Origin of the sequence: Delftia sp. UME58 (genome assembly GCF_014170385.1) — a bacterium.
Taxonomy (GTDB): domain Bacteria; phylum Pseudomonadota; class Gammaproteobacteria; order Burkholderiales; family Burkholderiaceae_C; genus Comamonas; species Comamonas acidovorans.
In genome coordinates, this window is the sequence record NZ_LZZV01000052.1 from 342,143 (window position 1) to 453,047 (window position 110,905).

Annotated in this window: 101 protein-coding genes, 2 pseudogenes and 1 riboswitch; of the genes and pseudogenes, 40 read left to right on the plus strand and 63 right to left on the minus strand. The window is 69.5% G+C overall.

Annotated features, from left to right (window positions below; all coding sequences use genetic code 11):
* Nucleotides 1–626: 626 nt before the first annotated feature.
* Genes A9976_RS14580 through A9976_RS14605 form a run of 6 tightly spaced genes read right to left on the minus strand, consistent with a single transcriptional unit; the run spans nt 627 to nt 7,190 of the window.
* A complete protein-coding gene (locus A9976_RS14580) occupies nt 627–2,354 on the minus strand; it encodes a biotin carboxylase N-terminal domain-containing protein (protein WP_183019600.1) in 1,728 nt (575 codons plus the stop codon).
* A gap of 49 nt (nt 2,355–2,403) precedes the next feature.
* Nucleotides 2,404–3,999 carry an urea amidolyase family protein gene (locus A9976_RS14585; protein ID WP_183019601.1) on the minus strand — a complete coding sequence of 532 codons (1,596 nt, stop codon included), beginning with the start codon at nt 3,997–3,999 and terminating at the stop codon, nt 2,404–2,406.
* 9 nt (nt 4,000–4,008) lie between these two features.
* Entirely contained in the window at nt 4,009–4,767 is a 759-nt protein-coding gene (locus A9976_RS14590; protein WP_183019602.1) for a LamB/YcsF family protein, read from the minus strand.
* 33 nt (nt 4,768–4,800) lie between these two features.
* Entirely contained in the window at nt 4,801–5,469 is a 669-nt protein-coding gene (pcp, locus tag A9976_RS14595; RefSeq protein ID WP_183019603.1) for a pyroglutamyl-peptidase I, read from the minus strand.
* Between the two features lie 16 nt (nt 5,470–5,485).
* Nucleotides 5,486–6,439, minus strand: coding sequence for a DUF979 domain-containing protein (locus A9976_RS14600; RefSeq protein WP_183019604.1), 954 nt, complete (start codon nt 6,437–6,439; stop codon nt 5,486–5,488).
* A 1-nt stretch (nt 6,440) separates the two neighbouring features.
* A complete protein-coding gene (locus tag A9976_RS14605; protein ID WP_183019605.1) occupies nt 6,441–7,190 on the minus strand; it encodes a DUF969 domain-containing protein in 750 nt (249 codons plus the stop codon).
* A 401-nt stretch (nt 7,191–7,591) separates the two neighbouring features.
* Here A9976_RS14605 and A9976_RS14610 point away from each other — a divergent pair, with 401 nt between their 5' ends.
* Both A9976_RS14610 and A9976_RS14615 read left to right on the plus strand, forming a co-directional pair.
* The gene (locus A9976_RS14610; protein ID WP_183019606.1) at nt 7,592–8,758 is read left to right on the plus strand and encodes an ABC transporter substrate-binding protein; all 1,167 of its coding nucleotides are present in this window, start codon (nt 7,592–7,594) and stop codon (nt 8,756–8,758) included.
* A 71-nt stretch (nt 8,759–8,829) separates the two neighbouring features.
* Complete coding sequence (locus tag A9976_RS14615; protein WP_183019607.1) at nt 8,830–9,504, plus strand: GntR family transcriptional regulator; 675 nt, start codon at nt 8,830–8,832, stop codon at nt 9,502–9,504.
* Between the two features lie 168 nt (nt 9,505–9,672).
* On the opposite strand, the gene A9976_RS14620 is transcribed toward A9976_RS14615, so the two are convergent.
* From A9976_RS14620 to A9976_RS14630, 3 genes are all read right to left on the minus strand, one after another.
* Nucleotides 9,673–10,128 carry a DoxX family protein gene (locus A9976_RS14620; RefSeq protein WP_223275169.1) on the minus strand — a complete coding sequence of 152 codons (456 nt, stop codon included), beginning with the start codon at nt 10,126–10,128 and terminating at the stop codon, nt 9,673–9,675.
* Complete coding sequence (locus A9976_RS14625) at nt 10,115–10,495, minus strand: DUF4148 domain-containing protein (protein WP_183019608.1); 381 nt, start codon at nt 10,493–10,495, stop codon at nt 10,115–10,117. Before A9976_RS14625 ends, A9976_RS14620 begins: the two co-directional genes overlap by 14 nt.
* Nucleotides 10,496–10,658: 163 nt before the next feature.
* A complete protein-coding gene (locus A9976_RS14630) occupies nt 10,659–12,320 on the minus strand; it encodes an adenylate/guanylate cyclase domain-containing protein (protein ID WP_183019609.1) in 1,662 nt (553 codons plus the stop codon).
* A 126-nt stretch (nt 12,321–12,446) separates the two neighbouring features.
* Here A9976_RS14630 and A9976_RS14635 point away from each other — a divergent pair, with 126 nt between their 5' ends.
* The gene (locus A9976_RS14635) at nt 12,447–13,154 is read left to right on the plus strand and encodes a Crp/Fnr family transcriptional regulator (RefSeq protein WP_183019610.1); all 708 of its coding nucleotides are present in this window, start codon (nt 12,447–12,449) and stop codon (nt 13,152–13,154) included.
* Here the strand turns inward: A9976_RS14635 and A9976_RS14640 are convergent.
* From A9976_RS14640 to A9976_RS14650, 3 genes are all read right to left on the minus strand, one after another.
* A complete protein-coding gene (locus A9976_RS14640; protein ID WP_183019611.1) occupies nt 13,151–14,776 on the minus strand; it encodes an ABC-F family ATP-binding cassette domain-containing protein in 1,626 nt (541 codons plus the stop codon). The two genes, A9976_RS14635 and A9976_RS14640, sit on opposite strands and share 4 nt — an antisense overlap.
* A 149-nt stretch (nt 14,777–14,925) precedes the next feature.
* Nucleotides 14,926–15,123, minus strand: a complete 198-nt coding sequence (locus tag A9976_RS14645; protein WP_183019612.1) for a hypothetical protein — start codon at nt 15,121–15,123, stop codon at nt 14,926–14,928.
* A 3-nt stretch (nt 15,124–15,126) separates the two neighbouring features.
* Nucleotides 15,127–18,267 (minus strand): efflux RND transporter permease subunit, encoded by a 3,141-nt coding sequence (locus A9976_RS14650; protein ID WP_183019613.1) that lies wholly within the window; start codon nt 18,265–18,267, stop codon nt 15,127–15,129.
* Nucleotides 18,268–18,650: 383 nt separating this feature from the next.
* Here A9976_RS14650 and A9976_RS14655 point away from each other — a divergent pair, with 383 nt between their 5' ends.
* The gene (locus A9976_RS14655) at nt 18,651–19,385 is read left to right on the plus strand and encodes a response regulator (RefSeq protein ID WP_183019614.1); all 735 of its coding nucleotides are present in this window, start codon (nt 18,651–18,653) and stop codon (nt 19,383–19,385) included.
* A 73-nt stretch (nt 19,386–19,458) separates the two neighbouring features.
* Nucleotides 19,459–20,532, plus strand: a complete 1,074-nt coding sequence (locus A9976_RS14660) for a HAMP domain-containing sensor histidine kinase (protein ID WP_183019615.1) — start codon at nt 19,459–19,461, stop codon at nt 20,530–20,532.
* A 20-nt stretch (nt 20,533–20,552) separates the two neighbouring features.
* On the opposite strand, the gene A9976_RS14665 is transcribed toward A9976_RS14660, so the two are convergent.
* From A9976_RS14665 to A9976_RS14715, 11 genes are all read right to left on the minus strand, one after another.
* Nucleotides 20,553–21,035, minus strand: a complete 483-nt coding sequence (locus A9976_RS14665; protein ID WP_310889396.1) for a VWA domain-containing protein — start codon at nt 21,033–21,035, stop codon at nt 20,553–20,555.
* A gap of 209 nt (nt 21,036–21,244) precedes the next feature.
* Nucleotides 21,245–22,390 carry an ATP-binding protein gene (locus A9976_RS14670; protein WP_183019616.1) on the minus strand — a complete coding sequence of 382 codons (1,146 nt, stop codon included), beginning with the start codon at nt 22,388–22,390 and terminating at the stop codon, nt 21,245–21,247.
* The gene (gene cobN / locus A9976_RS14675; RefSeq protein WP_183019617.1) at nt 22,387–26,208 is read right to left on the minus strand and encodes a cobaltochelatase subunit CobN; all 3,822 of its coding nucleotides are present in this window, start codon (nt 26,206–26,208) and stop codon (nt 22,387–22,389) included. The genes A9976_RS14670 and cobN overlap by 4 nt, the downstream gene beginning before the upstream one ends.
* A 29-nt stretch (nt 26,209–26,237) precedes the next feature.
* Nucleotides 26,238–27,287 (minus strand): cobalamin biosynthesis protein CobW, encoded by a 1,050-nt coding sequence (gene cobW, locus A9976_RS14680; protein ID WP_183019618.1) that lies wholly within the window; start codon nt 27,285–27,287, stop codon nt 26,238–26,240.
* Nucleotides 27,288–27,314: 27 nt separating this feature from the next.
* Complete coding sequence (locus A9976_RS14685; protein ID WP_183019619.1) at nt 27,315–28,337, minus strand: LLM class flavin-dependent oxidoreductase; 1,023 nt, start codon at nt 28,335–28,337, stop codon at nt 27,315–27,317.
* 4 nt (nt 28,338–28,341) lie between these two features.
* Entirely contained in the window at nt 28,342–29,109 is a 768-nt protein-coding gene (locus tag A9976_RS14690; protein ID WP_183019620.1) for an ABC transporter ATP-binding protein, read from the minus strand.
* Nucleotides 29,106–30,128 (minus strand): iron ABC transporter permease, encoded by a 1,023-nt coding sequence (locus A9976_RS14695; protein ID WP_183019621.1) that lies wholly within the window; start codon nt 30,126–30,128, stop codon nt 29,106–29,108. Before A9976_RS14695 ends, A9976_RS14690 begins: the two co-directional genes overlap by 4 nt.
* Nucleotides 30,125–31,066, minus strand: a complete 942-nt coding sequence (locus tag A9976_RS14700) for an ABC transporter substrate-binding protein (RefSeq protein WP_183019622.1) — start codon at nt 31,064–31,066, stop codon at nt 30,125–30,127. Before A9976_RS14700 ends, A9976_RS14695 begins: the two co-directional genes overlap by 4 nt.
* A 10-nt stretch (nt 31,067–31,076) precedes the next feature.
* On the minus strand, nt 31,077–33,317 hold the full coding sequence (locus A9976_RS14705; RefSeq protein ID WP_183019623.1) for a TonB-dependent receptor: 2,241 nt from the start codon (nt 33,315–33,317) through the stop codon (nt 31,077–31,079).
* A 128-nt stretch (nt 33,318–33,445) separates the two neighbouring features.
* Nucleotides 33,446–33,731, minus strand: a riboswitch (cobalamin riboswitch).
* A 38-nt stretch (nt 33,732–33,769) separates the two neighbouring features.
* The gene (locus A9976_RS14710) at nt 33,770–34,660 is read right to left on the minus strand and encodes a CHAD domain-containing protein (protein ID WP_183019624.1); all 891 of its coding nucleotides are present in this window, start codon (nt 34,658–34,660) and stop codon (nt 33,770–33,772) included.
* A 102-nt stretch (nt 34,661–34,762) separates the two neighbouring features.
* Nucleotides 34,763–35,248, minus strand: coding sequence for a YbaK/prolyl-tRNA synthetase associated domain-containing protein (locus A9976_RS14715; protein WP_183019625.1), 486 nt, complete (start codon nt 35,246–35,248; stop codon nt 34,763–34,765).
* Between the two features lie 66 nt (nt 35,249–35,314).
* Here A9976_RS14715 and A9976_RS14720 point away from each other — a divergent pair, with 66 nt between their 5' ends.
* Both A9976_RS14720 and A9976_RS14725 read left to right on the plus strand, forming a co-directional pair.
* Nucleotides 35,315–35,956: a transcriptional regulator gene (locus tag A9976_RS14720; RefSeq protein ID WP_183019626.1), complete on the plus strand. Its 642-nt coding sequence runs from the start codon at nt 35,315–35,317 to the stop codon at nt 35,954–35,956.
* Nucleotides 35,957–35,991: 35 nt separating this feature from the next.
* Nucleotides 35,992–36,957: a threo-3-hydroxy-L-aspartate ammonia-lyase gene (locus tag A9976_RS14725; protein ID WP_183019627.1), complete on the plus strand. Its 966-nt coding sequence runs from the start codon at nt 35,992–35,994 to the stop codon at nt 36,955–36,957.
* A gap of 21 nt (nt 36,958–36,978) precedes the next feature.
* On the opposite strand, the gene A9976_RS14730 is transcribed toward A9976_RS14725, so the two are convergent.
* Nucleotides 36,979–37,713: an NrtR DNA-binding winged helix domain-containing protein gene (locus A9976_RS14730; protein WP_183019628.1), complete on the minus strand. Its 735-nt coding sequence runs from the start codon at nt 37,711–37,713 to the stop codon at nt 36,979–36,981.
* 87 nt (nt 37,714–37,800) lie between these two features.
* Between A9976_RS14730 and A9976_RS14735 the strand changes: the two genes are divergently transcribed.
* Both A9976_RS14735 and A9976_RS14740 read left to right on the plus strand, forming a co-directional pair.
* Nucleotides 37,801–38,874 (plus strand): SPFH domain-containing protein, encoded by a 1,074-nt coding sequence (locus A9976_RS14735; protein WP_183019629.1) that lies wholly within the window; start codon nt 37,801–37,803, stop codon nt 38,872–38,874.
* The gene (locus tag A9976_RS14740; protein ID WP_183019630.1) at nt 38,861–39,793 is read left to right on the plus strand and encodes a sugar kinase; all 933 of its coding nucleotides are present in this window, start codon (nt 38,861–38,863) and stop codon (nt 39,791–39,793) included. Before A9976_RS14735 ends, A9976_RS14740 begins: the two co-directional genes overlap by 14 nt.
* 297 nt (nt 39,794–40,090) lie before the next feature.
* Here the strand turns inward: A9976_RS14740 and A9976_RS14745 are convergent, their stop codons facing one another.
* Nucleotides 40,091–40,294 (minus strand): hypothetical protein, encoded by a 204-nt coding sequence (locus A9976_RS14745; protein ID WP_183019707.1) that lies wholly within the window; start codon nt 40,292–40,294, stop codon nt 40,091–40,093.
* A 220-nt stretch (nt 40,295–40,514) separates the two neighbouring features.
* Here A9976_RS14745 and A9976_RS14750 point away from each other — a divergent pair, with 220 nt between their 5' ends.
* Both A9976_RS14750 and A9976_RS14755 read left to right on the plus strand, forming a co-directional pair.
* Complete coding sequence (locus A9976_RS14750) at nt 40,515–41,198, plus strand: fimbrial protein (protein ID WP_232245714.1); 684 nt, start codon at nt 40,515–40,517, stop codon at nt 41,196–41,198.
* Between the two features lie 27 nt (nt 41,199–41,225).
* Complete coding sequence (locus tag A9976_RS14755) at nt 41,226–42,449, plus strand: fimbrial protein (RefSeq protein WP_259649207.1); 1,224 nt, start codon at nt 41,226–41,228, stop codon at nt 42,447–42,449.
* Nucleotides 42,450–42,464: 15 nt separating this feature from the next.
* Here A9976_RS14755 and A9976_RS14760 read toward each other — a convergent pair whose 3' ends face one another.
* Complete coding sequence (locus tag A9976_RS14760) at nt 42,465–42,878, minus strand: lysozyme inhibitor LprI family protein (RefSeq protein WP_183019631.1); 414 nt, start codon at nt 42,876–42,878, stop codon at nt 42,465–42,467.
* Between the two features lie 224 nt (nt 42,879–43,102).
* Here A9976_RS14760 and A9976_RS14765 point away from each other — a divergent pair, with 224 nt between their 5' ends.
* The 10 genes from A9976_RS14765 to metC all read left to right on the plus strand — a co-directional run bounded on the left by A9976_RS14765 (nt 43,103) and on the right by metC (nt 52,936).
* A complete protein-coding gene (locus A9976_RS14765) occupies nt 43,103–43,963 on the plus strand; it encodes a transporter substrate-binding domain-containing protein (protein ID WP_183019632.1) in 861 nt (286 codons plus the stop codon).
* Nucleotides 43,964–44,063: 100 nt separating this feature from the next.
* Nucleotides 44,064–44,987: a transporter substrate-binding domain-containing protein gene (locus A9976_RS14770; RefSeq protein WP_183019633.1), complete on the plus strand. Its 924-nt coding sequence runs from the start codon at nt 44,064–44,066 to the stop codon at nt 44,985–44,987.
* Nucleotides 44,984–45,802, plus strand: coding sequence for a transporter substrate-binding domain-containing protein (locus A9976_RS14775; RefSeq protein ID WP_183019634.1), 819 nt, complete (start codon nt 44,984–44,986; stop codon nt 45,800–45,802). Before A9976_RS14770 ends, A9976_RS14775 begins: the two co-directional genes overlap by 4 nt.
* The gene (locus A9976_RS14780; protein ID WP_183019635.1) at nt 45,799–47,328 is read left to right on the plus strand and encodes an FAD-binding oxidoreductase; all 1,530 of its coding nucleotides are present in this window, start codon (nt 45,799–45,801) and stop codon (nt 47,326–47,328) included. The genes A9976_RS14775 and A9976_RS14780 overlap by 4 nt, the downstream gene beginning before the upstream one ends.
* Entirely contained in the window at nt 47,325–48,596 is a 1,272-nt protein-coding gene (locus tag A9976_RS14785; RefSeq protein ID WP_183019636.1) for an aminotransferase class I/II-fold pyridoxal phosphate-dependent enzyme, read from the plus strand. The genes A9976_RS14780 and A9976_RS14785 overlap by 4 nt, the downstream gene beginning before the upstream one ends.
* Entirely contained in the window at nt 48,593–49,342 is a 750-nt protein-coding gene (locus A9976_RS14790) for an amino acid ABC transporter permease (RefSeq protein WP_183019637.1), read from the plus strand. Before A9976_RS14785 ends, A9976_RS14790 begins: the two co-directional genes overlap by 4 nt.
* The gene (locus A9976_RS14795; RefSeq protein WP_183019638.1) at nt 49,332–50,153 is read left to right on the plus strand and encodes an amino acid ABC transporter permease; all 822 of its coding nucleotides are present in this window, start codon (nt 49,332–49,334) and stop codon (nt 50,151–50,153) included. The genes A9976_RS14790 and A9976_RS14795 overlap by 11 nt, the downstream gene beginning before the upstream one ends.
* Complete coding sequence (locus A9976_RS14800) at nt 50,140–51,018, plus strand: amino acid ABC transporter ATP-binding protein (RefSeq protein WP_232245712.1); 879 nt, start codon at nt 50,140–50,142, stop codon at nt 51,016–51,018. Before A9976_RS14795 ends, A9976_RS14800 begins: the two co-directional genes overlap by 14 nt.
* Nucleotides 51,019–51,044: 26 nt before the next feature.
* Nucleotides 51,045–51,716 carry a cysteine dioxygenase family protein gene (locus A9976_RS14805; RefSeq protein ID WP_183019639.1) on the plus strand — a complete coding sequence of 224 codons (672 nt, stop codon included), beginning with the start codon at nt 51,045–51,047 and terminating at the stop codon, nt 51,714–51,716.
* Nucleotides 51,713–52,936, plus strand: a complete 1,224-nt coding sequence (gene metC, locus A9976_RS14810) for a cystathionine beta-lyase (RefSeq protein WP_183019640.1) — start codon at nt 51,713–51,715, stop codon at nt 52,934–52,936. The genes A9976_RS14805 and metC overlap by 4 nt, the downstream gene beginning before the upstream one ends.
* Nucleotides 52,937–53,685: 749 nt before the next feature.
* Here metC and A9976_RS14815 read toward each other — a convergent pair.
* A complete protein-coding gene (locus A9976_RS14815; RefSeq protein ID WP_183019641.1) occupies nt 53,686–55,899 on the minus strand; it encodes a rhodanese-like domain-containing protein in 2,214 nt (737 codons plus the stop codon).
* A gap of 234 nt (nt 55,900–56,133) precedes the next feature.
* Between A9976_RS14815 and A9976_RS14820 the strand changes: the two genes are divergently transcribed.
* The gene (locus A9976_RS14820; RefSeq protein ID WP_183019642.1) at nt 56,134–57,123 is read left to right on the plus strand and encodes a tripartite tricarboxylate transporter substrate binding protein; all 990 of its coding nucleotides are present in this window, start codon (nt 56,134–56,136) and stop codon (nt 57,121–57,123) included.
* Nucleotides 57,124–57,138: 15 nt separating this feature from the next.
* On the opposite strand, the gene A9976_RS14825 is transcribed toward A9976_RS14820, so the two are convergent.
* Together A9976_RS14825 and A9976_RS14830 are read right to left on the minus strand one after the other, a co-directional pair.
* On the minus strand, nt 57,139–57,555 hold the full coding sequence (locus A9976_RS14825) for a tautomerase family protein (RefSeq protein ID WP_013800576.1): 417 nt from the start codon (nt 57,553–57,555) through the stop codon (nt 57,139–57,141).
* A gap of 49 nt (nt 57,556–57,604) precedes the next feature.
* The gene (locus A9976_RS14830) at nt 57,605–58,408 is read right to left on the minus strand and encodes an SDR family oxidoreductase (RefSeq protein WP_183019643.1); all 804 of its coding nucleotides are present in this window, start codon (nt 58,406–58,408) and stop codon (nt 57,605–57,607) included.
* A 162-nt stretch (nt 58,409–58,570) separates the two neighbouring features.
* On the opposite strand from A9976_RS14830, the gene A9976_RS14835 reads away from it, so the two are divergent.
* The 4 genes from A9976_RS14835 (at nt 58,571) to A9976_RS14850 (ending at nt 61,597) form a co-directional block, all read left to right on the plus strand.
* Nucleotides 58,571–59,098 (plus strand): helix-turn-helix domain-containing protein, encoded by a 528-nt coding sequence (locus A9976_RS14835; protein ID WP_183019644.1) that lies wholly within the window; start codon nt 58,571–58,573, stop codon nt 59,096–59,098.
* 8 nt (nt 59,099–59,106) lie between these two features.
* Complete coding sequence (locus tag A9976_RS14840) at nt 59,107–59,910, plus strand: AraC family transcriptional regulator (protein WP_183019645.1); 804 nt, start codon at nt 59,107–59,109, stop codon at nt 59,908–59,910.
* Between the two features lie 93 nt (nt 59,911–60,003).
* Entirely contained in the window at nt 60,004–60,624 is a 621-nt protein-coding gene (locus tag A9976_RS14845; protein WP_183019646.1) for a GlxA family transcriptional regulator, read from the plus strand.
* A gap of 13 nt (nt 60,625–60,637) precedes the next feature.
* Complete coding sequence (locus A9976_RS14850; RefSeq protein WP_235264268.1) at nt 60,638–61,597, plus strand: DMT family transporter; 960 nt, start codon at nt 60,638–60,640, stop codon at nt 61,595–61,597.
* A gap of 41 nt (nt 61,598–61,638) precedes the next feature.
* Here the strand turns inward: A9976_RS14850 and A9976_RS14855 are convergent, their stop codons facing one another.
* Nucleotides 61,639–62,202, minus strand: coding sequence for a fasciclin domain-containing protein (locus A9976_RS14855; protein WP_183019647.1), 564 nt, complete (start codon nt 62,200–62,202; stop codon nt 61,639–61,641).
* 228 nt (nt 62,203–62,430) lie between these two features.
* On the opposite strand from A9976_RS14855, the gene A9976_RS14860 reads away from it, so the two are divergent.
* From A9976_RS14860 to A9976_RS14880, 5 genes are all read left to right on the plus strand, one after another.
* Entirely contained in the window at nt 62,431–62,910 is a 480-nt protein-coding gene (locus tag A9976_RS14860; protein WP_183019648.1) for a rhodanese-like domain-containing protein, read from the plus strand.
* Nucleotides 62,911–62,922: 12 nt separating this feature from the next.
* Nucleotides 62,923–63,837, plus strand: coding sequence for a serine O-acetyltransferase EpsC (epsC, locus tag A9976_RS14865; protein WP_183019649.1), 915 nt, complete (start codon nt 62,923–62,925; stop codon nt 63,835–63,837).
* Nucleotides 63,834–64,106: a helix-turn-helix transcriptional regulator gene (locus A9976_RS14870; protein ID WP_012207587.1), complete on the plus strand. Its 273-nt coding sequence runs from the start codon at nt 63,834–63,836 to the stop codon at nt 64,104–64,106. Before epsC ends, A9976_RS14870 begins: the two co-directional genes overlap by 4 nt.
* A gap of 82 nt (nt 64,107–64,188) precedes the next feature.
* Nucleotides 64,189–65,121: a family 2A encapsulin nanocompartment shell protein gene (locus A9976_RS14875; RefSeq protein ID WP_013800566.1), complete on the plus strand. Its 933-nt coding sequence runs from the start codon at nt 64,189–64,191 to the stop codon at nt 65,119–65,121.
* 12 nt (nt 65,122–65,133) lie between these two features.
* Nucleotides 65,134–67,041: a family 2A encapsulin nanocompartment cargo protein cysteine desulfurase gene (locus tag A9976_RS14880; RefSeq protein ID WP_183019650.1), complete on the plus strand. Its 1,908-nt coding sequence runs from the start codon at nt 65,134–65,136 to the stop codon at nt 67,039–67,041.
* 72 nt (nt 67,042–67,113) lie between these two features.
* Here the strand turns inward: A9976_RS14880 and A9976_RS14885 are convergent, their stop codons facing one another.
* The 5 genes from A9976_RS14885 to A9976_RS14905 all read right to left on the minus strand — a co-directional run bounded on the left by A9976_RS14885 (nt 67,114) and on the right by A9976_RS14905 (nt 72,181).
* Nucleotides 67,114–68,070, minus strand: coding sequence for a tripartite tricarboxylate transporter substrate binding protein (locus tag A9976_RS14885; protein WP_183019651.1), 957 nt, complete (start codon nt 68,068–68,070; stop codon nt 67,114–67,116).
* A gap of 44 nt (nt 68,071–68,114) precedes the next feature.
* Nucleotides 68,115–69,110, minus strand: coding sequence for a tripartite tricarboxylate transporter substrate binding protein (locus A9976_RS14890; RefSeq protein WP_183019652.1), 996 nt, complete (start codon nt 69,108–69,110; stop codon nt 68,115–68,117).
* 64 nt (nt 69,111–69,174) lie between these two features.
* Complete coding sequence (locus A9976_RS14895) at nt 69,175–70,215, minus strand: hydroxyacid dehydrogenase (RefSeq protein ID WP_183019653.1); 1,041 nt, start codon at nt 70,213–70,215, stop codon at nt 69,175–69,177.
* Nucleotides 70,215–70,892, minus strand: a complete 678-nt coding sequence (locus A9976_RS14900; RefSeq protein ID WP_183019654.1) for an RraA family protein — start codon at nt 70,890–70,892, stop codon at nt 70,215–70,217. Before A9976_RS14900 ends, A9976_RS14895 begins: the two co-directional genes overlap by 1 nt.
* A 53-nt stretch (nt 70,893–70,945) precedes the next feature.
* Nucleotides 70,946–72,181 carry an alpha-hydroxy acid oxidase gene (locus A9976_RS14905; protein ID WP_183019655.1) on the minus strand — a complete coding sequence of 412 codons (1,236 nt, stop codon included), beginning with the start codon at nt 72,179–72,181 and terminating at the stop codon, nt 70,946–70,948.
* Nucleotides 72,182–72,264: 83 nt separating this feature from the next.
* Between A9976_RS14905 and A9976_RS14910 the strand changes: the two genes are divergently transcribed.
* Nucleotides 72,265–73,185, plus strand: a complete 921-nt coding sequence (locus A9976_RS14910; protein ID WP_183019656.1) for a LysR family transcriptional regulator — start codon at nt 72,265–72,267, stop codon at nt 73,183–73,185.
* Nucleotides 73,186–73,260: 75 nt separating this feature from the next.
* On the plus strand, nt 73,261–73,455 hold the full coding sequence (locus A9976_RS14915; protein ID WP_183019657.1) for an oxidoreductase-like domain-containing protein: 195 nt from the start codon (nt 73,261–73,263) through the stop codon (nt 73,453–73,455).
* An 18-nt stretch (nt 73,456–73,473) separates the two neighbouring features.
* Here the strand turns inward: A9976_RS14915 and A9976_RS14920 are convergent, their stop codons facing one another.
* From A9976_RS14920 to A9976_RS14950, 7 genes are all read right to left on the minus strand, one after another.
* Entirely contained in the window at nt 73,474–73,944 is a 471-nt protein-coding gene (locus A9976_RS14920) for a RidA family protein (RefSeq protein ID WP_183019658.1), read from the minus strand.
* A 49-nt stretch (nt 73,945–73,993) separates the two neighbouring features.
* Nucleotides 73,994–75,805, minus strand: a complete 1,812-nt coding sequence (locus A9976_RS14925; RefSeq protein WP_183019659.1) for an acyclic terpene utilization AtuA family protein — start codon at nt 75,803–75,805, stop codon at nt 73,994–73,996.
* A 21-nt stretch (nt 75,806–75,826) separates the two neighbouring features.
* Nucleotides 75,827–76,996 carry an acyl-CoA dehydrogenase family protein gene (locus A9976_RS14930; protein WP_183019660.1) on the minus strand — a complete coding sequence of 390 codons (1,170 nt, stop codon included), beginning with the start codon at nt 76,994–76,996 and terminating at the stop codon, nt 75,827–75,829.
* Nucleotides 76,997–77,187: 191 nt separating this feature from the next.
* On the minus strand, nt 77,188–78,342 hold the full coding sequence (locus A9976_RS14935; RefSeq protein WP_183019661.1) for an acyl-CoA dehydrogenase family protein: 1,155 nt from the start codon (nt 78,340–78,342) through the stop codon (nt 77,188–77,190).
* Between the two features lie 32 nt (nt 78,343–78,374).
* On the minus strand, nt 78,375–79,154 hold the full coding sequence (locus A9976_RS14940) for an enoyl-CoA hydratase/isomerase family protein (protein ID WP_183019662.1): 780 nt from the start codon (nt 79,152–79,154) through the stop codon (nt 78,375–78,377).
* On the minus strand, nt 79,151–81,175 hold the full coding sequence (locus A9976_RS14945) for an acetyl-CoA carboxylase biotin carboxylase subunit (protein WP_183019663.1): 2,025 nt from the start codon (nt 81,173–81,175) through the stop codon (nt 79,151–79,153). The genes A9976_RS14940 and A9976_RS14945 overlap by 4 nt, the downstream gene beginning before the upstream one ends.
* A gap of 19 nt (nt 81,176–81,194) precedes the next feature.
* A complete protein-coding gene (locus tag A9976_RS14950; protein WP_183019664.1) occupies nt 81,195–82,817 on the minus strand; it encodes an acyl-CoA carboxylase subunit beta in 1,623 nt (540 codons plus the stop codon).
* 201 nt (nt 82,818–83,018) lie between these two features.
* On the opposite strand from A9976_RS14950, the gene A9976_RS14955 reads away from it, so the two are divergent.
* Both A9976_RS14955 and A9976_RS14960 read left to right on the plus strand, forming a co-directional pair.
* Complete coding sequence (locus A9976_RS14955; RefSeq protein WP_220808647.1) at nt 83,019–84,614, plus strand: long-chain fatty acid--CoA ligase; 1,596 nt, start codon at nt 83,019–83,021, stop codon at nt 84,612–84,614.
* Between the two features lie 260 nt (nt 84,615–84,874).
* Nucleotides 84,875–85,708 carry an AraC family transcriptional regulator gene (locus A9976_RS14960; RefSeq protein ID WP_183019665.1) on the plus strand — a complete coding sequence of 278 codons (834 nt, stop codon included), beginning with the start codon at nt 84,875–84,877 and terminating at the stop codon, nt 85,706–85,708.
* A gap of 11 nt (nt 85,709–85,719) precedes the next feature.
* Here the strand turns inward: A9976_RS14960 and A9976_RS14965 are convergent, their stop codons facing one another.
* The 14 genes from A9976_RS14965 to A9976_RS15030 all read right to left on the minus strand — a co-directional run bounded on the left by A9976_RS14965 (nt 85,720) and on the right by A9976_RS15030 (nt 97,572).
* The gene (locus A9976_RS14965; protein ID WP_183019666.1) at nt 85,720–86,151 is read right to left on the minus strand and encodes a type II toxin-antitoxin system VapC family toxin; all 432 of its coding nucleotides are present in this window, start codon (nt 86,149–86,151) and stop codon (nt 85,720–85,722) included.
* Nucleotides 86,148–86,441 carry a type II toxin-antitoxin system Phd/YefM family antitoxin gene (locus tag A9976_RS14970; RefSeq protein WP_197954938.1) on the minus strand — a complete coding sequence of 98 codons (294 nt, stop codon included), beginning with the start codon at nt 86,439–86,441 and terminating at the stop codon, nt 86,148–86,150. The genes A9976_RS14965 and A9976_RS14970 overlap by 4 nt, the downstream gene beginning before the upstream one ends.
* 65 nt (nt 86,442–86,506) lie before the next feature.
* Nucleotides 86,507–87,100 (minus strand): TetR/AcrR family transcriptional regulator, encoded by a 594-nt coding sequence (locus A9976_RS14975; RefSeq protein ID WP_183019668.1) that lies wholly within the window; start codon nt 87,098–87,100, stop codon nt 86,507–86,509.
* Nucleotides 87,101–87,109: 9 nt separating this feature from the next.
* Complete coding sequence (locus tag A9976_RS14980) at nt 87,110–87,886, minus strand: enoyl-CoA hydratase/isomerase family protein (RefSeq protein ID WP_183019669.1); 777 nt, start codon at nt 87,884–87,886, stop codon at nt 87,110–87,112.
* Between the two features lie 17 nt (nt 87,887–87,903).
* Nucleotides 87,904–89,076, minus strand: coding sequence for an ABC transporter substrate-binding protein (locus A9976_RS14985; protein ID WP_183019670.1), 1,173 nt, complete (start codon nt 89,074–89,076; stop codon nt 87,904–87,906).
* Between the two features lie 36 nt (nt 89,077–89,112).
* Nucleotides 89,113–90,969 carry a long-chain fatty acid--CoA ligase gene (locus tag A9976_RS14990; protein ID WP_183019671.1) on the minus strand — a complete coding sequence of 619 codons (1,857 nt, stop codon included), beginning with the start codon at nt 90,967–90,969 and terminating at the stop codon, nt 89,113–89,115.
* A gap of 16 nt (nt 90,970–90,985) precedes the next feature.
* On the minus strand, nt 90,986–91,807 hold the full coding sequence (locus A9976_RS14995; RefSeq protein ID WP_232245710.1) for an ABC transporter ATP-binding protein: 822 nt from the start codon (nt 91,805–91,807) through the stop codon (nt 90,986–90,988).
* A complete protein-coding gene (locus A9976_RS15000; protein WP_183019672.1) occupies nt 91,804–92,610 on the minus strand; it encodes an ABC transporter ATP-binding protein in 807 nt (268 codons plus the stop codon). The genes A9976_RS14995 and A9976_RS15000 overlap by 4 nt, the downstream gene beginning before the upstream one ends.
* Nucleotides 92,611–92,622: 12 nt before the next feature.
* Nucleotides 92,623–93,699, minus strand: coding sequence for a branched-chain amino acid ABC transporter permease (locus A9976_RS15005; protein WP_183019673.1), 1,077 nt, complete (start codon nt 93,697–93,699; stop codon nt 92,623–92,625).
* Between the two features lie 16 nt (nt 93,700–93,715).
* A complete protein-coding gene (locus tag A9976_RS15010) occupies nt 93,716–94,591 on the minus strand; it encodes a branched-chain amino acid ABC transporter permease (protein WP_183019674.1) in 876 nt (291 codons plus the stop codon).
* 247 nt (nt 94,592–94,838) lie between these two features.
* Nucleotides 94,839–95,030: a hypothetical protein gene (locus A9976_RS15015; protein ID WP_183019675.1), complete on the minus strand. Its 192-nt coding sequence runs from the start codon at nt 95,028–95,030 to the stop codon at nt 94,839–94,841.
* A gap of 3 nt (nt 95,031–95,033) precedes the next feature.
* The gene (locus tag A9976_RS15020) at nt 95,034–95,849 is read right to left on the minus strand and encodes an ABC transporter permease (RefSeq protein WP_183019676.1); all 816 of its coding nucleotides are present in this window, start codon (nt 95,847–95,849) and stop codon (nt 95,034–95,036) included.
* Nucleotides 95,850–95,854: 5 nt separating this feature from the next.
* Complete coding sequence (locus A9976_RS15025) at nt 95,855–96,706, minus strand: ABC transporter permease (RefSeq protein WP_183019677.1); 852 nt, start codon at nt 96,704–96,706, stop codon at nt 95,855–95,857.
* Nucleotides 96,707–96,711: 5 nt separating this feature from the next.
* Nucleotides 96,712–97,572, minus strand: a complete 861-nt coding sequence (locus tag A9976_RS15030) for an ATP-binding cassette domain-containing protein (protein WP_183019678.1) — start codon at nt 97,570–97,572, stop codon at nt 96,712–96,714.
* A 135-nt stretch (nt 97,573–97,707) separates the two neighbouring features.
* Between A9976_RS15030 and A9976_RS15035 the strand changes: the two genes are divergently transcribed.
* Nucleotides 97,708–99,492 carry a monovalent cation:proton antiporter-2 (CPA2) family protein gene (locus A9976_RS15035; RefSeq protein WP_183019679.1) on the plus strand — a complete coding sequence of 595 codons (1,785 nt, stop codon included), beginning with the start codon at nt 97,708–97,710 and terminating at the stop codon, nt 99,490–99,492.
* A gap of 33 nt (nt 99,493–99,525) precedes the next feature.
* Here A9976_RS15035 and A9976_RS15040 read toward each other — a convergent pair whose 3' ends face one another.
* A complete protein-coding gene (locus A9976_RS15040) occupies nt 99,526–99,915 on the minus strand; it encodes a VOC family protein (protein WP_183019680.1) in 390 nt (129 codons plus the stop codon).
* Between the two features lie 382 nt (nt 99,916–100,297).
* Between A9976_RS15040 and A9976_RS31750 the strand changes: the two genes are divergently transcribed.
* A complete protein-coding gene (locus tag A9976_RS31750; protein ID WP_183019681.1) occupies nt 100,298–101,953 on the plus strand; it encodes a PQQ-binding-like beta-propeller repeat protein in 1,656 nt (551 codons plus the stop codon).
* A 162-nt stretch (nt 101,954–102,115) separates the two neighbouring features.
* On the opposite strand, the gene A9976_RS15050 is transcribed toward A9976_RS31750, so the two are convergent.
* The 4 genes from A9976_RS15050 to A9976_RS15065 all read right to left on the minus strand — a co-directional run bounded on the left by A9976_RS15050 (nt 102,116) and on the right by A9976_RS15065 (nt 107,475).
* Nucleotides 102,116–102,469, minus strand: a complete 354-nt coding sequence (locus A9976_RS15050; RefSeq protein WP_183019682.1) for an energy transducer TonB — start codon at nt 102,467–102,469, stop codon at nt 102,116–102,118.
* A gap of 56 nt (nt 102,470–102,525) precedes the next feature.
* Nucleotides 102,526–104,880 carry a helicase C-terminal domain-containing protein gene (locus A9976_RS15055; RefSeq protein ID WP_183019683.1) on the minus strand — a complete coding sequence of 785 codons (2,355 nt, stop codon included), beginning with the start codon at nt 104,878–104,880 and terminating at the stop codon, nt 102,526–102,528.
* The gene (locus A9976_RS15060; RefSeq protein ID WP_183019684.1) at nt 104,877–106,553 is read right to left on the minus strand and encodes a VRR-NUC domain-containing protein; all 1,677 of its coding nucleotides are present in this window, start codon (nt 106,551–106,553) and stop codon (nt 104,877–104,879) included. Before A9976_RS15060 ends, A9976_RS15055 begins: the two co-directional genes overlap by 4 nt.
* 109 nt (nt 106,554–106,662) lie before the next feature.
* A complete protein-coding gene (locus A9976_RS15065; RefSeq protein ID WP_183019685.1) occupies nt 106,663–107,475 on the minus strand; it encodes an SDR family NAD(P)-dependent oxidoreductase in 813 nt (270 codons plus the stop codon).
* 150 nt (nt 107,476–107,625) lie between these two features.
* Between A9976_RS15065 and A9976_RS15070 the strand changes: the two genes are divergently transcribed.
* Nucleotides 107,626–107,829, plus strand: coding sequence for a type II toxin-antitoxin system VapB family antitoxin (locus A9976_RS15070; protein ID WP_016448366.1), 204 nt, complete (start codon nt 107,626–107,628; stop codon nt 107,827–107,829).
* On the plus strand, nt 107,826–108,206 hold the full coding sequence (locus A9976_RS15075) for a type II toxin-antitoxin system VapC family toxin (protein WP_183019686.1): 381 nt from the start codon (nt 107,826–107,828) through the stop codon (nt 108,204–108,206). The genes A9976_RS15070 and A9976_RS15075 overlap by 4 nt, the downstream gene beginning before the upstream one ends.
* Before the next feature lie 77 nt (nt 108,207–108,283).
* Here A9976_RS15075 and A9976_RS15080 read toward each other — a convergent pair whose 3' ends face one another.
* The gene (locus A9976_RS15080) at nt 108,284–109,036 is read right to left on the minus strand and encodes a helix-turn-helix transcriptional regulator (RefSeq protein WP_183019687.1); all 753 of its coding nucleotides are present in this window, start codon (nt 109,034–109,036) and stop codon (nt 108,284–108,286) included.
* A 355-nt stretch (nt 109,037–109,391) separates the two neighbouring features.
* Here A9976_RS15080 and A9976_RS15085 point away from each other — a divergent pair.
* A pseudogene (locus A9976_RS15085) lies at nt 109,392–110,642 on the plus strand (right-handed parallel beta-helix repeat-containing protein); the annotation flags it as partial.
* Nucleotides 110,643–110,756: 114 nt separating this feature from the next.
* Here the strand turns inward: A9976_RS15085 and A9976_RS15090 are convergent.
* Nucleotides 110,757–110,879: pseudogene (locus A9976_RS15090) on the minus strand (hypothetical protein); the annotation flags it as partial.
* Nucleotides 110,880–110,905 lie beyond the last annotated feature (26 nt).

The following is a 110,905-nucleotide window of genomic DNA, read 5'->3' on the forward strand; positions in this document are numbered from 1 at the left end:
GACCCGAATGTCCGCGACCCTCCGCTTCGCTGCGGGCAACCTGCGTCGTGGCGGTTGCGGGGTTCGCTGCGGAACTCGCTTTGCGCTTCGCGCGCCGCTCAGACAACCGCAGCGAGTCAGATCACGAAGCAGTCCTGTCCTTCGGCAGGACTGCAACCCCGCAACCACCACGCCGCAGGCGCTGACATACGGGGAGGTGGTGCGGGCCTTCGCTTCGCTCGGCCCCATTGAAAAAAACAGCCGAGCGTAGCGATGGCGCGTCGGCTGTTTTGCATTTTTGGCTGTTGGCTGTTCCCCAGCCCCCCTTCTGCCCACGCCTGCGTTGGGCGGGATGCGGGGTGGCAAGCCTGCCGAAGGACAGGCTTGCTTCGTCATCTGACTTGCCGCAGTTGTTTGAGCGAAGCGCGCCAGCGCGCAGCGAGTTCTGCGGCACACCCCGCATCCCGCCCAACGCAGGTCGCCCGCAGCGAAGCGAAGGGTCGTGGACAGTGCGGGGCGCGCTTCTTTGCCTACTTTCTTATGGCCGGCACTCCGGTCGCGCGATAAGAAAGTAGGTCGGCCGCCGGGCCGAAACCCGGCTCCTGCCCCCAGAGGCACGACAAAATCAAAAACAGGTCAAACAGAAATCACCCAATCCGAGCAATCACAGCCCCCAACAACTGCGCCTTCCCCGCCTCGGCCACCAAAGCCACCACCCCACTGCGATGCGCCGTCACCTGCATCTCCATCTTCATGGCCTCCATGACGGCAATCACATCGCCTTCCTGGACGGTATCGCCATCCGCCACCTTCCACGCATGCAGATTGCCGGCAATGGGTGAGGTGACGGCAGCAGGGTCCACGGCAGATTCGGCAGCCGGCGCGGCAGCCACGCCGCCGCCGGCCGATGCCAGCCCCTGCAGCAGCACCGCAGGCAGGCCCAGCGACACCCGGCGCCCGTCGATCTCGACCGCGCAGCGCACCAGGCTGGCGTCGGGCAGCGGCTCGGCGCGCACGGCGGCGGCCAGGGGCTCGGCGAAGTCGGATTCGATCCAGCGCGTGTGGACCTTGAAGCCGTCGTGGCCCACGAAGTCGGCATGGCCGATGACGGCGCGGTGGAAGGGCAGCACGGAAGACAGGCCTTCGATGCGGAACTCGGCCAGGGCGCGGCGGGCGCGGGCCAGGGCCTGTTCACGCGTGGCGCCGCTGACGATGAGCTTGGCCATCAGCGAGTCGAAGCTGCCGGGCACGACCGAGCCGGTCTGCACGCCCGTGTCCAGGCGCACGCCGGGGCCCGAGGGCGGATCGAAGCGCACCACGGGGCCGGGCGTGGGCAGGAAGCCCCGGCCCACGTCTTCGGCGTTGATGCGGAATTCGATGGAGTGGCCCAGCGGCGCCGGGGTTTCGGTGATGGACAGCGGCAGGCCGTCGGCCACGCGCAGCTGCTCGATCACCAGGTCCACGCCCGTGGTCTGCTCGGTCACGGGGTGCTCGACCTGCAGGCGCGTGTTGACTTCGAGGAAGGAGATGGCACCTGTCTGGCTCAGCAGGAATTCCACCGTGCCCGCGCTGACGTAGCCGGCCGCCGCGCAGATGTCGCGCGCCGAGCTGTGGATGCGGGCGCGCTGCTCGTCGCTGAGGAAGGGCGCCGGGGCCTCTTCCACCAGCTTCTGGTTGCGCCGCTGCAGCGAGCAGTCGCGCGTGCCCAGCACGACCACGTTGCCATGGGTGTCGGCCAGCACCTGGGCCTCGATGTGGCGGGGGCGGTCCAGGAATTGTTCGACGAAGCATTCGCCGCGGCCGAAGGCGGTGACGGCCTCGCGCACGGCCGAGTGAAAGAGTTCCTCCACCTCGTCCATGCGCCACGCGATCTTCATGCCGCGCCCGCCGCCGCCGAAGGCGGCCTTGATGATGATGGGCAGGCCGTGCTGCTGGGCAAAGGCCAGCACTTCGCCGGCATCCTTGACGGGGTCGGGCGTGCCGGCCACCAGGGGAGCGCCGACCTGCAGGGCGATCTTGCGCGCCTCGACCTTGTCGCCCAGCTTGGCGATGGTCTCGGGCGTGGGGCCGATCCAGCGCAGGCCCGCATCCAGCACGGCGCGCGCAAAGGCTTCGCTTTCGGACAGGAAGCCGTAGCCGGGGTGCACCGCGTCGGCGCCGCTCTTGTGCGCGATGGCGATGAGCTTGGCGATGTTCAGGTAGGTGTCGGCCGGGCGCTCGCCGTCCAGGCCATAGGCCTCGTCGGCCATGCGCACGTGCAGGGCGTCGATGTCGGCATCGGCGTAGACGGCCACGGACTTCACGCCGTAGTCGGTGCAGGCGCGGGCGATGCGGACGGCGATCTCGCCACGGTTGGCAATCAGGACTTTTTTCATGATCTGCTTCTTTCAGTTGCTGGGAGCGCCCTGCGGCGCTCCACCACGTTCAATTCGTCGATTCCCCGGCGCCGGGCGTGTACTCCTCGAAGGCGCGGATGGGGTTGAAGCGGATCCAGGCGCCCACGGGAATCTGGCCGGCCAGATCCAGGTGGTGCGGCGCCACGCAGCCGATGACGGGATAGCCGCCCGTCAGCGGATGGTCGGCCAGGAACAGCACGGGCTGGCCGCTGGGGGGCACCTGGATGGCGCCCAGCGGCGTGCCTTCGCTGGGCAGCTCGCCGGCCACGGCGCGCGCCAGGGGCTGCTCGCCCGCCACGCGCAGGCCCACGCGGTTGGACTGCGGCGTGACCTGCCAGCGCTGCGCGGCCAGCAGGGCCACGGCCTCGGGCGTGAACCAGTCGGTGCGCGGACCCAGCTCCACGTCCAGCACCACGTCCTGCCCGGTGGTGGGCAGGGACTCGGGCGGCAGCTCGGGTGCGGCCACGGCCTTGCGGTCTGCAGGCCGCACGGGCAGGACCTGGCCCACGGTCAGGGCGACTGGGCCGACATTCGCCAGGGTGTCGGTGCAGGCACTGCCCAGCACGGGCGTGACGGCAAAGCCGCCGCGCACGGCCACATAGCAGCGCGCGCCGGCCACGGGCTGGCCCACGGTCAACTGGTCGCCGTCGGCCAGGGCAACGGCCTGGTAGCGCGGCACGCTCCAGCGCTGGCCAGCCCCGGTGGTCACGGTCAGGGGCGCATCGGCGCCCGTGATGGCGACCACGGTCTCGCCCCGGCTTTGCAGCGACAGGCCACCGCCCACGGTCTCCAGCACGGCCAGGTCGCTGGCATTGCCGACCAGGCGGTTGGCAGCCTTGAAGGCGGCCTGGTCCATGGCGCCCGAGGCCGAGACGCCCTGCCCGGCCTGGCCCAGCCGGCCACGGTCCTGGAACAGCGTCATCAAGCCCGTGGCCTTGACGCGCAGCGCGTTGCCTCCATGCGGCGCGGCCTGCGCCACGGCGGGCGCGGGCGCCTCATCCACCTGGACCATGCCGGCCGCATCGACAAAGCGCACGCGGTAGCCGGGCTGCAGCAGCGCAGGCAGCTCGCGCGCCAGGTCCCACATGCGGGCCGAGGTGCGGCCTATCAGTTGCCAGCCGCCCGGGCTGGCCTGGGGATAGACGGCGCTGAACGTGCCGCCCAGCGCCACCGAGCCGGCCGGCACGCGCGTGCGCGGCGTGGTGCGGCGCGGCACGTTGAAGATCGGATCGCCCCCGCTGAGGTAGGCAAAGCCGGGCGCAAAGCCCGTGAAGGCCACGGCGTACTCGCTGCCCGTGTGGCGGCGCACGACTTCCTCGGGCGTGATGCCCAGCAGCTGCGCCACATCGGCCAGGTCCTCGCCGTCGTAGTGCACGGGAATCTCGACCAGCACATTGCTGCGCTCGGCACGCTGGTCCAGGTTGCGCGCGGCAATGCGGCGCACCAGCTCGGCCACGCCCAGCCTGGCGGGAGCGAACTGCACGAGCACGGTGCGCGCGGCAGGCACCAGTTCCTGCACGCCATCGATGGGCTCGCGCTGCAGCGAGCCCAGCAGGGCCAGGGTTTCATCCAGATCGGCCAGCTCCACCATCAGGGCCTGGCGGTTGACGGGTAGAAAGCGCATGGCCGCTCCTCAACCTGCGAAGGAGGAGATACGCACCCCCTCCTGCTCGAAACGCTCGCGCAGATGGCGTGCGATGGCCACGGCGCCGGGGCTGTCGCCATGCACGCAGATGGAGTCGGCGGCAATGCGCACGCGGCTGCCGTCCACGGCCTCGACCACGCCTTCGCGCACCAGCATGAGCATGCGCGCGGCGATCTGGTCCACGTCGTGGAGTACGGCGCCTGGGTCGCGGCGCGAAACCAGGGTGCCTTCGGGCGTGTAGCCCCGGTCGGCAAAGGCCTCGGCCACCACGGTCAGGCCTGCGTCGCGCGCCCAGTCGATCAGGGGCGAGCCGGCCAGAGCCACCAGCACCAGGCTGGGATCGATCGCCCGCATGGCCGTGATGACGTCGGTGGCTTGGCGCCTGTCGTGGGCGATGGTGTTGTACAGCGCGCCGTGCGGCTTGACGTAGCGCACCTCGGTGCCCGCCACGCGGGCCAGGCCCTGCAGCGCGCCGATCTGGTAGATGACGCCGGCCACCAGGTCGGCGCTGGCCACGTCCATGTTGCGCCGGCCGAAGCCGACCAGGTCGGGATAGGACACATGGGCGCCGACAATGGCGCCGCGCTCGCGGGCGGCCTTGAGCGTTTCCAGGATGCCTGCCGGGTCGCCGGCATGGAATCCGCAGGCCACGTTGGCACTGCTGACGATATCGAGCATGGCGGCATCGTCGCCCATGCGCCATCCGCCCAGGCTCTCGCCAAGATCACTGTTCAGGTCAATTTTCATCGTTCTCTCCTCGCCGGTCTCGGTGCACGGGGTTCAGTGCAGCTGCCCGGCGTTTTCCTTCAGATCCTGGGTCACGGTCAGGGCCGTGCGAATGGTCTCGCGCACGGCCTCCACCTGGTCGGCCAGGGACATGCTGGGCATGCCCGGCTTGCGCGCTGCCTGTTCGGGCAGGGCCGGCACGTGGATGAAGCCGCCACGCGCGCCCGGCGCAGCCTTGCCCTGGGCCAGCCAGTGCATGAGCGCGAAAAACACGTGGTTGCAGACAAAGGTGCCCGCCGTGTTGGACACGGAAGACGGAATGCCGCGCGCACGCAGGTTGTGCACCACGGCCTTGATGGGCAGCGTGCTGAAGTAGGCCGCCGGCGCCCCGGCGATGACGGGCGTGTCCACGGGCTGGTATGCCGCGTGGTCGGGGATGCGGGCATCGTCCAGGTTGATGGCCACGCGCTCGGGCGTGAAGTCGAGGCGCCCGCCCGCCAGGCCCAGGCCGATGACCAGCACCGGCTGCAGCTGCGCCAGCGCCTCTTCCAGCTGGCGCAGCGACTCGCCGAACACGCAGCGCAGCTGCAGGCCGTGGACGGTGGCGCCGGCCACGGTCTGGCCATGCAAGGCACGCGCCACTTCCCACGAGGGATTGACAGGGTCCTGCTCGAACGGCTCGAAGCCGGTCACCAGGATGCGCGGGGAAGTGGAATCGGTCATGGCAGGGGTCCGTTCCTCAACGGAACATCAGGAAGTACAGCAGGAAGACATTGGCCGTCAGCAGGGCCAGGGCCGTGGGCACCTGGGCTCGGATCACGGCATTCTTGTCGATCTCCAGCAGCGCGGCGGGCACCAGGTTGAAGTTGGCCGCCATGGGCGTCAGCAGCGTGCCGCAGTAGCCCGAGAGCATGCCGATGGCCGCCATCACGGCCGGGTCGCCATGGTAGACGCCGACCAGGATGGGCACGCCCACGCCGCCCGTCATCACCGGGAAGGCGGCAAAGCCGTTGCCCATGACCACGGTGAACAGCGCCATGCCCAGCACGTAGACGGCCACGGCCACGAAGCGGATGTCCATGTTGATATAGGTGGTGGTCACATAGGCCACGGCCTTGCCCACGCCGGCGTCCGAGAACACCAGGCCCAGCATGCCCAGCATCTGGGGCAGGACCAGGGCCCAGCCCAGCGCATCGGTCAGGCGGCGCGATTCGCGCATGCCCTGGGCCGGCGTCTCGCGGGTCAGCCAGCAGGCCAGGCCCAGGGCCAGCACGCAGCCCACGCCCAGGCTCACCAGCGTGGTGGCCTTGGGGTCCAGCAGGGGCGTGCCGCCGAAGACCAGGTGCGAGGCGCTCAGCGTGCCGACCATGGTGATCAGCGGAATCGCCAGGGCGGGTGCGAACAGCTTGTTGCCCAGGCGCTTGGCGCTGGCCAGGTAGTCGGCATCGCTGCGCGGCGCATGGCGGCCGCTGCCCACGCCGCCGAAGCCGGCGATCAGGGCCATGGCCACGGCGATCACGCCCACGACCACGGGCGACAGTTCATTGCCCACCAGGAAGACGGCCGCGTACAGCGCCCAGAACAGGCCGCTGGACCAGCGCTTGGGGTTGCTGGCATCGCGCAGCGTCATCACGGCCGTGACGGCCAGGACGAAGCCGACCAGGTAGTACAGGTGTTGGATGGTCAGCGTCATTTCAGGCTCCCTTGGCTTGGGTGGCGTTGGCGTTGGCTGCGTCGGCTTCGACACCGGCCTTGTACTGGGCCAGTTCGCGCTCCAGCATGCGGTCCAGGCGGCGCAGGCGCCAGGCATGGATCACGAAGGCGCAGATGGCCGTGGGAATGCCCCACAGCGCGACGTGGATGGGCTCGACCTCGATGCCGGCTTCCTTCAGGAAGGTGGTCATCAGCACGATGGCGCCGAAGGCCACGAAGATGTCCTCTCCGAAGAACAGGCCCACGTTGTCCGTGGCGGCCGAGTAGGCGCGCAGCTTGTCGCGCACCTTGGCGGGCAGGATGCCGTAGCGCGACTGGGTCGCACCTTCGGCCATGGGCGCCAGCAGCGGGCGCACCATCTGCGGATGTCCGCCCAGGCTGGTCAGGCCCACGGCGGCCGTCAGCTGGCGTGCGGCCAGGTAGACGATGAGCAGGCGGCCCGCGGTGGCCGACTTGATGGAACTGATCCAGTTCTGCGCGTGCTGGCGCAGGCCATGGCGCTCCAGCAGGCCGATCACGGCCAGCGGCAGCAGGATGATCAGCGGCAGGTTGCGCGTCTTGATGAAGCCCGTGCCTATGGTGGCGAGCACCTTGTCGACGGGGAAGCCCGCCGCCAGTGCCGTGCCGATGGCCGTGACGATCACGACCAGCATGGGATTGAAGCGCAGCACGAAGCCCGCAACGATGATGGCCACTCCGATAAGCGGCCAGAGATTGACGTCAGTCAGCATGTTGATTCCCCCTTCACACCCCGGCGCGCGGCGGCCGTCAAGCCGCCCCGCAGGCCCAACCCGGTGGCGTGGAGTGCGCTGCCAACCTGGTTTTGTTCAACAAAACAAATAATTTGTCTTACAGAAACGAATTGTGATTAAGACAATCAGCGCATGCTGATAGTACAAACCCGCATATCCATGCCCAAGGAATGAGCACACCGGGAGTTTTCAAAAGCCAAAAACTATCGAATATTGAACATCCATAGGATGCATGAACACAACAATGCCCCTGCCCCGGTATCGCCGGTGACGAGGCCGCCTCCTACAATGGGCCGCCCTCCCGGCCTGCGGCGCACGCGTGGCAGTCGGCGTGAATGGCACCTTCCTGCTCCCATCCCCTTTGTCCGAGCTCTGAATCCATGCAACGCCGTCAACTTGTCTCCCTGCTTCCCCGTGCTGCAGCCATCGCAGCGGTTCCCGCGCTGGCGCCAGCCTTCGTGCGCAATGCCTTCGCCGATGAGGCAGGCCTGTCCGCCAAGACCATCACCATCGGCTGCTCGGCCGCCATGAGCGGCCCGCTGGCCGGGTTCGGCTCCGACATCAAGCTGGGCACGGAAGCGGCCATGGCGCAGATCAACGCGCGCGGCGGCATCCAGGGGCGCACGCTGCAGCTGCAGATGGTCGACGACGGCTACGTGCCCCAGCGCACGGCCGACAACGTGCGGCAGATGCTCTCCAAGGGCACGGCCTTCGCCCTGCTGTCCTGCGTTGGCACGCCCAACAATGCCGCCGTCATCCCGCTGATCGAGGAAGCCGGCGTTCCCTATGTGGCGCCCTTCACGGGTGCCACGTCGCTGCGCAAGGGGACGCGCAACGTCTTCCATGTGCGCGCCAGCTACACCACCGAGGTCCGCCGCCTGGTCCAGCGCCTTGCAGGCATGGGGCTCAAGGGCATCGGCATCGTCTACCTGGACAACGCCTACGGCCGCGAAATGCTGGAGGACGCCACGCGCGCCATGGAGGCCGAGAAGATGGCCCCCGCCGTGCAGGCGGCCATCGCCACCGATGGCAAGAATCTGGCCGACGTGTTGAACAAAGTGGACGCAGCCCACCCCTCGGCCGTGCTGCTGGCCACGGCCGGCACGGTGTCGGTCGATCTGGTGCGCGGCCTGCGCAAGAGCGCGCCCGGCGTGCTGCTCACCGGCCTGAGCGTGACCCTGCCCAACGACAGCCTCAAGCCGCTGGGCGAGGACGCCCGCGGCATTGCCCTGACCATGGTCGTTCCCGCGCCGCACCAGGCCAAGATGCAGGTGGTGCGCGACTACCAGGCCGCCATGCGTGCCCACGGACAGCAGGAGTTCTCGCTGGGCACGCTGGAAGCCTATGTGAACACGCGCGTGCTGGCCGAGGGCCTGGAGCGCGCAGGCCGCGACCCCAGCCAGGCCAGGCTGCGCTCGGCGCTGGCCGGCATCCGCAACTGGGACATGGGCGGCTTCGTCATCGACTACAGCGGCCAGACGCCCCATGTCGGCTCCAGCTTCATCGACCTGGGCGTGCTGGGCGCCAGCGGACGCTTCATCGGCTGAGCCCGCGGCTTGTCCGGGACGGCCCCGCCCCTGGCTACACTGCGTTCTGGCCTTTGCACAGCAACTCCACCATGACCCGCAGCACCGAGATCCTGAACCTGACCGACCGCGTGACCGAGCAATTGCGCAGCAAGCTGATCGACGGCGCTTGGGAGCCCGGGCAAAAGCTGTCGGAGACCACGCTCAGCGAAAGCCTGCAGATCTCGCGCAACACGCTGCGCGAGGCCTTCCGGCTGCTGACCAAGGAGGGGTTGCTGGTGCACGAGCCCAACAAGGGCGTGTCGGTGGCGGCGCCCAGCATCGCCTCCATCATCGACATCTACCGCGTGCGCCGCATGGTGGAGTGCCAGGCGCTGGCCCAGGCCTATCCCATGCACCCGGCACGCAGCCTGATGCGCGAAGCCGTGGAGGCGGCCCAGCGCCACCGCGAAGCCCAGGACTGGTCGGGCGTGGGCACGGCCAACATGAGTTTTCACAAGGCCGTGGTGCAGCTGGCCGACAGCGAGCGCCTGGACACCATGTTCGAGCATCTGCTGGCCGAGCTGCGGCTGGCCTTCGGCCTGCTGCGCGACCCGCACTTCCTGCATGCCCCCTATGTGGACATGAATGCGCGCATCCTGCAGCAATTCGAGGACGGCAAGCCGGCCGAGGCCGCTGCCGCGCTCAATGACTACCTGGTGCATTCGGAGCGGCTGATCCTGGCCGCCTACGCCCGACGCCTGGCTGAAAAGGGCATCAAGGTGTGAGACAAAGACACCCCCTGAGTCGCTTCGCGCCTTCCCCCTCTCTCGCTACGCGGGAGGGGGACGACACCCTCGGTGCGGGGCGGCCCTTCCTCGGTGTCCCTCGCGCGGGGCAGCGCCGGTTTCATGGGCTGTGTGTTGCACACAGCGCCAGGAATCACTGGCTCGTGCTCAACGCGAGGCCTTGCGCCGTGCGTCCAGGCTCCAGCGCGCCACGGGCGCCAGCATCAGCTGCACGAATCCCCCGGCGATCGCCAGGTTCTTCAGGAACTGCACCAGCTGGCCCTTGTCGCCGAACTGGTTGTGGAACATCAGCGCCGACATGACGCTGAACACGGCCATCACGGCCGCAGCCTCGCGGGTGCGCCAGCCCAGCAGCAGGGCCGTGGCCACGCCCAGCTCCACCACCAGCGCCATGGCATACGACAGCATGGGCAGCGGCAGGCCCGCCTTGGCGATATAGGCCATGGTGCCCTCCGGCCCCATCAGCTTGCCGATGCCGCTGTAGATGAACAGCAGGCTCAGCAGCACCCGGGCCAGCAGCGGTGCGAAGTCGGCCCAGGGCGATGCTGCGGCGTGGGCCGCGCGATGCGTGGCGGCGCGCGTCATCGCATCAGCCCGGGACACGGCCGGAACCCTGGCCTTCGGCCGCCTTCACCGAGCCGCCCAGGCGCTGCACTTCGGCCAGGTACTCGGGGCCGCTGCGCATGCGCTGGTACCGGGCCAGGCGCTGCTGGTAGTCGGCATCCCAGTGGTTCACGTCGGACTCGCGGTAGACATTGAGGCCGGCGCGGTTCCACAGGGCCAGGTCGGCCTGAACCTCGGCGCGCGACAGCGCCGGGCCGGAGGCGACGGGCTCGGCGCCGAACCAGGTTTCTGCAGATACCGTGGTGGCCGGTGCGGCCGGTGCGGCCGAGGCCATGCCCGACCACAAGGCGGAGGAAAGGGCGGCAGAAAGGGAGGCGATGGCGAAGAGGGTCTTTGCGTTCTTCATGGCGAATCCTTTGTCAAATCCTGCAGTGCGTGATTGCGTTCTGCATGGCTGCAGTCTCGTCTTCGCCGGCCTGCGCGTCAGTGCCTAAACGCACAGCTTTGCGCAAACTCTCCTGCTCCCGCGCTCACCGTCCACGCCCACCATCCACGTCCACCACCCACGCTCACGGCCACTGCAGGCCGGGCCGCGCCACATGCAGGGCCGGCAAGGGCTCGGAGCGCCCGCGCACCTGCACCTGCCGGACTTCGCCCAGGCCGTCGGCCACGCCCGCGCGGCGCGCCACCTCCAGCGACAGCACCAGCCGCGCCTGGGCGCTCTTGGTGTATTCCTGCAGGCGGCTGGCCGTGTTGACCACCTCGCCCACGGCCGTGAAGGTGGTGGCGTGTTCGAATCCCACGCGCCCCACGGCGGCTCGCCCCGCATGCAGGCCCATGCCGAAATCGACGCTCTGCCCGAACTGCGCCTCGAAGGTGTGGCTCCATTCCTGCATGCGCCGGTCGATGAGGGCGCTGGCCTGCACGGCCTGGCGGCAGGCCGTGTCCAGGTCGGTGTCCAGGCCGAAGATGGCCATCACGCTGTCGCCGATGAACTGGTTGGCCATGCCGCCGCTGTCGTGCACGGCCTGGCCCACGCGCTCGAAATACTGGTCCAGCACCCAGGACAGGTCCACGGGCCATTGCCGCTCGGCCAGGCCCGACCAGCGGCGCAGGTCCACGAACAGGATGGCCACCTCGCGCACCTGGCGGACCTCGCGCTGCTCATCGCCCCGCCCGGCCTGGGCGGCTGCCGGCGAGCGGAACAGCGGCGCCACCTGCACATCGCCCGTGGGCCGCAGCTGGCAGGCCAGCCGCACGTCCTGCGGCGCGCCCACGCGCTCCAGCGTGAGGCGCTCGTCCCGCCCCGGCACGGGCAGGTGGGCAGCCGGGCCGGACACGCGCACCCGGCAGGTGGAGCAGCGCGCCCTGCCGCCGCACAGCGACAAATGGGCAATGCCATGCTCGCGGCTGGCCTCGAGCACGCTCATGCCCTGGGCCACCTGCACGGTGCGGCCCGGATAGTGCAGCAGCACCTGGCGGGCGCCGCGCAGGCGCATGCGCCGCCATAGCCAGGGGCCGGCCAGCAGCGCGGCCAGGCAGGCCAGCCAGCCCTGGCGCAGCCCGGTCGTCAGCGCGCGCAGCCACTGCGATGCCTCGGGCGAGGGGCCGGCCGGCGCTGGCAGGCCGGCCGCCGCGATCTCGCGCGCCATGGAGACGATGCCCAGCGCCGCCAGCACGGGCAGCAGCACGGCGGCCGTGAGCAGCAGCGGCTGCCAGCGCCGCCACCAGCCGCGCGCACGCAGGGCCATGTGCAGGCCCATGCAGCCATGGGTCCAGGCAGCCGTCATCAGCAGCAGCTGGATGGCCATGCCGGACGGATTCCAGGAAGAACGCACGATGCGCGCATACGAGGGGTCCACGCCCCAGGCCTCCTGCGCCAGCCGCGTGGCCGGCACGTGCAGGGCCAGCAGCAGCGGAAGGCCCAGGCCCAGCAGCAGCCGCACGGCCTCCAGCGCCGGCATGCGCAGGCTGCGCCGCCGCGCGAGCGCCTGCAGCGCCAGCCCCATGTGCACGGCCAGCGCGCCGTAGAGCAGCAGGCTGCCGGGCAGGGATCGCCACGCGCCGTGGACCAGCTCGCGCACGGCCTCGGCCGTGCCCAGCGAGACCAGGCCCAGGGCGTGATTGGACAGGTGCAGGGCCGCATAGGTCCACAGCACCAGGCCGGTGGACCAGTGGAGGCTGCGCAGGGACGGCAGAGCCGGCAAAGCCGGACGAGGGACACGGGCCATGGAAAGCGATGATGCGCCCGACGGCGGAGGAAGACAGGAGAAGACCGGAAGAACGGCAGCTTGAAGGAACTTAGGCCGGGCCTGGCCGATCCAGAATCTTTGTACCTTACGCCCGCTATTGGTTCCATGGCCCACCCCACCCAGCCCTCCAGTTTCGCCCTGCGCGGCATCGCCCTGTTCGAGGGCCTGGGCAGCGCCAGCCTGGACCGCATCGCCGCCGACTGCGAATGGCGCCCGCTGCAGGCCCGCCAGCCCGTGTTCAGCCGCTGCTCCACGGGCAGCGACGTGTTCTTCCTGGTCAGCGGGCGCGTGCGCATCACCACCTATTCGCCGGGCGGGCGCGAGGTCAGCTTCCGCGACTACGGGCCCGGCGAGCACTTCGGCGACCTGGCGGCCATCGACGGCCAGGCCCGCTCCACCGATGTGGTCACCCTGGAGTCCTCGCTGCTGGCCAGCCTCTCGCGCCAGGACTTCCTGGCCCTGCTGGCGCGCGAGCCCGCCATCGCCCTGCGCATGATGGAAGGCCTGGCCGGCCTGGTGCGCCGGCTGACCGACCGCGTCATGGAACTGAGCACCCTGGGCGTGCCCACGCGCCTGCACATGGAGCTGCTGCGCCTGGCGCGGGAGGCGGGCGTCTCGCCCGAGCACACGGCCCTCATCAGCCCCGTGCCCTCGCACTCGGTGCTGGCCAGCAAGATCAGCACCAACCGCGAGCAGGTCACGCGCGAGCTGGGCGCCCTCACCCGGCGCGGCCTGCTGCGCAAGGAGGGGCGCCAGGCGCTGCTGGTGACCGATGTGCGCACACTGCAGGCGCTGATAGCGCAGGAAAGCTAGGCGGACTCCATTCGCCAGCCCTGCGGCGACCACACCAGGCGGTCGGTCAGACCGATGGCCTGCAGAAAATCCTCGTCATGCGAGACCACGACCAGCGTGCCGGCATAGCCGCGCAGCATGGCCTCCAGCGCCTGCAGGGAAGGCAGGTCCAGGTGGTTGCAGGGCTCGTCCAGCAGGAGCAGGGGCGCGGGCGGCTCGGCATGCAGCGCGCAGGCCAGGGCGGCCTTGAGCTGCTCGCCGCCGCTGAGCCGGCCCGCAGGCTGCTCCACCTGCCGGGCCGCCAGCCCGAGCCAGGCCAGGCGCGTGCGCAACACATCCACGGGGGTGCCGGGACAGGCGTCCTGCAACTGCTCCATCACCGTGCGCCCGGGCTGCAACAGGGACAGGCGCTGGTCCAGGTAGGCACAGGCCTGCATGCGGCGCACCTCGCCCGCCTGGGGCGCAAGACGGCCCGACAGCACATCGAGCAGGCGCGTCTTGCCGCAGCCGTTGGGACCGGCCACGGCCAGGCGCTGGCCGCCGTACAGGGAAAGGTTCAGGCGCGGCCCCGTGGAAAACGAAAACGGCAGCAGCACATCGTCCAGCAGCGCCACCACGTCGCAGGGAGCGCCAGCCGGTGGCGGCACATGCATGCGGATGCCGGCCTGCAGGTCGATCTGGCGCGCCGCCTCGCGCACGCGCTGGTCCAGCTCCTCGCGCATGTCTGCATGCTGGCGGCGCAGCCGGCCGGCCGACGCCTCGCTGCGCTCCTTTTGCCGGTCCAGCAGAATGCGCGCCTGGTTGGCCTCCTGGCCCTGGCGGCGGCCGCGCGCCTCGCGGCGCTGCTGGCGCTCCTGCTGCTCGCGCAACTGCTGCGTTTCGCGGCGGCGCTCCAGCTTGCGCTGCTCCAGCAGTTGCACCGCCGAGGCCATCTCGCGCGCCTTGGCCTCGGCGTAGAAGGCGTAGCCGCCGCCGTAGCTGCGAAGCCCCTGCGGCGACAGCTCCACGATGCGTTCCATGCCCTGCAGCAAACTGCGGTCATGGCTGACCACGACCAGGCCACCGGGCCAGCGCTGCAGTTGCGCGGCCAGGGCCTGGCGGCTTTCACGGTCCAGGTGGTTGCTGGGCTCGTCCAGCACCAGGTGGTCGGCGCCCGACAGCAGCGCGCCCGCAAGGGCCACGCGCATGGCCTCGCCGCCGCTGAGGGCGTGGCCCGGCGTATCGGCACGCAGATGGCCCAGGCCCGCCAGCTCCAGCTGGGCCTGCAGGCGCTGGCGCAAATCCCAGCGGTCGGCCAGCCGCTCGAAGTCCCGGGCATCGCAGCTGCCGCCCTCGATGCGCGCCAGCGCATCCAGCGCGGGCTGCAGCCCGGCCAGCGCCGCCACCGAAGGCTGGTCATGCCAGTCCGTGCGCTGGGCAACATATAGCACCTGCCCCGAGCGCAGGCAGCGGCCCTGCGAAGGCGCCTCCAGCCCGGCCAGGATGCGCGCCAGCCGCGACTTGCCCACGCCGTTGCGCCCCACCAGGCCGGTGCGGCGGTGGTCCAGGGTTTCGGAAAGATCGGAGAAAAGGCGGCTGCCATCGGGCAGCACGCAGGAAACGCCGTCGAGCGTGATCGTGGTATTCGTCATATCGCAGTTCATGGATGCCAACGCAGTTCCTTGCCGCTTTGCATGCATTGCGCGTGCGGCGGGCAGGGTCGGGAAAAGCGGGCCGCTGGGACAGCGGCAGCATCAATGGCGCATGGGACGAATACCTCCTGCAATGGCGAACGAAACCGCCATTATAAAAATCATGGGCCGTTCGTGCCGGCCGCCACGCCACCGGCGCCGCGTGCAAAGGCGCCAGCCTCCGCCGCTGGCGGCGCGGAGCCGGTGGAGCCGGCCTGCCGGGCCGGGTTCGCTGGCGCCGGCGGCGTACAGGGGTTCAGGGACTGTGCCGGCGGGCGGCCCTGAAAGCACAGGGCGTTGAGCGCGATCCAGAGAGGCATGGTTCAGGTTCCGGGGTCGGCAGCAGGCGGCGGCCGGCGCGCGCTGCCGCGCGGCCCGGCGATGCGCCGCTGCCATTCAAGGACGAAGACGAAGAAGACGGGCACGAAGAAGACGGCCAGCACCGTGCCGCTGACCATTCCGCCGAACACGCCCGTGCCGATGGCGTGCTGGGTCTCGGCGCTGGCGCCCGATGCCAGCATCAGCGGCACCACGCCCAGCGCAAAGGCCAGCGAGGTCATGAGGATGGGCCGCAGCCGCAGGCGAGCGGCCTTGATGGCGGCTTCGCGCAGGTCCTGGCCTTCCTCGCGCAGCTGCTTGGCGAATTCCACGATCAGGATGGCGTTCTTGGCCGACAGGCCGATGATGGTGATCAGGCCCACCTTGAAGAACACATCGTTGGGCATGCCGCGCAGCAGCACGGCCGCCACGGCGCCCAGCAGGCCCAGGGGCACGACCAGCATCACCGACAGCGGGATGGACCAGCTCTCGTACAGCGCGGCCAGCACCAGGAAGACCACCAGCATGGACAGGGCCATGAGCAGGGGCGCCTGCGCGGCCGACTGGCGCTCCTGCAGCGACTGGCCGGTCCAGGCCACGGCAAAGCCGGGCGGCAGTTGGGCCACCAGCCGCTCCATCTCGGCCATGGCCGCGCCGCTGGAGGTGCCGGGCGCAGGCGTGCCCGAGATGCGCGATGCCAGGAAGCCCTGGTAGCGCACCAGCTGCAGCGGCGTCTCCGACCACACGGGCGTGGCGAACTCGGCCAGCGGCACCATGGCGCCCGCGGCATTGCGCACGTTCAGCCTGAGCACATCATCGACCTGCATGCGCGCAGGCGCGTCGGCCTGCACGATGACCTGCTGCATGCGTCCGGCATTGGGAAAGTCGTTCACGTACAGCGAGCCCATGGCCGTGGACAGCGTCTCGCTGATGGCGGCAAATCCCACGCCCAGCGCCTGGGCCTTCTGGCGGTCGATCTCCAGCCTCACGCTGGTGCCCGATGGCAGGCTGTCCTGGTAGGCCGAGCCCAGCACGCTGCTGCCGCCTGCCAGCGCCAGCAACTGATCGGTGGCCGACTTGAGGGCGGCATGGCCCTGGCCCGTGCGGTCCTGCAGGTACATGGTGAAGCCCGAGGAGGTGCCCAGCTCGTCGATGGCCGGTGGCTGCAGCACCATGATGGCGCCCTCGGGCGCGTGTTCCATGGCCTTTTGCGCGAGCGAGACTTCCTCGCCTGCCGTGGCACCGTCGCGCTGGTCCCAGTCCTTGAGCGTGGTGAAGGCCATGGCCGCGTTCGGGCCCGAGCCCGCGAAGCTGAAGCCCAGCACCGAGATGCTGGAGGCAATGCCGGGGCGCTGCGCCACATGCTCCTCATAGCGCTTGACGATGTCCAGCGTGCGCTCGGCCGTGGCATCGGCCGGCAGCTGGATGGACGCCATGAAGTAGCCCTGGTCCTCCTCGGGCAGAAAGGCCGAGGGCAGCTGGCGCAGCGCAAACACCAGGATGGCCACGATGGCCGCGAACAGCAGCATCATGCGGCCCGTGCGCCGGACCAGGCCCGTGACATGGGCCTCGTAGCGGTTCGTCAGCCGCTCGAAGCCGCGGTTGAACCAGCCGAAGAAGCCCTTCTTCTCGTGGTGGCCTGCCGCCACCGGCTTGAGCAAGGTGGCGCACAGCGCCGGCGTCAGGCTCAGGGCCAGGAAGGCCGAGAACAGAATGGACACCGCCATGGACAGCGTGAACTGCTGGTAGATCACGCCCACCGAGCCGCTGGCGAAGGCCATGGGAATGAACACCGCCGTCAGCACCAGGGTGATGCCGATGATGGCGCCCGTGATCTCCTTCATGGCCTTGAGCGTGGCCTCGCGCGGGGACAGGCCCTCCTCGGCCATCAGGCGCTCCACGTTCTCCACCACCACGATGGCGTCGTCCACGATGATGCCGATGGCCAGCACCATGCCGAACATGGTCAGCACGTTGATGGAAAAGCCCGCCACCAGCATCACGGCGAAGGTACCCAGCAGCGCCACGGGCGCCACGATGGCCGGGATCAGCGTGTAGCGCAGGTTCTGCAGGAACAGGTACATCACCAGGAAGACCAGCACCATGGCCTCGACCAGGGTCTGCACCACCTTCTCGATGGAGATCTTGACGAAGGGCGCGGTATTGAACGAGATGGTGTGCTCCATGCCCTGCGGCAGGATGGAGGCCAGCTCGGCCATGCGCTTTTGCACGGCGGCGGCCGTGCGCACGGCGTTGGCGCCCGGCGACAACTGCACGGCGGCGCTGGTGGCGGGCTTGCCGTCCTCGCGGTTGGAGAAGGCATAGGACTGCGCGCCCAGCTCCACGCGCGCCACGTCGCCCAGCACCAGGCGGGAGCCGTCGGCATGGGCGCGCAGCACGATGGCCGCGAACTGCTCGGGCGAGGTCAGCTGGCCCTGCACGGTGAGCGGCGTGGTCACGCGCTGGCCCGGTGCGATGGGCGCATCTCCCACGCGGCCCGGGGCGATCTGCATGTTCTGCTGCTGGATGGCCTGGGTGAGGTCGCCCATGGACAGCCCGTAGGAGATCAGCTTGGCCGGATCGACCCAGACGCGCATGGCACGCTCGGTGCCGAACAGCTGCACGCGGCCCACGCCCTCGATGCGCCGCAGCTCCTCGACGATATTGCGCGCCATGTAGTCGTTGAGCGCCAGCTCGTCGAACTCGCCGCCCGGCGAGACAAGGCCCACCAGCAGCAGAAAGCTCGACGTGGCCGACTCCACCTGCAGGCCGTTCTGGCGCACCGCCTGCGGCAGCCGCGGCTCCACGGCCTTGATGCGGTTTTGCACATCCACCTGGGCCAGCTCGGGGTTGGTGCCGGGCTTGAAGGTGGCCTTGATCTCGGCCGAGCCCGAGGTGTCCACCGAGGACTCGAAGTACAGCAGGTGGCGGACGCTGGACAGCTCGCGCTCGATCAGCGAGACCACGGAGTCATTGAGCGTCTTGGGCGTGGCGCCCGGGTAGGTGGCATACAGGCTCACCGTGGGCGGCGCCACCGTGGGATAGCGCGAGATCGGCAATTGCGGAATGGCGAGCACGCCCAGCAGCACGATGAACAACGCGATGACCCAGGCAAAGACGGGCCGGTGAATGAAGAACTGTGGCATGGACGCGAGGTCTGGTTTTCAATGCACGCCAGGGCGCGCTGCGGAAAAAAACACGGCGCCTGGCGCCGATGCATCTGATGGGGCATCCGGATGCAGATCCAGATTGCCAGGAGGCATGGGGATGGAGGAAACTCCTGCCGGTGCGGCTTCGGCCTGCGGCGTGTTGCCGCCAGGGCCATTCATCCATGGAGCCGCTGCAAAGCTAACAGCTCTCCCACCCGCTCATACGGCATTGCCGCTGTGACTTCATATTCAGGGATTTGTTTCGCATGCCGGCCAGTTGCGGCGGCACAGGGAAACAGCTTGCGTTCTTTCGATGGCATTTCGGCCCGGAAAATGTGGAAGAACGATGGAGATGAAGACAGGCCCCGCCGCGACCCAAAATGGCTTCTATCATTGCCCAGCCCTTGCCTTTCCAGCCATCGACATCGCTCATCCTCGTCGCCGAGGACGAGCCCGAGATCGCAGACATCCTGTGCGCCTACCTGGCCCGCAGCGACCTGCGCACCGTGCATGCCGCCGATGGCCAGCAGGCCCTTGAACTGCACCACCACTTGAAACCCGATCTCGTACTTCTCGACGTGCAGATGCCACGCCTCGACGGCTGGCAGGTGCTGTCCGAAATCCGCCGGCGCGGCGACACGCCCGTCATCATGCTCACCGCTCTCAACCAGGACGTGGACAAGCTCATCGGCCTGCGCATGGGCGCGGACGACTACGTGGGCAAGCCCTTCAACGCGGCCGAGGTCGTGGCGCGCGTGCAGGCCGTGCTGCGCCGCTCCAGCCAGGCCCGGCGCCGCGACACGCAACTGCTGCAGGCCGGCCCTTTCCGCGTGGACCTGGACAGCCGCGAGGTCAGCGTGCAGGTGCAGGGCGCCACGCATGTGCCCGATCTCACCGTGACCGAATTCAACCTGCTGGCCAGCCTGGTGCGCTCGCCCCGGCGCGTGTTCAGCCGCGCCGAGCTGCTGCTCGGCTGCCTGCCCGAAGGCCACACGCTGGAGCGCACCGTGGACAGCCACATCAGCAAGCTGCGCAAGAAACTCGAAGGCCTGGGCCTGCAGGGCATGCCCGACAGCGTGCGCAGCGTGGGCTACCGGCTGGGGATGGATCCATGAGCGCAGTGCCGTGCCTCCCCAAACCAGCTCGCCCCCGCCTGGCGGGACAGGCCGCAGGCCGAAGGGTGCTGTCATGAGCACAGCGGCGGGCCTGCGCCGGCAGGTGGTGCTGACCATGTCGGCCGTCACGCTGGCCGTGGTGGTGCTGTGCGTGCTGGGTTCGTACGCCTTCTATGCGCTGCTGCTGACCTTTCACCCGGCCAGCGTCTCCGACGGCTGGATGCCCTCCAGCGTGGAGCTGGCCTGGGTGCTGCTGACCCTGGTCATCGCCCTGCTGATCGCCATCTTTGTGGCCACGCGGCTGTCGCGGCGCATCCTGCCCTCGCTGGACTCGGTGGCCATCAGCCTGCGCCAGCTGGCCGAGGGCGACCTGTCGGCGCGCGCCAGCACGGACGACAGCGCGCTGCACGAGGCCGCGCAACTGGTGCACGACTTCAACAGCCTGGCCCGGCGCCTGGAGGGCATGGCGCAGGAGCGCGCCTTCTGGAGCGCGGCCATCGCCCATGAGCTGCGCACGCCCGTGACCATCCTCAGCGGGCGGCTGCAAGGCCTGTCCGACGGCGTCTTCCTGCCCAGCAAGGACATGCTGGCCAGCCTGATGACCCAGGTCGAGGGGCTGACCCGCCTGATCGACGACCTGCGCCTGCTGGGCCTGCAGGAGAACGGCCACCTGCAACTGCAGCTGCGCCAGACCTGCCTGGCGGGCGAGGTGCGCTCGGTGGCCCTGGCCGTGGGACCGGCGCTGGAGCAGGCAGGCCTGCAGCTGGCAATGGAACTCGATGACCAGCCCGTGGTCTGCGACCCCGTGCGCATACGCCAGGCCCTGCTGGCGCTGCTGGAAAACGCCATGCAGTACGCGCAGCCGGGCCCGCTGCTGGTGGCCACGCGCGTGCGCCAGGGCCTGTGCACCGTGCGCGTGGAAGACAGCGGCCCCGGCGTGGCAGCCGACCTTGCGCCGCGCATCTTCGACGCCTTCCAGCGCGGCGACAGCGCCCGCAGCCGAAGGAATGCCAGCGTGGGGGCAGGCAACGGCAGCGGACTGGGCCTGGCCGTGGTGCAGGCCATTGCCCAGGCCCACGGCGGGCGGGCTCAGTGCCTGCCGGGCGAGCGTGGCGGCGCGCTGTTCGAGCTGAGCTGGCCGGCCTGATCCGGCCAGGCCCGCACGGATCAGTGCGCGCCCTGCGGGCTGCTCTCCCCGAAATCATCGGCCAGCACATGCCGCGCACCCCAGGCGGCGGCCAGCGCGCCGGCCCGGCCCAGGCGCACGCGGCCTGATTCAAAGTCCACGATGCCTGCCTCCTGCGCCGCCGCAGGCCGCGCAGGCCGCTCGCGCGTGCGGCCGTCGGTGAGCAGCCACAGCCAGCCCTGGCAGGAGGCGTCTGCGCCGCAATGGCGCTGCAGCAACTGGCCCGCCTGCTCCACGGCCGCCTGCAGCGGCGTGCCGCCGCCCCCGCCAATGGGAGCGATCCAGTCGTCATTCCAGGCCGCGGCCTTGCGCGGCGGCAGGCGCAATTGCACGCGCGTGCCCGCAAAGCAGATCAGCGCCACCTGCTCGCGGCGGCGGTAGGCCTCTTCCATCAGCGACAGCAGCACGCCCTTGGCACGCGCCAGTGCGCCACTGCCGGCCATGGAGGCCGAGCAATCGAGCACAAAGCAATGCAGCCGCGTGGCCTGCGGCGGCTCGCGCCGGCGCTGCAGATGTTCGGGCGCCAGCGCCTGGGCACCGCGCGCGGCCAGCGTGCGCGGCCAGTCCCAGCTGCCGGTGGCCTGCCCGCCTTGCGACTGAGCCAGCCGGGGCTGGCCTGCCGCCTGCTGGCCCGCCCTCGCATCCCTTGCCCGTGGCGTGGGGCCGCGAGGGCTCAGGCTTTTTTTGTGGCGGGCGCTCCCGCCTTTGCGGCCTCGCGGGCCAGCAATGAGGGCACGGCGACACGCAGCAGGCCCACGGGCTCGGGCGGCATGGCGCCCCAGTCAGTCTCGGATGGCGGGCTGTCGCTTGCACCGTTGGCCGTGGATTCTGCAGGCGGCCGGCTTTGTGCCGGCGACTGCGAAGGCGGATTCGATGGCGCTTGCTCCGGTGATTGCTGCTGCTGCGGCTGTGGCTGCTGCGCCCCCGGCTTGCGGCGGTGCACCAGCACCAGCTCGGCCACGGCCTGCACATGGGCGGGCGCCACATCGGCATCGCCCAGCCAGGCGGCCCAGGCGCGGGCGGCACGCAGCAGCACCAGGTCGGCGCGCAGGCCGTCCACCTGGGCGGCAATGCACAGCGTGCCGGCGGCCTGCAGCACCGCGTCGGACCAGGGCAGCGCGCCGGCCGGCTGCAGCCGCTCGCGCGCCGTGCGCAGCTGGGCGGCCAGCGCGGCCTGGGCGTCTGCATGCCGGGCGCGGAAGGCCGCGGGATCGGCATCGAACATCAGGCGCGCGCGCACGATGGCCTGGCGCTGGGCCGCATCCTCCACATTGGCCAGGCGCACGCACAGGCCCAGGCGGTCCAGCAGCTGCGGGCGCAGCTGGCCTTCCTCGGGGTTCATGGTGCCCACCAGCACGAAGCGCGCCGCGTGGCGGTGCGAGATGCCGTCGCGCTCGACCACGTTGACGCCGCTGGCGGCGGCATCCAGCAGCACATCGACCAGGGCATCGGGCAGCAGGTTGATCTCGTCCACATAGAGCACGCCGCCATGGGCGCGCGCCAGCAGGCCGGGCGCGAATTCGAGTGCATGGCCGGCCATGGCCCGGCCCAGGTCCAGCGAGCCGGCCAGATGCTCCAGCGAGGCCCCCAGCGGCAGCGTGACGAAGGGCGCGGCATCGATAAGCTCGGCCAGCGCACGCGCGGCCGTGGACTTGGCCGTGCCGCGCGGCCCCTCGATCAGCACGCCGCCCAGTTGCGGGTCGATGGCGGCCAGCAGCAGCGCCTGGCACAGCAGGGGCTGGCCCGCGATGGCGGCAAAGGGAAACAACGGCGGCAGCGCAGGCTGTGCACCGGCGCCCAGGTCAGGGGTGGCGGTCATCCGCGCAATCCTTCGAGGTGGTTTTCATGTTCCAGCAGCAGGTCTTCCAGCTGCTGGCGATAGTTGCCGGGCTGCTCCCACAGGCCGCGCTGCATGGCTTCGAGCAGGCGCTCCAGCATGTCGCGCAGGGCCTGCGGATTGTGCTGCACGAGAAAGTCGCGCGTGGCCGCATCCAGCACATAGGCGTCGGCCACCAGGGCGTACTGGTGGTCGCCCACCTGCTGCGTGGTGGCGTCGAAGCCGAAAAGATAGTCCACCGTGGCCGCCATCTCGAAGGCGCCCTTGTAGCCGTGGCGCTTGGCACCGTCCATCCACTTGGGATTGGTGACGCGCGAGCGCACCACGCGCGCAATCTCCTCCTTGAGCGAGCGCACGCGCGGCTGGGCCGGGTTGGCATGGTCGCCGTGGTAGAGCGCGGGCTGGCGGCCCGACAGATGGCGCACGGCCGAGGCCATGCCGCCCTGGAACTGGAAGTAGTCGCCCGAGTCGAGGATGTCGTGCTCGCGGCTGTCCTGGTTGTGGGCCACCACGTCGAGCTCGCCCAGGCGGCGGCGCAGCGCATCGCCTGCGGGCACGCCCTCGGCGTCCTGGCCGTAGGCGTGCTGGCTCCAGCCCAGGTAGGCCTGGGCCAGGTCGGCATCGCCCTGCCAGTCGCCGCTCTGGAACAGTCCGCCCAGGCCCGATCCATAGTGGCCGGGCGGCGCGCCGAACACGCGCCAGCCGGCCTGCCGGCGGGCCTGCACGGCGTCCATGCCCTGCGACTGCAGCTGCTCGGCCTCGGCCAGGATGCGCGCGCGTATGGGGTTGTCCTCGGCGTCCTCGTCCAGCGCGGCCACGGCCTGCACGGCCGCGTCGAACATCTGCACGGCACCCGGGAAGGCGTCGCGGAAAAAGCCCGAGATGCGCAGCGTCACATCCACGCGCGGCCGGCCCATGCCCACGCGCGGCACCACCTCGAAGTCCACCACGCGCTGGCTGCCGGGCGCCCATTTGGGTCGCACCCCGATCAGCGCAAAGGCCTGGGCGATGTCGTCGCCGCCCGTGCGCATGGTGGCCGTGCCCCAGACCGACAGGCCCAGGGTGCGCGGGTACTCGCCATGCTCCTGCAGATAGCGCTCCAGCAGCCTGAGCGTGGCCTGCTGGCCCAGCTCCCAGGCAGCCTGGGTAGGAATCGCGCGCGTGTCCAGCGTGTAGAAATTGCGCCCCGTGGGCAGCACGTCGGGCCGCCCGCGCGAGGGCGATCCGCTGGGCCCGGGCGGCACGAAGCGGCCCTGCAGGCCGCGCAGCAGCTGGCGCAGTTCCTCGCCGCCGCAGGCATCCAGCGCGGGCGCCAGCACGGCATGCACCTGTTCCAGCGCGGCCCGGGTCTGCGGCCAGTCATGGGCTTCGGTCTCGCCCTCCAGCAACTGCTGCGCCAGCAGCTCCAGGCGCTCGCGCGTGTCGCCTTCATGGCGCCAGGGCTCGTCGCTCACGGCCTGCAGGGCGGCGGGGCGCGCGCCGGTCCAGGGGCGTGCAGGCTCCATGCGCAGCGGGTCGAACCCGGGGCTGTCCAGCAGGTCGGCGGCCAGCGCCTGTATCAGGCCCTGGCCTTCGTCCGACGGGAAGCGCGCCAGCGCCAGCAGCGTGTCGCGGCGCTGGCGGCCCTGCGGCGATGCACCGAAGACATGCAGGCCGTCGCGGATCTGGGTTTCCTTGAGCTCGCACAGGTAGGCGTCTATGCGTTCGAGCACGGCATCGTCGTCCTGGGCGGCACCGGGCGCCAGGTCCAGCTCCTGGTCCAGGTGCTGGCGGCGCACGATGTCCAGGATCTGGCGGCGCAGCAGCGCGCCGCGCCGCGCATCGACCAGCAACGCGTCGTAGTACTCGTCCACCAGGCGCTCCAGGTCCTGTAGCGGGCCGTGGTTTTCGGCGCGCGTCAGCGGCGGCATCAGGTGGTCGATGATCACGGCCTGGCTGCGGCGCTTGGCCTGGGCGCCTTCGCCGGGATCGTTGACGATGAAGGGGTACAGGTGCGGCAGCGGCCCGAGGATGGCATCGGGCCAGCACGCGCCCGACAGCGCCAGGCTCTTGCCCGGCAGCCATTCGAGGTTGCCGTGCTTGCCCACATGCACCATGGCGTCCACGGCAAAGCGGTCGCGCAGCCAGAAATAGAAGGCCAGGTAGCTGTGGGGCGGCACCAGCTCGGCATCGTGGTAGCTCGCATAGTCCTGGGCGCCCAGCCCCGTGCCTCCCAATGCACGCGCCGGTTGTATGCCCACGAAGACATGGCCCAGGCGCAGGCCCGCGATCATGAAGCGGCCCTGGCGCAGCAGCGGGTCGGCCTCGGGCGCGCCCCAGCGCGCAGTAATGGCGTCGGCCATGCCGTCCGGCAGCGCGGCCAGGCGCGCCAGGTACTCGTCCAGCGCATAGCTTTGCCAGGCCGGGCGCAGCGGCCACTGGGCGGGGTCGTTGGCAATGCCCTGCTGCAGCAGGTGCATCAGCGCCTGGCCATCGGCGGGCAGCTGCGCGGGGTCGCCCAGCTCATGCCCTTCGGCGGCCAGGCGCTGCACGATGGCGATCACCGAGGCCGGCGTATCCAGCCCCACGCCGCTGCCGATGCGGCCCTCGCTGCCCGGGTAGTTGGCCAGTACCAGGGCCAGGCGCTTGTCGCGCGCGGGCAGGCTGCGCAGGCGGCACCAGCGCCAGGCCAGGTCGGCCACGAAGTCCACGCGGTCGGGCTCGGGCTGGTAGGCCACCACGTCGGCCTGGGTGAAGGCGCAGCGGTGGGACAGGCCCTTGAAGCTGATGGCACGCGTGATGATGCGGCCATCCATCTCGGGCAGCACCACCTGCATGGCGATGTCGCGCGGGCGCAGGCCCTGGCTGTCGGCCCACCAGTCCTCGCGGTTGCCGCCGCTGGCGATCACCTGCAGCACGGGCGCATCGCCGGCCAGGGCCGTGCCCGATTCCAGCGCCGAGAACGCCGTGGTGTTGAGCACCAGCTGCACGGCATGGTCTTCGCAGAGCTGGCGCAGCGTGGCCAGGCACAGCGGGTCCTTGAGCGAGTCCAGCGCCACGGGCAGCGGGTTCATGCCGCGCTGCTGCAGCGACAGGGCCATGGCGTCGAAGGCCGCCGTATTGCCCGCCAGCAGGTGGGAGCGGTAGAACACCAGGGCCACGGTGGGTGCGCCGGGCGTCCAGGCGCGCTGCAGGTCGTCGATGCCGGCCACGTCATGGGCCTGCAGCCGGACAGGGTTGGGGGCCTTCTCGAACAGCGCAGGCGGCACGTGCACGGCCGCCTGCGGCAGGGTGCGCGGCGGCAGCGGCGCATCGCCCCGGTCCAGCCCGTGGTAGACGGTGGCCTTGAGGAATTCGCGCGCATTGGCCGCGCCGCCCGAACGCAGGTACTGCCACAGCTGGCGGCAGGCGGCGGCCGGCAGCGTGCTGCGCGCCAGCAGGTGCGGGTCTTCCTGCAGGTCACCCGAGAACATGGCCAGGCGCTGCCCCTTGCGGCGCGCCAGCGAGCCGATCTGCTCGATGCCGTAGGGCCAGGCCGATTCCGAGCCCAGGTGGTCCACGATGACCACGCGCGCATGGCGCAGCACCTCGTCCACATACAGGTCCAGCGAGGCCGGCTGGCGCAGGTACAGCAGATTGGCCAGCCGCACCGAAGGGAAGTCCGCCGACGCCCCGGCCAGCGCGGCCACGGCCGAGGACAGCAGGGCCAGCGTGGTGTCGGCCGAGCTCAGGATGACGATGTCGGCCGGCGTCTGGTCGAGGCGGGTGACGATGCTCTCGTCCTCGACGAAGCCGCCGGGGCGCGTGGACAGCAGGTGCATGGAACAGGTTTCAGTACGGAATCGGAAGGTCAGGCGGCCACATTCTCCAGGCCCTTGCGCAGCGCTGCTTCGTCAAGGTCTTGCCCGATGAACACCAGGCGCGTGCCGCGCTGCTCGCCCTCGCGCCAGGCACGGTCGAAGTGGTGGTCGAAGCGGCGGCCCACGCCCTGCAGCAGCCAGCGCATGGGCTTGCCCGGGATGTCGGCAAAGCCCTTGACGCGCAGGATGCTGTGCTGCTCCACCAGCGTCTCCAGCGCGGCCAGCAGGCGGTCGCGGTCCACGGCGGGCAGGTCGATCACGTAGGAGTCGAAGTCGTCGTGGTCATGGTCCTCGTCGTGGTCATGGTGGCTCACGCGCTGGTCGATGGTGGTCTCGGCCGCCCTGGCCAGGCCCAGCACCACGTCCAGCGGCAGGCGGCCCTGGGACGATTGCACGATCTTGACCTCGGGCGGCAGCTCCTCGCGCACCAGGGCAGTCACGCGCGCCAGGGCCTCGGCATCGGCCAGGTCGGTCTTGTTGAGCACCACCAGGTCGGCCGCGCCCAGCTGGTCCTCGAACAGTTCGTGCAGCGGCGATTCATGGTCCAGGTTGGGGTCGGCGCGGCGCAGCTCGTCCACGGCCTGGGGATTGGCGGCGAACTGGCCGCTGGCGGCCGCTGGCGTGTCCACCACGGTGACCACCGCGTCCACGGTGAACACGTTGGCGATCTCGGGCCACTGGAAGGCCTGGACCAGGGGCTTGGGCAGGGCCAGGCCCGAGGTCTCGATGATCACGGCGTCGATCTGGTCGCGGCGCTCGGCCAACGCGCGCATCACGGGGAAGAACTCCTCCTGCACCGTGCAGCACATGCAGCCGTTGGCCAGCTCGTACAGCGCGCCTTCGCGCTCGTTGCCCTCGTCGTCGCAGCCGATGCCGCAGCCCTTGAGGATCTCGCCGTCGATGCCCAGCTCGCCGAACTCGTTGACGATGACCGCGATGCGTCGGCCGCCCGCGTTGTCCAGGATGTGGCGCAGCAGCGTGGTCTTGCCGCTGCCCAGGAAGCCGGTGACGATGGTGGCGGGAATCTTGGCGGTTTGCATGGGATGTTCTCCAGAAAAAAGAGGAAGTCAGACGGTGGCGAAAGGCAAGGCGCTGCGCAATGAAGGGAGAACCTCCTGCGCAAACAGTTCCATGCCGGCGAGGGCCTGGGCATCGCTCCACAGGCCGTTGGCGTTGAAGACGCAGCGCAGCTGGCCAATGCCCGTGCGCTCGCGCAAGGCGGTGATCTGCGCATGGCACTGCCCGGGCGTGCCATGGATGAATTGCTCGGCCAGCACGCGCGGCACATCGATGGGCGGCACCTGGTCGGCCGGCACGCCGCGCTTGCCCGCGAAGTACACGCGGCGCTGGTACAGCTGCGGCCACAGCGTGGCCAGCCGGGCCTGCACGGTGGCCTCATCGGCACCGATGCAGACATAGCGCGCCAGCGATGAGCGCGCGCGCAGCGCGGCGGCATCGCGCCCGCGCTCCTGCGCGGCAGCCTCCAGGCGCTCCAGCTGCATGCCTTCGGGCGGCTCCAGGCTCAGCAGCAGGGGCAGATTCTGATCGACGGCAAAGCCCAGGGTCTCGGCCGTGGAGCCGGCCACATACAAGGGAGGATGCGGGCGCTGCACGGTCGAAGGCAGGGCGGGCCGGTCCTCGAAGCTCCACGGCCCCTGCCCCGCTGCGATGGGCCTGCCGGACAGCGCCTCCACCAGGATGCGGCAGGACTGCTCGAAGCGCTCGCGCGTGCTGTCCGCATCGATCTGCAGGGCGCGCAGCGCGGCCGGTTCCGTGCCCCGCCCTATGCCCACGTCGATGCGGCCCGCGCTTTGCAGGTCCAGCTGGGCAATCTCCTCGGCCAGCATCAGCGGATGGTGCAGCGGCAGCACCAGCACCGAGGTGCCCACGCGCAGCCGCTCGGTGCGCGCCAGCACGGCGGCGGCCAGCAGCAGGGGCGAGGGATAGGGCCAGGCGGTATCGGGCACGCGGAATTCGTTGAACCACACGCCCTCGAAACCCAGGCGCTCGGCGCGCTCGAACAGCGCCAGGAATTCACGGTGCCCGCCGCGCGTGGCATCGCGCGTCCAGCCGGCCAGATCGATGCGCATGGATTCAGTTCTCCTGTTTCAGCCGCGCGCGCAGCAAGGTTTGCGGGGGTGCATCGATGCGCTCGAAATCCACGCCGAAGACGGCATCCAGCCCCGGCGCATGCAGCAGCTCGGCAGGGGCCCCATCGAGCGCAATGCGCCCCTGGTCCAGCACGATGACGCGCCCGAAGTGCGCCAGCGCCAGGTCCAGGTCATGCATGACCACCAGCACCAGCCGCTCGCGCCCGCGCTGCGCCAGCGCCTGCACCAGGGCCAGGCGGTGGCGCACGTCCAGCGCGGCGCCGGGCTCGTCGGCCAGCAGCACGGGCGGGTCGGTGGCCAGCACGGTAGCCAGCAGCGCACGCGCCTGCTCGCCGCCGGACAGCGTGGACCAGCGCCTGCGCGTGAAATCCTGCAGCCCGGCGCCGGCAATGGCCGCCTCGACATCACCCCGGCCCGCCAGCCGCATGTGCATGAGCTCGGACAGCGTCAGGTCCCAGTGCGGCGCAAAGCGCTGCGGCATGTAGCCCACGCGGCGTGCACGCTCGGCCACGGGCAGGGTTGCAATGTCTTGCCCGTCCAGCAGCACGCTGCCGGATGCAGGCGCCTGCAGCCCCGCCAGCAGGGACAGCAGGCTGGACTTGCCTGCGCCATTGGGTCCGACCAGGGCCACGGCGCCGCAAGCGGGCAGCTGCAGCGAGACGGCGTCGAGCACGCTGCGGCCACGGCGGCGCAGCGTGAGGGACCGGGCCTGCAGGCGTGGCACAGCGTCGTCCATGGCTTGATCGTTCATGCGGACCTCAGCCTGCGCGCCAGCAGCACGATGAAGAAGGGCCCGCCCGCCACGGCCGTGACCAGGCCCAGCGGGATCTCGGCCGGCGGCAGCACGCTGCGCGCAATGGCGTCGGCCAGCGTGACGATGATGGCGCCCGTGAGCGCCGACGCCGGCAGGGCCGCACGGTGCAGCGGGCCCGCCATCCAGCGCGCGATGTGCGGCGCAGCCAGCCCCACGAAGGCCACCAACCCGCCATAGGCCACGGCCACGGCCACCACCAGCGAGCCGGCCAGCACGGCCAGCGGCGTGAAGCGCGCCACGTCCAGGCCGAAGCCCTGGGCCGCATCGGCACCCAGGCCCAGCAGGTCCAGCCCGCGCGCCAGCGCCATGGCCCCGGCCAGGCAGGCCAGTGAGGCGCCGGCCAGCAGGCCCAGCCCGCTCCAGGACGGCGTCTGTATGCCGCCCAGCACCCAGCTGAGCACCACCTGCAGGCTCACCGTCTCATCGGACAGCGCCAGCATCAGGAACGAGCGCAGCGCGCCCAGCACGGCCGCCAGCGCCACGCCGGCCAGCAGCATGCCGGCCGCATCGGTGGCACCGGCCACGCGCGAGACGGCCAGCACCAGCACGGTCGATCCCCAGGCGCCCGCAAAAGCCAGCACGGGCAGCGTCCATGCCTGGGGCAGGCCGAACAATAAATGCATGGGAACCAGCAAGGCGACAGTCGCCCCCAGCGCCGCGCCGCCCGAGGCGCCCAGCAGATAGGGCTCGGCCAGCGGATTGCGGAACACACCCTGGAAGATGGCGCCCGACAGGCCCAGCAGCGCGCCCACCAGGGCGGCTGCCAGCACGCGCGGCACGCGCCACTGCAGCAGCAGCCGGCTGCGCAGGCTGTCTTCGCCGCCCAGCGCGGCCAGCAGGTCGGCCGGGCTGGCCCATTGGTGGCCCGCGCAGGCGGCCAGCAACAGGCTGGCCAGCAGCAGCAGGACCGCACCGGCCCAGGGGCGCCACGCGGGTGGATATGAAAGGAAATTCATGCGGCCTCCCCGGCCCAGGCCGCAGGGTGCAGCCAGCGCGAGAGCTTTTCCACGCCGCCAAAGGTGCGCGGCCCGGGAATCAGGAACTCGGCACGCGCCACCGTGGTGGCCCGGCCGCCGCGCACGGCGCGCAGGTCGCGCCAGCCGCGCTGGCCGATCAGGTCCTGCATGGCCTCCTGGGTGCCTGCGAACAGCAGCACGTCGGGGTCGGCGGCCAGCACGGCCTCGGGCGAGACCTGGGGCACGGTGCCCAGGCCGTCCAGCGCGAACGAAGCGCCCGCGCGCACCATGGCCTCGCCCGTATAGGTGCCCGGCCGGGCCGCCAGCAGCATGCCGTTGCCCAGCCGGCCCGTGACCATGAGGGCGCGCGGCCGGGGCTCGCCGGCCACCTGCCGGTCCACGCGCAGCAGCCGCGCCTCCTGCGCCAGGGCCAGCGCCTGGCCGCGCGCCTGCACGCCCGTGGCGCGGGCCACCAGGCGCAGGTTGTCCATCACCTCGGCCAGCGAGCGGCTGAGCAGCACCATCACCGGCACGCCGATGCGCTCCATGGGATCGACCAGCTGGTGCGCCGCCTGGCGCGCGGGCGTGACGATGACCAGGTCCGGCTGGCGCGCCACCACGGCGTCCACCGAGAACCCCAGCCGCCCGCCCACCTTGGGAATGCGCTCCACGCCCGGCGGAAAGCGCGTGAAATCCTCCACGCCCACCACGCGGTCCAGCAGGCCCAGCGCGGCCACCAGCTCGGTGTTGGAGGCAAAGATGGAGACGATGCGCTGCGGCGGCGCGGCAATCTCCACGCGCCGGCCCAGCGCATCCTGCAGCACCACCGGCCCGCCTGCAGCGACGGTGTCGGCCCAGGCCGCGGGCAGGCCGCAGGCCAGGGCCGCCGCCGCGCCCTGGCGCAGCAACTGGCGGCGCGTGGTGCTGGATTGCCTCATGCCATGGTCCTCAAAACTCCGCCTGCAAGCCGACCATGAGTTCGCGCCCCGCCATCGACGTTCCGCAGCCGCCGTTCTGGTACGCCGGGTTGGCGATGCAGGGCGCACGGTCCAGCGCGATGAAGATGGGATGGCGGTTCAGGTCGAACAGGTTGTTGACGGCCGCGAACAGCTTGACGCCCGGCGACACGCGGTAGTCGGCGCGCAGGTTCCAGATGGTGAAGGCGCCCTTGCGGTGGATGAAGGTGCTGCTGGGCTCGCCCTGCGGGATGAGCAGCGCCTCTTCCGTGTCGTACCACATGGGACCGCGCAGCAGCGTGGACAGCTGCAGGCTCCAGTCGCCCTGCAGCCGCCCGCTGCCGCGCCCGTAGCGCACGCCGGCCGAGGCCTCGTAGCGGTACATGCGCTGCACCTTGTCGGTATTGGCGGAGGCGGCCGAGCCCTTGTCCCGCATGCTGAAGTGGTAGTAGCCGCCAGCCCAGGCCTTGAGCTGGTGGCCCGTCAGGTCCAGCGCCCGCGCCAGGTCCATGTCGGCCTGCATTTCCAGGCCGCGCGCCACGATGTCGGCCGCGTTGTTGGCGTAGTCCGAGGTGTTGGTCGTGGCCCCGCGCGAGACGGTGATGATGCGGTCGCTGATGGTGTTCTGGAACAGGGCCGCATCCACGCGCCAGCCGGGCTGCTGCAGCGCGGCGCCGACCTCGATCTGGCGGCTGGTCTCGGGCTTGAGGTTGGGGTTGCCGAAGGTGCGGCCACCGCCGACGGCCGTGAAGTCCGAGGCCAGCTCGGTGGCCGTGGGCGCGCGGAAACCCGTGGAGGCCGCGGCGCGCAGCGTGAGCCGGTCCGTGGCCTTCCAGGTGGCGCCGGCCGACCAGGTGTGGTTGTCGTAGTCGCGCGTGCTGGCCTGGGCCAGGGCCAGGTTGGGCGTATCGTCGAAACGCGTCGTGCCCCAGGTCTTGCGCAGGCCGGCGCGCAGCGTGAGGCGATCGTCGAACAGGGTCTGCGCGTCCTCGAAGTACAGCGCATGCACCTGCTCGGTCTGGTTGTTGTCGTAGGGCGCGACCTGGCCCGCAGGGCCGCCCGGCATGGCCACGCGCAGGCGGTCGGAGCGCAGCTTGCTGCGCTCCCAGTCAAAGCCCATCAGCAGGTCATTGGTCTGGCTGACACGCAGGCGCGGCTGAAAGCGCAGGCCCGTGGCGTCCAGCTGGCGGTGGTTGTAGTCGCGCGCCGTGCCGGGCACGGCGCTGTTGCCCGAGCGGATCACGGGCGATGCCCAGTTGAACTCATCGGTATCGACCAGGCTGTAGAGGTGGGTCGTCCAGCTCAGGCGCTGGCCGGGCAGTGCGCCCTCGTAGGTCAGGTCCAGCGAGCGGTTGCTGCGGTTGTCGCGGCTGTGGATATTGGCGCCCGATCCGCGAAAGCCCGCGTTGTAGATGCCGTCCGTGCGCAGCTGCAGCTCCACGCGGTGCAGCTCGTGCAGCTGCCAGCCCAGGGCACCGCTGGCGCCGCGCCGCTTCCAGCCCGTGTTCTCCATGCGCGTGCCGCCATCGCCCGACTCGTAGTCGCCGCGCCCGCCTGCGCTCACGCCGAAGTACCAGTCGAAGCGGTCATTGGCGCCGGCCGTCTGCGCATCGGTGCGCCACAGGTCCCATGAACCGGCCTGGACCTGGGCGCGCGTGCCAGGCGCCGTAGCTCCGTTCTTCATGATGATGTTGACCACCCCGCCCATGGCCTGGCTGCCGTAGATCACCGAGGACGGGCCGCGCACGATCTCGATGCGCTCCACATCCGAGGGGCTGAGCTTGGACAGGTTGGCCGTGCCCGCGCGCCGGCCGTTGACCAGCACCAGCACCTGGCTGCGGAAGTCGCGCCCCTGGCCGTCGGTGGAGGCGCCGCGCAGGTTCATCGAGGTCTGGGCCGCCGTCCATTCGCTGAGAAAGCCCACGGCGTTCTCGGCCAGCAGGTCGGTGACCGAGCGCGCGCTGGAGCGCTCTATGGCCTCGCGGTCGATGGTCTGCGTGGTGCCCGCGATGCGGCTGCGCGCCTCGGGCCGCGCGGTGGCGGTCACGAAGACGGCGTCCAGCGCATCGTCGGCGGAGTCCGTGGATCGCCCGGAAGCCGGCTCCTGCGCGGCGCCGGCCGCTGCAGCGCAGCTGGCCAGCAGGACGGCGGCCGCTGCGGGCCGCAGGCTGGAGACAAGAGGAAGAACAGAGAGAAGGCCGGAGGAATCGGCGGCCGAAGAAGCGAAGCGCATGCGTTGAACCCAACTGCCCCACTCACCCGCGGGGCCTATCGTCTGAACCACGCCGCACAGCGCGCACGCCGGAGCCGGCCACGGCAGCGCAGGCTGGGGCCGGACCGGACAGGCGCACTCCCGCGGCGTCCGAAAGCAATGCAGAAGGCCGGTATCCGGGCTTGCGGAACGCTGCGGCGCGCAGGGTGGGCGCGCTGCGGCAGGCATCCCCGCCTTCCCATGCCCGAGGAGGACACAGTGGCTTGCGGCGCGTGACCCGTGGGTGGCGCGCCAGCGTGGGGAGTTGTATTCCGCTGACCGTTGCGGGGGCAGCGCAGGCATTGCGAGCGGCCATCTCGATGGCATCGCGCACCTGCTTCCCGTTGAACCCCTGGCCGGCGAACGGCATGGGGCACCTTCAGCAACAGCGCACCGCCACGGCCCAGGGACCGCGCCGGCGCGCCAGCGGCGGATTATCGCTGATGGCGCCCAGCCCAGAAGCCCGGCACGCGGGCCAGCGCCCGCAGCGCGCGGCGGCTGCTGCGCGCGCTGGTGGCCAGGCGGGCCTGCAGGTAGCCGGCGGCGAACCAGGCGCGCGGGTCCGTGCCGGCCTCGGCATGGAAATGCGCGGCCGCCACGGCCATGTCGTTGTGCAGCCCCAGCGCGTCCTGGGCGGGCACCAGCGCCTCGGCAAAGCGCCGGCCCTTTTTGCCGGGCCACATTCCGGGCGCGAATTCCTGCGCAAAGTCCGCCAGGTAGCGCAGGCGCTTGAGCCGCTTGCGCACGCGGTGCTGCTGCGCCAGCGGCAGGCGGTCGAAGTGCCGGCCATCGCGCAGCACCTGGCGGTGCAGGCGCTGCAGGCGCCGCACCAGGTACTTGCGCGTGCCTGCGGCAGACAGGCTGGCCAGGCCGGGCTGCCGCTTTCCTGCGGGTGCCTGCGCCAGCGCATGGATCTCGGCCAGCGTCTGCAGGAACTGCGGCTCGCGCACCGCGGCGGCCGCGTCGGCCTGCCCGGCAGCTGGCACGGTCCATTCGCACAGGGGCGCATGGGCGTCCTGCAGCAGCGGCCGCACCACGTCGGCCAGGGTGCCGGCGTCGCGCAGCGTGCCAAGCTGCGCAAAGGCCCGGGCCAGGGGCTCATCCCATTCGGCGCGCATGCCGGGCGCCAGCCCCGCGCATTCGCGCAGCACGGTGCGCAGGCGCCGCAGGGCCACGCGCAGCTGGTGGATGGTCTCGGCATCGCTGCCACCGCCCTCCAAAACCGCCAGATGCGACTGCGCCTGGGCCAGGGCAGCAGTCAGCGCCGCACGCACAAAGCCGGCCGCATCGGGCCGGTCAGGGTGCTGCTTCGCAGGGGTGGACATGGTCAGGCAAGGAGATGTGGACGTTGCCGACGATTGTGGGCGCAGCCCCGCGCCAGGGTCAATCCGGGTTCAATCCGGGTTCAATCCGGGCGCACTCCGGGCTCAATCGGCGCCATTCCCGCTCAGGCTGTGCAGCACGGGCCGGGCAATGCGCACATAGTCGGCCGAGTCCAGCACGATGGAGCGGTCCAGCCGGCCCGCGTTGAAGGCGATCTCGCCAAAGCGCTCGACCAGGGCCGGGTCCACCACCAGGCGCACCTGCGGGTTGAAGGAGAACGGCGGCACCGATCCCATCACGCAGCCCGTGGCGGCCCGGGCCTCCTCGGGCGAGGCCAGCGTGGCCTTGCGCACGCCCACGGCCTGGGCCAGGCGCTTGAAGTCCAGCTTGCGGTCGCCGGGCAGCACGGCAAGAAACAGCTGCGCGCTGTCTGCCGCGTCGCGGCTCTTGCAGAGCATGGCCTTGGCGCCCTGGCCGGGCGCCGTGCCCCGGATTTCGGCGACCAGGTCGGAGCGGCCTTCGGCCGGATGTTCCAGCACGCGAAAACGCGCGCCCTGGGATTGCAGCAGGTCTACAAGGGTGTCGAACATGGTGGAAAGCACAAAGAAGTCATCTGGGTTTTGACATTTTGTCCAATTAAAAACAAAATGTCCAATATGAACGAACGAACCCCCGAACAGCGCCAGCTGCTGGAGCAGGTGGCCCAGATCGCCGAAGGCCTGGGCCAGACCTTTGCCCCGTTCTGCGAGGTGGTGGTGCATGACCTGCTCGACCCTTCCCATGCGGTGCTGGCCATCCACAACAACCTGTCGGGCCGCGAGGTCGGCCAGGGCGCGACGGAGCTGGGACTGGCGCGCATCCTGGACCCCGGCTTCGAACAGGTCATCGCCAACTATCCCAACCAGTTCGCCGACGGCCGCCAGGCCAAGAGCACGTCCATCGGCATACGCGATTCCGAGGGCCGCTACATCGCCGCCCTGTGCATGAATGTGGACCTGACGATGTTCCAGGGCTTCCAGGGCATGCTCAACCGCTTTGCCGCCGTCAGCGGCGACACCCCGGCGCGCGAAATGCTGGACCCCACGGGCGCCGGCGCAGGCGCCGACACGGTGCGCGCCCGCATCGACCAGTTCGCGGCCCGCCTGGCGACCACGCCGCGCGCCCTCAAGCCCGAGGAGCGCCGCGCCCTGGTCCGCGAACTCAAGGGCGCCGGCCTGCTCGACGTGCGCCGCTCCATGGAGACCATTGCCGCCCACCTGGGCGTGTCGCGCGCCACGGTCTACAGCTACGCCAAGTAGGCCACTCCCGATCCACATCTCTTTCTCCGCTACCGATGACAAGCCTTCTTCCCACCTATGACGACGTGGCCGCGGCGGCCCGGCGCATCCAGGGCCATGCCCACCGCACGCCCGTGCTCACCTCGCGCACGCTGGACGAGGCGCTGGGCGCCCGCGTCTTTCTGAAGTGCGAGAACCTGCAGCGCATGGGCGCCTTCAAGTTCCGCGGTGCCTTCAACGCCCTGTCGCGCTTCAGCCCCGCGCAGCGCAAGGCCGGCGTGGTGGCCTTTTCCTCGGGCAACCATGCCCAGGCCATCGCCCTGGCCGCGCGGCTGCTGGAGATTCCCGCCACCATCGTCATGCCGCACGACGCGCCCGCCGCCAAGGTGGCGGCCACCAAGGGCTATGGCGGCCAGGTGGTGGTCTACGACCGCTATACCGAAGACCGCGAGCAGGTCGGCCGCGACCTGGCCGAGCGCCACGGCCTGACCCTGATCCCGCCCTACGACCATGCCGACGTGCTGGCCGGCCAGGGCACGGCCGCCAAGGAACTGTTCGAGGAAACCGGCCCGCTGGACGCCCTGTTCGTGCCGCTGGGCGGCGGCGGCCTGCTGTCGGGCACCGCCCTGTCCACGCGCGCGCTCAGCCCCGACTGCGCGCTCTACGGCGTGGAGCCCGAGGCCGGCAACGACGGCCAGCAGTCGCTGCGCGCGGGCCGCATCGTCCACATCGAAACGCCCAGGACCATTGCCGACGGCGCCCAGACCCAGCACCTGGGCGGCATCACCTTCCCCATCATCCAGCGCGACGTGACCGACATCCTCACCGCCAGCGATGCCGAACTGGTCGATGCCATGGGCTTCCTGGCCACGCGCATGAAGCTCGTGGCCGAGCCCACCGGCTGCCTGGGACTGGCCGCCGCGCGCCACAGGGGCGAAGAGCTGCACGGCTGCCGCGTGGGCATCATCCTGAGCGGCGGCAACGTGGACATGCAGCGCTTTTGCAGCCTGCTGGGCAACTGAAGCGCCTGACCGATTGCCGGCTCAGCCCCTGGGACTGAAGGTACGCGGGAACACCACGGGCGCGCTGCGGTCGGCCAGCCGATAGCCCATGGCGGGGCGGCGTGACATGCCCTCCACCTGGCCGGCCTCCACCAGAAAGCCGGCCGCCATCATGCGCGTGCGAAAACCGCTCTTGTCCACCGGGCGGCCCAGCACCACCTCGTAGGCCTGCTGCAGCTGCGGCAGCGTGAAGGGCTCGGGCAGCAGAAAGGCCGGCAGCGAGGTGTATTCCACCTTGCCCCGCAGCCGCTCCACCGCTGCGCGCAGGATCTCGCCGTGGTCGAAGGCCAGCGCAGGCTCGCGCAACAGTTCATCGACGGCAAACCACGACACATCGGCCGCATTCGCGCCCTTGGCCAGGATCAGGTCGTGCCCCGGGATCAGCGCGAAATACACATGCGTGGCCGACCAGCCACGCGGGTCGCGCGCCGCGCCGCCCCAGCTTCCCAACTGCTCCAGGTAGGGGCTGTCCACGCCCGTCTTGTCCAGCAGCTTGCGCCGCGCGCAGGCCAGCAGGTCTGCGTCCTGCCCCACATCCACAAAGCCGCCAGGCAGCGCCCACAGCCCCGGAAACGGCTCGCTGCCCGCCGTGGGGCGCTGCACCAGCAGCACCTGCAGGGCATCGTCGGCCACCGTGAAGATGACCACGTCCACCGTGGTGAACGGGCGCGGGAAGTCCAGCGCGCCCTGCTGGGATGGGGAGTTTTTTTCGGCCATGGGATGGATTGTGCTTGACGTGCAGGATTTTAAGTTGCACTATGCAACCCATACGAGTTGTACAGAACAACTTAAAGGAGAAGCACCATGTTCGGCATCCGTTTCATCAAGTCCCAACCCACGGTCCACCTCATGCAGTTCCGCGCCGGCAAGGTGGTGCGCGAGGGTGCGGGCCAGTCCTTCTTCTACTACGCGCCCACCACCACCCTGGTCGCCGTGCCCGTGGGCAGCCAGGACTGCCACTTCATGCTGGAGCTGGTCACGGCCGACTTCCAGAGCGTCACGGTGCAGGGCCAGGTCACCTACCGCATCAGCACACCGCGCCAGACCGCCACGCTGATGGACTTCTCCCTGGCGCGCGACGGCCAGAAATACATGTCCGAAGACCCGCAGCGCCTGGGCGACCGCGTGACCATGCAGGCCGAGGTCATCATCCAGCAGGCCGTGCAGGCGCTGGAGCTCAAGCAGGCACTGCGCTCCTCGGCACTCATTGCGCGCACGGCCCAGCAGGAGCTGGCCGCCCAGCCCGAGATCGCGGCCCTGGGGCTGGAGATCCTGGGCGTCTCGGTCATGGCCGTCAAACCCACGCCCGACATCGCCCGCGCCCTGGAAGCCGAGGCGCGCGAATCCAACCTCAAGGCCGCCGATGACGCCGTCTATGCCCGCCGCATGGCCGCCGTGGAAAACGAGCGCGCCATCCGCCAGAACGAGCTCGATACCGATGTGGCCGTGGAGAGGAAAAAGCGCCAGATCCGCGACGCCCAGCTGGAAGCCAAGGCCGCCCAGATGCGCAAGGAAAACGAGCTGCGCGCCGAACAGATGTCCGCCGACGTGGCGCTGGAGACCAGCCGCCGCGACTTCGTCGAAGGCCAGGCCGCCAACAGCCGCACCCTGGCCGAGGCCGAGGCCTACCGCGTGGGCGCCGTCATGCAGGCCCTGGAGAAGGCCGACCCGCGCATCGTGCAATCGCTGGCCGCCGTGGGCATGCAGCCGGGCCAGCTCATCGCCCAGGCCTTTGGCGGCATTGCCGAGAAGGCCGAGCGCATAGGCCAGCTCAATGTCTCGCCCGAGCTGCTGCAGTCGCTCATGGGCGCCGGTGCAGGCCATGCAGCCGCCGTGGCCGATCCCGAACCCGCAAGGAGCCGCCGTGAACGCCAATGAACGCAAGACCGTGCTGGTGGTGCGGCGCACGCGGCTCGATGAGCTGGTGGCCAGGTACCACACGCTGTCCCAGGCGCGCTTCTACATCGAGCACCTGGGTGCCGACTTCGGCGACTACCTGCGCGAAAGCGCCGCCTACGCCGCCGCCCTGCAGGCCGTGGTGCAGGCGCTGGAGGCACGCGGCCGCTACCAGATCGTGGACCGCGCCTTGGTGCCCAACTTCGTCTTCGGCGCCGACGACATCGTGGTGGCGCTGGGCCAGGACGGCATGGTGGCCAACACCATGAAATACCTGGACGGCCAGCCGCTCATCGGCGTCAACCCCGAGCCCGCGCGCTGGGACGGCCTGCTGCTGCCCTTCGCCCCCGCCGACCTGGCCGCCCTGCTGGGCGACGTGGCCGCCAACCGCCGCCCCACGCGCGCCGTCACCCTGGCCGAAGCGCGCCTGAGCGACGGCCAGGTGCTGCGCGCCGCCAACGACCTGTTCATCGGCCCGCGCAGCCATACCTCGGCCCTGTACGACATCGCACTGGGCGAGCGGCAGGAGTCCCAGTCGTCCTCCGGCCTCATCGTCGCCACGGGACTGGGCTCGTCTGCCTGGATCAAGAGCATCGTCACGGGTTCCCTGGGCATTGCCCGCGCCGTGCGCGGCGCGTCCACCGACTTCGACTACCAGCCCTTCGCCTGGGATGCGCCACGCCTGGACTTCGCCGTGCGCGAGCCCTTTCCCAGCCGCTCCTCCACGGCAGAGCTGGTCTACGGCCAGGTCACCGCCGGCCAGCCGCTGACCCTGCGCTCGCGCATGCCCGACCATGGCGTCATCTTCTCGGACGGCATGGAGGCCGACTACCTGCAGTTCACGGCGGGCATGCAGGCCACCATCGGCCTGTCGGACCGGCAGGGCTGCCTGGTGGTGTGATGGACCGGCACCTGCAGCAATCTGCCGCCCGGCCATCGGCCCTCACGCACTGGAGCATGGCCGGTTCGGCGGCCCGGACTTCATCTTGACAGCGGGGCATGGGCGGCCCTGCCCCTGCCCTGACCCAGGCCATGACTCACTATCAGACCAGCCTGATTGCACCGCCCCCATCTTCGACATAGATTAAAGAATCTTCAAGGGCCATCCATCAAATCACTCGATATCCCTTGTTCTTTTCTTGATCCATCCTGAATGAATCAGGGCAACACAGCCACCGCCTCCAGTGTTTACGAAAAATCATTCAACAGCAATGGGATTCATCGGGAACATGCCTCTTTCTTTCAAGCGCCCATCCTTGTCGCATGCAAGCCGGCTTGCATTGCTCATCGGACTTGCAGCGGCCATGATGAACAGCAATGCCCTTGCCGGGGGTGTATTTTCCCCCGAAACCGCCAGCATCTCGATTCCCGTAGAAATAACAGTACCGGGAAATTCACCCACGGGATCGACACTCTGGAAATCCGTGCCACTCCTTCTGAGCCTGCGCGCTGAGCGAAACCTCAATGACCCGAGCGCTATCTTGGGCGCCGAAATATTCGCCAATATTCAATCTGGAACCAAGGCATCTGGATTCCCTGACGTCTACGCAACCAATGTTCCCGGCTTGGGAGTCCGCTGGTGGGGAAAATGGCGGGGCCGCAATTTCCCCAATGGAATAGCCATGCCGATCACCACCAACTCAGAAAACAACGCAGGTGCTCTAGGTTGGGACTGGGGGGACAGCCCACGCACCCAGGAGGTCTGGATCGAGCTGGTGAAGACCGGCAACATTGGGGCGGGCCAGATATCGGGCCTGAGAATGAACGCCCACTTGCAGTTCCTATGCCGCCCCTGTAACCCGGCGACTATCAGCCTGGCCGGCAGCACCAGGGTGGTGACCGGCCCCTCATGCACGGTCGCCAACTCGGCCGTCTCCGTGCCCATGGGCATTGTGACCACCTCACGATTCACGGGCATCCATTCCACGACCCGCTCCCAGAGTTTCGACATCACCCTTGACTGCAAGGGCGGCGCGCCCGACAGCAAGCTGCGACCCCACGTCACGCTCACCGATGCCAACGACAGCAGCAACCAGGGCACCATCCTGACCTTGAGCAAGACCACGACCGGCGGCAAGCCGGTGGCCACCGGAATAGGCATACAGATACTGAAGGATGGCATCCCGCTGGCATATGGACCGGACTCCAGCGCACCCGGCAATACCAACCAGTGGAGTGCGGGCACCATCGCCCAGGGCGTTGCCCAATTCAAGATCCCCCTGACCGCAAACTACGTGCAGACCGCTGAGTCAGTCACGACAGGGCAGGCCAACGGCAGGGCCACCTTCACGCTGAACTACCAGTGAACAGCGCCCCCAGCCTTCAGGGGCGCCTTGCGTGAAGTCCCGAAGAAGCCATCCATCCAAGCATTCGATGCTCCTTGTATCCTGGATCCGTCTTCAATCACGAAAATAATAGAAACACCAATCCTCGGTATTTCAGAAAATCATCTTTCAACCCTGGAAAGCATCAGGAACATGCATCTTTCTTCCAAGCGCCCATTCTTGTCGCATGTCAACCGGCTTGTATTGCTCATCGGAATTTCAGCGACAATGATGAATAGCAATGCCCTTGCCGGCGGAAAATTCTCCCCCGTAACCAGCAATATCACGATTCCCGCCGAAATAACAGTCTCGGAAAATTTACCCACGGGATCGATACTCTGGAAATCTGCACCAGTCATTCTGAGTCTGACCACGACGCGAGACCCCTTCGAGGGCCCGCCAAATATCACTCACGCCGGAGTACACGCCGATGTTCAATCGGCCACCAAGGCACCTGGATACAGCGACGTCTACAGCACCGAATTTCCCGGTTTGGGAGTCCGCTGGTGGGGAAGATGGCGGGGGCCCTATTTCCCCGACGGAAAAGTCATGCCGATCACCACCCACATAGAAAACGACTCAGGTCCTTTGGGTTGGCGCTGGGGGGACGGTGCACGCGCACAGGACGTCTGGATCGAGCTGGTGAAAACCGGCAGCATTGCAGGCGGCCGGCTATCAAACCCGGCAATGAGCATCACTTTGCTGTTCCAGTGCGGCTACTGCAACACAGGGATCGTCAAGCTGGCCGGCACCACCAGGGTGGTGACCGGCCCCTCATGCACGGTCGCCAACTCGGCCGTTTCCGTGCCCTTGGGCGCTGTGCCCATCCAGCGATTCACGGGCGTCCAAGCCGCATCCATCCCCCAGCAATTCGACATCGTCCTGAACTGCAAGGGCGGCGCGCCCGACAGCGTGCTGCGCCCCCACGTCACGCTCACCGATGCCAATGACACCAGCAACCAGGGCACCATCCTGACCTTGAGCAAGACCACGACCGGCGGCAAGCCGGTGGCCACCGGACTAGGCATACAGATACTGAAGGATGGCGTCCCGCTGGCATATGGACCGGACTCCAGCGCACCCGGCAATACCAACCAGTGGAGTGCGGGCACCATCGCCCAGGGCGTTGCCCAATTCAAGATCCCGCTGACTGCCAAGTACGTGCAGACCGCTGCGGCAGTCACCATGGGGCAGGCCAACGGCAGGGCCACCTTCACGCTGAACTACCAGTGAACAGCGTCCCCGCCCTCAGGGCTTCTTGTCCAGCTGCATCTCCCAGGACTTGAGCTGCTTGGCGCGGGCGCGGGCGAAGTCGCTCCAGCAGTTGGTGCGCGCATCATCCTTGGCAAAGCTGGCCGAGTTGAATTCGGCCAGGAACTCGCAGGCACTGCGCGCGTACTGCACCCAGTTTCTCTGCGCCACTTCCAGCTCTTCCGACGCCTGGGGCATGCGGGCCTTGAGCTTGAGCGACAGCGATACGTAGGCGGCCTTGACCATGGCCACGTTCTGCTCGTGCAGGCAGCTGCGCACCTCGGCCATGCTGGTGGAGTTTTCCTCGCAGTTGCCTGAACTCGTGGGATTGGCGGCCAGGGCCACGGGGCTGGCGCACAGCAGGGCCGCGCAGGCAAGGGGGGCGAGTAGGGACGCTAGGGCTTGGTGCATGGAAGAGGGCTCGCTGGGAGGGGCCGGTGGGCGCAGCACCCCGGCCGTCGCGATTACACCATCGACCTGCCCTGCCGCGGGCCCACATTCCCCTGGTGATCACCCTGATGCAGCGACGCAAAGTGCATAAACATGCTCCCAAAGCTTTGTTGCCGTGGGTCAAGGGCGGCCAGAAGATGCGGGCGTACGCATCTTTCGTTCGTCCCGACCGCCCCGCTCCCGCCATGCACACAAGCCCCACCCTGCGCCGCCAGCCCCGCGCCACCCTTTCCGCATCCCTGACCTTCATCGCCGCCGCGCTGGCCCTGGCCTGCACCCAGGCCCGGGCCGATGCCACGCTGGACAAGATCAAGCAGCGCGGCAAGGTCACCATTGGCGTGCTGGTCAATGGCGGGCCCTTCGGCTCCATCGACCCGTCCACCCAGCAGCTGGTGGGCTGGAACCCCGAGCTGGCGCGCGCCCTGGCCAAGGGCCTGGGCGTGGAGGCCGAGCTGGTCCAGGTGCAGACCGCCACGCGCGTGCAGTTCCTGCAGGCCGGCAAGGTGGACCTGCTGATCGCCTCCATGGAGCTGAACCCCGACCGTGCCGAGACCCTGGGCTATGCGCCCACGCCCTTCTACCGCGTGGGCGGCATTGCCGCCGTGCGCAAGGGCAGCGGCATTGCCAGGTGGGAAGACCTGCGCGGCAAGCCGGTGTGCGTGTCCCAGGGCAGCAGCTTTGCCAAGCCGCTGGCCAGCGAGTACGGCGCCCAGGTGCATGGCTACAAGAGCTCGTCGGACTCGCTGCTGGCGCTCAAGGGCGGCAACTGCGTGGCCGCCGTGCATGACAGCACGCTGATCCACCCGCTGCTGCGCAGCAACCCCGAATGGGCGCAGTACTCGGCCCCCATCGCCACCGAGGTGCTGCCCGCGCCCTCCGTGGTCTGGACCCGCAAGGGCGAGGCCGACACCATCGCCGCCGTGGACAAGGTGGTGCAGGACTGGCACCGCACGGGCTGGCTGATCGCCGCCGAAAAGCGCGTGGGCATAGAGCCGGCCAACCCGCTGCTGCCCGAGCTGCAGGCCAAGTTCAAGTCCGCCAGCTGAACGCCGGCCGCCACGGCGGTCCAACCCTATTTTTTTCGACCACCCAGGCCCAGGCCCCGCAAGACGGGGCGGGGCCTTCCGTTCCCTGATGGATTCACGCATGCCCCGCCTTCTTCCCCCCCTTGCCGCCGCCCTGGCCCTGCTGCTGGGCGCCGGTGCCGCCCACGCCGACGCCACGCTGGACAAGATCAAGCAGCGCGGCAAGTTGTCCGTGGGCATCGACGGTGCCAGCCCGCCGTTCGGCGTGCTGGACCCCGCCACCGGCAAGACCGGCGGCTACCAGACCGAGCTGGCCGCCGACATCGCGCGCCGCCTGGGCGTACCGCTGGAGACGGTTCCCGTGACGGCCTCCACGCGCGTGCAGTTCCTGCAAAGCGGCAAGGTGGACCTGCTGATCGCCAACATCCAGTGGACGCAGGAGCGCAGCGAGATCCTCTCGTTCGCGCCCACGCCCTATGACCTCATCGGCGGCGGCGCCCTGGTGGCCAAGGCCAGCGGCATCAAGCGCTGGGAAGACCTGCGCGGCAAGGTGGCCTGCGTGTCGCAGGGCAGCAACTTCGCCAAGCCCCTGGCCGAGAGCTATGGCGCCGTGGTCAAGGGCCTGCGCGGCATTCCCGAGTCGCTGCTGGCGCTCAAGGGCGGCACCTGCGCGGCTTCGGTCCATATCCAGCCCGCGCTCTATGAAAAGCTCACCGGCCCGAATGCAGCCGAGTGGAAGGACTTCGAGCTGGGCACGCAGGACCAGTTGATTCCCTCGCCCACCGTGGTGTGGACGCGCCGCGGCGAGGCCGACACCCAGGCCTTTGTGGACAAGGCCATCCAGGACTGGCACCGCACGGGCTTTCTGCTCAAGGTGGCCCGCGCCAGCGGCGTGCCCGACACCTGGATCGCCGAGCGCCACGAGCGCGCGCTCAAGGGCCAGTTCGACCGCGCGCCCTACGACTTCGCGGTGTATGCGGCAGCGCAGGCACAAGTGCAGGCGACGCAGGCAACCCAGGCCGCCGCCAAGGGAGCCAGGCCATGAAGCCGGTCCGCACCGCACTGGCGGCCCTGCTCGCCCTCACGGCCCTGGCAGCCCATGCCGACGCCACGCTGGACCGCATCAGGCAGCGCGGCAAGATCGTGGTGGGGGTGATGCTTTCGGGGCCGCCGTTCGGCACCATCGACCCCGTCACGCAAAGGCACGTGGGCTACAACGTGCAGCTGTCCGAAGGCGTGGCCAAGGGCCTGGGCGTGGGGGTGGAGACCGTGCAGGTCCAGCCGTCCAACCGCGTGCAGTTCCTGCAGCAGGGCAAGGTGGACATCCTGATCGCCAACATGCAGTGGACGCAGGAGCGCAGCGAGATCCTGTCCTTCGTGCCCACGCCGTTCGAGGAAGTCGGCGGCGCAGCCATCGCCAAGAAGGGCAGCGGCGTGCGCCAGTGGGACGACCTGCGCGGCAAGCCCGTGTGCGTGTCGCAGGGCAGCAATTTCACCAAGCCGCTGGCCGATCAATACGGCGCCCAGATCAAGGCCTTCCGGGGCCAGCCCGAGTCGCTGCTGGCCCTCAAGGGCGGCAACTGCGCGGCCGCCGTGCATGTCAGCCCCACGCTGCGCGAACTCGTGGCCGGCAATGCGGACTGGAAGGACTACGAGATCGTCTCGCCCGCCGACATCATTCCCTCGCCCTCGGTGATCTGGCTGCGCAAGGGCGAGTCCGACACGCAGGCGGCCATCGACCGCATCGTGCAGGACTGGCACCGCACGGGCTGGCTGATCGAGGTGGAGCAGCGCAACGGCATGACGCCCACGCCGCTGCTGCACCAGCTGCACGACAAGTTCAGGAAGGCGCCCGCATGAGCACCCGCACCAGCACCAGCGGCCACATCACCGGCCCCGCCGACCTGATCACCGCGCTGCGCCAGGCCCTGGGCGACGCCCATGTGCTCACGGGGGCCGATGCGGCCGGCTACCTGACCGACCAGCATGGCCGCCTCACGGGCCAGGCCCTGGCCGTGGCACGGCCCGCCGACACGGCCCAGGTGGCGCAGCTGGTGCGCCTGTGCCGCGCCCACCGCACGCCCATCGTGGCCCAGGGCGGCAACACCGGGCTGATGGGCGGCGCCACGCCCGACGCCTCGGGCCATGCCGTGCTGCTGTCGCTGGCGCGCCTGAACCGCGTGCGCGCCATCGACACCGACAACGACACCCTGACCGTGGAGGCCGGCGCCGTGCTGGCCCATGTGCAGCAGGCGGCGCGCGATGCGGACCGGCTGTTTCCCCTGAGCCTGGGATCCGAGGGCAGTTGCACCATTGGCGGCAACCTGTCCACCAACGCGGGCGGCACCCAGGTGCTGCGCTACGGCAACGCGCGCGAGCTGGTGCTGGGCCTGGAAGTGGTGACGGCCGAGGGCGAGATCTGGGACGGCCTGCGCGGGCTGCGCAAGGACAACACCGGCTATGCGCTGCGCGACCTGTATGTGGGCAGCGAAGGCACGCTGGGCATCATCACGGCGGCCACGCTGCGCCTGCATCCGCTGCCCCGCGCCCAGCACACGGCCCTGCTGGCCTTTGGCTGCATACGCGACGCCGTGGCCTTCCTCAGCCAGGCGCGGGCGGGCTTTGGCGCCAGCCTGACGGCGTTCGAGCTGATATCGGACACGGCCCTGGGCCTGATAGCCCGCCATGTGCCCGAGCAGCCGATACCGCTGGCGCTCAACGCGCCCTGGTTTGCGCTGATCGAGCTGTCCGACAGCGAGGGCGAGGACCATGCGCGCCAGCGCTTCGAGTGCGTGGTGGGCCAGGCCTTCGAGGACGGCCTGGTCACCGATGCCGCCATTGCCGAGAGCCTGCAGCAAAGCCAGGCCCTGTGGCGGCTGCGCGACCAGGCCCTGGGCGAGGCCCAGCGGCGCGACGGCGGCAACATCAAGCACGACGTGTCGGTGCCCATCTCGCGCATCCCCGACTTTCTCGCGGCCACGGCCGCGCTGCTGCAGGCGCGCTTTGGCGCCGTGCGGCCCGTGGCCTTCGGGCACCTGGGCGACGGCAACCTGCACTACAACGTGTCGCACGCGCCGGACAGCACGCCCGCGCAACTGTTCGCCCAGGAAGACGCCATCCACGAGGTGGTGCACGACAGCGTGCACGCCCACGGCGGCTCCATCAGCGCCGAGCACGGCGTGGGCCAGACCAAGCGCGACCTGCTGCCCCTCTACAAAAGCGCCGTGGAGCTGCAGCTCATGCGGCGTCTCAAGCAGGCCTTCGACCCGCTGGGCCTGCTCAACCCCGGCAAGGTGCTGCAGCCCCTGACGGACGATTTGCCGCAGGACTTGCCGCAGGTCTCTCCAGCGCCAGCCGCCGCATTCCAGGAAGGCCCCACGCCATGACCACGCCCTTTCCCCTTTCGCAGCGCGTGCAGCGCGTCAGGCTCTCGCCCAATGCCGCGGCCAGCGCGCGGGCCACGGCCCTGGCCCGCCAGGGCCGCGACATCATTGCGCTGACCACGGGCGAGCCCGATTTCGACACGCCCGAGCCCATCAAGCAGGCCGCCATCGCGGCCCTGGCCCGTGGCGAAACCAAGTACACGCCCACGCCCGGCACGGCCGCGCTGCGCCAGGCCATCAGCGCCAAGTACCGGCGCGAGAACGGGCTGGACTTCGAGGCCGGGCAGATCATCGTCAGCAACGGCGGCAAGCAGGTGATCTACAACGCGCTTGCGGCCACGCTGGACGCGGGTGACGAGGTCATCGTGCCCGCGCCGTACTGGCCTTCGTTTCCCGACATCGTGCGCGTGAACGACGGCACGCCGGTCATCGTGGACTGCGGCATTGAGCAGGGCTTCAAGCTCACGCCTGCCGCGCTGCAGGCCGCCATCACGCCGCGCACGCGCTGGCTGGTGCTGAACACGCCGGGCAACCCCTCGGGCGCCGTCTACAGCCGCGAGGAACTGGCCGCCCTGGCCCAGGTGCTGCGCCAGCACCCGCAGGTGCTGGTGCTGCTGGACGAGCTGTACGAGCACATCTGGTTCACGCCCCAGGCCCCCGCGCACTGGCTGGCGGTGGCCCCCGACCTGCGCGAGCGCACGCTGCTGGTCAACGGCGTCTCCAAGACCTATGCCATGACCGGCTGGCGCATCGGCTGGGGCGCAGGCCCGGCCGCGCTGGTGCAGGCCATGGTGGTGATCCAGTCCCAGGCCTCGTCAGGCCCCAATTCCGTGGCCCAGGCCGCAGCCACGGCGGCGCTGCAGTCGCCCGACCAGAGCTTTGTGCAGCAGGCCCGCAACGCCTATGCGCGGCGCGCGCAACGGGTCACCCAGGCGCTGGCCCAGGTGCCGGGCCTGGCCCTGCTGCCGCCGGGCGGATCGTTCTTTGCCTTTGTGCACTGCGGCGCGCTGATAGGCCACCTGCGCCCGGACGGCCAGCCCATCGCCAGCGACACCGACCTGACCGAATGGCTGCTGGAGTCCGAAGGCGTGGCTGCCGTGGATGGCGGGGCCTACGGCCTGTCGCCGTACTTCCGCATCTCCACGGCCGCCAGCGACGAGCTGCTGGCCGAGGCCACGGCCCGCATCGCACGCGCCGTGGCCGCGCTGAAAGACCCCGCTGCACAAGCGCAAGCGCATGCACAGCCGGCCGCCCTGGAGGCCGTGCCATGAACGACAGCCTGCTTGCCCAGGGCGTGCAAGCGCTCAAGGGCCTGGGCCTGAACTACGCCTTCGTGCTGGACGTGACCGAGCGCCAGGCCTTTGTGCGCGGCATGTTCGTGACCGTGCAGCTGGCCCTGCTGACCATTGCCGGCAGCCTGGCGGCCGGCGTGGCGCTGGCGGCGGCCCTGACCTCGGGCCGCGCCTGGCTGGCGCGGCCTGCGCGCGCCTTTGTGGAGGTCACGCGCAACACTCCCACGCTGGTGCAGCTGTACTGCGCCTTCCTGGTGCTCAACATGCTGATCACCCAGCAGCTGCGCGACTGGGGCGCGGGCAACAACCCGCTCACGCCCTTTGTCTGGGTGGTGATCGTGGTCTCGCTGCACAAGGGCGTGTTCCATGCCGAGGCGCTGCGCGCCGGCATCGAGGCCGTGCCCGCCACCACGCTGGAGGCGGCACGCTCGCTGGGCTTTTCGCAGCGCCAGCTGCTGGTGCGCGTGCAGCTGCCGCTGGCCGTGCGCTTTGCCCTGCCCTCGCTGACCAACAACCTGGTGGACCTGGTGAAGATGACGGCCGTGGCCTCGGCCATCGCCGTGGGCGACGTGACCTACGAGTCCATCATGATCTGGTCGCAGCGCGACAACGTGCTGGAGCTGCTGCTGCTCATCCTGCTGTGGTTCGGCCTGCTGACCTGGCTGGTCAGCCTGGCGGGCCGCTGGCTGGAACAACACCTGAGGATGCCCGGCTATGGCCAATGAAGCCACCCTGAACCCCGGCGCCGCGCCCCGCCCCCTGCCCGCCGCCCTGCTGCGCGCGGTGCGCAGCCCCTGGCTGATGGCAGGCGCCGCGCTGCTGGCCCTGTGCGCCTGCTGGGCCGCCACGGACAGCGCCCCGCCCGCCTTCGTGCACCTGTGGAAATGGCTGCCTGCGCTGCTGCGCGGCCTCCTGGTCAACATCGAGATCAGCGTGCTGGCGGTGGCCATCGGCACCGTGGCCGGCCTGGTGCTGGGCGCCCTGTCGCTGTCGCCCACGCCGGCCGTGCGCACGGGCGTGCGCTGGTATGTGCAGCTGTTTCGCAATGCGCCCATCCTGGTGCTCATCTACTTCACCACCTATGTGTTCCCGTTCGAGCTGAAGCTGGTGGGCTGGACCTTTCCGTTCCCCGACTGGGTCAAGGTGGTGCTGGGCCTGGCCCTGCCCACCAGCGCCAACGTGGCCGAGATCTTCCGGGGCGCCATCCAGTCCATTCCCAGCGCGCAGTGGGAGGCGGCCCAGTCGCTGGCCTTTCGCCGCAGCGAGATCTTCCGCCTCATCGTGCTGCCGCAGTGCGTGCGCCGCATGCTGCCGCCGTGGATGAACCTCTACGCCAGCATCACCATGAGCACCTCGCTGGCCTCGCTGGTGGGCGTGCACGACGTGGTGGACACCGCCCAGATCGCCAGCAACACCGTGGCACGCACGGACTTCACCATCCTTGTGTACTTCACGCTGCTCGCGCTTTTCTTTGCCTATTGCTATCCCATCGGCCGGGCAACCCGGGCATTGGAGCGACGCCATGAACGCCACTGACTCCTTTCTCTCCCAACTCGCCACGGCCGATGCCCCCGCAGGCACGGCGCCCGCACTGGTCCACCTGCAGGATGTGCACCTGTCCTTTGGCGACAACCAGGTGCTCCAAGGCATCGACGTGCAGGTGCGGCGCGGCGAGGCGGTGACCATCATCGGGCCCTCGGGCTCGGGCAAGTCCACCATCCTGCGCTGCATCACCGGCCTGCTGCGGCCCCAGCGCGGCGCCATCTCGGTGGCGGGCACGCGCGTGGACCAGCTGCGCACCGAGGCCGAGCTGATCGCCCTGCGCAAGCGCGTGGGCTTCGTCTTCCAGCAGTACAACCTGTTCCCCCATCTGTCGGTGCTGGAGAACCTGGTCATCGCCCCCACGCGCGTGGTCGGCCGCGACCGCGCCACGGCCGAGCGCGAGGCCCGCGCCCTGCTGCAGAAGGTGCGCCTGGACCACAAGGAATCCGCCTACCCCGGCGAGCTGTCCGGCGGCCAGCAGCAGCGCGTGGCCATTGCGCGCGCCCTGGCCATGCGGCCCGAGCTGATCCTGTTCGACGAAGTGACCTCGGCCCTGGACCCCGAGACCGTGGGCGAGGTGCTGACCGTGATCCGCGACCTGGTCAGGGACGGCATGACCTGCGTGCTGGTCACGCACGAGATGCGCTTTGCCGAAGAGGTCAGCGACCAGGTGTATTTCACCGAGGCCGGCCGCATCGTCGAGCACGGCCCGGCCGCCCAGATCTTCGGCAGCCCGCGCAGCGAGCGCACGCGCGAATTCCTGCAGCGCGCCCTGGGCGATGGCGCCCGGCCCAGGCCTGGGCCAGCGGCCCCGGCCACAACGCCGCTGCCCTTCAACAGCCTGCGCTTTGCCCTTTGATCCCCCACCTCCAGGAGCACATCCCCATGACCGCAGAAACAACGACTGAAAACCCGGCCGGCACAGGCGCAGATACAGGCACCCATACAGACGCCGCCGCCCGGCGCCGCCAGGCCGTGGACGCCGCCCTGGCCGACGTGCGCCAGCTGCTGCAGGCCGGCGCGCCCGAGCGCAGCACCCTGTCGGCCATCACCGCACGCCTGGAGCAGCTGGCCGCGCACAAGGCCTTGTTCAGCCGCGCGGACTTTCCCCCGCCCGCGCAGACCGAAGGCGTGGGCGCCTCCACGCGCTACCGCCTCAACCCGGCCGATGGCGATGCGGGCCTGGCCCTGTACCTGAACTCCATCAACCCCGGCAAGACCACGGCGCCGCACAACCACACGACCTGGGCCGTGATCGTTGCCGTCGAAGGCCAGGAGCTCAACCGCCTCTACGAGCGCACGGACGACCGCAGCGACCCCGCACGCGCCAGCATCCACCTGGCGCGCGAATTCACCGTGCAGCCGGGCGCCTCCATCGCCTTCCTGCCCGATGACATCCACAGCATTGCCGTCGTGGGCGAGCAGCCCACGCTGCACTTCCATCTCTACGGCCAGCCGCTGGAAACCCTGAGCGGCCGCGTGGCCATCGACCCCGACACCGGCGAAGTCAAGAACTACAACGCCGCCTACCTGCGTCCCAGCGAGGCCGTGGCATGAGCATCCCCCAAGACAAGCACCGGCCCCTGGGCCCGTCGACCCGCCTGCTGCACGCAGGCACGCCGCCGCTGCAGGGCGGCTCCGGCCCCGTCAACGTGCCCGTGGTGCGCACCAGCACCGTGCGCTTTGCCGACAGCGCCGCCTACGCCGACCTGCACCACCGCCGCGAGGCCGGCGAGCGCGTGGCCTCCTACGGCCGCCACGGCCTGGACACGCACCGCGCGCTGGAGGACGCCGTGGTCGCGCTCGAAGGCGGGCACCGCGCCTTCCTCACGCCCTCGGGCCTGTCCGCCATCACCCTGGTGCTGATCGCCCTGCTCTCGCCCGGCGACCATGCGCTGGTGGCCGACAGCGTCTACTCTCCCGTGCGCCGCGTGGACGCCACCTTGCTGCAGCGCCTGGGCATCACGCTGGAGTACTTCTCGCCCTCGCGCGACGATCTGGCCGGCAAAATCCGCCCCAACACCCGCCTGGTCTACCTGGAATCGCCCAGCTCCCTGCTCTACGAAGTGCTGGACCTGCCCGCCCTGGCTGCCGTGGCGCGCCAGCACGGCATTCCCGTGGCCACCGACAACACCTGGAGCGGCGGCTGGTTCTACCAGCCCCTGGAGCACGGCGCCAACCTGTCCATCCAGGCCGCGACCAAGTACATCGCCGGCCACTCCGACGTGATGCAGGGCATCGTCATCACCGACGGCCCCGCGCTGTCGAAGAAGATCTCCACCGCCTACGAGGCCCTGGGCCTGACCATAGGCGCCGACGACGCCTACCTCGCCCTGCGCGGCCTGCGCACCCTGCCCGTGCGCCTGGCCCAGCACCAGCGCCACGCCACCGAAGTCGCCCAGTGGCTGGAGCAGCAGCCCCAGGTCGGCCGCGTCTTCTACCCGGCCCTGCCCTCCGATCCCGGCCATGCGCTGTGGAAGCGGGACTTCAGCGGGGCCAGCGGGCTGGTGTCATTCGCGTTTGCCGAAGGGGTGGACCCCGGTGCCGGCGCCGTGTTCGTCGACTCGTTGCGGCAGTTTGCGCAGGGGGCTTCCTGGGGCGGCTACGAGAGCCTGGCGCTGGTGGCGCAGCCTGAGCGGTTGCGGGAGCACAGTGTGTGGACGGGGACTGCGCCTGTGGTGCGGCTGCATGTGGGGCTGGAGGATCCTTTGGATCTGATTGCGGATCTGGAGAGGGGGTTTGGGGGGGTGGTGGAGCGGTTCAGGCTGGCTGCCTGAGATTTTTTGGGCTTTGCTGCGTGCGCTGCGTTTGCTGCGTGTTGCTGCGCTTGCTGGTTCTGGCCCTGCCGGGGGGTTTCTTTTCGAGGCCGGGTCTCGGCCCGGCGGCCGACCTACCTTCTTTTGCTTCGCCAAAAGAAGGTAGGCCAAGAAAAGGCGACCCGGATGTCCGCGACCCTCCGCTTCGCTGCGGGCAACCTGCGTCGTGGCGGTTGCGGGGTTCGCCGTGAAACTCACTTCGCGCTGCGCGCTACGTTCAAACATCACGGCGAGTCAGATCACGAAGCAGTCCTGTCCTTCGGCAGGACTGCAACCCCGCAACCACCACGCCGCAGGCGCTGACATACGGGGAGTTGTGACGGGCCGTCGCTTCGCTCGGCCCCTGGTTGAAGCCGAGCGCAGTGATGGCGCCGGCTGTTGGCTGTCCCTCAGCCTCCCCCCTTCTGCCCACGCCTGCGTTGGGCGGGATGCGGGGTGGCAGCCCTGCCGAAGGACAGGGCTGCTTCGTCATCTGACTTGCCGCAGTTGTTTGAGCGGCGCGCGAAGCGCAAAGCGAGTTCTGCGGCACACCCCGCATCCCGCCCAACGCAGGTCGCCCGCAGCGAAGCGAAGGGTCGTGGGCAGTGCGGGGCGCGCTTCTTTGCTTCCTTTCTTATCGCGCGATAAGAAAGGGAGTCGGCCGCCGGGCCGAGACCCGGCCCCGAAAAACAACCACCCGGCAGGGACAAAAATCAGACCCAGAGCCAGACTCAAACAGCAGGCACCAGCCGAATCCCAGAAGCCCACCCATCCCGCTCCAACTGCTCAACCAACCCCAACTCCCAATCCAGATAAGCCCGAAACCCCGCATCCCTCAACCCCAGGTCCCGATGCGCATAAGGGCTGTACCACTGGTCATCATCCCCCGTCAGCACATCCGCATCCCCCTGCCCCAGCGGCAGCCCGGCAGCAGCCCAGGCTGAAGTGCCGCCCACGACGGAGCGCACATCGCGCCCCGTGCGCGCCGCCAGTTCGGCTGCCACGCTGCGCGCCAGCACGCCGTCCGGCGAGGTGAGCACCACGACCTGGGCCGGCGGCAGGGCCTGCACGAAGGCAGGCAGACGGTCAGGCACGGCAAAGCGCGCACCGGCGATGTGCTGCTTCTCGAAGGCGGGCCGGCTGTCCACGTCGAAGACGATGGCGCGGCCTTCGCCCAGCAGTTCCTGTGTCTGCTGCACGGACAGCTGGGGCGCAGGCGCGTGGGAGGCGAGCACGCGCACGGGCTCGGCACCGGTTTCCAGGGTGGCCAGCGCGGGCGGCACGAAGGTGAAGACTTCCCAGCCCAGCTGGGCCAGCCAGGCGCCGGTGGTGAGGGCGCGCACGCCGTCCCAGTCGGCCAGCACGATGCGTGCGCCGCGCGTGGCCGCGTATTCGTCGGTGGCCTGCACGAGCTGGCCGCCCGGCGCCCAGCGCCAGCCGGGAAGGTGGCCGGCCTGGTATTCCTCGCGGGTGCGCACGTCGAAGCGGTAGAGCGTGCGTTCGGTGGCTTCGGACTCGAAGCGGGCCAGTTCGGCCGCGTCGATGGATTGCACGCCCGCGCGCTGTGCCACGCTGGCTGCGCGTTCGCGGGCGGTGGCCAGGGCGACGGCGCCGGGCTCGGGCAGCGGGGTGCGGCGGCCATGGGCCAGCCTGCGGCCGGTGAGCAGCCAGTCCATGGTGCCGTTGCGCAGCGAGACGACCTGGTTGGGGATGCCGGCATCGATCAGGGTCTGCGCGCCCACGATGGAGCGCGTGCGGCCCGCGCAGTTGACGACGACCAGGGTTTGCGGGTCCGGGGCGATTTCGCCGATGCGGTAGACCAGTTCGGCGCCCGGCACGCTCAGTGCAAACGGCAGGCTGAAGGCCGCGAATTCCTCGGGCGTGCGGCTGTCGACGACGACGATGTTGTCGCCGCGCTGCACGCGCGCTCCCAGCTCGTCCGAGGTGATCCAGGGCGTGTGCTTTTCATGCTCGATGACTTCGCCGAAGGCCTTGCTGGGCACGTTGGTGCCGCTGAAGATTTCCAGCCCCTGGGCTGCCCAGCCTTCGGTGCCGCCTTCGAGCACGGAGACGTTGGGCCAGCCCAGGCGCACGAGCTTGGCGGCGGCTTCATGGGCCAGCGTGCCGTCGCCATCCACCAGCACGATGCGCGTGCCCCGGCGCGGCACCAGGCGGTCGATGAACTGCTCCAGCCGCCAGGCCGGGGCGGGCGCCGCGAACAGGATGTGGCGGTGCGCGAAGACGCCGGCCTCGCGCACGTCGAGCACGGCGATTTCCTCGCCGTCGGCCAGGGCCTGCCGGAGCGCGGCGGGCGTGACCAGCGCATGGCGAATCGACTTGGGCGGGCCGAAGGTGCGGAAGCTGCCGCCCTCCAGGCTCTCGAAGACCACGCGATCGGGCATGCGCTCCAGGCCGCGCCCGTAGAAGTGCAGGTGCAGGCCGGGCTCCTCGCCGATCAGCTCGATGGTGTGCACGTCGGTGGGCGTGAGCACTACCGAGGTTCCGCTGCCCACATCGACGCTGCGCCCCACCGCCAGGGTGTCGCGCAGCGGGTCGTCGGTCTTGCCGCGCGTGAAGAACACGTTGCGCTCCACGCCTTCGACGCCCGCGATGATGGCCCAGGTGGTGTGGTCATGCGGTGGCTGGGACTTGCCCGGCAGGCCGGTGGACAGGTACAGCGCATAGCGCCCGCCCAGGTCTTCGCTGAGGCGGTAGACCTGGGCCGGGTTGCTGGCCGAGACGGGAAAGTGCGCATGCGGGAACAGTTCGCGCTGCAGGCCCAGCGCCTCCAGCTCGCGGGCCACGGCCTGCAGTTGCTCGGGCGTGGCCCGCTCGGGATCGGGGAGCAGGCGCCGGGCCGTGGCGATGAAGCCGGTGATGGCGGCTGCGCGGCGGCTGGCCACGTCGCTGCCGCTGAAGTCGATGGAGAGGTGGGTCTGTGTCATGGGAGTGCCTGGGAGGACGTTCGCGGGAGGACACGAAGTTAGGCCTCTCCCGCCCCGGCGCCAACGACGCATTGCGGATATGGATATGAGCTTTGGGCACTGCGCGCGCATGCGTGGGGCAAGCGTGACGCACGTTGTGCGGCAGCCGCATATGCATAGCCGCAATGCTTAGTTCACGCCACGCCAGGAGCCTCCCAGACTGCAGGCATCGACTCTCTGCACTCCGGCACCCCCATGATCCGCACCCCGTCCGCGCTGCGCGCACTGCTGCTTCCCCTGTTCTCCGCCCTGGCCCTGCACGCGCCGGCGGCCCTGGCCTCGGCCGACAGCTTTCCGAACAAGCCGGTGCGCATCATCGTGCCCGTGGCGCCCGGGGGCAGCGCCGACAAGCTCACGCGCACGCTGGCCGACAAGCTGGCCGCGCTGTGGGGCCAGTCGGTGGTGGTGGAGAACGTGGCCGGGGCCAGCGGCACCATCGGCGCGGCCAAGGTGGCCAAGGCGGCGCCCGACGGCTACACCCTGCTGCAGCAGGGCGAGGGCCTCACGCTCAACGGCCTGCTGTTCGCCCAGTTGCCCTACGACACGCAAAAGGCCTTCACGCCCATCATCAAGGCCGTGGTCAATCCGCAGGTGCTGGTGGTCAACCCCGGCACGGGCCTGAACACGCTGGGCGACTACCTGGCCCGCGCCAAGGCCAAGCCGCAAAGCATCAGCCTGGGCCTGCCCGGCAATGGCGGCATTGCCCATGTGGCGCATGAAATCCTCACGCAGGAGACGGGCGCCAAGGTCAACTACATCCCCTACCCGGGCGGTGGCCCGGCCTCGCTGGACGTGCTGGGCGGCCATACCGACGCCACGCTGATCACGCTGGCCGCCGTGACCGAGTACGTGCGCGCCGGCAAGCTGCGCGCCCTGGCCGTGACCACGTCCTACCGCTCCGACGCCCTGCCCCAGGTGCCCACCATGGCCGAGGCCGGCGTGCCCGGCTTCTCGGTGGAGAGCTGGCAGGGCTACTTCGCGCCGGCCGGCACGCCCGCGCCCATCGTCGCCAAGATCAACCGCGACCTGCAGACCGTGCTGCAGGCGCCTGATGTGCGCGCCCAGCTGGAGCACATGGGCTTCAAGGTGGCGGGCGGCTCCCCGGCCGACCTGGGCCAGAGCCTGCAAAGCGAGCGCCCGCGCTACGCCCGCGCGATCCAGTCGGCGGGGCTGTCGCTGCGCTGAGATGCAGGCAAGTCCTCAGAGGGGGGAGGGGCGATTGTCCAGGCGCCATTTCTCGCCCTCGGGCGTGCCCGGCACGGGCGGGCGCAGGCCCTGGATGCTCCAGAGGCTGAAGGGCGTCTCGTCCACATGCATCTCCCAGCGCAGGCCCCGGTCGGCGATGAAGGGGGACAGCTGCCGCCGCACGCCTTCCAGGAACCGTGTCTTGGTCTCCTCGTCGCGGATCTGCCGCGCGATATGGTCCACGGAGATGCGCACGAAATCATCTGCAGGCTCGCCGCCGATGAAGAACGAAGTGCGCGCGACGGCCTCGAACACCACGCCGACGTAAAAGCGCGGCAGGTCGCCGTAGACGGCCGTGATGCGCTGGGCAATGGCCTGTTTGTCTTCATCGCTGAAGGCGTTTTCGGGGTGGTAGATCTTCCACAGGGGCATGGTTTTCTCCGGGTGCAAGAGGGGCGGATGAAGAATAGGGGTCCGGTGCTCAGGAAGCCGCGGCCTCGGCAACTGCGTAGCGCGCCGCGGGCGTGCCGCCCTGCATGAGCGCCGAGACCAGGCGGGCGCGCGACGCGTCGAAGTCCTGCCAGGCGGCCATGTCCTGCAGCGTGGGAAAGCAGATGGCCTCGCCCTGGTCCAGCGCGGCCAGGGCCGTGTCCACCAGGGTCTCGGGCGACATGAACAGGTGCTCGGGAAACGGCGCGGGCTTGCCGCCGAAGAACTCGGAGCGCACCAGGCTGGGCATCACCGCCTGCACCATGACGCCGCTGGAGGCCAGCTCCGCCTGCAGCGAGCGCGTGAAGTTCAGCACATAGGCCTTGGAGGCGCCGTAGCCGGCGGCGCCCGGCACGGGCATGGCGGCCAGGATGGAGCCGATATTGATCAGCGTGCCCCGCCCGCACGTGGCGAACAGCCGCGCTGCCGCCAGCGACAGCCGCGTCAGCGCATGGATGTTGACCATGACCATGCGATCGACCTCGCCTGCATCCACCTGGGCGGCCGGGCCCAGGGCTCCCAGGCCTGCGCAGTTCACCAGCATGCGGATGTCACGCTCGCCCGACAGCAGCGCCGCCACGCGCTGCAGGCCGGCGGCGTCGGCCAGGTCGGCGGCCACCACCTCGACCTCGCGGCCGTGCGCGCTGCGCAGGCGCTGCGCCAGCGCCTGCAGCCGGTCTTCTCGGCGGGCCACCAGAATCAGGCCATGGCCCCTGGCGGCCAGGCGGTCGGCGTAGACGGCGCCAATGCCGGAAGAGGCGCCAGTGACGATGGCGGTGCCTTGATGCGTGCTCATGGGGGAAGTCCTTGCTTGGGTAAAGCGGTGGTTGAAAGTGGCTTCAACTATAAACTTCAATCATTAGAGTTACAAGCACGCAATCCACCTTTGCGGGCCGGGCTTGCGTTTTGCTGAGACACTCCAGGCCTGCGACAACCGCGAACACACAAGGGAAACCCCATGCGATCCAAGAGCTTCGAGGGCATGGCCTGCTCGATAGCCACCGCGCTGGAGGCCATAGGCGACCGCTGGGCCATGCTGGTGCTGCGCGACCTGATGCTGGGCCTGAGCCGCTATGACGACCTGAGAAAGTCCACGGACATCACCAATGCCACGCTGACCGACCGCCTGCGCCAGCTGGAGCAGACCGGCCTGGTCGAGCGCCGCCTCTACCAAAGCGGCCCGGACCGCTACGAGTACCTGCTCACGCCCAAGGGCCGCGACCTGTCCCTGGTGATCCAGGCGCTGGCCCAGGTCGGCGACCGGTGGCGCCTGCAGCAGCAGGCCCAGCCGCCCATGCGCTTTGTGCGTGCGCATTCGGGCACGCCCCTGCGGCTGGCGCTGGTGGAGGAGGAATCGGGCCAGAGCGTGCCCTTTTCCGAGCTGCGCGTGGAGGCCGGCCCCGGCGCGGACGACCTGACGCGCTGGCGGCTGTCCAAGCTGGCCGCGCAGGCCAGGACGCCGGCAGCGGCCCCCGGCGCGGATTGAGGCCGGCCATGGCCGCGCCCATACCCGGCAAGCGCCCGCAACGCGCCCTGACCTACCGCCGCCACTGCGCGCTGGGCGGCGTGGAAATCCTCAGCGGCCATGCGGTGCAGCACCGCTATCCGCGCCACTTCCACGACACCATGGGCATTGCCGTCATCCACGGCGGGCGCGAGCTGTGCTGGAGCCGGGGCGCCGAGCGCGAGTTCACGGGTGGCGATATCGCGCTGTTCAACGCGGGCGAGATCCACGACGGGCGCCCGGGCGGCGAGCAGGGCTGGACCTACGACATGCTGCATGTCGAGCCCGCCCGCATGCACGCGCTGCTGGGCGTGCGCGATGGCTGGTTCGACGCCGTCAGCCTGCGCGACCCGCAGACCCGGGCCTGCGCCCGGCAGTTGCTGCACGGCCCGCAGGACGGCCTGGCCGCCGACGAGGCCTTGCTGGCGCTGCTGCGCCGCGTGGTGCACAGCCCCGGCCGGCCGCATGCGCCCGATGGCGCCAGCGCGGCGCTGCTGCGCGAGTTCATCGATGCCCATGCGGACCAGGAACTGGGCGCCGCGCGTCTGGCCGCCGTCTGCGGACTCAGCCCCGAGCACGCCATCCGCAGCTTCAGCCGCCGCTACGGCATCACGCCCCATGCCTACCACCAGGCCCGCCGCGCCGAAAGCGCCCGCGGCCTGCTGCGCGGCACGCTGGCGCTGAGCGAGGTGGCACTGTCGCTGGGCTTCTACGACCAGAGCCATTTCTCCAACTGGTTCCGCCGCGCGCACGGCGTGGCGCCTTCGCAGTACCGCCAGGCCATGCGGCCCTGAGCAGCCTTGAGCGGCCCGGCCTGATCAATTCCGTCCAAGACCGCGCGCTGCGGCCTGCCTAAGCTGCCTCTCCTTGACAGACAGGAGTGGTGGATGAAGACCCGGACCGTTGGATTTTTCGTCTTTGATGGCGTGGTGCTGCTGGAGTTTGCAGGGCCTTTGCAGGTGTTCGACGTGGCCGCGCGCGTGGCCGTGCGGCGCGGGCTGGCGGCCTCGCCCCCGTTTCAGCCCGTGGTGATCAGCCGCAGCGGCGCCGCCGTGCGCACGCGCGAAGGCGTGGGCATCCAGGCGCAGGCCAGCCTGCAGGACCATCCCGCGCTGGACCTGGTGATCGTGGCCGGCGGCGCGCTGCAGGCCGAACTGGCCGCGCCCGAGGTCGCCGCCTGGCTGCGGCAGGTGGCCGGCAGCAGCGAGGTGACGGGCTCCGTCTGCGTGGGCTCCTTCCTGCTGGGGCGGGCAGGGCTCCTGGACCAGCGCGAGGCCACCACGCACTTCGAGGACACGGAAGACCTGCGCGCCATTGCGCCGGCCGCCCGCGTGAGCGCAGACAGGCTGTGGATCGATGAGGGTGCCATCGTCACCTCGGGCGGGTTTGCGGCAGGCATCGACATGGCCCTGCACCTGGTGGAACGCCTGCTGGGCGCGGAGGTCGCGGTCGAGACGGCGCGCCAGCTCGAATACCGGCGGCGCAATGCCGCCGACCGGCCAGCGTGACGGAGCCATGCGCATGAACGGCAAGACAAGCTACCTGGCGCTGCTGGCCGTGGGCGGGCTGATCCTGAGCCTGTCCGGCGTGGCCGTGGCTTTCAGCAGCATGGGCACCAGCGCCATGGGCTTTTACCGCATGCTGCTGGGCGGCCTGGGGCTGGCCGGCTTTGCCCTGTGGCGGGGCCTGCGCTGGCGCATGACGCGCCAGGCCCTGCTGTACGCCTGCCTGGCCGGCGCCGCGCTGGCGCTGGACCTGTACTGGTGGCACAAGAGCATACGCATGGTGGGGCCGGGCCTGGGCGCCATACTGACCAACTGCCAGTCGTTCTTTCTGGCGGGACTGGCCTGGGCGGTGTTCCGCGAACGGATCACGGTCGTCTACTTCGTGGCGCTGGTGCTGGCGGCCACCGGCATCCTCATGGTGTCGGGCGCGGGCCTGCCGGTGGCCGCAGGCCCGGATTCGGCGTCCGAACACTGGCTGGGCGTGGCCCTGGGCCTGGCCTCGGCGGCGGCCTATGCGCTGTGCGTGGTCTTCATCAAGAAGGGGCAGACCCCGCCGCATGCCACGCATCCGGCCGTCAACATGGCCGTGCTGTGCGCCGCCGCAGCGCCCTGCCTGCTGGCGGCAGCGTGGCTGGAGGGCGAGTCGCTGGCCATTGCCGGCGCGGCCGATTTCGGCACGCTGCTGCTGTATGGCCTGCTGGTGCAGGGCGTGGCCTGGCTCATGGTGAGCACGGCCGTGCCGCATGTGAAGGCCTCGCTGGCCGGCCTCATCCTGCTGGCCGAGCCCATAGGCACCTATGCCATCGACGTGCTGTTCTTCACCGCCCGGCCCACGCCGATGGCGCTGGCCGGCATGGCGCTGACGCTGGCAGCCATCTATGCGGGATCGACCTATGGCGGTGCGCCCTCCGGCGGAGCGCCCTCCGGCGGCGCGCCCGCAAGGCGCATGGCGAAGGCGCAAGGCTCCGGCCACTGACCATGGCGGCCAGCGGCCGGCCCGCTGGCCTGCTGCGCCGCTCACTTGGGCAGCAGCACCTTGTCGATCACGTGGATCACTCCGTTGGACTGGTAGACGTCGGGGATGGTCACCGTGGCCGTGCCGCCCTTTTCATCGGTCAGCATGATCCTGGAGCCGCTGGACTTGGCCACCAGCGTGCCGCCGCTGACGGTCTTGATGCTGGCCATGCCCTTGCCGTCCTTGATCATCTTGGACAGCGCGGCCGCATCCCACTTGCCGGCCACCACGTGGTAGGTCAGCACGGTGGTCAGCGTGCCCTTGTTCTCGGGCTTGAGCAGGGTGTCCACCGTGCCTGCGGGCAGGGCCTCGAAGGCGGCATTGGTGGGCGCGAACACGGTGAACGGACCCGGGCCCTTGAGCGTATCGACCAGGCCCGCCGCCTTGACGGCTGCGACCAGGGTGGTGTGGTCCTTGGAGTTGACGGCGTTGTCGATGATGTCCTTGGACGGCAGCATGGGTGCGCCGCCCACCATCACATCGGCCATGGCGGCCACGGAGGCAGCCGACATCACGATGGCCAGGCCGAACGAGGCCAGCTTGCGGGTGTTTTGAATCGAGACCATGGAATGCTCCTAGCGGGTTGATGACAAGCCGAACGATTACGGCTGATCTGGATACGCAGCGGGGCGGGGTCTGGATTCAAGAAAAGCGGACACCGCCGCGCGGCCATGCCGTTTGTTTAGACGTTTTGCTTCTTTAAAACCCAGTTTTCATTCGTTGTTGCCCGTTGGCGAAGTTCTTAGATTGGTGCCTATAGCCACCAACCGCGAAACCTCCGCAAGGACGACGACATGACAGCCCCCACTTTGGAAACCACCCTGCCCCAGGCCCTGGAGGAGGCGCAGGAACACGCCCGCGCACAGGGGCTGGGCCACGCAGGCGGCGTGCGCCCGCCCGTGGCCTGGGCGCTGGTGCAGGCCGGCCAGGCCGTGCTGGTCGATGTGCGCACGGCCGAGGAACGCAAGTTCGTCGGCCAGGTGCAGGGCACCCTGCACGTGCCTTGGGCCACGGGCACGGCGCTGACGCGCAACCCGCGCTTTGCCCGCGAGCTGGAGGCGCGCCTGGCCCCGCACGGCGGCAAGGAGGCCGTGGCCCTGCTGCTGTGCCGAAGCGGCAAGCGCTCGGTGCTGGCGGCCCAGGCGGCCGCACAGGCCGGGTTCGCCCATGTGTTCAACGTGCTCGAAGGCTTCGAGGGCGAGATCGATGCCTTGCAGCAGCGCGGCAAGAGCGATGGCTGGCGCTTCCACGGCCTGCCCTGGATTCAAGACTGAAGGAGCACGCAGATGGCCAGTTTCGACATTGCCGGACTCACCCAGAACCTGCATGCGGCGCGCCGCGAATGGCGCGAGGCGCACGGCCGCACCCAGGAGCCCGGGGCGCGCGAGTTTCCCTCGCGCGATGCGCTTGCCACCCTTATCGACCAGCTCAAGGCAGCCCTGTTCCCCATGCGCCTGGGGCCGCACGACCTGCGCCAGGAGAGCGAGGACATCTTCGTGGCCCACCAGCTGGACTCGGCCCTGCACGCGCTGCTGGGCCAGATACGGCTGGAGCTGCGGCTGTCCGCGCCCCACACGGCAGCGGGCGCCGACGCCATGGCGCTGGACATCGCACGCGCCTTTGCCGAGGCCCTGCCCCAGATCCGCCGCCTGCTGGACAGCGATGTGCTGGCCGCCTTCCAGGGCGATCCCGCCGCGCGCAGCGTGGACGAGGTGCTGCTGTGCTATCCGGGCGTGCTGGCCATGATCCATCACCGCCTGGCCCACCAGCTGTACCTGCTGGAGCAGCCGCTGCTGGCGCGCATCGTGGCCGAGCTGGCCCATGCGCAGACGGGCATCGACATCCATCCGGGCGCGAAGATCGGGAGGGGCTTTTTCATGGACCACGGCACGGGCGTGGTGATCGGAGAGACCGCCGTGATCGGTGAACGCGTACGGCTGTACCAGGCCGTCACCCTGGGCGCCAAGCGCTTTCCCACCGATGAGCACGGCCATCTGCGCAAGGGCCTGGCGCGCCATCCGGTGGTGGAGGACGACGTGGTCATCTACGCGGGCGCCACCATCCTGGGCCGCGTCACGCTGGGGCGTGGCGCGGTCATCGGCGGCAATGTCTGGGTGACCGAGGACGTGCCGCCCGGCGCCCATGTCACCCAGGCCCATGCGCGCGAGCACGCGCAGCAGCCCCGGGAGGTGGCCCTATGAGCACCCGGCTTGTCACCAGCTTCGGCATTGCCGTGCGCCAGGCGCGCGAGGCCCATGGCTGGTCGCAGGAGCGGCTGGCCGAGCACTCGGACCTGAACCGCTCCTACGTGGGCGAGATAGAGCGCGGCCGCGTCATCGCCTCGCTGCTGACCGTGGAGAAGCTGGCCGTCTCGCTGGGCGTGCAGCCCTCGGCCCTGGTGATGCGCGGCGAAACCGTGGCCCACGACCAGCTGGTGCGCGGCCTGCGCTTGGCGGCTATAGCATGTTGAAGACATGTGCGCGGGCCGGGACACTGGCCCTGTTTCCTTCCTTCCCCTTCCCTTTTTCCTGAACTGATCACGGAGTCTGCACATGTCGGCAACAGTGGGCGGCACGACCGCGCTAGGCGACAACGCCGCGCGGCAACTGGCCAACGCAACCAAAACCGTTCCCCAGCTTTCGACCATCAGCCCGCGCTGGCTGACGCACCTGCTGCAATGGTCGCCGGTGGAGGCCGGCATCTACCGCCTCAACCGCGTCAAGAACCCGGAGGCCATCAAGGTCACCTGCACGGCCAAGCAGGAAGACAACCAGCTGCCGCGCACCTATGTGGACTACGAGGAGCAGCCGCGCGAGTACTTCCTCAACGCCGTCTCCACCATCCTGGATGTGCACACGCGCATCTCCGACCTCTACAGCAGCCCGCATGACCAGATCAAGGAACAGCTGCGCCTGACCATCGAGACCATCAAGGAGAACCAGGAAAGCGAGCTGATCAACAACCCCGACTACGGCCTGCTGGCCCAGGTCACGGACGAGCAGCGCATCTTCCCGCTGACCGGCGCGCCCACGCCCGACGACCTGGACGAGCTGCTGACCAAGGTCTGGAAGGAACCCGCCTTCTTCCTGACCCATCCGCTGGCCATTGCCGCCTTCGGCCGCGAGGCCACGCGCCGCGGCACGCCGCCGCCCACGGTCAGCCTGTTCGGCTCACAGTTCATCACCTGGCGCGGCATTCCGCTGATCCCCTCGGACAAGGTGCCCGTGGCCGATGGCAAGAGCAAGATCCTGCTGCTGCGCGTGGGCGACAAGCGCCAGGGCGTGGTCGGCCTGTACCAGCCCGGCCTGCCGGGCGAGCAGAGCCCAGGCCTGTCGGTGCGCTTCATGGGCATCAACAACCATGCCATCGCGTCCTACCTGATCTCGCTGTACTGCTCGCTGGCCGTGCTCACGCCCGACGCGCTGGCCGTGCTCGACGATGTCGAGATCGGCAAGTACCACGACTATCCCGACACCTACAAGTAAAGAGGCCGGGCGTTGACCGTGTCTGCAATCACCTCCATGGCGCCCCAGGCGCCCTTCGACCCCGAGGCGCTGGCGCGCATGGCCAACGCCCTGTTCTCCGCCGCACCGGGATCGGCTCCTGCCCTGCCGGGTCTTCCGGGTCTTCCCGGCCTGCCTGCCGGCGTGCAGGCGCCCGTGAACGTGGCGCCGCCCGGCTCGCCGCTGGCCAGCCCCGCAGGCCTGGGCCCCGGCGTGCCGGGCACGCCCATCCCGCAGGGCGTGGCGCCGGGCAGCAACCTGCTGCCGGCATCGCCCGCGCCGCTGGCCTCGCTGGCCCACCGCGCGCCCGCGCTGCTGCCCCATGCCCAGGCAGGCAACGGCGTGCCCGACCATGTCGTGAGCGCCCTGCCCGCCTACGAGCCGCGCCTGGGATCGCAGGTGCTGGGCGTGCCCCAGCGCCAGGGCGATCCGCTGGATGCGCTGGCCGCGCTCCCGTTCACGGCACCTGCGGCACCTGCGGCACCTGCGGCACCCGCCGTGCCGCGCATCGGCGTGCCCACCGAAGGGCCCGGCATTGCGTCCACCGTGCCTTCGGCCGAGCCGCGCTTTTACTTTGTCGATCCCGTGGTGCTGCCCGCCGGCTACACCACGCCGGCCCATCCGCTGCAGCGCCAGCAGGCTTCACAGGGGACAAGGCATGGAGCGGCCGGCGTGCAGGCGCCCTTCGACGTGCATGCCGTGCGCCGGGACTTTCCCATACTGTCCGAGCGCGTCAACGGCCGCCCGCTGGCCTGGCTGGACAACGCGGCCACCACGCACAAGCCGCGCGCGGTGATAGAGCGCATCCGCCACTTCTACGAACACGAGAACTCCAACATCCACCGCGCAGCCCATGAACTCGCTGCCCGCGCCACCGACGCCTACGAGGGCGCGCGCGAGCGCGTGCGCCGCTTCATCAACGCGCCCGACGTGAACGAGGTCATCTTCGTGCGCGGCACCACCGAGGCCATCAACCTGGTGGCCAAGAGCTGGGGCTGGCAGCATGTGGGCGAGGGCGACGAGATCATCGTCTCCCACCTGGAGCACCACGCCAACATCGTGCCCTGGCAGCAGCTGGCGGCCGCCAAGGGCGCGAAGATCCGCGTGATCCCGGTGGACGACTCGGGCCAGGTGCTGATCGATGAATACCGCAGGCTGCTGAACCCGCGCACGAAGATCGTCTCCGTCGCCCAGGTCTCCAACGCGCTGGGCACGGTCGTGCCCGTGCAGCAGATCGTGGAGCTGGCCCACCAGGCGGGCGCCCGGGCCCTGGTCGATGGCGCGCAGTCGGTCTCGCACATGGCCGTGGACGTGCAGGCCATCGGTGCGGACTTCTTCGTGTTCTCGGGCCACAAGGTCTTCGGTCCCACGGGCATCGGCGTGGTCTGGGGACGGCGCGAGGTGCTGGAGGACATGCCGCCCTGGCAGGGCGGCGGCAACATGATTGCCGACGTGACCTTCGAGAAAACCGTCTACCAGCCCCTGCCCAACACCTTCGAGGCCGGCACCGGCAACATTGCCGACGCCGTGGGCCTGGGCGCCGCCATCGACTACGTGCAGGCCCTGGGCATGGAGCGCATCGCGCGCTACGAGCACGATCTGCTGCAGTACGGCACGCAGGCGCTGGCGCCCATCCCCGGCCTGCGCCTGATCGGCACGGCGGCCGACAAGGCCAGCGTGCTGTCCTTCGTGCTCAAGGGCTGGACCACGGCCGAGGTGGGCGAGGCACTCAACGCCGAAGGCATCGCCGTGCGCACCGGCCACCACTGCGCCCAGCCCATCCTGCGGCGCTTCGGCGTGGAGACCACCGTGCGGCCCTCGCTGGCCTTCTACAACACCACCGAGGAAATCGACCGGCTGGCGGCCGTGGTGCAGGGGCTGGCAGCGCGAAGAAGAGGCTGAGAGAAGGGGCTGAGACCGGGCCTTCCCTTGCTCCAGCCCGATCCAGCCCGCACCAGAGCGCACCAGCCCCTCCTACTCCGCCCGCGCCCCCGACACCCGCACCTGCTCGGCCGCCACCGGCATCTGCTCGCGCACGAAGCGCCAGAACGCGTCCACGCCCATGGGCTGGACGGGCAGCGAGCCCTGCTCGACGAACTGCTTTTGCACCTCGGGATTGCGCAGCGCCGTGGCCAGTGCGCCGTTCAGGCGCTCCAGCGCCGCGCGCGGCGTGCCGGCCGGGGCGACCAGGCCGTACCAGGAGTCGGTGTAGAAGCCCTTGACGCCTGCTTCCTCGAACGTCGGCACCTCGGGCAGGGCCGGCAGGCGCTGGCGCGAGGCCACGGCCAGGGCGCGCAGCTTGCCCGAGCGGATGAAGGGGATGGCGCCCGTGGTGAGCACGAAGTCCACGCGGCCCGCCATCAGGTCGGTCATGGCCGGGGCCGTGCCCTTGTAGGGGATGTGGGTGACATCCACGCCCGTGAGCTGCTTGAAGCTGGCGCCCGCCAGGTGCTGGCTGGAGCCCACGCCGCCCGAGCCGTAGTTGAGCTGGCCCGGCCTGGCGCGCGCCGCCTCCAGCAGATCGTTGACCGAGCGCAGCGGCGAGGCCACGGGCACCAGCAGCACGCTGGGCGAGGTGGTGATCATGCCGATGGGCGCGAAGTCCTTGAGCGGGTCATGGTTGAGCCGGGCGTAGAGCGCGGAGTTCAGGCCGTGCGAGGCCACGGTGGCCAGCATGATGGTGTTGCCATCGGGCCTTGCGCGGGCCGCCGCATCGCTGCCCAGGTTGCCGCCCGCGCCGGCCCGGTTGTCGATGGTGATGGGCTGGCCCAGGGCCTCGCTCATGCGCGTGGCCGCCAGCCGCGCCACATTGTCGGAGGGGCCGCCCGCAGGCCAGCCCACGATGAGGGTGATGGGGCCTTGCGCCAGGGCGGGCAGGGCCAGCGTGCACAAGGTGAGCGCAGCCAGGCTGCGGCGCGACAGAGGGGTCATGGCAGTCGTCCTTGTCCATTCAAAGGTTTGCATGGCCAGGGCCTTCAGGGCTTGCCGTCCTGCCAGGGCATTTCGGTCCAGAGCTTGCGAAAGCCGGCCTCGGTGCGCTCCAGCTCGGCCGCGTAGGCGGGCGGCGCCAGGTAGCGCAGCGGCGCGTACATGGCCTCGGCCTGCTGCCTGAACTGCGGGTCGGCCGCGATGGCGGCCACGGCATCGACCAGCTTTTTGCGCACGCCTTCGGGCAAGCCCTTGGGCGCGGCCAGGCCGCGCAGGGAGGCCAGCTCGATATCGATGCCCTGCTCCTTGAACGTAGGCACCTGGGGCGCCAGCGAGCTGCGCGCGGCCGACATCTGGCCCAGCAGGCGGATGGGAGTGCCGCCCTTCTGGTAGGCCAGCACCTCGCCCACGTTGATGGCGCCGATGGTGATCTGCTGGCCCGTGGCGGCGGCGCGCACCTCGCCCGCGCCCTTGTAGGGCACATGGGTGAGCTGCGTTCCGGTGGCCTTGGCGAAGAGCAGCATGGCGAGGTGGTCGTCCGAGCCCGTGCCCGTGGTGCCCACGGTCACGGCGCCGGGGTTGGCCCGGGCGTAGGCGGCCAGGCCCGCCAGCGTGGTGATGGCGTTGCTGTTGTGGATGGCAAAGCCTCCCGGGTCGTCCACCAGGTTGCCCAGCAGGTCGTACTGGCTCCAGTGAAAGCTGCTCTTGCGCTCGATGGGGATGGTCAGCACGTTGGGCGTGTTGATGAAGCCGATGGTGTAGCCATCCGGCCTGGCCCGCGCCAGTTCGCCAAAGCCGATGCCGCCGCCCGCGCCGGGGCGGTTGAGCACGACCACGCTGCCGCCCAGCTTCTTTTCCAGATGGCGGGCCAGCAGCCGCGCCACCAGGTCGGTGCCGCCGCCGGGCCCGTAGGCCACGATCATCTCGATGTTGCGCGAGGGATAGGGGGCCTCGCCCTGAGTCTGGGCCTGGGACAGGGCCGGCAGCGCCATGCAGGCGGCGGCCAGGCCTGCGCACAATGCGCGCCTTGCTTGCTGTGTCATCTTTGTCTCCTCGGTAGCCCTTTGCAGAGGCCTGCGGGCTTTGCTTGTGGTTGCTGGACAGGGATCAACGGGACGGGAACAGGGTCCGGGCGATGCGCTCGCGCGCATGCGGCCAGACCTCGGGATTGACCAGGCGCGCGGGCCGCTGGCCGTCGGCCAGCAACTGCACGATCTGGGTGGCGGCCAGCTCGGCGTTGTTGCGCCGTGCCTCGTGCGTGACGCCGGCGGTGTGGAAGGTGGACACCACCTGGGGCAGGGCCAGCAGCGGATGGGAGGCGGGCGGCGGCTCCTGGTCCCAGACATCCAGCCCCGCGCCCGCCAGGTGGCCGCTGGCCAGGGCGGCGTGCAGGGCGGCCTCGTCATGGATGCCGCCGCGCGCCGTGCTCACGAAGATGGCGCCCGGCTTCATGGCCGCAAAGGCAGCGGCGTCCATCAGCCCCAGCGTGGAGGCATCGCGCGGGCAGTGCAGGGAGACGATGTCCGCGCGCTGCAGCAGCTCGTCGAAGCCGACGGCCTCGGCCCCGCGCGCCGCCAGGCCGGCGGCGTCATAGGCCGGGTCGCAGCCGATCACCTGCATGCCGAAGGCCCGGCCCAGGGCCGCGACGCGGCTGCCGGCCTCGCCCACGCCCACCAGGCCCAGGGTGCGGCCGCGCAGCTCGTGGCCCATGACGTCTTCCCGGCTGAAGCCCCGGCCCGGGGCGCGCAGCAGGCGGTCGGATTCGTTGATGCGGCGCAGCACGGACAGCATCAGCCCGATGGCCATCTCGGCCACCGAGTCCGCATTGCCGCCCGACTGGTTCATCACGGCCACGCCGGCGCGCGTGCAGGCCTCGATATCGATGGTGTCGCAGCCCGAGCCGCTGGAAGATACCGCCAGCAGATCGGGGCAGCGCGCCAGCAGGTCCGCCGTGGCGAACCAGTGGCGCGGCAGCTCGTCCTTGGCGGCCGTGATCTGGTAGACCCGGGCGCCGGCAAGGGCCTGCCAGGCGGCGGCATCGTCGCCCTCGCGCCGGCAGGTGACCAGTTGCACGCCAGGCGCGGCCGAGACGATGCGGTCGAAGGCCGCATCCAGCCAGTAGTCGAAACGGACAACGCGATGGTCCATCACAGCACCCCCTTGGCGGCCAGCGTGCGCGCCACCCAGGAGCGGTCGGCACGGCCTGCGGCAATGGCGGCGAGCACGTCGGCCTCGTCGCGCTGTATGGCCTCCACGCGGTCGGCAATGGCGGCGGCCTCGCCGGCGGGCACGGCCAGCAGGCCGTCGCCGTCGCCCAGGATCAGGTCGCCGGGGTGGACGACCATGCCGTCGATGCTGACGGGCACATGCAGCTCGCCGGGTCCGTCCTTGTAGGGGCCACGGTGCGAGACGCCGCGCGCATACACGGGCAGGCCGTGCTGGCCGATGGTGTCGCTGTCGCGGATCAGCCCGTCGATGACGATGCCGGCCGCGCCGCGCGCCATCATCAGCGCCAGCATGATCTCGCCGATGATGGCGTTGGGCCCGGCGCCGCCCGCGTCCACCACGATCACGTCGCCGGGGCCGCAGATGTCGATGGCCTGGTGCACCATCAGGTTGTCGCCGGGCCGCGTGCGCACGGTCAGCGCACGGCCCGCCAGCGGCCCCTGGCGGCGATGGAAGGGCCGCAGCGCCGAGGTGCCCGTGGTGCGGCTCATGGCGTCGCTGACATTGGCGACCGGAAAGCCGCGGTAGCGCTGCAGCAGCGCATCGCCAAGGGCGGCCTCGGGCCGGGCGTGGATATGGAATCCGGGAATCTTGCTCACTGCTGTGTCTCCGTCTGTGTCTGTTGTCTGTGTCGATACCGTTGTCTTGCCGCTCAGAACGCATCCCAGGCCTGCGCGTGGCGCACGCAGGCCGGCGTGACCTGGTCCAGGCGCGTGGCGCCCAGCATGGCCATGTCGCGCAGCACCTCCTCGCGCAGCAGGGCCATGGCGTGGGTCACGCCCGCCGGTCCGGCCACCGAGGCCGCGTAGTTGAAGGGCCGGCCCACGAAGACGCAGCGCGCGCCCAGGGCCAGGGCCTTGAGCACGTCGGTGCCCCGGCGCACGCCGCTGTCCAGCATCACCGGCAGGCCGGGCACGGCGCGCACGATGCCGGGCAGCACGCGCAGCGGTGCCACGGCGCCGTCGAGCTGGCGCCCGCCGTGGTTGGAGACGATGAGGCCGTCGGCGCCATGGTCGCGCGCCAGCACGGCGTCTGCGGCCGAAAGAATGCCCTTGACCACCAGTTGCCCCTGCCAGCGCCGGCGGATGGCGGCCAGATGCGGCCAGGCCAGGTGGGAGCGGTCCGAGAAATCGCGCATCACGCTGGCCGACAGGATGGGCGCGCCCCGGTGCGCATAGTTGTTCTCGAAATGCGGCATGCCGTGGCGCCACAGGGTCTTGAGAAAGCTGCCGAACAGCCAGCGCGGATGGCTGATGCCCTGCCAGGCCAGGGCCGGTCCGGGCCGCAGCGGCGTGGAGAAGCCGGCGCGCACATTGTTCTCGCGGTTGGCGGCCACGGGCGTGTCCACCGTGATCACCAGGGTCTGCACGCCGGCGGCGGCCACGCGGTCCAGCAGCGCATCGATCTGGCCCTGGTCGCCCGGCAGGTAGGCCTGGAACCAGGTGTGGGGCGCGGCCGCCATCACCTCCTCCAGCCGGATCAGCGAGGAGCCGCTCATGATGGCCGGCACGCCCGCCTGCTGTGCAGCCCGGGCCAGCACCAGGTCGCCCCGGTAGGCCGACAGCGCGGCAATGCCCATGGGCGCCACGCCGAAGGGCGCGCCGTAGCGGCGCCCGAACAGCTCGAAGGAGGGATCGCGCTGCGCCACGCCCACCAGCGCGCGCGGCACGAAGGCCAGCTCGGCAAAGGCGCGGCGGTTGTCCGCCAGCGAGGCGTTGTCCTCCACCGCGCCGCTGATGTAGGCATGGATGGGGCGCGGCAGGTGCCGCCGCGCCAGCCGCTCGAAATCATCGAGCGACAGCACCTGGCGCAGGCGGCGCGGCGGCCGGGCCGAGGCTGGCGCGGCGGCTGCGGGAGCGGTGGCGGAGGGGACGGTGTTGGCACGCATTGCCGGCCAATGTAGAAGGGCCCAATCGCAAAGAAAAGCGAAATAAATAGGAATCGATATTTCGATTTTGGAAGAATGTCGCCATGACCCTCAAACAGCTCGAAGCCTTCTACTGGGCTGCCACCTGCCTGAACTTCAGCGTGGCCGCCGACCGCGTGCACCTGTCGGTCTCATCGCTGTCCAAGCGCATTGCGGAGCTGGAGGCCTCGCTGGGCGTGCAGCTGTTCGACCGCAGCGGCCGCGCCGCCGAACTCACGCCCCAGGGCGAGCAGTTGCTGCCGCGCATCCGCGAGCTGCTGCACGGCGCCGCCGAGCTGCGCGAGGCGGCAGGCCGCAGCGTGGGCCTGCAGGGCCGCTGCCGCATCGGCTTTGGCGAACTCAGCGGCCTGACCTGGCTGCCCCGGCTGGTGCAGAAGGTGGCCGAGCTGCACCCCGACCTGCAGCTGGAGCCCCACGCCGACATCGGCCAGGTGCTGGAGCAGCGCATCGTCGATGGCGAGCTGGACTGCGTGGTCATTGCCGGGCCGTCCTCGCGCAGCAGCCTGGCCTTCGAGCAGGTCGCCCAGGTGCGCTTCGTCTGGGCCGCCAGCGACGAGTTCATCGCCCGCGCCGGCACCGGCCTGCCCCGGCGCCTGGTGCGCGAGCAACTGATGATCGCCCTGCCCACCGGCTCGGGCGCCACGCGCACGCTGGACGACTGGCTGGGCCGCCACGGCCTGGCCGTGCAGCGGCGCCTTTCCTGCAACAGCTGGGGCGCCGTGGTGGGCATGGTGGTGGACGGCCTGGGCTTCACCTACATGCCCGAGCAATGGGCGCTGGCCCTGCAGCAACGCGGCCGCCTGCGCGTGCTGGACGGCAGCGCCGAGGCCGCAAAGCACAGCGCGCTGGCCCCGCTGACCTACACCGTGCAATGGCGCCGCGACGATGCCCGGCCGCTGATCACGGAGATGCGCGAGATCATCCGCAGCGTGATCGATTTCCCGGCGCCGCGCTGTTTGAGTTGAGCTTGCACCCTGGAGCGCCCATGCCTTTGACCCGCACGCAGCAGCCACGGATGGAGCTGCTGGACAATCGAGCCCATGACCACCGCGCCGATTCCAGATTCCGCCGACCCCATGCCCCAGCCGCCCGAGCAGCCCGACCTGGACGCCTGCTGCGGCAATGGCTGCGACCCCTGCATCTTCGACAGCTATGACCTGGCCATGGATGAATACCGCCAGGCGCTGCGTGCCTGGAAGGCGCGCCAGGAGATTGCGGCCGGGGGCCAGGGATAGCTGCAGGGGCTGGCGCGATCAGTCCACGCGGGCGATCAGGTCCAGCTCCACGGCCGCGCCCTTGGGCAGCTGCAGCACGCCCACCGAGGTTCGGCTGTGCGCACCCACGGGGCCCAGCACCCGGGCGATGAGGTCGGAGGCGCCGTCGGCCACCTCGCTTTGCTGGGTGAAATCAGGGGCCGAGCGCACATAGACCGTGATCCGTGCAATGGCGCGCACGGCATCGAGCGAGCCGGCCGCGCGCTGCACGAAGGCCAGGGCGCGCATGGCGCAGACGGCGGCGGCCGTTCTGGCCGATGCCAGGTCGATCCCGGCGCCGACCGTCCCCACGTAGAGCACTTCATCGCCCACGCGGGGAATCTGCCCGCTGACGAACAGCTGCTGGCCGTCGCGCACCACGGGCGCGTAGTTGCCGCCGATCTTGATCTCGCCGTCGAAGCGGTGGCCCAGTTCAAGGGCTGCCTGGGCGAAGCGTTGGTCTGCTGTCATGCTGCGTCATCCGTAAGGGGAAAACGCCAGTCTATGCGCTGCGCCTGCTTCAGCGCACGCCATCCGCCAGGGAGCGCGGCACGCGCACCGGCATGGCCAGCAGGATCTGGGCATTGCCCTTGCCCAACGGGTCAAAGCGCGGTGAGGCCGGGCCGCCGCCGGCCAGGGCCTGTTCGATCACCAGGTTCATGGATGCCGTGCCCGGCAGCCAGTAGCGCCGCACGGGGCCCCGGGCCAGGTGGGAAAACCAGGCCAGCACGGCCTCGGGCGTGAGCCGGGCCCACAGCAGCGGCAGCCATTCGGGGCGGCGCGCGATGACGCCGATGTTGGCGATGTCGCCCTTGTCGCCGCTGCGCGCCCAGGCAAGGCGTATCAGCGGCAGTTCCACCTGTTCCTCGTGCGGATCGACCCAGGACGGAGGCTGCGCAGGCGGACTTGCAGGCCCTGTGTTCTGCACGGATGGCCCGCCGGTGCGCACCGCCACGCCGGTCTGCGCGCCTTCCATGCGCACGCAGACGGGAACCAGGGCCTTGTCGAGCAAAAAGGAAAAGGGCTTGATCAGCGGCGAGGGAGACGGCCTGCCCAGCGACGGCCCCGTGGTGCCCGGCGACCACGAGGTGCCGGCCGGAGCGATCTCGCGCGCAAAGATCTCCAGGGCCTGTTTCTGCGCATGGTCGGCGACGATGCGCACCAGTACCTCGCGGCTGCAGGCCTGCATGCCGCCTGCCCCCTGAGGGCCGGCCAGGGTGCCGGCGCCCAGCAGCTCCACGGCCGTGCGCGTGAAGGGCGGCAGGCCGGCTGCATGCAGGATGCGCCCGGTGCGCTCTATGACGGCCTCACCCGTGCGCCGTGCCTTGGCCGCCGCGTCCAGGCCGATGAGGGCCAGCAGGCCCGCGCAGCGGTATCCGTCGAGCTGCGTGGCCGATACCTTGTAGCTGCCCGTGGGCGCACGGCCCCGCGCGCCGCTCACGCGCACCCGTTGGGCATCCATCTGTTCGATGCGCACCTGGCGGAAGTCGCAGCACACGTCGGGCAGCAGGTAGGCGCCGGGGTCGCCTACCTCGTAGAGCATCTGCTCGGCCACGCAGGCGCTGTCGATCAGGCCGCCCGTGCCCGGCGGCTTGGTGAGTTCGAAGCTGCCGTCGGCAGCGCACTCCACGACGGGATAGCCGATGCCGGGCCAGTCCGGCACGCGCTGCCAGTCGGTGAAGAGGCCGCCCGTGGCCTGACAGCCGCATTCGATGATGTGGCCTGCCAGGCTGCCGCCCGCGAGGCGGTCATGGTCGGTATCGCTCCAGCCGAATTCGTGCATGAGCACGCCCAGGGTCACGGCGCTGTCCACGCAGCGCCCCGTGATCACGATGTCGGCGCCCTGCGCCAGCGCCCGTGCCACGGGTGTGGCGCCCAGATAGGCGTTGGCGCTGAGCACCTGCTCCGGCAGCGGCTCCCCCGTGAACATGTCGCGCACGCCCTGCTCCCGCATCGCGGGCAGCAGTGCCGCCACGTTGTCGCCCTCGACCACGGCGATGCGCGGGCGCAGTCCCATCGACTCGGCCAGCACCTGCAGCGCGTCGGCGCAGCCCTGGGGGTGGATGCCGCCGGCGTTGGACACCACCTTGATGCCGCGGCGCAGGACCTCGGGCAGCACCTGGGCCATGGCGCTGTCCACGAAGTCGGTCGCATAGCCCATGGCAGGATTCCTGGCCCGGGCCGCGGCCAGGATGGCCATGGTGGTCTCGGCCAGGTAGTCGAACACCAGGTAGTCGATGCCGCCCGAGTCCACGAGCTGGGGCGCGCCCACTTTGCTGTCACCCCAGAACCCCGAGGCGCCGCCGATGCGCACGGTCTTTTGCCCATTCATTTGCTGTCTCCCCATGCCGCTTCAGATGCCCAGCTGGCGCGCGGCCAGGTCCTTCATGATTTCCTCGGAGCCGCCGCCGATCATCATGACCTTGACCTCGCGGTAGATGCGCTCGCTGCGCGTGCCGCGCATGAAGCCCATGCCGCCGAGGATCTGCACCGCCTGGTCGGCGCACAGCTGCATGGCGCGCGTGGCCATGACCTTGGCCAGGCAGGTGCGCGCCACCAGCTCATGGGCCAGGCCCTGCCCTTCGCGCAGCCGCCAGGCCAGTTCATAGACCATGGCGCGCGCGGCCTCGATCTGCAGGTACATGTCCATGAGCTTGTGGCGTATGACCTGGCGCTCGGACAGCGGCGCACCGAAGGTGCTGCGCCCGCGCGCCCAGTCCAGGGCCTCGCGCAGGCAGGTTTCGGCATAGGCGCAGGCGCTGGCCGACATGACCAGCCGCTCGTTGTTGAAGTTGTTCATGAAGACCTTGAAGCCCGCGTTCTCCTCGCCGATCAGCTGCGAGACAGGTACACGCACCTGGTCGAAGCGCAGGTGGGCGGTGTCCGAGGCCCACCATCCCATCTTGCGCAGTTCGGTGCGTTCCAGGCCCGGGCTGTCGCCGGCGATGAGCAGGGCCGAGATGCCGCCCGGCCCCTTGTTGCCGGGCTCGGTGCGCACCGCCACGGTGAACCAGTCGGCGCGCATGCCCGAGGTGATGAAGGTCTTTTCTCCGTTGACGACGTAGTGATCTCCGTCGCGCACGGCCGTGGTCCTGAGTGCAGCCACGTCGGAGCCGCCGCCAGGCTCGGTGACGGCCAGCGCCGAGATCTGCTCGCCGCGCAGCACGCCGGGGATGACGCGCCGCTTCAAGGCCTCGCTGCCCCAGTGCAGCACGGGCGGCAGACCGATGATGTGCGAGGTCAGCGAGGCCGACAGCCCGCCGCAGCCCGCACGCGCCAGCTCCTCGGCCACGACGAACTGGTGGAACACGTCGGCCTCGGTGCCGCCCAGCGCCTCGGGGTAGCCCAGGCCCAGGGCGCCCAGCGCGGCCATGCGGCCGTACAGCGAACGCGGGAAGCTGCCGGCCTCGTCCCAGGCGTTGACGAAGGGCGAGATCTCGCGGTCCACGAAATCGCGCAGGCTGCGCCGGAAGGCTTCATGCCCGGGCGAGAAATAGTGGGGCAGTGGCGGGGAGTCGAACATGCAAGGGCTCCGATATCTCGGTTTTCAACAGGGCTGCGCGTCATCCACACCGCATGAAACTGGCGCGCCCAAGGACAGGGGACAGCAAGGAAGGGCCGCCCCGCACCGAGGCTGGCGTCCCCCTCCCTTGCGAAGCAAGTACGGAGGCGCCGTGCCACGAGGGGAAGGCGCAAAGCGACCCAGGGGGCGTCTCATGCATTTCTTGGAAAGATGCCCATGAACTTGCACAGCACCTGCAGCATCACTTCGTCGGCGCCCGCGCCTATCGAGGTCAGCCGCCCATCGCGGAAGAAGCGCGAGACCGGGCTTTCCATCACATAGCCCATGCCGCCCCAGAACTGCAGGCAGCCGTCGGCCACCTCGCGCACCAGGCGGCCGACCTTGAGCTTGGCCATGGTGGCCACGCGCGTGGCGTCCTCGCCGCGCACCACCATCTCCACGCCCTGCCAGGCCAGGGCCCGCACGGCCGCGACATCGGCCTGCAGCTCGGCCAGCCGGAAATGCACCCATTGGTTGTCCAGCAGCGGCCGGCCGAAGACCTGGCGGCCGCGCGTGTAATCGATGGTCTGGTCGATGGCGCGCTGCGCCATGGCCGTGGCGTTGAGCGCGCCCCACAGACGTTCGGACTGGAACTGCTCCATCTGATAGATGAATCCCATGCCCTCCTCGCCGATGCAGTGGCGCAGGGGCACGCGTACGTCATCGAAATAGAGCTGCGCCGTGTCCGAGGAGTCCATGCCGATCTTGCGGATCTTGCGCGCCACGCTGATGCCGCGCGCCTTCATGGGCACGATGATCAGCGACTTGTTCCTGTGGACGGGGCCATCCGAGGTATTGGCCAGCAGGCAGCAGAAGTCGGCCTGCGTGCCATTGGTGATCCACATCTTGCCGCCGTTGATCACGTAGTCGCCGCCGTCGCGGCGCGCCGTGGTCCTGATGGCGGCCACGTCCGAGCCACCGCCGACCTCGGACACGCCGATGCAGCCCACCCGCTCGCCCCGGATGGCCGGAGCCAGGAACTCGGCGCGCAGCTCGGCGCTGCCGCGCTGGGCCAGGGCCGGCGTGCACATGTCGGTCTGCACGCCGATGGCCATGGGAATGCCGCCGCAGTCGATGTCCGCGATGGCCTCGGCCAGCACGGCGGCGTAGGAGTAGTCCAGGCCCAGTCCGCCATCCTCCACGGGCTTGTTCAGCCCCAGCAGCCCCAGGCGCCCCATCTGGCCGAAGACCTGGTGGGCCGGGAAGATTTCTTCGGCCTCCCAGGCGTCCACATGGGGATTGACCTCCTGCGCCACCCAGCGCCGGACGGTGTCGCGTATCTGTTCATGTTCAGGTGTCAGTTGCATGGTTTGTCTCCTCCTGGGGTCCAGAGTTCTGTCTAGCGGCCCGTGAAGGCGGTGGGGCGCTTTTCGGCGAAGGCGGCCAGACCCTCGCGGGCGTCCTCGGTCTGAGCCAGCAGCGCGATCTGGCTTTCCGTGAAGGCGATGGACTGCTCGAAGGACATGGCGGCGATGGCGCGCATGGCGTACTTGCCACGCCGGATGGCCGTGGGCGACTTGTCTGCCAGGCGCGCAAGCAGCCAGCCGGTCTTGTCGTCGAGTTCCGCCGATGGGACAACGTGGTTGACCAGGCCGTGGCGCAGCGCCTCCTGCGCGTCGAAGGGCTCGCCGCACAGCGCCCATTCGCGCAGCACGCGCGGGGGCACCAGGTCCTTCAGCAGGCTCATCACCTGCATGGGAAACACGCCCACCCTGACCTCGGGCAGGCCGAACTGCGCATGCTCTGCCGCCACGGCCATGTCGGCCATGCAGGCCAGGCCCATGCCGCCGGCCATGCAGGCGCCGTTGATGCGCGCGATGATGGGCAGGCGTGTGTCATGGGCCTCGCGCAGCAGGTCGGCGTAGTCCAGCGTGGGCGTGGCGAAGTCGAAGCGAAAGGCCTGGCCTGGCTGCAGATCGGCGCCCGCACAAAAAGCCGTGTCGCCACTGCCCGTGAGCACGATGGCGCGCACATCGGCATCGGCCTGCGCCTGCCGCAAGCCCTGGCGCAGGCCGGCCAGCACGCCGGCGTTGAGCGCATTGCGCCGCTCGGGCCGGTGGATGGTGATCCAGAAGGCCGTGCCGCGCTTGTCGAGCAGCACTTCGCTGGCTTCGCTCATGACCGGCCCCCCTGTTCCACCGGCACCTGCGCCGGCTCCGCAGCCGCAGTGATCTCCAGCACCAGGCGTCCCGCACCCAACTGCTCCCCCACGGCCGCATGCACGGCCGCCACCACGCCGCCCACGCCCGCCGCGTGTACATGCTCCATCTTCATCGCCTCGACCACCAGCACGGACTGTCCGGCCTGCACCGTGTCGCCCACGGCCACAGGCAACGCGACCACGCGGCCGGTCAGGGACGCGCGGACCTTGCCATCGCCGCCGGCCGTACCGGCGCGCATGGCAGGTTCATGACTGCGGTCCTCGGCCGCATGGGGGGCGCCGTCCAGGTGCAGCCAGAGGTGGTTGCCTTCGCGCTCCCAGGCGACGGCCTCGGTGACATCGTTCAACGTGAAGCGCGCATGGCCCCGGGCAGGAGCGTCCTCCACGCGCAGCAGGGACACAGCGCCGTCCTCTTGCATCTCGAACAGGCACGGTGCCGTGCGGCGTATGCGGGTCCTGCGCGCCTGGCCGTCGAAGACCCAGCGCATGGCCACGGGATGGCGGTGGGCCAGGCCCGCCGCGTCGCCCATCGGCCCGCCCCCGGGCATGGTGGAGGCGGTTTCCAGCAGCAGCCAGCAGGCCACGGCGCGGGCACGGGCCAGCCGGGCTTCATCGTCCTCCTGCAGCAAGGCCTGGCCCTGCTCGGCGATGAAGGCCGTGGTGGCGCCGCCCGCGAGGAACTGACGGTGACCCAGGCAGCGCGACAGAAAGGCCTGGTTGGTCGCCAGGCCCAGCGCCACCAGATCGCCCAGCGCGCGGCGCAGCCGTCTTGCAGCCTCGTCGCGCGTGGCGCCGTGGACGATGATCTTGGCGATCATGGAGTCGTAGTAGGGCGGAACCTCCATGCCCGAGGCCAGCCCATGCTCCACGCGCACGCCAGGTGGCGGCTCCCAGCGGTGCAAGGTTCCGCTTTGCGGCATGAAGCCGCTGGCAGGGTCCTCGGCGCACAGCCGCACCTCGATGGCATGGCCTGCAAAGCGGATGGCGTCCTGGGCTGCGGGCAGCGGCTCGCCGGCCGCCACGCGCAACTGCCACTCCACAAGGTCCAGGCCCGTGACGGCTTCGGTGACCGGATGCTCGACCTGCAGCCGCGTGTTCATCTCCATGAAGAAGAAGCCGCCCTGTGCGTCCAGCAGAAACTCCAGGGTGCCTGCGCCTTCGTAGCCGATGGCGCGCGCGGCCGCCACGGCCGTGGCGCCCATGCGCTCGCGCAGCGCGGCATCGACGGCGGGCGAAGGTGCCTCTTCGATCAGCTTCTGGTGGCGGCGCTGCACCGAGCAGTCGCGCTCGCCCAGATGCACCACGTTGCCGTGGCGGTCGGCGAAGACCTGAATCTCCACATGGCGCGGGCTGGCGATGGCCTGCTCCAGGATCACGGTGGCATCGCCGAAGGCATGCAAGGCCTCGGACTGGGCGCTGGCCAGCGCCTCGGCGAACTGCGCAGCCTGCGCCACCAGGCGCATGCCGCGCCCGCCGCCCCCGGCCGTGGCCTTGATCATGACCGGGTAGCCGATGCGCTGCGCCTCGGCGGCCAGGCGCGGCTGCGACTGGTCCTCGCCCTGGTAGCCGGGAATGCAGGGCACGCCCGCCTCCATCATCAGGCGCTTGGCACCGGCCTTGTCGCCCATGGCGCGCATGGCCTCGGGCGACGGTCCGACGAAGACCAGGCCCGCCGCGCGGCAGGCCTTGGCGAAGTCTGCGTTCTCGGCCAGGAAGCCGTAGCCCGGATGCACGGCGTCGGCGCCCGTGGCGCGTGCGGCCTCGATGATGCGGTCTGCGCACAGGTAGGACTGGGCGGGCAGCGGTGCGCCGATGCAGACGGCCTGGTCGGCCGCCAGCACATGGGCGGCCCGTGCGTCGGCGCTGGAATGGACGGCCACCGTACGGTAGCCCATGGCCCGGGCCGTGCGCATGACGCGCAGGGCGATCTCGCCCCGGTTGGCGACCAGGAGGGTGTGAAAGGGTGTGGCTTGCGGCATGGCGGGAAGGGGCTAGGACTCAGGGACGTGCGACGGAGAACTGCATCGCCTGCGGCTCGCGGGCCTGGGCCTCGCGGCAGATGGCCAGCACATTGGCCAGCACGGCGCGCGTGTCGCGCGGGTCGATCACGCCGTCGTCCAGCAGCCGTGCGCTGGTGGTGAAAACGCTCATCTGGCTGTCGAATCGCTCGATGATCTGGCGCTCCAGCGCATCCAGCCTGGCAGCATCGACCTCGCCCTTGCGGCGCATGCCGGCCTCGGTGACGATGCGCATGGTGCGCGCCGCCTGCTCCCCCCCCATGACAGCCGTCCTGGCATTGGGCCAGCTGAAGCAAAAGCGCGGATGAAAGCCTCGCCCGCACATGCCGTAGTTGCCCGCGCCGAAGGAGGCGCCGCAGTAGATGGTGATCTGGGGCACGGTGGCGTTGGTCACGGCCTGGATCATCTTGGAGCCGTGCTTGATGATGCCGCCCTCCTCGTAGGCACGCCCCACCATGAAGCCGGTGGTGTTGTTGAGGTAAAGCAGCGGTGTGCGCGCCTGGCAGCAGGCCTGGATGAAGTGCGTGGCCTTGGTGGCGCCGTCGGCATCGATGGGGCCGTTGTTGGTGATAACGCCCACGGCCCAGCCCTCGATGCGCAGGGTGCCGCAGACCGTGGCGCTGCCGTAGTTCCGGCCGAACTCCAGGAACTCCGAGCCATCGGCGATGCGTGCGATCACCTGCTTCATGTCCACGGGCCGCTTGTAGTCGGCAGGCATGATGCCCAGCAATTCCTCGGCGTCATAGCGCGGCGGCCTGAAGGAGCGCCGCACCGTGGCCGGGTCGGCACCGCGGTCCCAGTCGATCTGGCCCAGGATGGAGCGCGCAATGCGCAGCGCGTCGCGGTCGTCCTCGGCCAGGTAGTCGCCCAGACCCGAGACCGAGGTATGCATGACGGCACCACCGAGTTCCTCCTCGGTGGCCACCTCGCCCGTGGCGGCCAGCAGCAGCGGCGGCCCCGCGAGGAAGGCGCGCGAGCGGTCGCGCACCATGATGATGTAGTCCGACAGCCCCGTCTGGTAGGCGCCGCCGGCCGTGGACGATCCATGCGTGACCGTCACCACCGGCAGGCCCGCAGCCGACAGCCGTGCGAGATTGCGGAAGGTGCTGCCGCCGTGGATGAAATCCTCCACGCGGTAGGCCATGAGGTTGGCACCCGCGCTTTCCACCAGCTGCACATAGGGCAGCCTGTTTTCCAGCGCCAGCTCCTGCATGCGCAGGGTCTTTTCCAGGCCCATGGGCTGCAGCGCACCCGCATCGATGCCGCAGTCGGAGGCCTTGACCAGGCAGCGCACGCCGTTCACATGACCGATGCCGGCGATGATGCCGCCGCCGGGCACGCTGCGCTCCGGGTCGGGTGTGTCCATGCAGTAGCCGGCCAGCGTGCCCAGCTCCAGGAAGGGCATGCCGGGGTCCAGCAGCAGGGACAGTCGCTCGCGCGGCAGCAGCTGGCCGCGCTTTTCGAGGCGTTCGCGCGCGGCCTCGGATTTTCCGACGGTGCGCTGCTCCAGCGCACGCACGCGTTCGAGCTGGCCCAGCGTGGCCGCACGGTTGGCCTGGTAGCTTTCGCTGCCCGTGGCGATGGTGGATTCGATCAATGGCATCTGGACCTTCTTGCAATCCCCGCGCGGCGCCGGCCGCGTGCTCCGGGTATGGCATTCAGTCTAGGAACCGTCCGGCCCGCTGTATTGCGGCAACCTGCTGACCCGGCCTTCGTTCGCTTCAGCAGGATTGCGCAAGCCGCAGGCCACCAAAGCTGGGAGCATGCGGGCAAATCCCGGACGACGCACCAAGGAGACGCAACGATGCCCGCCACCGCCCCCTGCACCCAGGAACAGATGGGAGGCCAGCCCTCGCAGCCACCGGCCATCGGCATGGCGCAGTGGATGCGCGGGCGCGCGCTGCGCTCCGGACCGCGCCCGGCGCTGAGCTTCGAGGGCCTGACCTGGAGCTATGGCCAACTGCAGTCGCAGATAGAGCGCGCGGCGGCCGTGCTGGCGCAGGGCGGGCTGCGCCCCGGCATGCGCGTGGCCTACCTGGGGCTCAACCATCCGATGTTCCTGGTCACCATGTTCGCCGCATCGCAACTGGGCGCCATCTTCGTGCCGCTGAACTTCCGGCTGGCGGAGCCCGAGCTGCACTACATCGTCAACGACGCGGGCGTGCATACGCTGGTGGTGGCCGCCTCCCACCACGAGACCATCGCCGGCATCCGCGAGGGCCTGTGCTGCGCCCGCTACTGGAATGCCGAAGGCGAGGCCCGGGACAGCGCCCTGTGGCCGGACCTGGCGCAGGCCATGCGCGGCACGGCGCCCATGGCGCAGGCACCCGCCGCGCCGCTGAACGACGACGTGGCCCTGATCATGTACACCTCGGGCACCACCGGCCGACCCAAGGGCACCCTGCTGACCTGCGGCAATTTCTGGTGGAACCATGTGGGCGAGCTCTACAGCATCGACGTGCTGGCGACGGACCGGCTGCTGGTCTTCGCGCCCATCTTCCATATCGGCGGCCTCAATGTGCTGACGCTGACCACCCTGCTCAAGGGCGGCCATGTGGTGCTGCACCGCAGCTTCGATGCCGAACGTGCCCTGCACGACATCGCGGCCCATGGAATCACCACGGTGTTCGCGGTGCCGGCCATGCTGCTGTTCATCAGCCAGTCGCCGCAGTTTGCCGCGGCCGACCTGTCCTCGCTGCGCCTCATCGTCTGCGGCGGAGCGCCCTGCCCGGAACCGCTGCTGCGCGCCTACGGCGCCCGCGGCATAGGCGTGCAGCAGGGCTACGGACTGACGGAGACCGCAGCCCTGGTCACGGTGCTGGCCGAGGAATACGCGCTGGACAAGCTGGGCTCGGTGGGACACGCAGCGCTGCTGACCCAGGTGCGGCTCATCGATCCGGCAGGCGAAGAGATGCACGCACCCGGCGAGCGCGGTGAGATCTGCGTGCGCGGCCCCAACGTGGCGCGCGGCTACTGGAGGCAGCCCGAGGCCACGCGCCAGGCCTTCTCGCCCGAGGGCTGGTTCCGCACGGGCGACGTGGGCTACCGCGATGCGGACGGCTTCCTGTACGTCTGCGACCGCGTCAAGGACATGATCATCACGGGCGGCGAGAACGTCTATCCGGCCGAAGTCGAAAGCGTGCTGGCCGGCCACCCGGCCATTGCCGAGGTCGCCGTCGTCGGCGCGCCCGACCCACGCTGGGGCGAGGCCGTGGTGGCCGTGCTGGCCCTCAAGCCCGGCCAGTCACTGGAGCTGGAGCAGCTGCAGGCCTTCGCTTCCGCGCGGCTGGCCCGCTACAAGACGCCGCGCCGGCTGCACCTGGTGCAGGCGCTGCCGCGCAATCCCACGGGCAAGATCCTCAAGTACCAGCTGCGGGAGGCGCTGAAGGTGCAGACCTGAGCGGCGGCCGGCTGCACGCACCACCGCCTTCCTCCTGCGCCCCTCACAAGGGGCGCGCTCTTTCATCGCCCTGCATCAACGGTCAACGGCTGGCCGGCCGCACCGGTCTGCGTATACCCCGATAAAAAACCAATCAGTTGCTTTCTAAAATGCCATCCAGGAGCCTGGCCGCCAGCGCCGCGCTCCACGGCGCCTTCCCGTTGGTTTGCACTGCCCTCAGGGCAGCCCGTCACGACAACGATCTCCCAGGAGACCCCGCCATGCCGCCCCAGCCTTTACGCCCGGAAATCACGCTGCCGCATTCTCTGCCCCAGGAGCCCCGGGTCATGTGGCTCAATGCGGACCGCGCTGTCTACAGCGGCCTGCTGGGCCAGCCGCGCGAACGCTGCCTGGGCGGCCACGCGGTGTATTTCTCGCTGCGCGGATCGCACCGCGTGCGCCTGGGCGACGGTGCCTGGGAGCACAGCCGGCTGTCCATCGTGCCGGCGCATGCGCGCCATGGCATCGAGGCCAGCGAACGCACCATCTGCAACCTGCTGATCGAGGCCGAAACCGTGGACACGCAGCGCCTGCCATCCGAGCTGCTGGGTGCCGGCGGTGCCGTGCATGACGCGGCGCTGCTGCAGCGCATGCACGACGGCCTGTCCTGCCTGCTGCCCCAGCTGCAGCTGCACGAGCCGGGCCATGGCGTCAGCACGGCCGAGTTCGACCGCATTTTCTTCGGCGAACCCCTGCCGGCACCGGCCCGCGATGCGCGCGTGCAGACCATCATCGACCGGATCAAGGCCGAGCCCGGCAGCCCCGCGTCCGCACTGCGCTGTGCCAGCGACATCTGCCTGTCCGAGTCGCGCTTCCTGCACCTGTTCAGCCAGGAGGCCGGCGTGCCCTTTCGCCGCTTCAAGACCTGGAAGCGCGCCCGCGCCTTCCTCAGCTACGTGACCCAGGACATGAAGCTCACCGACGTGGCCCTGGACGCCGGCTACCCGGACGCCACGCATTTCAGCCACTCGATACGGCAGGTCTACGGGCTGACGCCGAAGTCGATCTTCGCGGGCAGCCGCAGGCTGGCGGTGTTTGCGGGAGCGGGAGGCTGAGGTGCAAGTCCCTATGGCGATTCCTGCCAGGGATTGAGCAGGGGCACGCCGGTCATGGCATAGCCGCCCGTGTCGCGGCTCACCATGGTCATTCCGTGGTGCAGGGCCGTGGCAGCAATGATGAGGTCAGGCTGGGAAAAGGTATGCCCCATCTTGCGACCCTCGTGCACCAGCAACCGCCATCGGAACATGACATCCTCGCTGACGCCCAGCACGCGGTTCTCGAACATGGGCCGCAAGCTCAGTTGCAGCCAATCCATGAGCACGGCTCGCTTGTGGACGTCGTCAATCAGCTCGATGCCAAAGCGTATTTCCGCGAAAGTCACGGCACTGACGAAAAGGCTTTCGAATGGCTGGGCACGCAGGAAGGCCAGCACCTTGGCCTCGGGGCGAGGACGCCGCAGCTCCGAGAGGATGTTCGTGTCGAGCAGGTAGCCTTTCACAGCTCCACATCCCGCACGGGAGCGGCCTCGGATGATGCCGCCGCCAGGTCGATATCCCTCCAGGGAGATGCCTGCATGACGTCGATCAGCGCCTGGCCCGTGCGCGCGCCCTGCAGGCGGCGAAAGTCTTGCGCCGTGATGACGACGACTTCATCGCGGCCGTGCACGGTGACGTGCTGCGGCCCCTCGCTGTGAACGCGCCGCACCAGTTCACTGAAGCGCGCCTTTGCGTCTTGCAGCAACCAATGCCCCGGCTGCGGCGCCGGCCGGCTGGACGTGGCTTTGTTCATGGATGAAGATCTGGTCATGCTGACCAGATTATCACGGTGCAGATAGGGCGGCAAGCCGTGCGGCATCACGCCCGTGGCCCCAGCACCCAATCCACCAGCCGATCCGCCACGGCCTGCGGCGACAGCGGGCCTTCGGGCCGGTACCAGGAATAGACGGAGTGCAGCGCGCCCAGGAAGAAGTAGCACTCCATCTTCTCGGCCCGGCCGGCAAGGCCTGCATCGTGCAGGCCCTGCAGCGCGCGCGTCCACAGCTGCTCGTAGCGGCGGCGCAGGTCCACGATGGCGGCGCGGTTGGTGCCTTCCAGGTGGCGCCATTCGTCCACCACCAGCGGCGCCATGCCGATGCGGTCCTCCAGCAGGTGGGCCAGGTGCTCGCGCGCCAGCGCGCGGAAGTACGCGGCCGGCGCCATGCTGCGCGCATCGATGGCCTCCAGCACCTGCAGGCAGGCGCGCAGGCCATGCTCCACGCCGGCGAACAGCAGGTCCTGCTTGCTGGCGAAGTGGTAGAAGGGGCTGCCCGACTGCATGTGGGCGGCGGCGGCGATGTCACGCATGGAGGTGCCGTTGAAGCCCTTTTCACGGAACAGGCGCGCCGCCGCGATGACCAGTTCCTCGCGCCGGTTGTCGCTGTGGATCTCGCTCTTGCGCGGGCGGGCCATGGCGGCGGGTCAGGAAAAGCGCGAGAAGTCCGGCGCGCGCTTGGCAAGGAAGGCCGAGCAGGCTTCCTGGACCTCGGCGCCGGCGAAGCGGGTCTCCAGCGCCTGGCATTCATCGCGCCAGGCCCGGGCATAGGCAGGCTCCACGGCGCGGCGCAGCAGCCGCTTGGTGGAGCGCAGCGCAGCCGGCGGCAGGGCCGCCAGCGCGGCGGCCGTCTCCTGCGCGCGCCGCTCGGCCTCGGGCGCCGGCAGCGCCTCGCTGGCCAGGCCCGCACGCACGGCAGTGGCTGCATCGAAGGGCCGGGCCAGCAGCAGCAGTTCGGTGGCCAGGCGACGGCCCGCATGCTGGGCCAGCAGCACGGTCGATCCCAGCTCGGGCACGATGCCGATGCGAGTGAAGGGGAACTGGAAGCTGGTGCCCTCCTCGGCATAGACGAAGTCGCAGTGCAGCAGGATGGTCGCTCCGCCGCCGATGGCCGCGCCATGCACACAGGCCACGATGGGCTTGGCAAAGCCTTCCAGCGTCTGCAGGCAGCGCGCCAGGCCCGTGTCCATTGCGCCGCCTTCGGGAAAGGGACCGTTCAGAAAGGCCTGCAGATCACCGCCGCTGCTGAAGGACTTGCCTTCGGCCGAAAGCAGCAGGCAGCGCACCTGCGGGTTGGCGGTGGCGTCATGCAGCACCGCATCCAGGTCGGCGAACCATTCGTCGCGCATGAGGTTGTGGGCGCCGGGCGCGCCGAAGCGCAGGTGCAGAATATGCCCGTCCAGCCGGGTGCGGAAGGTGCTCATGTGTGGATGCTCCTGCGTCATTTGGCGTAGCCGGAGACCACCTTCCAGCGCCCGTCCACGACCTGCGACAGCCGCGACTCGTCGCTGCCCAGGCGCTTTTGTGCGCTGAACGAGATCATGGGAAAGCCGAACATGTCGGGCTCGAAGCGCATGGAGTCCATGGCCTGGATGAAGCTGTCGGTGCTCAGGCCCTTGCCGGCCTTGTTCGCGGCCTGGGCGAAGTGGTCCACGATGACGTAGCCATAGACCGAGAAGACATTGGGATCGTCGCCAAACCGCGTCTTGTACTTGTTGGCCCACAGACGCAGCGGCCCCGAGGCATCGTCCAGGTAGGGGTGCTGGGCCGTCATGGTGGTGAGCAGGCCCTCGACGGCCTTGCCGCCCAGCCGTGTAACCACCTCGGTGTACGAGGCCGAGGTCGACAGGAAGGTGGGCTCGAAGCCGCTTTTGCGCGACTCGGCCATCACGCCCACCGTCTCGCGGATGGTCGTACCCAGGATGACGAAGTCGCAGGAGGCCGCCTTGAGCCGCGCCACCTGCGAGGAAAAGTCGGTGGCACCGCGCTTGTAGGTGGTCTTCTCGGCCAGTTCCCTGCCCCCCGCCTTGAGGCCGGCCTCGGCGCCGCGCAGCACCTCCAGGCCGAAGTCATCGTCCTGGTAGACCACGCAGGCCTTCTTCGCGCCCTTGTCGGCCACCAGCTTCGGTGCGGCCAGGCGAACCTGGTCGTAGTAGGTGGCAGCAAAGGAGTACTTGAGCCGGTGCAGCGGCTCGTACATCTCGCGCGCCGCCGTCAGCGGGTAGAAGTTGATGATGTTCTTCTCGAACTGCACCGGCATGGCCGCCATGTTCTGGGCCGTGCCCAGGTGGCCGGCCACGAGGAAGACCTTGTCGCGGTTGACCAGCTTTTGCGCGGCCAGCACGGCCTTCTTGGGGTCGTAGCCGTCGTCCTCCACGATCAGGCGCAGCTTGCGCCCGTGGATGCCGCCCTGCTCGTTGACCTCGTCCAGCCGCATCAGCATGCCGTTGCGCGCGGGCTTGCCCATGGCCGCCACGGGGCCGGACAGGTCGAGGATGGAGCCCAGCAGGATCTCCGTGGGCGTGACGCCCTGCTGCTGGGCGTGGGCCGAGCCCGAAGCCAGGGGCCCCAGGGCTCCCAGCGACACCAGGGCCGCTGCGTGGATGCTTTTCATGTCCGTCTCCTTCGCTTGTGGTGGATGGCTGCCGGTTCAGGCGTACATCGCCTCGATCTGCGCCGCGTACTTGGCCTGCACCAGGCGGCGCTTGAGCTTCATGGTGGGCGTCAGCTCCTCGTCCTCGGCCGTGAGCTGGGTCTCCAGCAGATAGAACTTCTTGACCTGCTCCACGCGCGCGAAGCGGGTGTTGACGCGGTCGATCTCCGACTGCACCAGGGCCTGCACCTCGGGCGCGCGCGTGAGGCTGGCGTAGTTGGAGAACGGCACGTCGCGCTCCTGCGCATACTTTTCCACGTTCTCCTGGTCGATCATGAGGATCGCGGTCAGGTAGGGGCGTTTGTCGCCTATGACCACGGCGTCGGTGATGTAGGGACTGAACTTGAGTTCGTTCTCCCACTCGCTGGGCGCCACGTTCTTGCCGCCGGCCGTGATCAGGATGTCCTTCATGCGCTCGGTGATGCGCAGGTAGCCCTGGGCGTCCACCGTCCCCACGTCGCCGGTGCGCAGCCAGCCGTCCTCGCTGAAGCTCTCGGCCGTCTTGGCCTCCTGGTTCAGATAGCCCATGAACACATTGGCGCCTCGCACCTGGATCTCGCCAGTGGCCGGGTCCACGCGCACCTGGTTGTAGCCGGCCGCGGGGCCTATGGAGCCTGGCACGATGCGGCCCGGCGGCATGCAGGTGGAGGCGCCGCAGGTCTCGGTCATGCCCCAGACCTCGAGCATGGGCACGCCCAGCGCCAGATACCAGCGCACCAGGTCCGGCGAGATGGGCGCGGCGCCCGTGATCAGGTAACGCGCCCTGTCTATGCCGATGGATTTGCGCACATTGCCCAGCACCGCCCAGCGCGCCAGCGTGAAGGCCACACGAAGGCCTGCTCCCACGGGACGGCCAGCCAGCACGGCATCGGCCACGCGCGTGCCCACGCCCAGGGCCCAGGCATAGCCGGCGCGCTGCAGCGCCGTGGCCTCGCGCAAGGCCAGGGTCACGGCCGAGTAGTATTTTTCCCAGACGCGCGGCACGCCCGCGCAGACCGTGGGCGCGATCTCGCGCATGTTCTCGGGCACGGTCTCGGGGTTCTCCACGAAGTTCAGCCGCGCGCCCGTGTACAGCGAGAAGTACTCGCCGCCCACGCGCTCGGCGATATGGCACAGCGGCAGAAAGCACATGCACTCATCACTCTCGTGGCGCGGCAGGATGGTGTTGTAGCCACGCACGGTATGCACCAGCCCCTGGTGCGAATGCATGGCGCCCTTGGGCTTGCCCGTGGTGCCCGAGGTGTAGACCAGAATGGCCAGGTCCCCGGGCCGCACGGCGGCCGTGCGCCGGGCCACGGCATCGGGCTCGCCAGCCAGGTGGCTGCGGCCCAGGGCGCGCAGTTGCTCCAGGCTGATCACGCCTGCATCCTGAAGGCCACGCAGGCCCTTCATGTCGAAGACCACGATCTTGCGCAGTGCGGGCAGGCGGCCGCGCACCTCCAGCGCCTTGTCCAGCTGCTCGTCGTTCTCCACGAACAGCACGGCGGTGGCCGAGTCCTCGCACAGATACTCGACCTGACTGGCTGCGTCGGTGGGATAGATGCCATTGGCCACGCCCCCGCAGGACAGCACGGCCAGGTCGGTCAGCACCCATTCGATGACGGTGTTGGACAGGATGGAGACGGTCTCGCCGGGTGCCAGTCCCAGCGCCAGCAGGCCGCCCGCGATCTCGCGCACAGCCTCGCCCACCTCTTGCCAGGTATGGCTGCGCCAGATGCCCAGCTCCTTTTGCCGCAGCCAGACACGGTCGCCGCGCAGGGCCACGGCATTCCAGAACAGGGCGGCAACGGTCTCGCCGTCCAGCACGCTGTGCGGCTGGGGTTCTATGCGGTGCAGGTTCCACAGGCTGGGCATGTTCCTATTCCCCCGGCTAGCGCCAGCTCTTGCGTTTTTTCCAGCGGCGCTCGCCGCGCACGCCGCCATCGCGCAGGCCCAGGTAGAACTCCTTGATGTCGTCCTTCTCGCGCAGGCGCTCGCAGCTGTCCTCCATCACGATGCGGCCGTTTTCCAGCACGAAGCCGTGGTCGGCCGCATTCAGCGCCATGCTGGCGTTCTGCTCCACCAGCAAGATGGTGGTGCCGCGTTCGCGGTTGATGCGCACCACGATCTCGAAGATCTCGCGCGTGAGCCGCGGCGACAGGCCCAGGCTGGGCTCGTCCAGCAGGATCATCTTCGGCGCGGCCATGATGGCGCGGCCGATGGCCAGCATCTGCTGCTGGCCGCCCGACAGCAGACCGGCCTGCTGGCGCAGGCGCTCGCGCAGCACCGGGAAATAGCCCAGCACCGTCTCCATGTCGCGCGCCACGCCATCGCGATCGCCGCGCGTGTAGGCCCCCATGAGCAGGTTGTCGTGTACGTTCAGCAGCGGGAAGACCTCGCGCCCCTCGGGAACATGGACCAGGCCCTGGCGCACGATGGCTGCCGGATCGCATGCCGTGACGTCCCGGCCCAGGAAGTGCACTTGCCCCTTGCGCGGATCGATGATGCCCGAGATGGTCTTGAGAATGGTGGTCTTGCCCGCGCCGTTGGAGCCCAGCACGGTGGCGATCTCGCCCTCGTGCACCTGCAGGCTGACGCCGCGTATCGCCTTGACCGGACCATAGGAAGACTCGATGTTCTGCAGGCCCAGCACGCAGGGCATGGCCTCGCGCCGAGACGCGGATTGAGCCAGGGGCATCGGCAGTGCACTCATGCGGCGCTCCTCCTGAGCGAGGCCACGTCGTCGGCCGTGCCCAGATAGGCCTCGGCCACTGCGGGATGGGACTGCACCTCGTGCGGCAGGCCCAGGGTCAGCACCTCGCCCTGGCTCATGGCCAGCACGCGGCTGCTCACGCGCGAGACCAGGGACATGTCGTGCTCCACCATCAGCACCGTCACGCCCAGCTCCTGCTGTATGTCCTGTATCCAGAAGGCCATGTCGTCGGTCTCCTCCACGTTCAGCCCCGAGGACGGCTCGTCCAGCAGCAGCAGGCGCGGGCTCGTGCACAGCGCACGCGCCAGCTCCACCACCTTGCGCACGCCATAGGGCAGGCCCGCCACCATCGCGTCGCGGTGGTGCTGCAGGTCAAGCAGTTCGATCACCTGCTCCACCTCGGCACGCGCGGCCACCTCGGCACGGCGCGTGGCCGGCGTGAACAGCAGGTCGCCCCACAGGCCGCTGCGCCGATGGCGGTGCCGCCCCACCAGCAGGTTCTGCAGCACGGTGGCATGCTCGAACAGCTCGATGTTCTGGAAGGTGCGTGCTATGCCCAGTGCCGCAATGCGGTGGGCTGCCATCCGCGTCAGCGGCTGGCCGTCGAAATGGATGCTGCCCGAGCCGGGCTCGTAGATGCGGCTGATCAGGTTGAACACCGTGGTCTTGCCCGCACCATTGGGGCCGATCAGCGTGAACACCTCGCCGCGCCGCACATCGAAGCTCACGCCGTTGACGGCGCGCACGCCGCCGAAGCGCACGCCCAGATCGCGCACCGACAGCAGGGGAGTGTCATGGTCCATGCCGCATCCCTCCTAGCGCAGGCGGTCCGATTTCTGGAAGGTCTTCTGCCGCCGGAACATGCCCTTGCGGTAGAACGGGAAGACCTGCAGATAGCTGCGGATCTTGAGCCAGCGCCCGTACATGCCTGCGGGCTCCAGCAGCACGAAGGCGATCAGCACCGCGCCGTAGATGAAGGACTTGAGCCCCGGCGCCTGGCCGATGGCCTCGGGCAGCAAATCCTTGACGGCAGCGATCCCCTGGGGCAGCGCGATGATGAACAGCGCGCCCAGAAAGGCCCCGTGGATGGACCCCAGTCCGCCGATGACCACCATCAGCAGCAGGTCTATGGACTGCACGATGTTGAACTGGTCGGGCGACAGAAAGCGGATCTGATGCGCATACAAGGCCCCGCCCACGCCCGCCAGCGCGGCCGAGAACGCGAAGGCCGTGGTCTTGTAGGCCGCCACATGGATGCCCATGCTGCGCGCAGATACTTCCGAATCGCGAATGGCCACGAAGGCGCGGCCTGTGGGGGAGCGCAGCAGGTTCAGGCAGGCCAGCGTGGCCAGCACCGCCACGGCCAGGCATACGAAGTAGAAGGACTCGGCCGTATCGGCCTTCCAGCCGAAGGCCTGCACCACGCCCACGGACTTGCCCGCGTTGCCGCCCGTCACGCTCTCCCAGCGCGCGAACACCTCCTCGACAATGAAGCCGAAGGCCAGCGTGGCAATGCCCAGGTAGATGCCCTTGACGCGCAGCGCGGGCAGCCCCACCACCACGCCCACGGCCGCCGCCAGTGCACCGCTGACGGCCAGGGCCAGCGGCGCCGGCCAGCCCAGCCCGGTGAAAAAGGCCTGCGCATAGGCCCCCACGCCGAAGAAGGCGGCCTGGCCCATGGAAAATAGGCCCGTGTAGCCGGCCAGCACCATCAGCCCCAGGCCCACCACCGCGTAGATCAGCACAAAGGTCAGCTGCGCCAGCAGGTATTCGGACAGCAGCGCGGGCGCGGCCAGCAGGGCCAGCACCAGCAGCCCGTACCAGAACGCCTGGCCGCCGTGGCGCACCAGCCGGATGTCCTGTGCGTAATCGGTCTTGAAGATGAAGCGCATTGCGTATGTGTTCCCTTCAGACCTTCTTGCGCAGCGCTTCGCCGAACAGGCCGTTGGGCATGACCACCAGCACCAGCAGCACCGCCACGTAGGCGGCAATGTCCTTGAAGCCCTCAGGCAGGTAAAAGCCCGACAGCGACTCCACCACGCCGATGACCAGCCCGCCCACGATGGCCCCCGGCACGCTGCCGAAACCGCCGATCACCGCCGCCGGAAAAGCCTTGAGCCCCACCAGGCCCATATTGGCGTACACGAAAGTGATCGGCGCCAGCAGCAGCCCTGCAATGGCGGCCACGGCCGCCGCCAGGCCCCAGACCAGGGTATTGAGCCGGCGCACGGGAATGCCCATGTAGTAGGCCGCCAACTGGTTCTGCGAGGCCGCCTGCATGGCGATGCCCAGCGTGCTGAACCGAAAGCCTGCATAGAGCACGGCGCACAGCACGCCGGTGGCCGCGATCACCACCAGGTGCTCGGCATTGAGCACCAGCCCCGCCACTTTCAGCGCCGTATCGCGGTAGGGCACGGCCAGGGCAAGCGTTTCCGTACCGATGGAGGGAAGCATGGTGATGGCGCCCCGGCACACATAGCCGATGCCGATGGTCAGCATCACCACCGAGAATGCCGGCTGCCCCAGGATGGGGCGGATCAGCGCCACCTCCAGCAGCAGGCCGCACAGCGCCATGGAGACCACGGCCAGCAGCGCCGCCGCCCAGAACGGCAGGCCCAGCACCGACATGAACAGAAAACCGGCAAAGGCGCCCAGCATCATCAGCTCGCCCTGGGCGAAGGTCACCGTCTCCGTGGCCTTGTAGATCAGCACGAAGCCCAGCGCGATCAGGCCGTAGATGCAGCCCTGCGCCACTCCGCTGATCAGCAACTGAAGCAACTGCACCCGCGCCTCCGTCCCCTGCACCGATGCGCGGCCATATGGCGCATCCCGGTGCCGCGATTGTGGGCAGTCAGGGCTTGCGGGCGCTTGCGGGAACCTGCTGCTTCATGGGGGAGGTTTCCCGCATCTTGCGACGGTTACCGGGTTGCCCCCGGGGCCTCATGCACGGCATCCGGACGGATGGCGGCCACCTTGAGCAAGGTTTTGGCGGCACCGGAGGGCTCGCGCCGCCCTTGCCCCCAGTCCTGGCTCATTCATCGGCATGGCCAAACTCCTTTGCAATCTGGCGCAGGACATGCGCCGGCATGTTCTCGGTGGCGCCCTTGCCGACCCGCACGCCGCCACTCTTGCCTTTGCCTACTGCTCCCCATCGCAGCTTGCGGCCCCCACCTGAGCCGGGGACGACGCTCCCAGCCTCCGGATTGCCGGCGACATGGGCCATGACTCAGCTGCCCGTGGATGCGTAGTGCCTGACCCCCAGCCTCCAGGCGCGGGACGACAGCCACAGGAAGGCAAAGCCCGCCAGCGGCGAGACCCAGCCCAGCCAGGCCGGTGCGCCCAGCGGGTCGGGCTTGCCCAGCACGGCCAGCGCCGGGTAGTAGGCCACGCAGGCCAGCGGCACGGCGAAGGTCAGCAGGCGGCGGAACCACTGCGCGTACAGGGCCAGGGGGTACTGGGCGGCCTCGACGCTGCCGTAGCTCAGCACATTGGCCGCTTCCAGGCTTTCCACGGTCCAGAACGACAGCGCGCCCTGCAGCACCAGGATGGCCAGGAACAGCGCCACGCCACCCGCCACGGCGAACAGCGCCACGGCCACGGCCTGGGGCGTCCACACCACGGCGCCCTGGGCCGTGGCAAAGACCAGCACCAGCAGGCCCTGCAGCAGGCGGCCCAGGCGGCTGATGCGCACGTCATGGCCCATGAGCTGCAGCCACACGGGGCGCGGGCGCAGCAGCAGGCGGTCGAAGGCGCCGGTGCGCAGGAACTGCGTGCCCAGCACGTCAAAGCCCCGGCCCAGCGCATCGGCCAGGGCGAACATGCAGTTCACCAGGCCATAGAACACGGCCACTTCGCCGATGCGCCAGCCCTGCACCTCGCCAAACCGGTGGAACAGCGCCCAGACGGCGATGACCTCGATGCCCGTGACCAGGAACTGGCCCAGGGTCAGCATCAGCGCCGAGGCCGGGTAGCGCGCCTGCCCGCCCAGCGAGGCCAGCGCCAGGCGCAGGAACATGGACAGCGATCCTTTTTCCCTGGCCATGGCGCTCACCCGCCCTGCACTTCGAGGCCGCGCATGGTGCGCGCCATGGCCGTGCGGCCCAGGGCCACGATCACGGCGATCCACAGGGCTTGCAGCGCCAGGCAGGCCAGCGTCTGCGCACCGGCCATCTGCCCGAAATAGATGCGCGCAGGAATGTCCATCACGCCCGCCAGCGGTTGCAGCAGCAGCGCGGTCTGCCAGGCGTCGGGCATCAGCGCCAGCGGCAGCAGGTTGCCCGACAGCACGATGACCACGGGCGCTGCCAGCGTGTTGATGCCTTTTTCATTGAGCGCAGCGGCGGCGGCAATGTTCAGCAGCATGACCAGTGCCGTGGACAGCAGCAGCGCCAGCAGCATGGAGGCGGCAAAGCCCAGGCCTGCGGCCCAGCCCGCCGGCGGCTGCCAGCCCCAGGCGCCCAGCCCCATCAGCGGCAGGGCCAGCCCTGCAAACGCCACCATCAGCGCCACGCGCGGCAGCACGCGCGCGGCGATCCAGCCGGCCGAGCGCACGAACCACAGCGCATAGGCATCCACGGGCCGCAGCCGGTCATAGGCGATGGCGCCCGTGCGCACGGCCAGGGCCACGTCGGGGTCGCCGCTCCAGGGCAGCAGCGCGAACAGGCCCTGCGCCACCCAGGTGTAGGTGATGGCGTGCTCCAGCGAAATCGGCGCGCCGGCCGATGCCGAGGCGCTGCCATAGAACGCCGCCAGCACCATGGTCTTGATGGCGCCCCACCAGCACTGCGTGGCAAAGCCCGCGTAGGCGGCCGTGCGGTACTGCAGCATCAGCAGGAAGCGCGAGGCGAAGGCGGCCTTGTAGGGGCGCAGCAGGTGTTGCAGGCGGTGGCGCGGTCCCATGGCGCTCAGACCTCCGAGGCACCATGCATGGCGTAGAAGCGGGCGATCACGGCCTCGATGGCCATGTCCTGACCCTCGCTCTCGCCCTCGCCCTCGACCGTGCCGTCGCGCTGCGCCGCCACGACCCGGGCCCGCAGCGCATCGACCGCGCAGTCGGCCAGCACGCGGCCATGGCCGATGACGATGACGCGCCGCGCCAGCGCCTCGATGTCGTGCATGTCGTGCGTGGTCAGCAGCACCGTGGTGCCGCGCTCGCGGTTGGCGCGCAGCACGAACTCGCGCACGGCCAGCTTGGAGGGCGCGTCCAGGCCGATGGTGGGCTCGTCCAGGAACAGGATCTCGGGCTCGTGCAGCAGGGCGGCGGCGATCTCGGCGCGCATGCGCTGGCCCAGGGACAGCTGGCGCACAGGCTGGTCCAGCAGCCGCTCCAGGTTCAGCATGGCCACCAGCTCGTCGCGGGTGCGCGCAAAGCGCAGCGGATCGACGCGGTACAGGTCGCGCAGCAGGTTGAAGCCGTCGCCCACAGGCAGGTCCCACCACAGCTGCGAGCGCTGGCCGAAGACCACGCCGATGCGGCCCACATGGCGCTGGCGGTCGGCGAAGGGGTCGCGCCCGTCCACCTCCACGCGCCCGCCATCGGGCCGCAGGATGCCCGACAGGATCTTGATGGTGGTGGACTTGCCCGCCCCGTTGGGCCCGATGAAGCCCAGCAGCTCGCCGCGCTGCAGCGCGAACGACACGCCCTGCAGCGCCTGCACCGTGCGGTGGCGCGGACGCACCAGCGCGCGCAGCGCGCCCATCACGCCGGGGTCGCGCTCATGGATGCGGTAGGTCTTGCGGAGGTCGTTGACGAGGATCTGGGGCATGGCGCTGGGCGCGGAGGTGGACGCAGAGGTGGGCGCAGAGGGGGCGCGATTCTACACAGGACCGGGCTTTGCTATCCTGCGCGCAAATTCGCGGATGCAAACCCGCCTTGCCGCACGCACAAAGGAATCGACAACATGGCAGCTGAAGGCAATGCAAGCCAGCTCGCAGGAATCGTCACGCTGCTGGGGGCCGCCGTGGTGGCCGTGCCGCTGTTCAAGCGGCTGGGCCTGGGCGCCGTGCTCGGCTACCTGGCCGCCGGGCTGGCCATAGGCCCCTACGGGCTGGGCCTGGTGACGGACGCGCAGACCATCTTGCACGTGGCCGAGCTGGGCGTGGTGATGTTCCTGTTCGTCATCGGGCTGGAGATGAAGCCTTCGCACCTGTGGGATTTGCGCGGCCAGATCTTCGGGCTGGGCAGCCTGCAGGTGGTGGTGTGCGCGCTGCTGCTCACGGGCGTGGGCATGGCCTTCGGCTTTCCGTGGCAGGTGGCCTTCGTCAGCGGCGCGGGCTTCGTGCTGACCTCCACGGCCATCGTCATGCAGGTGCTGGCCGAACGCGGCGACATCCTGGCGCTGCGCGGCCAGCGCATCGTCTCCATCCTGCTGTTCGAGGACCTGCTCATCGTGCCGCTGCTGGCCGCCGTGGCTTTTCTGGCACCCGCCGATGCGGCGCCCGTGGCGGCGTCGCCGCTGTGGCAGCGCGCAGGCCTGGCCCTGCTGTCGCTGGGCGCGCTGGTGGGCGCGGGCCTGTGGCTGCTGAACCCGCTGTTCGGCATCCTGGCCAGGGCCAAGGCGCGCGAGGTGATGACGGCCGCCGCCCTGCTGGTGGTGCTGGGCGCCGCTCTGCTGATGGAGATGGGCGGCCTGTCCATGGCCATGGGCGCCTTCGTGGCGGGCGTGCTGCTGTCCGAGTCCTCGTTCCGCCACCAGCTCGAAGCCGATGTGGAGCCATTCCGCGGCCTGCTGCTGGGCCTGTTCTTCCTGGGCGTGGGCATGGCGCTGAACCTGGAGGTGGTAGCGCTGAACTGGCGCATCGTGGGCATGGGCGTGGTGGCGCTGATGCTGGGCAAGGCGCTGTGCATCTACGCCGTGGCCCGCGTGGCGCGCAGCAGCCATGCCGATGCGCTGGACCGCGCCATCCTCATGGCCCAGGGCGGGGAGTTCGCCTTCGTGCTGTTTGCCGAGGCGCTCAAGCTCGGCGTGCTCGACGCCGAGGTGCATGCCAACATGACGGCCATCGTCGTGCTGTCCATGGCCATCACGCCGCTGGTGGTGGTGCTGCACAAGCGCCTGGCCGGCGCCCAGGCCGTGTCGCTGGACGGCGTGGAGGCGCCGCAGGACCTGCGCGGCAACGTGCTGGTCATCGGCTTCGGCCGCGTGGGCCAGATCGCCAGCCAGGGGCCGCTGGCGCATGGCGCCAAGCTGTCCATCATCGACAACGACCCCGACGTGATCCGCAACGCCGAGCCCTACGGCTTCAAGGTCTATTTCGGCGACGGCGCGCGCGCCGACATCCTGCATGCTGCCGGCGCCAGCCACGCCAGCGCCATCCTGGTCTGCGTGGACAGCAAGGCCGCCGCCACGCGCATCGTGGAGAACGTGCGCCACGAATGCCCGCATGCCCGCCTCATCGTGCGCGCCTATGACCGCGAGCACGCGCTGGAGCTGATCCAGAAGGACGCCGACCATGTCGTGCGCGAGAGCTTCGAGTCCGCCCTGCTCATGGGCCGCCATGCCGTGCTGGCACTGGGCGCCACCGAGGACGAGGCCCAGACGCTGGAGGCCGAAGTGCGCGGCCGCGATACCGAGCGCTTTGCACTGGAGACCGCCGGCGGCAACTTTGCGGGCCGCGCCCTGCTGCTGGGCAATATCGAGCGCATCGATCCGCCCCGGCACGACAAGCCCACCGCCAGGGACTGAGCGCGCAAGGGCTGCAAGGGCCGCAGGCCCCGCTCAATGCCGCTGGTTGATCTGTATGAGATTGCCGCAGGTGTCGTCGAACACGGCAATCGTGACCGGCCCCAGATGCGTCGGCGGCTTGGTGAAGCGCACGCCGGCCGCGCTCAGGCGCTCGTACTCGGCCTGCACGTTGTCCACGCCGAAGAAGGTGGCCGGCACGCCGTCGGCATGCAGGGCGGTCTTGAACGGCCTGGCGGCCGGGTGCATGTCGGGCTCCAGCAGCAGCTCCACGCCATCGGCATCGCCGGGCGATGTCAGGGTGAGCCAGCGCGCGTCGCCGCCCATGGGAATGTCGTGCTTGAGGACGAAGCCGAGCACATCGCGGTAGAAGGCCAGGGCCTTGTCCTGGTCGTCGACGAGCACGCTGGTGATGACGATCTTCATGGAATGCTCCTTGTGTCGCGCGCGGGGCGACCGGCGGGGACCATGGTAGCGGGCCGGCCTTTCATCGTGCTGAGTGCTGCAGCAGCACCAGCCCGTCCCCGCGCAAGCAAAGAGGGCCGCCGGAGCGTGGACGTCAGTCAATCGTTGCTCCCGACAGCTTGACCCGCTTCTGGTCCTCGACCAGCCTGGACTGAAAGCAGGCCGGCGCCAACCGCCAATCAACGACGCGATGCCCAGCGCCGGCCTGGGCGCCTGGGGCAGTCTGGAGGGAGGCCACTCGGCAGTATCGAGGCACAATCGCGGCTTTGCGCCATGACCATGTTTTCCCCCCCAAAAGCAGCGACCTAGGGACGACTTGGCGTGGACACCGAAGGCAAATGAAATGAAAAATGCAACAGGTATCTTGATTGCCCTGATTCTGACGGCTTGTGGAGGCGGAGGCGGAGGCGGCACCGAGAATCCACCTCCCGTGGTCAATCCAAACCCCGAGCCCGGCAATGGCGGCAATGGCACGCTGACATTCGACCCTCCCCGGCTGGAGGCTACCGTCATGCAGGCAGAGTCGCTGACGCTGCAAGTCGTCGGCACCGCCTCCTCCAGCATCCAGGAACAATTGAATCTGCGGCTGGAAGTCACGGCTGACTTCTCTCCCGAAGTGGCGTTGGAGCAGTTGGGCGCCCGCCAGTATCGGGCCCGACTCAAGATATCCGAGAGCGCCGCCAGCGGCACGCGCTCCGGCTTCATCAACGTATCCCTGTGCCGCGATGCCCCCGCCGTCTGCGCTTCACCCTATCCAGGATCGCCCTGGAAACTGCCCTACCAACTCAACATCATCTCGACTGCAGATAATCTGAAGCCGCTGAGCAAGCTCGATGGCGCCTCGACCTGGTCCAATTTCCAGGGCAATGCGGGGCACACAGGCTATGTCGCGACGAGCAAGTGGCTTGATCCCGCGAACTTCAGCCTGCGCTGGATGCGGTCCAAGTCCACGGGAGCTGATGGCTCCAGCAGTGAAATGCTGACCACCGGTTCGCACGTGGTCTTCAACGGCGGCTCAGGCGCTGACCAGGCCATCGTGGCGCTGAACGAGGCCGACGGCAACGTCGCCTGGATACGGCCTCTGCCCTTTTTCGGTAATCCGGTGCTTGTCGCCGGCCATGTCGTGTCCCAGGTGCGGTCGTTCCAATCGTCACTGAAGACTCTGGATGCCGCTACCGGAGCCATCGTGGCAGAGGAAAAGCCGGTGACAACCGGCCGTGAATCCAGCCTCTGGCTTACCGGAGATGCCGATTCCGTCTATGTTGGCGAGCAGCAGCGCCGTGTGGATGCCGCGACCGCCACGGTGCGCTGGATGGAGCCTGAGCTTCCCATCTTCTATCAAGGCGAGCGCGTGGACGCCGTCGATGCCCAGCATGTCTATTCGATGCAGAAAAATGTCTCGGCTCAAGCGGAAGCCAGCTTGGTGATCAAGCGGCGCGAGGACGGCGGTCGGGCCATCGTGCTGGACGATCCCCAGAACATCCCGTACGCCTTCACGGAGAAAGCCCCCAGCACCACGGTGCTGGATGGCGCTGACCGGGTGCTCGCCGCGCGCTACGGCTACAGCGAAATCACGATCAGCAGCTTTTCCCTCTCACAGAAAAAGCGCCTGTGGACCATGAAGAAGAACTTCCTCAGCGTCCCGATCGTGGCCAACGGAGTGGTTTATCTGGTCTTCGATCCGTTCAGATCAGGCGAGCCAAGGCAATTGCACGCCTATGCGGGCGATAGCGGAGCTCTGCTGTGGTCCATGCCGCTGACGGGCGACAACAATCCCATCAACATCAACGGCCTCACCTACCAAGTCGTTGCCGTCAACAACCTGATTTTCATATCCAATCTGTCAGCCGAAAAGGGCAACTACACCCACGCAGTGGACCCAGCGACCCGCAAGATAGTCTGGCAGTTGCCGGCCAGCGGACGCTTGGCCGTATCCGACAACGGCCTGCTCTACATCGCCAGACCCAACAAGAGCCTGCTGGCCATCAATCTGCAGTGAGGCGAGGGCGAAGCTACAGCGTCGACCAGGCGGACGCTGCAGGGAGCAAAGCGGTGGGCCATGCAGTGAATGCCCGGGAAACGACAACCCCTGTTGAGGCTTGCACCCTCTACAACATCGGCCCCCGCATGGCGCAGACCCGGCACACGCTTGGCAGGCCCGCTATTTCAGCAGGAAGGTGACGGGCACGCGCGTCCACATGCTGTCCGGCACGCCGTCGCGCGTGCCGGGGACAAAGCGCCACGTCCGCACGGCGTCCAGCGCCTCCTGGTCGAGCAGAGGATAGCCGCTGCTGTCTGCCACATCCACGGCCAGTGCCTTTCCGCTGGCGCCCACCAGAACCCGCAGCACCACCTTGCCTTCCTGCTCCAGCCGCCTGGCTTCCTTGGGATAGGCCGGCATCTTGTTCTCGCTGGCCTGCCTGTCAGGCACAGGCTGCACCACGCCTGCCGCAGCCGGGCCGCCGGCCAGCAGGCCCAGGGTCAATGCAAGGAGGGCGCAGCGCATGCGGGACATTCGGAAGGCTCCTGGATGGGGGCGGGATGTCAGTCGTGGACTGGTGCGGGCCCGGATCATCGCATGCCCTCCACCCGCCACCAGCGCGGCAGCAGCGCCTGCACCTCGCCGCGCCGATAGCGGTCGTCAATGAGAAAGACCACGCCGCGGTCGTGCTCGCTGCGGATGACGCGGCCCGCAGCCTGGACCACCTTGCGCAGGCCCGGGTAGAGGTAGCTGTAGTCATAGCCCTTGTCCGCGCCGAACTGGCGGTCCATGGCGCGCTTCATCTCTTCGTTGACGGGATTGACCTGGGGCAGGCCCAGCGTGGCCACGAAGGCGCCGATCAGGCGCTCGCCGGGCAGGTCCACGCCTTCGGAGAACGCGCCGCCCAGCACGGCGAAGCCCACGCCCTGCCCGGCCTCGGTGAAGCGGGCCAGGAAGGCCGCGCGGCCCTCCTCGTCCATGGACGGGGTCTGCAGCCAGACGGGCAGATCGGGATGGGCGCGCTGCAGGCATTCGGCCACGCGCTGCAGGTAGTCGAAGCTGCTGAAAAAGCACAGGTAGTTGCCGGGCCGGCGCGCGTACTGCGCGGCCACGAGGTCGGCGATGGGCCGCAGCGAGCGGTCGCGGTCCCGGTAGCGCGTGGAGATGTGGCCGGCCACCTGCACATCGAGCTGGTCGGCCTGGAAGGGCGAGTCGGCCTCCAGCCAGTGCGTGGCTTCGGGCAGGCCCAGGATGTCGCGGTAGAAATGCGGCGGGCTCAGCGTGCCCGAGAACAGCACCGAGGCATGCGCCGCCGCATGGCGCGCCGCCAGGTGGGGCGCGGGCACCACGCAGCGTATGCACAGCGTGGAAGCCGGCGCGCGACGGAAGCCTGAGCGCCCGGGCAGCAGATGGACATCGAACAGCGCATGGCCGCCGAACTGCTCGGCCAGCGCCATGAACTGCAGCGCCTCCCAGTAGAAATCCAGCACCGGGTCGCCGGGCAGCATGGGGCTGTCGGCATTGGCGTCGGCGATGGCGGCCACGGCGCGCTGCACGGCGCCCAGCAGGCCTGCGGGCACTTCCTCATGGGCCTGGTAGCTGGCGGTCTGTTCCCTGTTCAGCGCACTCCAGCTGCGGCCGAGCCGGTCCAGTGCCTTGCGCACCGCTCCGGTGGCCGCCTTGCGGGCCGCGGCCAGGGCGAGCTGCGACAGCTCGGCCGTGTACATGCGGCGCGCGCGCTCCAGCAGGTTGTGGGCCTCGTCCACCAGCACGCCCACCTTCCATTGCTGGGCCTGGGTGAGCGCGAACAGCATGGCGGCGCTGTCGTAGAAGTAGTGGTAGTCGGCCACGACCACGTCGCTCCAGCGCACCAGTTCCTGGGCCAGGTAGTAGGGGCAGATCTCGTGCGCCAGGGCGACGGCGCGCACGGCGGGCGGGTCCCAGGGGGCCTGCTGCAGCGCGGCGGCGCGCGCGGCGGGCAGCCGGTCGAAGAAGCCGCGCGCCAGCGGGCAGGAGTCGCCGTGGCAGGCCTTGCCGGGGTGCTCGCAGGCCTTGTCGCGCGCCAGGATGGCGAGCACGCGCAGCCTTGCGGGTGGCGCGGGTGGCGAGGGCGGAGGTTGTGGCGCAGCCGGTTCCTGCGGCGGTGTCTGGTGCTGCTCGGCAATCTGCCGGTTCACGCTGGCCAGCGCCTGCAGTGCCAGAGCGTGGCCCGTGCCCTTGGCCGTCAGGAAGAACAGGCGGTCCAGGCCCTGGTCCGGCATGGCCTTGAGCATGGGGAAGATGGTGCCCAGCGTCTTGCCGATGCCCGTGGGCGCCTGCGCCATCAGGCACTGGCCGCCCTGCTGCGCGCGCGCCACGCGGTAGACGGCCACGGCCAGCTCGCGCTGGCCCGCGCGAAAGCCCTGCATGGGAAAGCGCAGCGCGGCCAGCGCCGCCTCGCGCGCCGCGCGGTGGGCGGCCTCGCTGCGCGCCCAGTCCAGGAACAGCGCGCACTGCTGCTCGAAGAAGGCGCGCAGCGTGGCCGCGTCTTCCTCCTGCACCAGCACGGTTTCCTCCGAGTTGCCCACGTTGAAATACACCAGGGCCACGCGCAGCCGCTGCAGGCCGCGCGCCTGGCACAGCAGATGGGCGTAGATGCGCGCCTGGGCCCAGTGCAGTGCCCGGTGGTGGGCGCGCACGCCCTCGATCTGGCCACGGTAGGTCTTGATTTCCTCCAGCTGGCCGGCCTGGGCATCGAAGCCGTCGGCACGGCCGCGCACGCGCAGGTCGCGGTATTCACCGGCAAGGCTGATCTCGGTCTCGTAGTCCTTGCCCCTGCGCGATTGCACCAGGCTGTGGCCGGCCATGCCCTCCAGCGCGCTGGGCGCGGGCGTGAAGCGCAGGTCCAGGTCGCCCGCGCGCGCCGTGAACTCGCACAGCGCGCGCACGGCCACGGTGTAGCTCACGCGGCCTCTCCCAGCGGCTGGCCGCGCCACTGCACATGGCACACGCGCACGGGAATGCCGTGCTCGGCGCAGTACTGCAGCCAGCGGATCTGGTTGTCCTGCAGCTTGTCTCCGGGGGCCTTGGCCTCGACCAGTTCGTAGCGGCGCTCGGCTGGCCAGAAGCGCACCAGATCGGGCAAGCCCGTGCGGTTGGCCTGCACGTCGCGCAGCAACCGCGCAAAGAACAGCTTGAGGTGGGCGGCCGGAATGCAGTCCAGGGCCAGCTCCAGCAGCGGCGCGCTCAGCGTGCCCCAGAACACGAAGGGCGACTGCAGGCCCTGCTTGTCGGCATGGCGCTGCACGATGACCTCGCGCCAGCTGCCATCGTCCAGATGCGCCAGACATTCCTCGAACAATGCTGCGCGGCGCTGCGCGAAGTCGGGCGCGGACAGGTCGGCCGGGCCGCTCTGGAACGGGTGGAAGAAGGCGCCCGGCAGCGGCGCGAAGATGGCCGGCCAGCACAGCAGGCCGAACAGGGAGTTGATGAGCGCGTTCTCCACGTAGAACACGGGCGCATCCTCGCTGTGCCAATGGTCGCGCAGCACGTATTCGACCGATGCGGGCCGCGCCGGCAGCTCCAGCTCCACGTCCATGCGCATCTGCGCCACCACGGGCGCCAGCGCCGCCGCACGCCCGCGCGCGCCCTGCCCCAGGCTGCGGCGCAGGCGCGGCAGCATGCGCGCCACGCGCTGCAGTTCCTCGTCGCTTTCGGGCTGGGCCTGGGCGGCCTGGGCCAGCGCCATGGCATCGGCAAAGCGCTCCATGCGCTCGTACACGCGCATGCGCCGGTGGCGCGCGCCGGGGTAGCGGCTTTGCGCATAGGCCTGCTCGGCACGCTCCCAGTCCTGCATGCGCTCGCAGGCCTGGCCTATGCGCAGCAGCACCTTGGCACGGCGCTGCTCCAGCCAGGCATTGCCGCTGGCGCAGCCGGCCAGCTGCTGCAGCAGCGCATCGATCTCCACGCCCTCATCCAGCGCCGCGCGGCAGGCCTGCAGGGCCAGGTAGCCATCGACGTCGCTGCGCGACTGGAACGCGCGCGAGGCGGCGTCAAAGGCCACGGCCTCGTAGCGGAACACGCCCAGGTCGGCCAGCACGAATTCCGACCAGTCCTGGTAGAGGTTGCCGAAGAACATCAGTCGAAAGCGCTCGCACAGCGCACCCACCATTACGCGCCAGGCGGCCTGGCCGGCTCCGACGCCCCGGGGCTGCCATTGCGCATAGGGCCTGGGCGCCTCATGCAGGGGCTGCAGGGCCTGCAACAGCTCGGCCTTGCGAAGGCCCGCGTGAACGGGTTCGCCTGCGAACAGCTGCAGCAGCTCGGGCTTGGTGTGCAGCGCAAACAGCTCCTCCAGCGCCATGGGGTGGCCCGCGTCCAGCCAGCCCAGCTCCAGCAGGGGCGCGGCCGCGTCGGCAATGGCGGGAATCTCTTCGTACACCAGCTTGCCGGCCCGAAACCAGGGCCCGCGCCTCATCAGCAAACGCACCATCAGCGCCCGCGAGGGCTGGGGCAATTGCGTGAAACGGGTGAGGAATTCCTGCTCGGGCGCGTCCAGCAGATCGCCGTAACGCTGGCCGATCCAGTCCAGCGCGCGCTGGAAGTTGTGCAGGTAGTAGAAACGGTGGGGAGGGAGCATGGGCCTGGCAGATCGGGCAGCCAGGCCGCTCGAAAACTGTATCTTTATACAGTCATCATATCAAACCCGGTAGTGCTCACTTCGCACAACGGACTTGCCCCGGGCAGGCTCATCCGGCCAGGAAGCCGCCATCGGTCGCCAGGCAGTGCCCGACCACAAAGGTCGCCTCGTCCGACATCAGCCAGACGACGGCCGTGGCCACCTCCTGCGGATGGCCCATGCGCCGCAGCGGCAGGCTCGCCGCCACGGCATGCATGTCGGCAATGCCCGAGCCCAGCATCATGTCCGTGACCACGCGGCCAGGGGCAACGGCATTGATGCGGATGCCACGCGGCGCGTACTCCATGGCGGCGGCGCGGGTCAGCGACAGGGCAGCAGCCTTGGAGGCGCCGTACAGCGACAGGCCCGGGTTGGGATTGCGTATGCCGCTGACGCTGGTGTTGTTCACGATGGTGCCGCCGCCCGTTGCCAGCATGGCCGCCAGTTCATGGCGCATGGCGTGGAAGACCGCACGCACATTCGTATCGAAGACCTGGGAAAAGACCGCGTCATCCTGCTCGGCCAGCGCGGCGCGCCGCTCCTGGAAGCCCGCATTGTTGAAGGCCGCGTCCAGCCGCCCGAAGCGCGCCACGGCCTGCTCCACCACCGCCGCCATGTCCTCCTGCCGCGTTGCATCGCAGGCCAGGAAAAGGCCGTCTGCCCCTCGCTGCCGGACTTCCTGCTCCAGCTCCAGGCCCAGCTCACGGCGGCGCCCCGTGACCACCACGGCGGCGGCGCCCTCCTCGGCCATGCGCAGGGCGGTGGCCCGGCCTATGCCGCTGGTGGCGCCCACCACCAGGCAGACACGCCCCCGAAGTCGCCCCGATGGTGCAAGGGCCGGCAGGGGGCCGGCCAGTTCCAACTGACGCTGCTGCATGTCCATGGCGATGTTCCTTCGCAATTTGGTTGCATGATACAACCAATAGATTAAAAACACCATGCGGGCAAAGCCGGCGCCATCCCGCGCGGCTCACTTGCAGGGATGCGCCATTGGATGCAAACTTGCTTCAACATTGATGCAATGAGGTCTGCCATGAGAACCACGGTCACCATCGACGACGCCTTGTACGAGGAAGCGCTGGAGCTGGCGGAGCCAGAAATGGACAAGGCCGACCTGTTTCGCGAAGCCATCAAGACTTTCGTGAGAGTGCAGGCGGCCAAGCGTCTGGCCGCGCTGGGAGGCTCCGCACCGGACATGCGGGAGATTCCCCGTCGCCCACAGGGCATCGAGCCATGAATCCCGTTCTGGTCGATACCTCGGTCTGGATCGATCACTTCAGGCAGGGCAATCCTCACCTGGCGCAGTTGCTGCAGCAAGACATGGCGCTCATGCATCCCCTGGTGCTGGGTGAACTGGCTTGCGGCACGCCACCGGCACGCGCACGCACGCTCGCGGACCTTCAGCGGCTCAAGCCTGCCCGACAGGCCAGCATGCGCGAAGTGCTGGCCTTGATAGAGCGCGAGCAACTCTTTGGTCTGGGCTGCGGTCTGGTGGACATCACGCTCCTGGCCTCGGCACTCATATCTTCAGGTGCCAGCCTGTGGTCGCGGGACAAGCGCCTGCACGCGCTGGCCCAGCGGTTTGGCATTGCCTACCGGAGCGTCTTGCCGTAGGGCCGGTTTCCCTGCTTCTCGAAGAGCTGGCCCCGCGCACGGCGCTCGCGCGGGTTCGCACAAGCGCGCGACACGCGCTAGAAATCCGGCCTGCGCATCCTCGACAAGGCGTCATGCCGATTGATAGCTCCCAGCTTGCGGTAGATGTTTTCCAGGTGCCGCTTCACCGTGCCTGCACGCAACTCCAGCATGGTGGCGATTTCTGCGTTGGTGTTGCCGTTGGCGACCCATTGCAGCACTTCACGTTCGCGCGGGCTCAGCACGTCGGCAGCCGGCGAGCACGGTGAGAGCGCCTGCCATGCCGCCTGGCTGATCCGCTGCTGCCGGCTCAGACGCCGCCACTGCGCCTGCGCATGCGGCCCCAGCAAGGTCAGCGCCATGCGCTCCGCAGCCGTGTAGCCGCGCGATGCGCGTGTGACATTGAGGGTCAGCATCGCGCCGTGGCCCAGGTCCACGTCCAGCGCAAGTCCGTCCTGCTGACCCACCTGGGAGTAGGCCTGGGCATAGAGCGCCGTCCGTTGCCATTGCCCGCGAGTCAGCAGGTCGGAAATGCTGGCGGCCTGCGTCTGGCGCTGCCGATACAAGGGGTTGTCGGCCAGATACCGGTGCACCGCAGCGTTGACTTCGGAGGAAATGGCCCGCACCGGATCGTAGGCCGTGTAGCCGCGGACTTCTGCAATGCCGGAGAAATCCACCACCCGTATGTCACCCGGCACCACCAGGCGCAGCGCGTGCAGCAAATGCGTGGCCAGCGCGTGCAGATCGGGCGCGCCGTGCACCGCGAGGATGGCCTGATTGAGTTGCCCCAGTTGCTGCGTTGACAGGGTCATGTCGCGAAATCCAATGGCGTGCTCGAAGTGCTGGCGATAGGTGGGCCGGCCGGGCCCGCATTTTCAGGCCTGCGATGTGCCGCCGGCACATTTTCACGATCTTCGCAGAAAGCTAAGGTCACGCGGTCCGCAATAGCAGCGCGCGGGTCTGCCCGGGACACGCAGCGCAACGGGAGGAACCGTGCACGCTTTTCTTCACAGACCCCTTCGGCGCCTCTGGCACCTGGCAGTGCCTGGCGCGCTGTGCAGCCTGCTGGCACTCAATGGCCAGGCCGCGACCATCGTCGTCAATACCACGGACAACACGCCCGGTGCAGCGGACTGCAGCCTGCGTGAGGCATTGACCAGTGCCCAGATGGATGACGGCAGCTGGGGCAACGGCGCATGCGTATCGGGCAATGGCGCGGACACCATCGTGTTCGACCCGGCCGTCTTTCCCGCTGGCAGCCTCACCGCCATTGCATTGGCAGGCAACCCCATCGACCTCAGCTTCACCACCTCGGACATCACGATCGACGGGGACCAGCGCGTGGTCCTCGATGCGGGCAACGCCTCCCGCCTGGTGTCGGCCCAGGGCAGCGGTGTCCAGCTTACGCTGCGCGGCCTGACACTGCGCGGCGGGCAGACCGCCGCCGGTGAAGACGGCGGCGCCATCTACCTGGACAACGGCGTCACCTTGCGCCTGGAACGCAGCGTGGTGCAGGACAGCACGGCCGGCATCAACGGCGGGGGACTGTACAGCCGCGACAGCACGGTGACCATCGTGGACAGTGTGTTCAGCGGCAACCAGGCAGGGGGACAGGGCGGAGCCATCTACGGCACGGGCAGCGGCTCGCTGACGGTGGAGCGCAGCCGCCTGTCCGGCAACACGGCCCGGACGCTGGGAGGGGGCCTGCGCAGCGGGGTGCCGACCACCATGACCGACAGCACCGTCACCGGCAACGCGCTGGCGTCTCCGGGTTCGGGTGCCGGCGTCTCGTTCACGCTCAACCGCCCCCGCACACTCCAAGGCAACCAGATCACGAACAACGCGCCCGGCAACAACTGTGGCGGCGAAACGTTCACGGGGACGGGCAACCGCTACTGGCCGGCCAGCGATACCAGTTGCCCGGCGGCGGCAGGAGCCATTGCCAAAGCGCCTCAGGCCATCACCTTCACCACGGCACCGCCGGCCGGCGCGCGGGTGGGGGATACCTATGACGTGGCCGCCGTCGGAGGCGCCTCGGGAAACCCCGTCACGTTCGCCGTGGATGCCTTGACCGCGACGATCTGCAGCGCCTCCGGCAGCACCATCCGCTTCCAGGCCGCAGGGACATGCACGATCAACGCCAGCCAGCTCGGCGATGCGGACCATGAAGCGGCTCCCCAGGCGATGCAGATGGCGGCGGTGGGTCAAGGCCCCTCCCGTGTCACGCTGACCTCCAGCGCCAATCCCTCGCGTTCCGGACAGTCGCTGTCCTTCACCGTGGTGGTCGCACCCGATGTCTCCCCGGGTGCTGCCGCCGTTCCCACGGGAACGGTCGAAATCATGGCTGGCGGCCTGTCGCTGGGCACGGCGGGCTTGTCCAATGCCAGGGCCATCCTCGCCTCCACCCAACTGACGGTGGCCGGCCCGCATGCCATCGTTGCCCGGTACGGCGGCGATGGGAACTATCTCGCCGCGATCGCCGCCGTACCGGGCAACGATGGCATGCGGGCCGGCCACCGTCAGTTGGGTGGAGGCGAGGATGGCCCTGGCATTGGACAAGCCCGCCGTGCCCAGCGACAGGCCGCCAGCCATGATTTCGACCGTTCCCGTGGGAACGGCGGCAGCACCCGGGGAGACATCGGGTGCGACCACCACGGTGAAGGACAGCGACTGTCCGGAAC

What these genes read in the sequence shown, in the direction of transcription:
- A9976_RS14580 (WP_183019600.1), bottom strand. Translation starts at nt 2,354, where the DNA reads ATGAAAAAAGTCCTGATTGCCAACCGTGGCGAGATCGCCGTCCGCATC.
- A9976_RS14585 (WP_183019601.1), bottom strand. Translation starts at nt 3,999, where the DNA reads ATGCGCTTTCTACCCGTCAACCGCCAGGCCCTGATGGTGGAGCTGGCC.
- A9976_RS14590 (WP_183019602.1), bottom strand. Translation starts at nt 4,767, where the DNA reads ATGAAAATTGACCTGAACAGTGATCTTGGCGAGAGCCTGGGCGGATGG.
- pcp (WP_183019603.1), bottom strand. Translation starts at nt 5,469, where the DNA reads ATGACCGATTCCACTTCCCCGCGCATCCTGGTGACCGGCTTCGAGCCG.
- A9976_RS14600 (WP_183019604.1), bottom strand. Translation starts at nt 6,439, where the DNA reads ATGACGCTGACCATCCAACACCTGTACTACCTGGTCGGCTTCGTCCTG.
- A9976_RS14605 (WP_183019605.1), bottom strand. Translation starts at nt 7,190, where the DNA reads ATGCTGACTGACGTCAATCTCTGGCCGCTTATCGGAGTGGCCATCATC.
- A9976_RS14610 (WP_183019606.1), top strand. Translation starts at nt 7,592, where the DNA reads ATGCAACGCCGTCAACTTGTCTCCCTGCTTCCCCGTGCTGCAGCCATC.
- A9976_RS14615 (WP_183019607.1), top strand. Translation starts at nt 8,830, where the DNA reads ATGACCCGCAGCACCGAGATCCTGAACCTGACCGACCGCGTGACCGAG.
- A9976_RS14625 (WP_183019608.1), bottom strand. Translation starts at nt 10,495, where the DNA reads ATGAAGAACGCAAAGACCCTCTTCGCCATCGCCTCCCTTTCTGCCGCC.
- A9976_RS14630 (WP_183019609.1), bottom strand. Translation starts at nt 12,320, where the DNA reads ATGGCCCGTGTCCCTCGTCCGGCTTTGCCGGCTCTGCCGTCCCTGCGC.
- A9976_RS14635 (WP_183019610.1), top strand. Translation starts at nt 12,447, where the DNA reads ATGGCCCACCCCACCCAGCCCTCCAGTTTCGCCCTGCGCGGCATCGCC.
- A9976_RS14640 (WP_183019611.1), bottom strand. Translation starts at nt 14,776, where the DNA reads ATGAACTGCGATATGACGAATACCACGATCACGCTCGACGGCGTTTCC.
- A9976_RS14645 (WP_183019612.1), bottom strand. Translation starts at nt 15,123, where the DNA reads ATGCCTCTCTGGATCGCGCTCAACGCCCTGTGCTTTCAGGGCCGCCCG.
- A9976_RS14650 (WP_183019613.1), bottom strand. Translation starts at nt 18,267, where the DNA reads ATGCCACAGTTCTTCATTCACCGGCCCGTCTTTGCCTGGGTCATCGCG.
- A9976_RS14655 (WP_183019614.1), top strand. Translation starts at nt 18,651, where the DNA reads ATGGCTTCTATCATTGCCCAGCCCTTGCCTTTCCAGCCATCGACATCG.
- A9976_RS14660 (WP_183019615.1), top strand. Translation starts at nt 19,459, where the DNA reads ATGAGCACAGCGGCGGGCCTGCGCCGGCAGGTGGTGCTGACCATGTCG.
- A9976_RS14670 (WP_183019616.1), bottom strand. Translation starts at nt 22,390, where the DNA reads ATGACCGCCACCCCTGACCTGGGCGCCGGTGCACAGCCTGCGCTGCCG.
- cobN (WP_183019617.1), bottom strand. Translation starts at nt 26,208, where the DNA reads ATGCACCTGCTGTCCACGCGCCCCGGCGGCTTCGTCGAGGACGAGAGC.
- cobW (WP_183019618.1), bottom strand. Translation starts at nt 27,287, where the DNA reads ATGCAAACCGCCAAGATTCCCGCCACCATCGTCACCGGCTTCCTGGGC.
- A9976_RS14685 (WP_183019619.1), bottom strand. Translation starts at nt 28,337, where the DNA reads ATGCGCATCGATCTGGCCGGCTGGACGCGCGATGCCACGCGCGGCGGG.
- A9976_RS14690 (WP_183019620.1), bottom strand. Translation starts at nt 29,109, where the DNA reads ATGAACGATCAAGCCATGGACGACGCTGTGCCACGCCTGCAGGCCCGG.
- A9976_RS14695 (WP_183019621.1), bottom strand. Translation starts at nt 30,128, where the DNA reads ATGAATTTCCTTTCATATCCACCCGCGTGGCGCCCCTGGGCCGGTGCG.
- A9976_RS14700 (WP_183019622.1), bottom strand. Translation starts at nt 31,066, where the DNA reads ATGAGGCAATCCAGCACCACGCGCCGCCAGTTGCTGCGCCAGGGCGCG.
- A9976_RS14705 (WP_183019623.1), bottom strand. Translation starts at nt 33,317, where the DNA reads ATGCGCTTCGCTTCTTCGGCCGCCGATTCCTCCGGCCTTCTCTCTGTT.
- A9976_RS14710 (WP_183019624.1), bottom strand. Translation starts at nt 34,660, where the DNA reads ATGTCCACCCCTGCGAAGCAGCACCCTGACCGGCCCGATGCGGCCGGC.
- A9976_RS14715 (WP_183019625.1), bottom strand. Translation starts at nt 35,248, where the DNA reads ATGTTCGACACCCTTGTAGACCTGCTGCAATCCCAGGGCGCGCGTTTT.
- A9976_RS14720 (WP_183019626.1), top strand. Translation starts at nt 35,315, where the DNA reads ATGAACGAACGAACCCCCGAACAGCGCCAGCTGCTGGAGCAGGTGGCC.
- A9976_RS14725 (WP_183019627.1), top strand. Translation starts at nt 35,992, where the DNA reads ATGACAAGCCTTCTTCCCACCTATGACGACGTGGCCGCGGCGGCCCGG.
- A9976_RS14730 (WP_183019628.1), bottom strand. Translation starts at nt 37,713, where the DNA reads ATGGCCGAAAAAAACTCCCCATCCCAGCAGGGCGCGCTGGACTTCCCG.
- A9976_RS14735 (WP_183019629.1), top strand. Translation starts at nt 37,801, where the DNA reads ATGTTCGGCATCCGTTTCATCAAGTCCCAACCCACGGTCCACCTCATG.
- A9976_RS14750 (WP_232245714.1), top strand. Translation starts at nt 40,515, where the DNA reads ATGCCGATCACCACCAACTCAGAAAACAACGCAGGTGCTCTAGGTTGG.
- A9976_RS14760 (WP_183019631.1), bottom strand. Translation starts at nt 42,878, where the DNA reads ATGCACCAAGCCCTAGCGTCCCTACTCGCCCCCCTTGCCTGCGCGGCC.
- A9976_RS14765 (WP_183019632.1), top strand. Translation starts at nt 43,103, where the DNA reads ATGCACACAAGCCCCACCCTGCGCCGCCAGCCCCGCGCCACCCTTTCC.
- A9976_RS14770 (WP_183019633.1), top strand. Translation starts at nt 44,064, where the DNA reads ATGCCCCGCCTTCTTCCCCCCCTTGCCGCCGCCCTGGCCCTGCTGCTG.
- A9976_RS14775 (WP_183019634.1), top strand. Translation starts at nt 44,984, where the DNA reads ATGAAGCCGGTCCGCACCGCACTGGCGGCCCTGCTCGCCCTCACGGCC.
- A9976_RS14780 (WP_183019635.1), top strand. Translation starts at nt 45,799, where the DNA reads ATGAGCACCCGCACCAGCACCAGCGGCCACATCACCGGCCCCGCCGAC.
- A9976_RS14785 (WP_183019636.1), top strand. Translation starts at nt 47,325, where the DNA reads ATGACCACGCCCTTTCCCCTTTCGCAGCGCGTGCAGCGCGTCAGGCTC.
- A9976_RS14790 (WP_183019637.1), top strand. Translation starts at nt 48,593, where the DNA reads ATGAACGACAGCCTGCTTGCCCAGGGCGTGCAAGCGCTCAAGGGCCTG.
- A9976_RS14795 (WP_183019638.1), top strand. Translation starts at nt 49,332, where the DNA reads ATGGCCAATGAAGCCACCCTGAACCCCGGCGCCGCGCCCCGCCCCCTG.
- A9976_RS14800 (WP_232245712.1), top strand. Translation starts at nt 50,140, where the DNA reads ATGAACGCCACTGACTCCTTTCTCTCCCAACTCGCCACGGCCGATGCC.
- A9976_RS14805 (WP_183019639.1), top strand. Translation starts at nt 51,045, where the DNA reads ATGACCGCAGAAACAACGACTGAAAACCCGGCCGGCACAGGCGCAGAT.
- metC (WP_183019640.1), top strand. Translation starts at nt 51,713, where the DNA reads ATGAGCATCCCCCAAGACAAGCACCGGCCCCTGGGCCCGTCGACCCGC.
- A9976_RS14815 (WP_183019641.1), bottom strand. Translation starts at nt 55,899, where the DNA reads ATGACACAGACCCACCTCTCCATCGACTTCAGCGGCAGCGACGTGGCC.
- A9976_RS14820 (WP_183019642.1), top strand. Translation starts at nt 56,134, where the DNA reads ATGATCCGCACCCCGTCCGCGCTGCGCGCACTGCTGCTTCCCCTGTTC.
- A9976_RS14825 (WP_013800576.1), bottom strand. Translation starts at nt 57,555, where the DNA reads ATGCCCCTGTGGAAGATCTACCACCCCGAAAACGCCTTCAGCGATGAA.
- A9976_RS14830 (WP_183019643.1), bottom strand. Translation starts at nt 58,408, where the DNA reads ATGAGCACGCATCAAGGCACCGCCATCGTCACTGGCGCCTCTTCCGGC.
- A9976_RS14835 (WP_183019644.1), top strand. Translation starts at nt 58,571, where the DNA reads ATGCGATCCAAGAGCTTCGAGGGCATGGCCTGCTCGATAGCCACCGCG.
- A9976_RS14840 (WP_183019645.1), top strand. Translation starts at nt 59,107, where the DNA reads ATGGCCGCGCCCATACCCGGCAAGCGCCCGCAACGCGCCCTGACCTAC.
- A9976_RS14845 (WP_183019646.1), top strand. Translation starts at nt 60,004, where the DNA reads ATGAAGACCCGGACCGTTGGATTTTTCGTCTTTGATGGCGTGGTGCTG.
- A9976_RS14850 (WP_235264268.1), top strand. Translation starts at nt 60,638, where the DNA reads ATGAACGGCAAGACAAGCTACCTGGCGCTGCTGGCCGTGGGCGGGCTG.
- A9976_RS14855 (WP_183019647.1), bottom strand. Translation starts at nt 62,202, where the DNA reads ATGGTCTCGATTCAAAACACCCGCAAGCTGGCCTCGTTCGGCCTGGCC.
- A9976_RS14860 (WP_183019648.1), top strand. Translation starts at nt 62,431, where the DNA reads ATGACAGCCCCCACTTTGGAAACCACCCTGCCCCAGGCCCTGGAGGAG.
- epsC (WP_183019649.1), top strand. Translation starts at nt 62,923, where the DNA reads ATGGCCAGTTTCGACATTGCCGGACTCACCCAGAACCTGCATGCGGCG.
- A9976_RS14870 (WP_012207587.1), top strand. Translation starts at nt 63,834, where the DNA reads ATGAGCACCCGGCTTGTCACCAGCTTCGGCATTGCCGTGCGCCAGGCG.
- A9976_RS14875 (WP_013800566.1), top strand. Translation starts at nt 64,189, where the DNA reads ATGTCGGCAACAGTGGGCGGCACGACCGCGCTAGGCGACAACGCCGCG.
- A9976_RS14885 (WP_183019651.1), bottom strand. Translation starts at nt 68,070, where the DNA reads ATGACCCCTCTGTCGCGCCGCAGCCTGGCTGCGCTCACCTTGTGCACG.
- A9976_RS14890 (WP_183019652.1), bottom strand. Translation starts at nt 69,110, where the DNA reads ATGACACAGCAAGCAAGGCGCGCATTGTGCGCAGGCCTGGCCGCCGCC.
- A9976_RS14895 (WP_183019653.1), bottom strand. Translation starts at nt 70,215, where the DNA reads ATGGACCATCGCGTTGTCCGTTTCGACTACTGGCTGGATGCGGCCTTC.
- A9976_RS14905 (WP_183019655.1), bottom strand. Translation starts at nt 72,181, where the DNA reads ATGCGTGCCAACACCGTCCCCTCCGCCACCGCTCCCGCAGCCGCCGCG.
- A9976_RS14910 (WP_183019656.1), top strand. Translation starts at nt 72,265, where the DNA reads ATGACCCTCAAACAGCTCGAAGCCTTCTACTGGGCTGCCACCTGCCTG.
- A9976_RS14915 (WP_183019657.1), top strand. Translation starts at nt 73,261, where the DNA reads ATGACCACCGCGCCGATTCCAGATTCCGCCGACCCCATGCCCCAGCCG.
- A9976_RS14920 (WP_183019658.1), bottom strand. Translation starts at nt 73,944, where the DNA reads ATGACAGCAGACCAACGCTTCGCCCAGGCAGCCCTTGAACTGGGCCAC.
- A9976_RS14925 (WP_183019659.1), bottom strand. Translation starts at nt 75,805, where the DNA reads ATGAATGGGCAAAAGACCGTGCGCATCGGCGGCGCCTCGGGGTTCTGG.
- A9976_RS14930 (WP_183019660.1), bottom strand. Translation starts at nt 76,996, where the DNA reads ATGTTCGACTCCCCGCCACTGCCCCACTATTTCTCGCCCGGGCATGAA.
- A9976_RS14935 (WP_183019661.1), bottom strand. Translation starts at nt 78,342, where the DNA reads ATGCAACTGACACCTGAACATGAACAGATACGCGACACCGTCCGGCGC.
- A9976_RS14940 (WP_183019662.1), bottom strand. Translation starts at nt 79,154, where the DNA reads ATGAGCGAAGCCAGCGAAGTGCTGCTCGACAAGCGCGGCACGGCCTTC.
- A9976_RS14945 (WP_183019663.1), bottom strand. Translation starts at nt 81,175, where the DNA reads ATGCCGCAAGCCACACCCTTTCACACCCTCCTGGTCGCCAACCGGGGC.
- A9976_RS14950 (WP_183019664.1), bottom strand. Translation starts at nt 82,817, where the DNA reads ATGCCATTGATCGAATCCACCATCGCCACGGGCAGCGAAAGCTACCAG.
- A9976_RS14955 (WP_220808647.1), top strand. Translation starts at nt 83,019, where the DNA reads ATGCCCGCCACCGCCCCCTGCACCCAGGAACAGATGGGAGGCCAGCCC.
- A9976_RS14960 (WP_183019665.1), top strand. Translation starts at nt 84,875, where the DNA reads ATGCCGCCCCAGCCTTTACGCCCGGAAATCACGCTGCCGCATTCTCTG.
- A9976_RS14970 (WP_197954938.1), bottom strand. Translation starts at nt 86,441, where the DNA reads ATGAACAAAGCCACGTCCAGCCGGCCGGCGCCGCAGCCGGGGCATTGG.
- A9976_RS14975 (WP_183019668.1), bottom strand. Translation starts at nt 87,100, where the DNA reads ATGGCCCGCCCGCGCAAGAGCGAGATCCACAGCGACAACCGGCGCGAG.
- A9976_RS14980 (WP_183019669.1), bottom strand. Translation starts at nt 87,886, where the DNA reads ATGAGCACCTTCCGCACCCGGCTGGACGGGCATATTCTGCACCTGCGC.
- A9976_RS14985 (WP_183019670.1), bottom strand. Translation starts at nt 89,076, where the DNA reads ATGAAAAGCATCCACGCAGCGGCCCTGGTGTCGCTGGGAGCCCTGGGG.
- A9976_RS14990 (WP_183019671.1), bottom strand. Translation starts at nt 90,969, where the DNA reads ATGCCCAGCCTGTGGAACCTGCACCGCATAGAACCCCAGCCGCACAGC.
- A9976_RS14995 (WP_232245710.1), bottom strand. Translation starts at nt 91,807, where the DNA reads ATGAGTGCACTGCCGATGCCCCTGGCTCAATCCGCGTCTCGGCGCGAG.
- A9976_RS15000 (WP_183019672.1), bottom strand. Translation starts at nt 92,610, where the DNA reads ATGGACCATGACACTCCCCTGCTGTCGGTGCGCGATCTGGGCGTGCGC.
- A9976_RS15005 (WP_183019673.1), bottom strand. Translation starts at nt 93,699, where the DNA reads ATGCGCTTCATCTTCAAGACCGATTACGCACAGGACATCCGGCTGGTG.
- A9976_RS15015 (WP_183019675.1), bottom strand. Translation starts at nt 95,030, where the DNA reads ATGGCCCATGTCGCCGGCAATCCGGAGGCTGGGAGCGTCGTCCCCGGC.
- A9976_RS15020 (WP_183019676.1), bottom strand. Translation starts at nt 95,849, where the DNA reads ATGGCCAGGGAAAAAGGATCGCTGTCCATGTTCCTGCGCCTGGCGCTG.
- A9976_RS15025 (WP_183019677.1), bottom strand. Translation starts at nt 96,706, where the DNA reads ATGGGACCGCGCCACCGCCTGCAACACCTGCTGCGCCCCTACAAGGCC.
- A9976_RS15030 (WP_183019678.1), bottom strand. Translation starts at nt 97,572, where the DNA reads ATGCCCCAGATCCTCGTCAACGACCTCCGCAAGACCTACCGCATCCAT.
- A9976_RS15035 (WP_183019679.1), top strand. Translation starts at nt 97,708, where the DNA reads ATGGCAGCTGAAGGCAATGCAAGCCAGCTCGCAGGAATCGTCACGCTG.
- A9976_RS15040 (WP_183019680.1), bottom strand. Translation starts at nt 99,915, where the DNA reads ATGAAGATCGTCATCACCAGCGTGCTCGTCGACGACCAGGACAAGGCC.
- A9976_RS31750 (WP_183019681.1), top strand. Translation starts at nt 100,298, where the DNA reads ATGAAAAATGCAACAGGTATCTTGATTGCCCTGATTCTGACGGCTTGT.
- A9976_RS15050 (WP_183019682.1), bottom strand. Translation starts at nt 102,469, where the DNA reads ATGTCCCGCATGCGCTGCGCCCTCCTTGCATTGACCCTGGGCCTGCTG.
- A9976_RS15060 (WP_183019684.1), bottom strand. Translation starts at nt 106,553, where the DNA reads ATGCTCCCTCCCCACCGTTTCTACTACCTGCACAACTTCCAGCGCGCG.
- A9976_RS15065 (WP_183019685.1), bottom strand. Translation starts at nt 107,475, where the DNA reads ATGGACATGCAGCAGCGTCAGTTGGAACTGGCCGGCCCCCTGCCGGCC.
- A9976_RS15070 (WP_016448366.1), top strand. Translation starts at nt 107,626, where the DNA reads ATGAGAACCACGGTCACCATCGACGACGCCTTGTACGAGGAAGCGCTG.
- A9976_RS15075 (WP_183019686.1), top strand. Translation starts at nt 107,826, where the DNA reads ATGAATCCCGTTCTGGTCGATACCTCGGTCTGGATCGATCACTTCAGG.
- A9976_RS15080 (WP_183019687.1), bottom strand. Translation starts at nt 109,036, where the DNA reads ATGACCCTGTCAACGCAGCAACTGGGGCAACTCAATCAGGCCATCCTC.